The organism is Acidovorax sp. GW458-11-26-14-TSB4 (genome assembly GCF_059423865.1).
In genome coordinates this window covers 222,618-330,807 of record NZ_JBWKYR010000005.1, presented here as the reverse complement: position 1 = coordinate 330,807, position 108,190 = coordinate 222,618, and the positions used below count along the sequence as shown (strand labels likewise).

At 68.1% G+C, this 108,190-nt stretch carries 95 protein-coding genes and 1 other RNA gene (1 of these 96 running past the window's edge); 63 read left to right on the top strand and 33 right to left on the bottom strand.

Annotation, left to right across the window (positions count from 1 at the left end; genetic code table 11):
* Window positions 1–28: 28 nt before the first annotated feature.
* Complete coding sequence (gene rnr, locus AC07X5_RS14080; protein WP_494770662.1) at window positions 29–2,389, top strand: ribonuclease R; 2,361 nt, start codon at window positions 29–31, stop codon at window positions 2,387–2,389.
* Window positions 2,390–2,437: 48 nt separating this feature from the next.
* On the opposite strand, the gene AC07X5_RS14075 is transcribed toward rnr, so the two are convergent.
* Window positions 2,438–3,439 (bottom strand): alpha/beta fold hydrolase, encoded by a 1,002-nt coding sequence (locus AC07X5_RS14075; RefSeq protein WP_409955088.1) that lies wholly within the window; start codon window positions 3,437–3,439, stop codon window positions 2,438–2,440.
* 76 nt (window positions 3,440–3,515) lie between these two features.
* Between AC07X5_RS14075 and AC07X5_RS14070 the strand changes: the two genes are divergently transcribed.
* Complete coding sequence (locus tag AC07X5_RS14070; RefSeq protein WP_409955090.1) at window positions 3,516–4,253, top strand: helix-turn-helix domain-containing protein; 738 nt, start codon at window positions 3,516–3,518, stop codon at window positions 4,251–4,253.
* A gap of 6 nt (window positions 4,254–4,259) precedes the next feature.
* Here the strand turns inward: AC07X5_RS14070 and AC07X5_RS14065 are convergent, their stop codons facing one another.
* Genes AC07X5_RS14065 through AC07X5_RS14055 form a run of 3 tightly spaced genes read right to left on the bottom strand, consistent with a single transcriptional unit; the run spans window position 4,260 to window position 8,449 of the window.
* A complete protein-coding gene (locus AC07X5_RS14065; RefSeq protein WP_494770661.1) occupies window positions 4,260–5,780 on the bottom strand; it encodes an NAD(P)H-hydrate dehydratase in 1,521 nt (506 codons plus the stop codon).
* 53 nt (window positions 5,781–5,833) lie between these two features.
* The gene (locus AC07X5_RS14060; RefSeq protein ID WP_494770660.1) at window positions 5,834–7,066 is read right to left on the bottom strand and encodes an FAD-dependent oxidoreductase; all 1,233 of its coding nucleotides are present in this window, start codon (window positions 7,064–7,066) and stop codon (window positions 5,834–5,836) included.
* A 48-nt stretch (window positions 7,067–7,114) separates the two neighbouring features.
* The gene (locus tag AC07X5_RS14055) at window positions 7,115–8,449 is read right to left on the bottom strand and encodes an amidase (RefSeq protein WP_494770659.1); all 1,335 of its coding nucleotides are present in this window, start codon (window positions 8,447–8,449) and stop codon (window positions 7,115–7,117) included.
* 168 nt (window positions 8,450–8,617) lie between these two features.
* Between AC07X5_RS14055 and rpsB the strand changes: the two genes are divergently transcribed.
* The 16 genes from rpsB to AC07X5_RS13975 all read left to right on the top strand — a co-directional run bounded on the left by rpsB (window position 8,618) and on the right by AC07X5_RS13975 (window position 23,828).
* Window positions 8,618–9,370, top strand: coding sequence for a 30S ribosomal protein S2 (rpsB, locus tag AC07X5_RS14050; protein WP_494770658.1), 753 nt, complete (start codon window positions 8,618–8,620; stop codon window positions 9,368–9,370).
* Between the two features lie 104 nt (window positions 9,371–9,474).
* The gene (gene tsf, locus AC07X5_RS14045) at window positions 9,475–10,404 is read left to right on the top strand and encodes a translation elongation factor Ts (RefSeq protein WP_494770657.1); all 930 of its coding nucleotides are present in this window, start codon (window positions 9,475–9,477) and stop codon (window positions 10,402–10,404) included.
* A 56-nt stretch (window positions 10,405–10,460) separates the two neighbouring features.
* Window positions 10,461–11,183 (top strand): UMP kinase, encoded by a 723-nt coding sequence (gene pyrH, locus AC07X5_RS14040; RefSeq protein ID WP_007852283.1) that lies wholly within the window; start codon window positions 10,461–10,463, stop codon window positions 11,181–11,183.
* A 53-nt stretch (window positions 11,184–11,236) separates the two neighbouring features.
* Entirely contained in the window at window positions 11,237–11,797 is a 561-nt protein-coding gene (gene frr / locus AC07X5_RS14035; RefSeq protein ID WP_409955100.1) for a ribosome recycling factor, read from the top strand.
* A gap of 23 nt (window positions 11,798–11,820) precedes the next feature.
* Window positions 11,821–12,555, top strand: a complete 735-nt coding sequence (gene uppS, locus AC07X5_RS14030; RefSeq protein WP_409955102.1) for a polyprenyl diphosphate synthase — start codon at window positions 11,821–11,823, stop codon at window positions 12,553–12,555.
* Between the two features lie 8 nt (window positions 12,556–12,563).
* Window positions 12,564–13,421 (top strand): phosphatidate cytidylyltransferase, encoded by an 858-nt coding sequence (locus AC07X5_RS14025; protein WP_494770656.1) that lies wholly within the window; start codon window positions 12,564–12,566, stop codon window positions 13,419–13,421.
* Window positions 13,418–14,596: a 1-deoxy-D-xylulose-5-phosphate reductoisomerase gene (gene ispC, locus AC07X5_RS14020; protein ID WP_494770655.1), complete on the top strand. Its 1,179-nt coding sequence runs from the start codon at window positions 13,418–13,420 to the stop codon at window positions 14,594–14,596. The genes AC07X5_RS14025 and ispC overlap by 4 nt, the downstream gene beginning before the upstream one ends.
* 62 nt (window positions 14,597–14,658) lie before the next feature.
* The gene (gene rseP, locus AC07X5_RS14015) at window positions 14,659–16,020 is read left to right on the top strand and encodes an RIP metalloprotease RseP (protein ID WP_494770654.1); all 1,362 of its coding nucleotides are present in this window, start codon (window positions 14,659–14,661) and stop codon (window positions 16,018–16,020) included.
* Between the two features lie 45 nt (window positions 16,021–16,065).
* On the top strand, window positions 16,066–18,363 hold the full coding sequence (gene bamA / locus AC07X5_RS14010) for an outer membrane protein assembly factor BamA (RefSeq protein WP_494770653.1): 2,298 nt from the start codon (window positions 16,066–16,068) through the stop codon (window positions 18,361–18,363).
* The gene (locus AC07X5_RS14005) at window positions 18,363–18,887 is read left to right on the top strand and encodes an OmpH/Skp family outer membrane protein (protein ID WP_409955111.1); all 525 of its coding nucleotides are present in this window, start codon (window positions 18,363–18,365) and stop codon (window positions 18,885–18,887) included. The genes bamA and AC07X5_RS14005 overlap by 1 nt, the downstream gene beginning before the upstream one ends.
* Before the next feature lie 39 nt (window positions 18,888–18,926).
* Window positions 18,927–19,907: a UDP-3-O-(3-hydroxymyristoyl)glucosamine N-acyltransferase gene (gene lpxD, locus AC07X5_RS14000; RefSeq protein ID WP_494770652.1), complete on the top strand. Its 981-nt coding sequence runs from the start codon at window positions 18,927–18,929 to the stop codon at window positions 19,905–19,907.
* A gap of 16 nt (window positions 19,908–19,923) precedes the next feature.
* On the top strand, window positions 19,924–20,364 hold the full coding sequence (gene fabZ, locus AC07X5_RS13995; RefSeq protein ID WP_409954406.1) for a 3-hydroxyacyl-ACP dehydratase FabZ: 441 nt from the start codon (window positions 19,924–19,926) through the stop codon (window positions 20,362–20,364).
* An 11-nt stretch (window positions 20,365–20,375) separates the two neighbouring features.
* Window positions 20,376–21,173, top strand: a complete 798-nt coding sequence (gene lpxA / locus AC07X5_RS13990) for an acyl-ACP--UDP-N-acetylglucosamine O-acyltransferase (protein WP_494770690.1) — start codon at window positions 20,376–20,378, stop codon at window positions 21,171–21,173.
* A gap of 20 nt (window positions 21,174–21,193) precedes the next feature.
* A complete protein-coding gene (lpxB, locus tag AC07X5_RS13985; RefSeq protein ID WP_494770651.1) occupies window positions 21,194–22,366 on the top strand; it encodes a lipid-A-disaccharide synthase in 1,173 nt (390 codons plus the stop codon).
* Window positions 22,326–22,988 carry a ribonuclease HII gene (gene rnhB, locus AC07X5_RS13980; protein WP_409954409.1) on the top strand — a complete coding sequence of 221 codons (663 nt, stop codon included), beginning with the start codon at window positions 22,326–22,328 and terminating at the stop codon, window positions 22,986–22,988. Before lpxB ends, rnhB begins: the two co-directional genes overlap by 41 nt.
* A 48-nt stretch (window positions 22,989–23,036) precedes the next feature.
* Window positions 23,037–23,828: a TrmH family RNA methyltransferase gene (locus AC07X5_RS13975; protein ID WP_494770650.1), complete on the top strand. Its 792-nt coding sequence runs from the start codon at window positions 23,037–23,039 to the stop codon at window positions 23,826–23,828.
* Window positions 23,829–23,941: 113 nt separating this feature from the next.
* Here AC07X5_RS13975 and AC07X5_RS13970 read toward each other — a convergent pair whose 3' ends face one another.
* Entirely contained in the window at window positions 23,942–24,745 is an 804-nt protein-coding gene (locus tag AC07X5_RS13970) for a hypothetical protein (RefSeq protein ID WP_409954411.1), read from the bottom strand.
* 443 nt (window positions 24,746–25,188) lie between these two features.
* Here AC07X5_RS13970 and carA point away from each other — a divergent pair, with 443 nt between their 5' ends.
* From carA to AC07X5_RS13935, 7 genes are all read left to right on the top strand, one after another.
* Window positions 25,189–26,361: a glutamine-hydrolyzing carbamoyl-phosphate synthase small subunit gene (gene carA, locus AC07X5_RS13965; RefSeq protein ID WP_494770649.1), complete on the top strand. Its 1,173-nt coding sequence runs from the start codon at window positions 25,189–25,191 to the stop codon at window positions 26,359–26,361.
* Window positions 26,362–26,382: 21 nt separating this feature from the next.
* Window positions 26,383–26,799: a hypothetical protein gene (locus tag AC07X5_RS13960; RefSeq protein ID WP_409954413.1), complete on the top strand. Its 417-nt coding sequence runs from the start codon at window positions 26,383–26,385 to the stop codon at window positions 26,797–26,799.
* A 14-nt stretch (window positions 26,800–26,813) separates the two neighbouring features.
* A complete protein-coding gene (carB, locus tag AC07X5_RS13955; RefSeq protein WP_494770648.1) occupies window positions 26,814–30,062 on the top strand; it encodes a carbamoyl-phosphate synthase large subunit in 3,249 nt (1,082 codons plus the stop codon).
* Window positions 30,063–30,177: 115 nt separating this feature from the next.
* Window positions 30,178–31,137, top strand: a complete 960-nt coding sequence (locus AC07X5_RS13950) for a helix-turn-helix domain-containing protein (protein ID WP_494770647.1) — start codon at window positions 30,178–30,180, stop codon at window positions 31,135–31,137.
* A gap of 126 nt (window positions 31,138–31,263) precedes the next feature.
* Window positions 31,264–31,992 carry an alpha/beta hydrolase gene (locus AC07X5_RS13945; protein WP_494770646.1) on the top strand — a complete coding sequence of 243 codons (729 nt, stop codon included), beginning with the start codon at window positions 31,264–31,266 and terminating at the stop codon, window positions 31,990–31,992.
* Window positions 31,993–32,146: 154 nt separating this feature from the next.
* Window positions 32,147–32,623 carry a transcription elongation factor GreA gene (gene greA, locus AC07X5_RS13940; protein ID WP_494770645.1) on the top strand — a complete coding sequence of 159 codons (477 nt, stop codon included), beginning with the start codon at window positions 32,147–32,149 and terminating at the stop codon, window positions 32,621–32,623.
* Window positions 32,624–32,637: 14 nt separating this feature from the next.
* The gene (locus AC07X5_RS13935) at window positions 32,638–33,099 is read left to right on the top strand and encodes a DUF4149 domain-containing protein (RefSeq protein WP_494770644.1); all 462 of its coding nucleotides are present in this window, start codon (window positions 32,638–32,640) and stop codon (window positions 33,097–33,099) included.
* Window positions 33,100–33,109: 10 nt separating this feature from the next.
* Here AC07X5_RS13935 and AC07X5_RS13930 read toward each other — a convergent pair whose 3' ends face one another.
* The gene (locus AC07X5_RS13930) at window positions 33,110–33,883 is read right to left on the bottom strand and encodes a glycosyltransferase (protein ID WP_494770643.1); all 774 of its coding nucleotides are present in this window, start codon (window positions 33,881–33,883) and stop codon (window positions 33,110–33,112) included.
* A 5-nt stretch (window positions 33,884–33,888) separates the two neighbouring features.
* A complete protein-coding gene (locus AC07X5_RS13925; RefSeq protein ID WP_409954418.1) occupies window positions 33,889–34,365 on the bottom strand; it encodes a YhbY family RNA-binding protein in 477 nt (158 codons plus the stop codon).
* Window positions 34,366–34,398: 33 nt separating this feature from the next.
* On the opposite strand from AC07X5_RS13925, the gene AC07X5_RS13920 reads away from it, so the two are divergent.
* The 6 genes from AC07X5_RS13920 (at window position 34,399) to AC07X5_RS13895 (ending at window position 41,402) form a co-directional block, all read left to right on the top strand.
* Window positions 34,399–35,061, top strand: coding sequence for an RlmE family RNA methyltransferase (locus tag AC07X5_RS13920; RefSeq protein WP_409954419.1), 663 nt, complete (start codon window positions 34,399–34,401; stop codon window positions 35,059–35,061).
* A gap of 193 nt (window positions 35,062–35,254) precedes the next feature.
* Window positions 35,255–37,186 carry an ATP-dependent zinc metalloprotease FtsH gene (gene ftsH, locus AC07X5_RS13915; RefSeq protein WP_409954420.1) on the top strand — a complete coding sequence of 644 codons (1,932 nt, stop codon included), beginning with the start codon at window positions 35,255–35,257 and terminating at the stop codon, window positions 37,184–37,186.
* A 192-nt stretch (window positions 37,187–37,378) separates the two neighbouring features.
* Window positions 37,379–38,236 carry a dihydropteroate synthase gene (gene folP, locus AC07X5_RS13910; protein ID WP_494770642.1) on the top strand — a complete coding sequence of 286 codons (858 nt, stop codon included), beginning with the start codon at window positions 37,379–37,381 and terminating at the stop codon, window positions 38,234–38,236.
* Between the two features lie 67 nt (window positions 38,237–38,303).
* Entirely contained in the window at window positions 38,304–39,638 is a 1,335-nt protein-coding gene (gene glmM / locus AC07X5_RS13905) for a phosphoglucosamine mutase (RefSeq protein ID WP_409954422.1), read from the top strand.
* Window positions 39,639–39,642: 4 nt separating this feature from the next.
* Window positions 39,643–40,149 carry a GNAT family N-acetyltransferase gene (locus tag AC07X5_RS13900; protein ID WP_494770641.1) on the top strand — a complete coding sequence of 169 codons (507 nt, stop codon included), beginning with the start codon at window positions 39,643–39,645 and terminating at the stop codon, window positions 40,147–40,149.
* Between the two features lie 212 nt (window positions 40,150–40,361).
* Window positions 40,362–41,402 (top strand): amino acid ABC transporter substrate-binding protein, encoded by a 1,041-nt coding sequence (locus AC07X5_RS13895; RefSeq protein WP_409954424.1) that lies wholly within the window; start codon window positions 40,362–40,364, stop codon window positions 41,400–41,402.
* An 18-nt stretch (window positions 41,403–41,420) separates the two neighbouring features.
* On the opposite strand, the gene AC07X5_RS13890 is transcribed toward AC07X5_RS13895, so the two are convergent.
* The 3 genes from AC07X5_RS13890 to AC07X5_RS13880 are packed head-to-tail and all read right to left on the bottom strand — an operon-like array spanning window position 41,421 to window position 45,282.
* Entirely contained in the window at window positions 41,421–42,551 is a 1,131-nt protein-coding gene (locus tag AC07X5_RS13890; RefSeq protein WP_494770640.1) for a CaiB/BaiF CoA transferase family protein, read from the bottom strand.
* A gap of 7 nt (window positions 42,552–42,558) precedes the next feature.
* Complete coding sequence (locus AC07X5_RS13885) at window positions 42,559–43,533, bottom strand: Bug family tripartite tricarboxylate transporter substrate binding protein (RefSeq protein ID WP_494770639.1); 975 nt, start codon at window positions 43,531–43,533, stop codon at window positions 42,559–42,561.
* Window positions 43,534–43,569: 36 nt separating this feature from the next.
* The gene (locus AC07X5_RS13880; RefSeq protein ID WP_494770638.1) at window positions 43,570–45,282 is read right to left on the bottom strand and encodes an acyl-CoA dehydrogenase family protein; all 1,713 of its coding nucleotides are present in this window, start codon (window positions 45,280–45,282) and stop codon (window positions 43,570–43,572) included.
* 105 nt (window positions 45,283–45,387) lie between these two features.
* On the opposite strand from AC07X5_RS13880, the gene AC07X5_RS13875 reads away from it, so the two are divergent.
* On the top strand, window positions 45,388–46,296 hold the full coding sequence (locus AC07X5_RS13875) for a LysR family transcriptional regulator (RefSeq protein WP_494770637.1): 909 nt from the start codon (window positions 45,388–45,390) through the stop codon (window positions 46,294–46,296).
* On the opposite strand, the gene AC07X5_RS13870 is transcribed toward AC07X5_RS13875, so the two are convergent.
* The 3 genes from AC07X5_RS13870 to azu all read right to left on the bottom strand — a co-directional run bounded on the left by AC07X5_RS13870 (window position 46,297) and on the right by azu (window position 48,482).
* Entirely contained in the window at window positions 46,297–47,709 is a 1,413-nt protein-coding gene (locus AC07X5_RS13870; protein ID WP_494770636.1) for a 3-deoxy-D-arabino-heptulosonate 7-phosphate synthase, read from the bottom strand.
* The gene (locus tag AC07X5_RS13865) at window positions 47,706–47,960 is read right to left on the bottom strand and encodes a hypothetical protein (RefSeq protein WP_409955079.1); all 255 of its coding nucleotides are present in this window, start codon (window positions 47,958–47,960) and stop codon (window positions 47,706–47,708) included. Before AC07X5_RS13865 ends, AC07X5_RS13870 begins: the two co-directional genes overlap by 4 nt.
* A 69-nt stretch (window positions 47,961–48,029) precedes the next feature.
* Window positions 48,030–48,482, bottom strand: a complete 453-nt coding sequence (gene azu, locus AC07X5_RS13860; RefSeq protein WP_494770635.1) for an azurin — start codon at window positions 48,480–48,482, stop codon at window positions 48,030–48,032.
* A 196-nt stretch (window positions 48,483–48,678) separates the two neighbouring features.
* Between azu and AC07X5_RS13855 the strand changes: the two genes are divergently transcribed.
* Window positions 48,679–51,318 carry a sensor domain-containing diguanylate cyclase gene (locus AC07X5_RS13855; RefSeq protein ID WP_494770634.1) on the top strand — a complete coding sequence of 880 codons (2,640 nt, stop codon included), beginning with the start codon at window positions 48,679–48,681 and terminating at the stop codon, window positions 51,316–51,318.
* Window positions 51,319–51,331: 13 nt separating this feature from the next.
* Here AC07X5_RS13855 and AC07X5_RS13850 read toward each other — a convergent pair whose 3' ends face one another.
* Window positions 51,332–53,560, bottom strand: a complete 2,229-nt coding sequence (locus AC07X5_RS13850; protein WP_409963310.1) for an EAL domain-containing protein — start codon at window positions 53,558–53,560, stop codon at window positions 51,332–51,334.
* Between the two features lie 287 nt (window positions 53,561–53,847).
* Between AC07X5_RS13850 and AC07X5_RS13845 the strand changes: the two genes are divergently transcribed.
* From AC07X5_RS13845 to AC07X5_RS13825, 5 genes are all read left to right on the top strand, one after another.
* Window positions 53,848–54,693: a GNAT family N-acetyltransferase gene (locus tag AC07X5_RS13845; protein WP_494770633.1), complete on the top strand. Its 846-nt coding sequence runs from the start codon at window positions 53,848–53,850 to the stop codon at window positions 54,691–54,693.
* Window positions 54,693–55,571 carry a UDP-2,3-diacylglucosamine diphosphatase gene (locus AC07X5_RS13840; RefSeq protein WP_494770632.1) on the top strand — a complete coding sequence of 293 codons (879 nt, stop codon included), beginning with the start codon at window positions 54,693–54,695 and terminating at the stop codon, window positions 55,569–55,571. The genes AC07X5_RS13845 and AC07X5_RS13840 overlap by 1 nt, the downstream gene beginning before the upstream one ends.
* Window positions 55,568–56,659, top strand: a complete 1,092-nt coding sequence (locus AC07X5_RS13835) for a glycosyltransferase family 4 protein (protein WP_494770631.1) — start codon at window positions 55,568–55,570, stop codon at window positions 56,657–56,659. Before AC07X5_RS13840 ends, AC07X5_RS13835 begins: the two co-directional genes overlap by 4 nt.
* Before the next feature lie 201 nt (window positions 56,660–56,860).
* Window positions 56,861–58,924: a polyphosphate kinase 1 gene (gene ppk1, locus AC07X5_RS13830; RefSeq protein ID WP_494770689.1), complete on the top strand. Its 2,064-nt coding sequence runs from the start codon at window positions 56,861–56,863 to the stop codon at window positions 58,922–58,924.
* Complete coding sequence (locus AC07X5_RS13825) at window positions 58,924–59,388, top strand: SixA phosphatase family protein (protein ID WP_494770630.1); 465 nt, start codon at window positions 58,924–58,926, stop codon at window positions 59,386–59,388. Before ppk1 ends, AC07X5_RS13825 begins: the two co-directional genes overlap by 1 nt.
* 39 nt (window positions 59,389–59,427) lie before the next feature.
* On the opposite strand, the gene AC07X5_RS13820 is transcribed toward AC07X5_RS13825, so the two are convergent.
* The 4 genes from AC07X5_RS13820 to AC07X5_RS13805 all read right to left on the bottom strand — a co-directional run bounded on the left by AC07X5_RS13820 (window position 59,428) and on the right by AC07X5_RS13805 (window position 63,472).
* Window positions 59,428–59,967, bottom strand: a complete 540-nt coding sequence (locus AC07X5_RS13820; RefSeq protein WP_494770629.1) for a hypothetical protein — start codon at window positions 59,965–59,967, stop codon at window positions 59,428–59,430.
* Between the two features lie 53 nt (window positions 59,968–60,020).
* A complete protein-coding gene (locus AC07X5_RS13815; protein ID WP_494770628.1) occupies window positions 60,021–61,499 on the bottom strand; it encodes a Ppx/GppA phosphatase family protein in 1,479 nt (492 codons plus the stop codon).
* 266 nt (window positions 61,500–61,765) lie between these two features.
* Complete coding sequence (locus tag AC07X5_RS13810) at window positions 61,766–62,956, bottom strand: ABC transporter substrate-binding protein (protein WP_494770627.1); 1,191 nt, start codon at window positions 62,954–62,956, stop codon at window positions 61,766–61,768.
* A 24-nt stretch (window positions 62,957–62,980) separates the two neighbouring features.
* Entirely contained in the window at window positions 62,981–63,472 is a 492-nt protein-coding gene (locus tag AC07X5_RS13805; RefSeq protein ID WP_494770626.1) for a fasciclin domain-containing protein, read from the bottom strand.
* 193 nt (window positions 63,473–63,665) lie between these two features.
* Here AC07X5_RS13805 and pstS point away from each other — a divergent pair, with 193 nt between their 5' ends.
* The 7 genes from pstS (at window position 63,666) to phoR (ending at window position 70,382) form a co-directional block, all read left to right on the top strand.
* Window positions 63,666–64,706, top strand: a complete 1,041-nt coding sequence (gene pstS, locus AC07X5_RS13800; protein WP_409955344.1) for a phosphate ABC transporter substrate-binding protein PstS — start codon at window positions 63,666–63,668, stop codon at window positions 64,704–64,706.
* A gap of 130 nt (window positions 64,707–64,836) precedes the next feature.
* On the top strand, window positions 64,837–65,799 hold the full coding sequence (pstC, locus tag AC07X5_RS13795; protein WP_409955342.1) for a phosphate ABC transporter permease subunit PstC: 963 nt from the start codon (window positions 64,837–64,839) through the stop codon (window positions 65,797–65,799).
* Entirely contained in the window at window positions 65,796–66,692 is an 897-nt protein-coding gene (gene pstA / locus AC07X5_RS13790; RefSeq protein ID WP_409955340.1) for a phosphate ABC transporter permease PstA, read from the top strand. The genes pstC and pstA overlap by 4 nt, the downstream gene beginning before the upstream one ends.
* Before the next feature lie 26 nt (window positions 66,693–66,718).
* Window positions 66,719–67,504 (top strand): phosphate ABC transporter ATP-binding protein PstB, encoded by a 786-nt coding sequence (pstB, locus tag AC07X5_RS13785; RefSeq protein ID WP_409955338.1) that lies wholly within the window; start codon window positions 66,719–66,721, stop codon window positions 67,502–67,504.
* 10 nt (window positions 67,505–67,514) lie between these two features.
* Entirely contained in the window at window positions 67,515–68,216 is a 702-nt protein-coding gene (gene phoU, locus AC07X5_RS13780) for a phosphate signaling complex protein PhoU (RefSeq protein ID WP_409955336.1), read from the top strand.
* A 15-nt stretch (window positions 68,217–68,231) separates the two neighbouring features.
* Complete coding sequence (gene phoB, locus AC07X5_RS13775; RefSeq protein WP_494770625.1) at window positions 68,232–68,948, top strand: phosphate regulon transcriptional regulator PhoB; 717 nt, start codon at window positions 68,232–68,234, stop codon at window positions 68,946–68,948.
* 81 nt (window positions 68,949–69,029) lie between these two features.
* Window positions 69,030–70,382 (top strand): phosphate regulon sensor histidine kinase PhoR, encoded by a 1,353-nt coding sequence (gene phoR / locus AC07X5_RS13770; RefSeq protein ID WP_494770624.1) that lies wholly within the window; start codon window positions 69,030–69,032, stop codon window positions 70,380–70,382.
* Here the strand turns inward: phoR and AC07X5_RS13765 are convergent.
* The 3 genes from AC07X5_RS13765 to AC07X5_RS13755 form a co-directional block, all read right to left on the bottom strand.
* The gene (locus AC07X5_RS13765; protein ID WP_494770623.1) at window positions 70,339–71,703 is read right to left on the bottom strand and encodes an MATE family efflux transporter; all 1,365 of its coding nucleotides are present in this window, start codon (window positions 71,701–71,703) and stop codon (window positions 70,339–70,341) included. The genes phoR and AC07X5_RS13765 overlap by 44 nt on opposite strands.
* Window positions 71,703–73,412, bottom strand: a complete 1,710-nt coding sequence (locus AC07X5_RS13760; RefSeq protein ID WP_494770622.1) for a hypothetical protein — start codon at window positions 73,410–73,412, stop codon at window positions 71,703–71,705. The genes AC07X5_RS13765 and AC07X5_RS13760 overlap by 1 nt, the downstream gene beginning before the upstream one ends.
* A 193-nt stretch (window positions 73,413–73,605) precedes the next feature.
* Entirely contained in the window at window positions 73,606–73,872 is a 267-nt protein-coding gene (locus AC07X5_RS13755) for a type B 50S ribosomal protein L31 (protein ID WP_409955326.1), read from the bottom strand.
* Window positions 73,873–74,097: 225 nt separating this feature from the next.
* Here AC07X5_RS13755 and AC07X5_RS13750 point away from each other — a divergent pair, with 225 nt between their 5' ends.
* Entirely contained in the window at window positions 74,098–75,489 is a 1,392-nt protein-coding gene (locus tag AC07X5_RS13750; RefSeq protein WP_494770621.1) for a CoA transferase, read from the top strand.
* A 228-nt stretch (window positions 75,490–75,717) separates the two neighbouring features.
* Here AC07X5_RS13750 and rho read toward each other — a convergent pair whose 3' ends face one another.
* Together rho and trxA are read right to left on the bottom strand one after the other, a co-directional pair.
* A complete protein-coding gene (rho, locus tag AC07X5_RS13745; protein ID WP_007847642.1) occupies window positions 75,718–76,980 on the bottom strand; it encodes a transcription termination factor Rho in 1,263 nt (420 codons plus the stop codon).
* A 258-nt stretch (window positions 76,981–77,238) separates the two neighbouring features.
* On the bottom strand, window positions 77,239–77,571 hold the full coding sequence (gene trxA, locus AC07X5_RS13740) for a thioredoxin TrxA (protein WP_322595820.1): 333 nt from the start codon (window positions 77,569–77,571) through the stop codon (window positions 77,239–77,241).
* A gap of 109 nt (window positions 77,572–77,680) precedes the next feature.
* Here trxA and AC07X5_RS13735 point away from each other — a divergent pair, with 109 nt between their 5' ends.
* The 3 genes from AC07X5_RS13735 to AC07X5_RS13725 are packed head-to-tail and all read left to right on the top strand — an operon-like array spanning window position 77,681 to window position 85,100.
* The gene (locus AC07X5_RS13735; RefSeq protein WP_494770620.1) at window positions 77,681–80,227 is read left to right on the top strand and encodes a PD-(D/E)XK nuclease family protein; all 2,547 of its coding nucleotides are present in this window, start codon (window positions 77,681–77,683) and stop codon (window positions 80,225–80,227) included.
* The gene (locus AC07X5_RS13730) at window positions 80,224–83,697 is read left to right on the top strand and encodes a UvrD-helicase domain-containing protein (RefSeq protein ID WP_494770619.1); all 3,474 of its coding nucleotides are present in this window, start codon (window positions 80,224–80,226) and stop codon (window positions 83,695–83,697) included. The genes AC07X5_RS13735 and AC07X5_RS13730 overlap by 4 nt, the downstream gene beginning before the upstream one ends.
* A gap of 38 nt (window positions 83,698–83,735) precedes the next feature.
* Entirely contained in the window at window positions 83,736–85,100 is a 1,365-nt protein-coding gene (locus tag AC07X5_RS13725; RefSeq protein ID WP_494770618.1) for a TIGR03862 family flavoprotein, read from the top strand.
* A gap of 196 nt (window positions 85,101–85,296) precedes the next feature.
* Here the strand turns inward: AC07X5_RS13725 and AC07X5_RS13720 are convergent, their stop codons facing one another.
* The 3 genes from AC07X5_RS13720 to AC07X5_RS13710 form a co-directional block, all read right to left on the bottom strand.
* Complete coding sequence (locus AC07X5_RS13720) at window positions 85,297–85,965, bottom strand: hypothetical protein (RefSeq protein ID WP_494770617.1); 669 nt, start codon at window positions 85,963–85,965, stop codon at window positions 85,297–85,299.
* Between the two features lie 302 nt (window positions 85,966–86,267).
* An RNA gene (gene ffs / locus AC07X5_RS13715) (signal recognition particle sRNA small type) lies at window positions 86,268–86,364 on the bottom strand.
* Window positions 86,365–86,465: 101 nt separating this feature from the next.
* Window positions 86,466–88,004 carry a methyl-accepting chemotaxis protein gene (locus tag AC07X5_RS13710; protein WP_494770616.1) on the bottom strand — a complete coding sequence of 513 codons (1,539 nt, stop codon included), beginning with the start codon at window positions 88,002–88,004 and terminating at the stop codon, window positions 86,466–86,468.
* Between the two features lie 235 nt (window positions 88,005–88,239).
* Between AC07X5_RS13710 and dnaX the strand changes: the two genes are divergently transcribed.
* The 6 genes from dnaX (at window position 88,240) to AC07X5_RS13680 (ending at window position 93,649) form a co-directional block, all read left to right on the top strand.
* A complete protein-coding gene (gene dnaX, locus AC07X5_RS13705) occupies window positions 88,240–90,246 on the top strand; it encodes a DNA polymerase III subunit gamma/tau (RefSeq protein ID WP_494770615.1) in 2,007 nt (668 codons plus the stop codon).
* Between the two features lie 66 nt (window positions 90,247–90,312).
* Window positions 90,313–90,645 carry a YbaB/EbfC family nucleoid-associated protein gene (locus AC07X5_RS13700; protein ID WP_409963188.1) on the top strand — a complete coding sequence of 111 codons (333 nt, stop codon included), beginning with the start codon at window positions 90,313–90,315 and terminating at the stop codon, window positions 90,643–90,645.
* A 360-nt stretch (window positions 90,646–91,005) separates the two neighbouring features.
* A complete protein-coding gene (gene recR, locus AC07X5_RS13695; protein ID WP_494770614.1) occupies window positions 91,006–91,602 on the top strand; it encodes a recombination mediator RecR in 597 nt (198 codons plus the stop codon).
* 108 nt (window positions 91,603–91,710) lie between these two features.
* Entirely contained in the window at window positions 91,711–92,133 is a 423-nt protein-coding gene (locus AC07X5_RS13690) for an MAPEG family protein (protein ID WP_409963184.1), read from the top strand.
* Between the two features lie 185 nt (window positions 92,134–92,318).
* A complete protein-coding gene (locus AC07X5_RS13685; protein ID WP_409963182.1) occupies window positions 92,319–93,371 on the top strand; it encodes an ABC transporter substrate-binding protein in 1,053 nt (350 codons plus the stop codon).
* A 125-nt stretch (window positions 93,372–93,496) separates the two neighbouring features.
* On the top strand, window positions 93,497–93,649 hold the full coding sequence (locus AC07X5_RS13680; RefSeq protein ID WP_145698004.1) for a DUF3096 domain-containing protein: 153 nt from the start codon (window positions 93,497–93,499) through the stop codon (window positions 93,647–93,649).
* 150 nt (window positions 93,650–93,799) lie between these two features.
* Here the strand turns inward: AC07X5_RS13680 and AC07X5_RS13675 are convergent, their stop codons facing one another.
* Window positions 93,800–95,374, bottom strand: coding sequence for a transglycosylase SLT domain-containing protein (locus AC07X5_RS13675; protein WP_494770613.1), 1,575 nt, complete (start codon window positions 95,372–95,374; stop codon window positions 93,800–93,802).
* The gene (gloB, locus tag AC07X5_RS13670) at window positions 95,371–96,150 is read right to left on the bottom strand and encodes a hydroxyacylglutathione hydrolase (RefSeq protein WP_494770612.1); all 780 of its coding nucleotides are present in this window, start codon (window positions 96,148–96,150) and stop codon (window positions 95,371–95,373) included. Before gloB ends, AC07X5_RS13675 begins: the two co-directional genes overlap by 4 nt.
* On the opposite strand from gloB, the gene AC07X5_RS13665 reads away from it, so the two are divergent.
* Window positions 96,149–96,976: a class I SAM-dependent methyltransferase gene (locus tag AC07X5_RS13665; protein WP_494770611.1), complete on the top strand. Its 828-nt coding sequence runs from the start codon at window positions 96,149–96,151 to the stop codon at window positions 96,974–96,976. The two genes, gloB and AC07X5_RS13665, sit on opposite strands and share 2 nt — an antisense overlap.
* 42 nt (window positions 96,977–97,018) lie before the next feature.
* Window positions 97,019–97,468, top strand: coding sequence for a ribonuclease HI (gene rnhA / locus AC07X5_RS13660; RefSeq protein WP_409963176.1), 450 nt, complete (start codon window positions 97,019–97,021; stop codon window positions 97,466–97,468).
* Between the two features lie 9 nt (window positions 97,469–97,477).
* On the opposite strand, the gene AC07X5_RS13655 is transcribed toward rnhA, so the two are convergent.
* A complete protein-coding gene (locus tag AC07X5_RS13655; protein WP_494770610.1) occupies window positions 97,478–98,890 on the bottom strand; it encodes a sigma-54 interaction domain-containing protein in 1,413 nt (470 codons plus the stop codon).
* Between the two features lie 154 nt (window positions 98,891–99,044).
* Between AC07X5_RS13655 and AC07X5_RS13650 the strand changes: the two genes are divergently transcribed.
* Together AC07X5_RS13650 and AC07X5_RS13645 are read left to right on the top strand one after the other, a co-directional pair.
* Complete coding sequence (locus AC07X5_RS13650; RefSeq protein ID WP_494770609.1) at window positions 99,045–100,637, top strand: AMP-binding protein; 1,593 nt, start codon at window positions 99,045–99,047, stop codon at window positions 100,635–100,637.
* Between the two features lie 32 nt (window positions 100,638–100,669).
* Window positions 100,670–101,431, top strand: coding sequence for an enoyl-CoA hydratase/isomerase family protein (locus tag AC07X5_RS13645; protein WP_494770608.1), 762 nt, complete (start codon window positions 100,670–100,672; stop codon window positions 101,429–101,431).
* 29 nt (window positions 101,432–101,460) lie between these two features.
* Here AC07X5_RS13645 and AC07X5_RS13640 read toward each other — a convergent pair whose 3' ends face one another.
* From AC07X5_RS13640 to AC07X5_RS13630, 3 genes are read right to left on the bottom strand one after another with little or no spacing between them, the layout of a single operon-like run.
* On the bottom strand, window positions 101,461–102,102 hold the full coding sequence (locus AC07X5_RS13640; RefSeq protein ID WP_494770607.1) for a glutathione S-transferase family protein: 642 nt from the start codon (window positions 102,100–102,102) through the stop codon (window positions 101,461–101,463).
* A gap of 35 nt (window positions 102,103–102,137) precedes the next feature.
* On the bottom strand, window positions 102,138–103,034 hold the full coding sequence (locus AC07X5_RS13635; RefSeq protein WP_494770606.1) for a helix-turn-helix transcriptional regulator: 897 nt from the start codon (window positions 103,032–103,034) through the stop codon (window positions 102,138–102,140).
* Window positions 103,035–103,045: 11 nt separating this feature from the next.
* Window positions 103,046–103,645, bottom strand: a complete 600-nt coding sequence (locus AC07X5_RS13630; protein ID WP_494770605.1) for a YbhB/YbcL family Raf kinase inhibitor-like protein — start codon at window positions 103,643–103,645, stop codon at window positions 103,046–103,048.
* A gap of 172 nt (window positions 103,646–103,817) precedes the next feature.
* Here AC07X5_RS13630 and AC07X5_RS13625 point away from each other — a divergent pair, with 172 nt between their 5' ends.
* Window positions 103,818–104,300 carry a VOC family protein gene (locus AC07X5_RS13625; RefSeq protein WP_494770604.1) on the top strand — a complete coding sequence of 161 codons (483 nt, stop codon included), beginning with the start codon at window positions 103,818–103,820 and terminating at the stop codon, window positions 104,298–104,300.
* Window positions 104,301–104,495: 195 nt separating this feature from the next.
* Complete coding sequence (locus AC07X5_RS13620) at window positions 104,496–105,752, top strand: MFS transporter (protein WP_494770603.1); 1,257 nt, start codon at window positions 104,496–104,498, stop codon at window positions 105,750–105,752.
* Here AC07X5_RS13620 and AC07X5_RS13615 read toward each other — a convergent pair whose 3' ends face one another.
* Window positions 105,753–106,766 carry a LacI family DNA-binding transcriptional regulator gene (locus AC07X5_RS13615; protein ID WP_494770602.1) on the bottom strand — a complete coding sequence of 338 codons (1,014 nt, stop codon included), beginning with the start codon at window positions 106,764–106,766 and terminating at the stop codon, window positions 105,753–105,755.
* Between the two features lie 368 nt (window positions 106,767–107,134).
* Between AC07X5_RS13615 and AC07X5_RS13610 the strand changes: the two genes are divergently transcribed.
* Complete coding sequence (locus AC07X5_RS13610) at window positions 107,135–108,094, top strand: Bug family tripartite tricarboxylate transporter substrate binding protein (RefSeq protein WP_494770601.1); 960 nt, start codon at window positions 107,135–107,137, stop codon at window positions 108,092–108,094.
* A 66-nt stretch (window positions 108,095–108,160) separates the two neighbouring features.
* Window positions 108,161–108,190, top strand: partial view of an L-talarate/galactarate dehydratase gene (locus AC07X5_RS13605; protein ID WP_494770600.1) — the 5' end (the start) only. It continues 1,122 nt past the right edge of the window; 30 of the gene's 1,152 nt are visible here — the first part of the coding sequence; its start codon is at window positions 108,161–108,163; its stop codon lies off the right edge, out of view.

Sequence of the window (108,190 nt, the reverse complement as noted above, 5' to 3'; positions counted from 1 at the left end):
CACCTGGGCATTTCAGGAAAGACTCAGATTGTATATCAAAAAAAACACCCCCAGCGCTTCGGCTGCACATTTGTCGGACGAAATTGAAGGAAGCGTGCAGGGGCACCGTGATGGCCATGGTTTCGTCGTGCGTGACGACGGCGAAGGCGACATCTACATTCCCCCCAACGAAATGCGTGCCGTGCTGCACAAGGACCGTGTGCGCGTGCGCATCGTGCGCCAGGACCGCCGGGGCCGTCCCGAAGGCCGCGTGGTCGAGATCATCGAGCGCCCGCCGCAGCCCATCATCGGTCGCCTGCTGCAGGAAAGCGGTGTCTGGCTGGTCGCACCGGAGGACAAGCGCTACGGCCAGGACGTGCTGATCCCCAAGGGCGCCACCGGTGCGGCCAAGCCCGGCCAGGTGGTCGTGGTCGAGCTCACCGAACCGCCGGCCCTGTTCGGCCAGCCCGTGGGCCGCATCACCGAAGTTCTGGGCGAGGTCGACGACCCCGGCATGGAGATCGAGATCGCCGTGCGCAAGTACGGCGTGCCGCACGAGTTCTCGGCCGAGTGCCTGGCCCAGGCCAAGGAGCTGCCCGACAAGGTGCGCGCGCAGGACAAGAAGCGCCGCGTGGACCTGACCGATGTGCCCCTGGTCACCATCGACGGCGAGGACGCGCGCGACTTCGACGATGCCGTGTACTGCGAGCCCGCGCGCGTGGGCCGTGGCAAGGGTTGGCGCCTGCTGGTGGCCATCGCCGATGTGAGCCACTATGTGGAGACCGGCAGCGCCATCGACATCGATGCCTATGACCGTGCGACCAGCGTGTACTTCCCGCGCCGCGTGATCCCCATGCTGCCCGAGAAGCTGTCCAACGGCCTTTGCTCGCTCAACCCCGAGGTGGAACGCCTGTGCATGGTCTGCGACATGCTGGTCACGGCCAAGGGCGAGGTGCATGCCTACCAGTTCTACCCGGCCGTGATGTTCAGCCATGCGCGCTTCACGTACACCGAGGTCGCCGCCATCCTGGCCAACACGCGCGGCCCCGAGGCCAGCAAGCGCAAGGACCGGGTCAAGGACCTGCTCAACCTGCACGACGTGTACCGCGCGCTGCTGGTGGCACGCGGCCAGCGCGGCGCTGTGGACTTCGAGACCACCGAGACGCAGATCATCTGCGACGAGAACGGCCGCATCGAGAAGATCGTGCCGCGCACCCGCAACGACGCGCACAAGCTCATCGAGGAGGCCATGCTGGCCGCCAACGTCTGCAGCGCCGACTTCATCGCCCAGGGCGGCCAGCCCGGCCTGTTCCGCGTGCACGAAGGCCCCACGCCCGAGAAGCAGGAGATCCTGCGCAACTACCTCAAGGCCATGGCCGTGGGCATGACCATCGGCGACGACCCCAAGCCTTCGGAGTTCCAGGCCATCGCCGAAGCCACCAAGGACCGCCCCGACGCGCAGCAGATCCACACCATGCTGCTGCGCTCCATGCAGCAGGCCATCTACACGCCCATCAACAGCGGCCACTTCGGCCTGGCTTTCGAGGCGTATACCCATTTCACCAGCCCGATCCGGCGCTATCCGGACCTGCTGGTGCACCGCGTGATCAAGGCCATCCTGGGCAAGACGCAGTACAAGCTGCCCTCGCTGCCCACGCCGGGCGAAGCCCATGCCAAGCTGGCCAAGCGCCTGGCCTCGCGCGTGGCCGCGCCCGGCATGAAGCCGCGCAAGGACGTGAAGCCGCCGAGCCGCGAGGTCCAGGCCTGGGAGGCCGCGGGCCTGCACTGCAGCGCCAACGAGCGCCGGGCCGACGAGGCCAGCCGCGACGTCGAGGCCTGGCTCAAGTGCAAGTACATGCGCGAGCACCTGGGCGAGGAGTTCAGCGGCGTGGTCAGCGCGGCGACGAGCTTCGGCATCTTCGTCACGCTCGATGCCATGTACGTCGAAGGCCTGGTGCACATCACCGAACTCGGTGGCGAGTACTACAAGTTCGACGAGGCACGCCAGGAACTGCGTGGTGAGCGCACCGGCATCCGCTACGCCATCGGCGCGCGCGTGCGCGTGCAGGTCAGCCGCGTGGACCTTGATGGCCGCAAGATCGACTTCCGCCTGGTGCGCGAGGGCGAGGAACTGTTGGGGCGTGCGCTCAAGGACAAGGGCGTGTCGCAGGACGGCCATGGCGGCTCCGGCAAGGGCCCGCGCAAGGGCGGCAGCAGTGGTCGCTCCAGTAGCGGTGGCCGGCCCAAGGCGAAGGCCGCCGATCCCTCGGCCACCGAGATGGCATCGCTCACGCGCGAGCGCGCTGCGCGCTCGCCCATCCAGGAGCTCAAGGCGTCGGTGAAGAAGGCGGCCGGCAATGGCAAGCCCGGCGGCAAGACCAGCAAGGGCCGCAAGCCGCGCCGCAGCTGAGCCAGGCACCGGACCATGGCGGCCTGTGCAGGCGCGGGCCGCCATTTTTCATGGGCGGGCGGCGGCCTGGGGCTGGTCCGTGGGGCCCGGCTGTTGTGCTTGTTGCAGGAAGGTGAGATAGCGCTGCGCCGAGTCGCCGGGGGCCTCCATCATGGGCAGGTGGCCGATGCCGGCCAGGCGATCGATGTGCGCGCCCGGCAGCAGGGCGCGCAGTGTCTCGCTGCCCGAGATGTCGAACACCCGGTCCTGCTCGCCCCAGAGGGCCAGCGTGGGCTGCCGCAGGCGGGTCGCCAGCCGTTGCTCCAGCAGGTACCGGTCCTTGAGCTGGGCGTCCCACAGCCGTGTGTTGGATGCCGCGTTGCGCAGCGCGTCCTGCTCGCTGGCGTGCAGGATGGGGTAGGGCAGGAAGGGGCGCTTTTCGAACACCAGCGCCATCATGGCCTCGAACGCTGCCGCGTCGTGCGCTACCAGCGGGCGCTGGCCGGCGTCGATGAGCCGGTCCATGCGGCTCGCCTGCGGCGAACGCAGGCCGTGCGGTGCGCCGATGAAGGCCACGCTGGCCACGCGATCCGGGTGTTCCTGCGCCAGCAGTGCGGCAATGGTGCCGCCCATCGAGTTGCCCGCCAGGTGGGCCTTGGCTATGCCCCAGGCATCCATCAGCTCGCGCAGGCGCCTGGTGTGGGCTGCGTAGTCATAGGGCTGGGCCTCGTCGCGCGTGCTTTCGCCAAAGCCTGGCAGGTCGGGGGCGATCACGCGGTGCGTGGCGGTGATCGGGCGCGCAAAGTCTGCCCAGTGGTCCTTCTCTGCAAAAATACCATGCAGAAGGATGATGGGCAGGCCATCGTGGCCTTGCGCAGTGCCGGGCTGGGTGGGTCCGCTGTCCAGGTAGTGCACCTCGTGCCCCGCGATGCGGACGGTTGTGGCCGAAAGGCCCGAGAGCTGGCGATTGAGGTCCAGCAGCGGCTGCTTGAACAGGGTGGGGGTGCCGTAGTAGAGCGCGGTGGTGGCCAGTGCCAGTGCCGCGGCGGTAGAAATGAGGATGCGCTTCAAGAACAGGTCTCCGTTGTGGATGGATTGCCGTTGAAGGCTACCGGGAGTGCCGTTTGAAAACTTGCATGTTTGGGCTATGCCGACACACAGCACCCTGACCCTCGGGTCTGACCGCGCGCTCTATGTGGGGGATCTGCCCGCGACGGGCTGGCATTGCCATGCTGCTCCCGTGCTGCTTATCGGACTGTCGGGCCGATTTGCCCTGCACCTCAAGCCCGGTGAAGTCGAAACCTGCCACAGCGCGCTGGTCGATGCGGGGGTGCATCACCTGCTGGACCCCTGGGGCGAGCAGGTGGCGCTGATGTACCTGGAGCCCGACTCGCGCGAGGCGCGTGGCCTGCGCCGCCAGTTTGATCGGCGAGGGCCCGTGGTCCTGGATGTGGCCATCCCTGTGGGTGCGCGCAGCGCCATGGAGGGGTACCTGCGCCACTTCGACCTGCATGCCCTGTTGCGGCTGCAGTGGGCGCCGGCGGCACCGCTCGACGCGCGCGTGCTGCGCAGCCTGCAGGCCCTGCGTACCCCCGGGGATCAGCGACTTTTGCGCGACGGACTGGCGGCGGGCGTGCAGCTGTCGGCCTCGCGCTTCAACCACCTGTTCCGCGCCGAGATGGGTGTCAGCCTGCGCAGCTACCGGGTGTGGTCGCAGGTGCGCCTGGCGATGGCGGGGCTGGCGACCAGCCCGCGCCTGACGGATGCGGCCCTGCATGGCGCGTTTTCCGACTCGGCGCATTTCAGCCGCATGTTCCGCCAGACCTTCGGCATGACGCCTTCGAGCGTGCTCAAGCCCCTGAAGGAGGTGGTGCTGGTGCCGTAGTGGTGGTCAGCGGCCGATCCGCCGTGCCAGTGCGCTGGCCGTCAGGGCCAGGCCTTCGGGCCAGTGGTCCGCAGCCAGGCCATGGGCGTAGACGGCCTCGCTCGCGGCGCGCAGCGCGCTGGCACCCGCAGCCAGGCGTGAGCCCACCATGCCGGCCAGCACGTCGCCGGTGCCGGCGGTGGCCAGCAGGCCATTGCCCGTGGGGTTGATGGCGGGCACGCGGTCGGCCGCGCTGATCACCGTGCCCGAACCCTTGAGCACGGCCACGCAGTTGAACTGTGCGGCCAGTTGCTGGGCGGCATTCAGCCGGTCGGCCTGTACTTCGGCGGTGGTGAGGCCGAGCAGGCGCGCGGCCTCCAGGGGGTGCGGCGTGAGCACGGTGGGCTGGCCGTGCTGGCCGCGCGCCACCACCAGGGCGTGCAGTGCGGCATCGAGGGAGATGGCGTTCAGGGCGTCGGCGTCCAGCACCAGGCGTGCGGAGCGCGCGATCACCTCGCGCAGCACGCTGGCGACGGCCTCGCCGCCGCCGCAGCCGCACACCACCGTGAGCTCCGCGAGGTCCAGCGCGCCGAAGCGGCGCAGCATCAACTCCGGCTGGCCCGTGTCCACCTCCAGATGGCCGGCATCCAGCGGGGCCACCAGCACGCGGCCCGCGCCCTGGTGCAGTGCGGCCGAGGCTGCCAGCAGGGCTGCACCGGCCATGCCCATGCCGCGCTGGGCCAGGCCTTCACCACCGATCACGGCCACGTCGCCATGGCTGCCCTTGTGGCTGGCGTGCTGGCGTGGCGCGGGCAGTGGCGGGCCGCACAGCCAGGCATTGGGTGGTTCGTGTCCCGGTGCCACACCCAGGTCGTCGAGCCAGACGCTGCCGGCCGCGTCGCGCCCGGCGGCGGTGAACAGCCCAGGCTTGAGCGTGAGCAGGCTCAGCGTATGCCGTGGAGAGGCGGCATGGTGCAGGAGCGCTTCGGGTGCCAGGCCTGCGCCGAACTGGCCGGTGTCCGCATCGAGGCCCGAGGGCAAGTCCACCGACAGCACCGGGGCGGCGCTGGCCTGCAACTGCCGCAGGCAGGCCTGCAGTCGCTCGTTGGGCGGGCGTGGGGCGCTGCCGTGCGCGGGTGCGGTGATGCCGATGCCGAGCAGGGCGTCGATGCACAGGTCTGCCTCGGTCAGGGTGTCCGGGGCGGTGTCGGCCCACTCCACGCCTGCGGCCAGGGCGCGCTCCCACGATTGGCGCGCATCGGGTGGGGCGGTCTCGGGCGTGCCCAGCCAGGTCACCACCACGCGGCGGCCGCTGCGCCGCAGGTGCATGGCGGCCTCCAGTCCATCGCCGCCGTTGTTGCCCGCGCCGCAGGCAATCCACACCGTGCGCGCATGGGGCGCCAGGGCCTGCGCCAACTGCGCCACGGCCTGGCCGGCGCGCTGCATCAGCGTGTGGGCCGGCAGGCTGTCAGCGGCCGCGCGCTCGATGCGGCGCGTGGCGGCGGTGTTGTGCAGGGCATGGGGCTGGTGGGGGGTGATGCGGTGCATGGCAGGCGGGCAATGTGGCCGCTGCATTGTGCGCCGACCTGCTCCCTGCAGGCTCAAAACCGCCGCAAGCCCAGCCCGTCGAGGTTGATCTCGGGGCTGCGTTGGGCCACCAGGTCGGCAATCGCGCGTGCGCTGCCGCTGGCCAGCGCAAATCCGCTGGTGCCGTGGCCGGTGTTGAGCCACAGGCCGGGAATGCCGCTGGCGCCGATCACCGGGGCGCCATCGGGCAGCATGGTGCGCGCGCCGCGCCAGGCCTGCACGCCTGAAGAAAGCTGGGCACCGCCCGGGAACCAGTCGTTGAGCGTGCGGTACAGGCGCGCCAGCGTGGGGGCGTGGTGCTCGGCGTCGGCGCTGCCCAGTTCCGCCCCGCCGGCCACGCGCACGCGCAGGCCCAGGCGGGTGATGCTGATCTGCTGCTGTACATCGACCACGCTGGCCTGCGGCGCATGCGTGTCCTCGCGCAGCGGTGCGCTGATGGAATAGCCGTACACCGCCGTCAGGGGCAGCGGCAGGCCGATGGCGGGCAGCAATGCGGCCGAGGCCATGCCGGCGCACAGCACCACGGCATCGAAGCGGTGGGTGCTGGCATCGCCCTGCAGCACCAGGCCGGTGGGGCTGGTGGACAGGCGCTCCACGCGTGTGCCGAAGGCGAAGTGCACGCCCCCGGCCTGGGTGCCCTGGCGCAGCAACTGGGCAAACAGGCGGCAGTTGCCCGCTGCAGCGCCGGGCAGCGATATGGCGCCTGCCAGGGTGGTTTCGGGGTGCAGGCCGGGCTCGAGCTTCTGCGCAGCCGCGGCGTCGATCTCCTGCACCGCCACGCCCGCATCGCGCAGGCACTGCAGCATGGGCTGGATGCTGGCACGGTCCTGCTCGGTGCGCAGCAGTAGCAGGCGGCCGGGCGTGCCCTCGAAGTCGAGCTCGTGCTCGGTGGCGATCTGGAGCGTGCGTTCCAGGCTGTACTGGGCCAGGCGCTCCAGCGCGGTGGCGGGCCCGGGGCCTCGTTTGGCCAGGCGCTTCCAGTTCCAGAGCCAGGACACATCGGCCCGGCTGAAGCCCTGGGCCAGGCGCACGGTGGATTGGGCGCCCATGAGGCGTGCGGCCGGTGCCATGCCCGGCAGCGACCAGGGGGTGGGCAGCACGGGGGCCAGCAGGCCGGCGGTCGCAAAGCTGGCATCTTCGGCGGCGGCGTTGCGCTGCTCGAACACGGTGACCTCATGGCCGTCGCGGGCCAGCTCGTATGCGGTGGTGACGCCGATGATGCCGGCGCCCACGATGGCAATCTTCATGAATGGGAGTATGGGCTGCGTTTGCTGCTTTGCAGCAAACTGCAATTGTTATATTTCTTGCAGTGCTTCTTCGATGCGCAGGCCGGCGTTCAATACGCCATCGTCGCGCAGTGCCCCATGCCAGACCATCAGGCCGACCGGGAGTTCCCCCTGCACATGGCAGGGCAGCGACAGGGCGCAGCCGTCCAGCAGGTTCACCAGGCTGGTGTTGCGCAACAGCAGGGTGTTGACGCGGAAGAACTCTTCGTCGCGCTCGGCGCCGGGCGCCACGCTGGCAGCCGTGGGTGCCGTGATCGGCACGGTGGGCGAGAGCAGGGCGTCGTAGCGGTAGATGGCGGCATGCATGCGCGCTTGCCAGGCGCGGCGCAGGTCGAGGAGGGCGATGTACTCCCAGGCCGCCAGCGTGGCGCCCTTTTCGATGCGGGCACGCACCCGCGGGTCGTACTGGGCGCCCTTGGTGGCCAGCAGCCCACGGTGCCAGGCATAGGCTTCGGGTGGCGAGAAGCCGTAGGCGGGCTGCTCGGCCGCCTCGGGCAGGGCGATGGTGTCGATGCGCGCGCCGGCACGGCGCAGGATACCCAGGGTGCGCTCGAAGGCCTTGGCTACCGTGGCGTCCATGCCGTCCAGGAACAGCGTGGTGGGCACGGCCAGGCGGTAGCCGGCCAGCGGGGCCGGGCTGCGCGTGACGCGCGTGGCCGACAGCAGCTCGTGGACCAGGATGGCGTCGCGCACGCTGCGCGTCATGGCGCAGGCGGTGTCGAGCGTGGTGGACAGGGGCACGGCACCCGTGGTGGGCACCAGGCGCTGCGTGTTTTTGAAGCCCACGATGCCGTTCAGGGCAGCCGGGATGCGGATGGAGCCGCCCGTGTCCGAACCCAGGCCCACGAAGGCCGCGCCCGTGGCCACCGAGACGGCGGCACCGCTGGAGGATCCACCGGGCACGCGCGCCTCGCCGGGCAGGGCGCCGAAACGCCCGTCGAACGCTGCCGGCGTGCCGAAGTGGGGGTTCACCCCCACGCCGGAAAAGGCGAACTCGACCATGTTCGTGCGGCCGATGAGGCTCGCGCCCGCCGCGCGCAGGCGGGCCACGGCCGGGCTGTCCTGTGGTGCCGGGGTGCTGCCGGCCAGCGCAGTGGAGCCCGCTGCCGTGGGTTGGCCGGCGATGTCGAACAGGTCCTTGACCGAGACCGCCAGCCCGGCCAGGGGCTGGTGGCCGATGCCGGATTGCACCGCGGTGGTGCGCGCCGTGTCGAAATGGGTCTGCAGGAAGGTGTGGGCGTTGGCCGGGGCCTGGGCGGCGGCGATGCAGCGTTCGAGCTCGGCAGCCGGGGTGCTGGCGCCTGTCCGCAGGGCCGAGCGGGTTTCCAGAAGGTCGGGGAGCATGGGTGTGCTAGAATCCTTGGGTTTTGCTGGGAGCAGTAGCGTCTTTTGCGTTGCGGCTTTCGCCAAATCAATCGCAAACCAGCCCTGTCAAGGTGTTGCGGCGCTCGTGGGAAACACGGCGTTGCAAATATTGGGGCTGATTTTAGACCTAACCTTTGGAGTATTTTCATGTCCGTTACCATGCGCGAAATGCTGGAAGCCGGTGTCCACTTCGGTCACCAAACCCGCTTCTGGAACCCCAAGATGGCCCCCTACATCTTCGGCCATCGCAACAAGATCCACATCATCAACCTGGAAAAGTCGCTGCCACTGTTCCAGGAAGCACAGAAGTTCGCCAAGCAACTGGCTGCCAACCGCGGCACGATCCTGATGGTCGGCACGAAGCGCCAGGCCCGCGAAATCCTGTCCGCCGAAGCGCAGCGCGCCGGCGTTCCTTTCGTTGACCAGCGCTGGCTGGGCGGCATGCTGACGAACTTCAAGACCGTGAAGACCTCGATCAAGCGCCTGAAGGACATGAAGGCCCAGCTGGAAACCGGCCTGGACAGCCTGAGCAAGAAGGAGCAGCTCACCTTCACCCGTGAGATCGAGAAGCTCGAGAAGGACATTGGCGGCATCCAGGACATGGCTGCCCTGCCCGACGCCATCTTCATCATCGACGTGGGCTTCCACAAGATCGCCGTGGCCGAAGCCAAGAAGCTCGGCATCCCGCTGATCGGTGTGGTCGACACGAACCACTCGCCTGAAGGCATCGACTACGTGATCCCCGGCAACGACGACTCGGCCAAGGCCGTGACGCTGTACGCCCGCGGTATCGCCGACGCGATCATCGAAGGCCGTGCCAACGCAGTGAACGAAGTCGTCAAGGCCGCCTCCGCCGAGAGCAGCGACGAATTCGTGGAAGTGCAAGAAGCCGCTGCCTGATAGCCCGGCTGCGCGATCCGTCGCGAACAAAAGCGGGGCTCTGTTGGCCCCCTTTTTTTTAGCCCGAGTCTGAAATCACTGAACTGAACACCGAAGGAATAAAGATGGCTGCAATTACCGCAAGCATGGTTGCCGAACTGCGTGGCAAGACCGATGCCCCCATGATGGAATGCAAGAAGGCCCTGACGGAAGCCGATGGCGACATGGCCAAGGCCGAAGAGCTGCTGCGCGTCAAGCTGGGCACCAAGGCCGGCAAGGCCGCTTCGCGCATCACCGCCGAAGGCGTGGTCGCCAGCTTCATCAGCGGCAACACCGGCGCCCTAGTCGAAGTGAACAGCGAAACCGACTTCGTGAGCAAGAACGACAGCTTCATCGCACTGGCCAATGCCGCTGCCGAGCTGGTCGCCAAGCACAACCCCGCCGACGTGGCGGCCCTGGGCGCCCTGGCCTATGAGCAGGACAGCTTCGGCCCCACGCTGGAAGACGTGCGCAAGGGCCTGATCGGCAAGATCGGCGAGAACATGTCCTTCCGCCGCTTCAAGCAGTTCAGCGGCAGCAACAAGCTGGCCTCGTACCTGCACGGCACGCGCATCGGCGTGGTCGTCGAGTTCGAAGGCGACGAAACGGCTGCCAAGGATGTGGCCATGCACGTGGCTGCCATGAAGCCCGTGGCCCTGACCAGCGCCGACGTGCCAGCCGACCTGATCGAAAAAGAGCGCTCGGTCGCTGCTGCCAAGGCGGCTGAAGACAAGGCCAAGGCCGAAGCCGAAGGCAAGCCCGTGCAGTCCGACGAGATCGTTGCCAAGCGCATCGAAGGCGGCGTGCAGAAGTACCTCAAGGAAGTCTCGCTGTTCAACCAGGTCTTCGTGAAGGCTGCGGACGGCAAGCAGACCGTCGAGCAGATGCTCAAGGCCACCAACACCACCGTCAAGGGCTTCACCCTGTACGTGGTGGGCGAAGGCATCGAGAAGAAGGTCGACGACTTCGCCGCCGAAGTGGCCGCCCAGGTGGCAGCCGCCAAGGCCGCCGCCTGATCGTTCCCTGCAACAACCCCACCAAAGCCCAGAACCACCTACCGGAGAAATTTCCCATGTCCAACGCTGCACCAGCCCACAAGCGCATCCTGCTCAAGCTGTCTGGTGAGGCGCTGATGGGGGATGATGCCTTCGGCATCAACCGTGCCACGATCGTGCGCATGGTCGAGGAGATTGCCGAAGTCACCCGCCTGGGTGTGCAGGTGGCAGTGGTGATCGGTGGGGGCAACATCTTCCGTGGTGTCGCGGGCGGCTCGGTCGGCATGGACCGGGCCACTGCCGACTACATGGGCATGCTGGCCACCGTGATGAACGCGCTGGCCCTGGCCGATGCGATGGACAAGCAGGGCCTGATCGCCCGCGTGATGTCCGCCATCGCCATCGAGCAGGTGGTCGAGCCCTACGTGCGCCCCAAGGCGCTGCAGTACCTCGAAGAGGGCAAGGTGGTGGTCTTCGCGGCCGGCACCGGCAACCCCTTCTTCACCACCGACACGGCTGCGGCCCTGCGTGGCGCTGAAATCGGCGCCGAGCTGGTGCTCAAGGCCACCAAGGTGGACGGCGTTTATACTGCCGACCCCCAGAAGGACCCCACGGCCACGCGCTACACGAAGCTCAGCTTCGACGAGGCCATGTCCCGCAACCTGGGCATCATGGATGCGACCGCGTTTGCCCTGTGCCGTGACCAGAAGCTGCCGGTGCGGGTGTTCTCCATCATCAAGCACGGCGCGCTCAAGCGCGTGGTGATGGGTGAGGACGAGGGAACGCTGGTTTACGCCTGACGAAGAGCAGCGGGCGCCATGCTTGCTGCAGGTTCCGCCCCGAGGAGAAAAACATGACGATTGCCGACATCAAGAAGAACGCAGAGACCAAGATGGACCAGTCCATCGCGGCCTTCAAGAACAACCTGCAGAAGATCCGCACCGGCCGCGCCAACCCCGCGCTGCTCGATGCCGTGCAGGTCGAGTACTACGGCTCCTTCGTGCCCCTCTCCCAGGTGGCCAACGTGGCGCTGATCGACTCGCGCACCATCAGTGTGCAGCCCTGGGAAAAGGGCATGGGCGCCAAGATCGAAAAGGCCATCCGCGAAAGCGACCTGGGCCTGAACCCGGCCTCCATGGGCGACCTGATCCGCGTGCCCATGCCGCCCATGAGCGAGGAGCGCCGCAAGGAAATGACCAAGCTGGCCCGCTCCGAGGGCGAGAGCGCCAAGATCGCCGTGCGCAACCTGCGCCGCGACGCCAACGAATCCGTGAAGAAGCTGGTCAAGGACAAGCTGGCCTCCGAAGACGACCAGAAGCGCGCCGAAACCGACGTGCAGAAGGTCACCGACCGGCACATCGCCGAAGTCGATGCGCTGGTGGCGGCCAAGGAACAGGAAATCATGGCGGTTTGAGCCCCAGGGGCTTGATCGTTCACATGTCTGTATCTCCGGTGGTGCCGCACCACATCGCCATCGTCATGGATGGCAACGGCCGCTGGGCCACGCGCCGCTTCCTGCCGCGCCTGGCTGGTCACAAGCAAGGGGTTGATTCACTGCGCCGCTGCGCACGCGCCTGCGTGGAGCGGGGCGTGGGCGTGCTCACCGTCTTCGCCTTCTCGTCCGAGAACTGGAACCGGCCGGCCGAAGAGGTTTCGGGCCTGATGGAGCTGTTGGCCATGGCGCTGGCGCGCGAGGTGCCCCAGCTCACGAAGGACGGCGTGCGCCTGTACTTCGTGGGTGAACGCGCCGGCCTGTCGCCCAAGGTGCGTGACGGCCTGGCCCAGGCCGAAGCCGCCACGGCCCACAACACGCGTCTGGTGCTCAACGTCTGCTTCAACTACGGTGGCCGCTGGGACATTGCCCAGGCCGCGGCGGCGCTCGCCGCGAAGGGCGAGCCCATCACCGAAGCCAGCCTGAATGCGGCCATGGGCATGGCCCATGTGCCCGACCCGGACCTGGTGGTCCGCACGGGCGGCGAGATGCGCATCAGCAACTTCCTGCTCTGGCAGATTGCTTATTCGGAACTGGTCTTCAGCGACCGGTTGTGGCCGGATTTCGATGAATCCGCACTGGACGAGGCGATTGCGGCTTACAGTGCGCGGGAGCGCCGCTTCGGTAAAACCTCTGAACAGATCTCCCCGTCCGCGCATCCCGATCCGATGCCGGGCTGAAAGGCCCCATGCTCAAACAGCGCGTCATCACTGCCCTTGTCCTGCTGGCCATCCTGCTGCCAGCCCTGTTCTATGGCTCCCCGCTGCCCTTCACCGTGGTGGTGCTGGTGCTCATGGCCGGCGGCGCATGGGAGTGGGGGCGGCTGTGCGGTTTCGGCCAGGCCGGATCGCTGGCGGTAGGCGCGACCTGCGTGGCGCTGTGCCTGGGCTCATGGGCCCTGGGCTGGCTCACGCAGCCACTGACCGTGCTGTGGGTTGTGGGCGGCGCGCTGTGGGTGCTGGGCACGGCCTGGCTGCTGCGCGCCGGGGTGCCCGGCTGGCCGCGCATCCCGGCAGCCGTGCGCCTGGTGGCCGGTGTGCTGGCCCTGTGGCTGGCCTGGCTGGCCGTGGTGCAGGCGCGCCATGTGGGCATCAACTTCCTGCTGTCGGTGCTGGTCCTGGTCTGGGTCGCCGACATCTTTGCCTATTTTGCCGGCCGCGCCTTCGGCCTGCGCTTCACCAAAGGCAAGCTGGCCCCGTCCATCAGCCCCGGCAAGAGCTGGGAGGGTGTGTGGGGCGGTTTGGCCGGCGTGCTGGTGCTCTCGTTCGCCTGGGTGGCGGCCGATGCCCACTGGCAGGCCGAGGTGCTCAGCTTCTATAGCCGCATGGCCCGCCAGGGCTGGTGGCTGCTGGTGGTGGCGGCGCTGTTCATGACGGCGATGAGTGTTTCCGGTGACCTGGTGGAGTCGCTCATCAAGCGCAGCGCCGGCGTCAAGGACAGCAGCAACCTGCTGCCAGGCCATGGCGGTGTGCTCGACCGCGTGGATGCCCTGCTGCCCACCCTTCCCCTGGCGATGATGCTCACGAGCCTGACGACCCCTCTATGAAACAACGGCTTACCGTTCTCGGATCGACCGGTTCCATCGGGACCAGCACCCTGGATGTGGTGGCGCGCCACCCTGAACGCTTCGAGATCTTTGCGCTGAGTGCGGCCACGCAGGTGGACCTGATGCTGGCACAGTGCGCGCAGTTCACCCCCCGCTTTGCGGTGATGGCCAGTGCGCCCCACGCGCGCCAGCTTGAGGAAAAACTGCGCCAGAACGGCCTGGCCACGCGCGTTCTGTACGAGGCCGACGCGCTGGAAACCATCGCTTCCCACCCCGATGTGGATGCCGTGATGGCGGCCATCGTCGGTGCCGCGGGCCTGGCGCCCTGCCTGGCGGCCGCGCGCACGGGCAAGCGCCTGCTGCTGGCCAACAAGGAAGCCCTGGTGGTCGGCGGCGGCCTGTTCATGCACACGGTGCGCGAAGGCGGTGCCACGCTGTTGCCCATCGACAGCGAGCACTCGGCCATCTTCCAGTGCCTGCCCGAGGATCCCGCCACCTGGCCGGACCGGGTGGACAGCATTCTGCTCACGGCATCGGGCGGGCCGTTCCGCCAGCGCGATCCGGCCACGCTGTCGCAGATCACGCCCGAGCAGGCCTGTGCGCACCCCAATTTCTCGATGGGGCGCAAGATCTCGGTCGACTCGGCCACCATGATGAACAAGGCGCTCGAGGTGATCGAGGCGCGCTGGCTGTTCGACCTGGCGCCCGAGCAGATCAAGGTGGTGATCCACCCGCAGCAGATCATTCACTCGATGGTGCAGTTCAAGGATGCCTCCATCCTCGCGCAGCTGGGCACGCCCGACATGCGCGTGCCGATTGCCGTGGGCCTGGCCTGGCCCGAGCGCATCGCCAGCGGCGCCAGCCGGCTCGATTTCTCGGCGCTGAGCGCGCTGGCCTTCGAGGATGCCGATGCCATCCGCTTCCCCGGCCTGCACCTGTCCTGGCAGGCGCTCAAGGCCGCCGAAGGCACGACGGCGGTGCTCAATGCCGCCAACGAGGTGGCGGTGGGGCAGTTTCTGTCGGGCCGGCTGCGGTTTGACCAGATTCATGCCGTCAACCTTGCAACTTTGGATGCGGTTTCGCCCTCCAAGCCGGATTCCCTGGCAGCGCTGCTCGATCTGGACGCCCAGTCGCGCAGGGCGGCAGAGCAGGCCGCCGGCCTGCTGGCCGCCTGAGGCGTGCAGCTTCGTTCCCTGACGACTGCCGCCGCTGCCACTGCCAACCCACGGAGTTTTCCATGCTGCTGACCGTTGTCGCGTTCATTGTCGCCCTGGGCCTATTGATCGCCGTGCATGAATACGGGCACTACCGCGTGGCCGTGGCCTGCGGCGTCAAGGTGCTGCGCTTTTCGGTGGGTTTCGGCAAGCCGCTGTTCACCTGGCGGCCCAAGGGCTCGCCGACCGAGTTCGTGCTGGGTGCCTTTCCGCTGGGCGGCTACGTGCGCATGCTCGACGAGCGCGAGGCGCCCGTGGCGCCCGAGGAGCGCCACCTGGCCTTCAACACCCAGCCGCTGCGTTCGCGCGCGGCCATCGTGGTTGCCGGTCCGCTGGCCAACCTGCTGCTGGCGGTGCTGCTGTACTCCATCGTCAACTGGAACGGTGTGGAGGAGCCCAAGGCCGTGCTGGCCAGCCCGGTGGCTGGGTCGGTGGCCCACAGTGCCGGCCTGCGCGGGGGCGAACTGGTGCAGCGCGCGGCCCTGGGTTCGGACGAGCTTGAGCCCGTGCGCTCGTTCGAAGACCTGCGCTGGCTGCTGACCCGGGGTGCGCTGGAGGGTGAGTCCGTGCGCCTGGACGTGCAGCCGCAGACCGGCGCACACCGCGAGATGGTGCTGGACATGTCCAAGATCGACGCGCGCGAGGCCGATGCCCAGCTGTTCCGCAAGATCGGCATCCTGGGCCCCTGGACGCGCCCTGTGCTGGGCGAGGTGATGGCCAAGGGCGCGGCGGAGCGCGCGGGCCTGCGGCAGGGCGACGTGGTGCTCAAGATCGGCAACACCGAGGTGGTCGATGGTCAGCAACTGCGCGAGCTGATCCGCCAGTCCATGCGGGGCACAGAGCCGCTGTCGCAGCCCTGGCTGATCGACCGCGCGGGGCACTCGCTCACGCTGGAGGTGCTGCCCGACGCCCATCCCGAACTCGGTGCCACGGTGGGCCGCATCGGCGCCTACGTGGGCGCGCCGCCCGAATTTGTAACCGTTGAATACGGCGTGATTGAAGGTTTCTGGACCGGTGTGGTCAAGACCTGGGATGTCTCGCTGCTCACCCTCAAGATGATGGGGCGCATGGTGATCGGCGAGGCGTCCCTCAAGAACCTCAGCGGGCCCTTGACGATTGCCGACTATGCCGGCCGCTCTGCCAGCATGGGCCTCACCCAGTACCTGGTGTTCCTGGCGCTGATCAGCGTGAGCCTGGGGGTGCTGAACCTGCTGCCGCTGCCTGTTTTGGACGGTGGGCACCTGATGTATTATCTTTGGGAGGGCGTGACGGGCAAGCAAGTCTCGGATGCATGGCTGGAGCGGCTGCAGCGCGGCGGTGTCGCGGTGCTGCTCCTCATGATGTCCATTGCCCTGTTCAACGATATCACCCGGCTTTTTGGCTAACCATTTTGCCGCGCCTGCCCTGCAGGAGCGGCTCCAGTTCCATTCATGAAAAATCCAATCAATCGCCTGGGCGTGCGTACCGCATCGGCCATTGCAGCCATGGTCTTTGTCGCCAACGCGGCGTGGGCGCTGGAGCCCTTCAAGGTGCAGGACATCCGTGTCGAGGGCCTGCAGCGCGTGGAGCCCGGCACCATCTTTGCATCCATGCCTCTGCGCGTGGGCGATGACTACAACGACGAAAAGGGTGCCGCAGCCATCCGTGCGCTGTTCGGGCTGGGCCTGTTCAAGGACGTGCGCCTGGAAGCGTCCGGCAATGTGCTGGTGGTGGTGGTCGAGGAGCGCCCCACGATTGCCGACGTGGACTTCGTGGGCACGCGCGAATTCGACAAGGACGCCCTCAAGAAGAGCATGCGCGAAGTCGGCCTGACCGAAGGCCGCCCCTACGACAAGGCCCTGACCGACCGCGCCGAGCAGGAGCTCAAGCGCCAGTACATCAACAAGAGCCTGTACGGCGCCGAGGTGGTGACCACGGTGACCCCCATCGAGCGCAACCGCGTGAACCTCACCTTCTCGGTGGTCGAAGGCGAGCCCGCGCGCATCAACGAGGTGCGCATCGTCGGCAACAAGGCCTTCAGCGAATCCACGCTCACGGGCCTGTTCGACCAGGACACGGGCGGCTGGCTCAGCTGGTACACCAAGTCCGACCGCTACTCGCGTGCCAAGCTCAATGCCGACCTGGAAACCCTGCGCACCTATTACCTGCAGCGTGGCTACCTGGAGTTCCGCGTGGAGTCGACCCAGGTCGCGATCTCTCCGGACAAGCAGGGCATCTCGATCACCGTGAACGTGTTCGAGGGCGAGCGCTTCGTGGTCTCGGGCGTCAAGCTCGAAGGCAACTACCTGGAGCGCGAGGACGAATTCAAGTCGCTGATCACCATCCGCCCCGGCGAGCCCTACAACGCCGACCAGGTGACCGAGACCACCAAGGGTTTCTCCGAGTATTTCGGCCGCTTCGGCTTTGCCTTCGCGCGCGTGGAGGCCGTGCCCGAGATCGACCGCGAGAACAACCGCGTGGCCCTGGTGCTGCAGGCCGAGCCCTCGCGCCGTGCCTACGTGCGCCGCATCAACGTGAGCGGCAACAACCGCACGCGCGATGAAGTGATCCGCCGCGAATTCCGCCAGTACGAGGCCTCCTGGTACGACGGCGAGCGCATCCGCCTGTCGCGCGACCGCGTGGACCGCCTGGGCTTCTTCACCGAAGTCAACGTCGAGACGCAGGAAGTGCCGGGCTCGCCCGACCAGGTGGACCTGGTGATCAACGTGGCCGAAAAGCCCACGGGCTCGCTGCAAATGGGCGTGGGCTTCTCCAGCGCCGAGAAGGTGTCGCTGTCCTTCGGCATCAAGCAGGAGAACTTCTTCGGCTCCGGCAACTACCTCGGGGTGGACGTCAACACCAGCAAGTACCGCCGTACGCTGGTGTTCAGCACCACCAACCCGTACTTCACCGACGAAGGCATCTCGCGCACGGTGGACCTGTACTACCGCACCGACAAGCCTTACGAAGACCAGGGCGGCAACTACGAGCTGGTGACCACCGGGGGCTCGATGCGCTTCGGTGTGCCGTTCAGCGAGACCGACACGGTGTTCTTTGGCGGCGGCCTGGAGCAGACCACCATCAAGGCCGGCACCAACATCCCGGCCACCTACCTGGCCTATGCCGACAACTTCGGCTACAAGAGCACCTCGATCCCGCTGACCGTCGGCTGGTCGCGCGACGACCGCGACAGCGCGCTGGCACCCAATTCGGGCCGCTTCCAGCGCCTGAACTCCGAGTGGTCGGTGGCGGGGGATGCGCGCTATGTGCGCGCCAACTACCAGTACCAGCAGTATGTACCGCTGAACAAGCGCTTCACGCTGGCCTTCAACGGTGAACTGGGCATTGGCAAGGGCCTCAACGGCCGCCCCTTCCCGGTCTTCAAGAACTTCTACTCGGGCGGCCTGGGCTCGGTGCGCGGCTTCGACCAGGGCACCCTGGGCCCGCGCGACGTGACGGGTTCCTCCCTGGGCGGCCCGAAGAAGGTCACCCTCAATGCCGAGCTGATCGCCCCGTTCCCGGGTGCGGGCAACGACCGTACGCTGCGCGTCTTCACCTTCCTTGATGTAGGCAATGTGTATGGAGAGCATGAAAAAGTAACCGCCAGCGACATGCGAGCCTCCGTGGGGCTGGGCCTGAGCTGGATTTCCCCGCTGGGCCCCCTGCGCCTGGCCTTTGCACAACCGGTACGCAAGTTTGCTGGCGATAGAATCCAGAAACTGCAATTCCAGATTGGAACGTCTTTCTAATGAACTCCCTTTCCCGCCATTTCGCCCTGGTCATGTTGCTTGGCAGCTTTGCCATGGCGGTTCCCGCGCAAGCGCAAGAATCCTTCAAGGCCGGTTTCATCAACACCGACCGCATCTTGCGCGAGGCCAATTCGGCCAAGGCGGCGTCGGCCAAGCTCGAGCAGGAATTCACGCGCCGCGAGAAGGATCTCGTGGAAATGGGCAATGCCCTGAAGGCCGCCTCCGAGAAGTTCGAGCGTGAAGCCCCCACGCTGGCCGAGAGCCAGCGCGCGATCCGCCAGCGCCAGCTGGTGGACCAGGACCGTGATTTCCAACGCAAGCGCCGCGAGATCCAGGAAGACCTGAACGCCCGCCGCAATGAAGAGTACGCGGCCTTGCAAGAGCGCGCCAACCGCGTCGTCAAGCAGGTGGCCGAGACCGAAAAGTACGACGTGATCCTGCAGGAAGTGGCGTACATCAACCCCAAGCACGACATCACCGACAAGGTGATCAAGGCGCTCAATGCCACTCCTGCCGCCAAGTAAGCAGAAGGCGCCAGCGCAGCGCAGCCTGGCAGGTGGCGCGTGAGCTTGCTCCTGGGGCACATCGTCGATGCGCTCGGTGGCACGCTGGAAGGGGGGTCGGCCGAAACGGCCATCTCCCGCATCGCGCCGCTGGAGGTGGCAGGCCCGGGTGACCTCAGCTTCCTGAGCAACCCCCGCTACCAGCAGCAACTGGCCGCCTCCCGGGCGGCCTGTGTCATTGTGGCCCCGGCGATGCGCGAGGCCGCCCTGGCACGGGGCGCCTGCATCGTGGCCGATAACCCCTACGTCTATTTCGCCCGTGCCACGCAGCTGTGGCGCCAGCACGCCGCGCCCGCAGGGCAGGGCGGGGTGCATGCCAGCGCCGTGGTCGATCCATCGGCGCAGGTGCATCCCAGCGCCACCATCGGCCCGCTGTGCGTGGTCGAACGGGGTGCGCGCATCGGCGCGGGCACGGTGCTCAAGTCGCGCGTCACGGTGGGCGAGGACTGCTCCATCGGCGAGCGCTGCATCGTCCACGCCGGCGTGGTGATCGGCGCCGATGGCTTCGGCTTCGCGCCCGAGAAGGGCCAGTGGGTCAAGATCGAGCAGTTGGGTGCGGTACGCATCGGCAACGACGTGGAGATCGGGGCCAACACCTGCATCGACCGTGGTGCCCTGGACGACACCGTCATCGAAGACGGCGTGAAGCTCGACAACCTGATCCAGATCGGGCACAACGTGCGCATCGGCAAGCATGCGGCCATGGCCGGCTGCGTCGGCGTGGCCGGCAGCGCGACCATCGGCGCGCACTGCACGGTGGGGGGCGGTGCCATCGTGCTGGGCCACCTCACGCTGGCGGACAACGTGCATATCTCGGCGGCCACGGTCGTTACCCGCTCGCTGACCCAGCCCGGCCAGTACACCGGCATGTTCCCCATCGACGACAATGCGCGCTGGGAAAAAAACGCTGCAACACTCAAACAACTGCACAGCTTGCGCGAGCGCATCAAGGCGCTGGAGCAGGCTCTCAAGGCAGCATGAACGGAAGAACAACTCGATGATGGATATTCACGCGATTCTCAAGCAACTGCCGCACCGCTACCCGTTCCTGCTGGTGGACAAGGTGCTGGAGCTGGAGAGCAACAAGCACATCAAGGCGATCAAGAACGTCACCTTCAACGAGCCGTACTTCATGGGGCACTTTCCGGGTCGCCCGGTGATGCCTGGCGTGCTGATCCTCGAAGCCCTTGCGCAGGCCGCCGGGCTGCTGGCCTTCGATGCCATGGGCAAGGTGCCCGACGAGAACAACATCTACTACTTCGTCGGCATCGACGGCGCGCGCTTCAAGCGCCCCGTGGAGCCGGGCGACCAGCTGGTGATGACCATCACCATCGACCGCGTGCGCGGTGGCATCTGGAAGTTCAAGGGCGTGGCCAGCGTCGGCGAGGAAGTGGCTTGCGAAGCCGAACTCATGTGCACCATGCGCCAGGTGGGTTGAGCCTTTTCGGCCTGTCGAACGTGAGCAACATCCATCCCACGGCGGTCATTGCCGAAGGCGCTCGCCTGGACCCTACGGTCCAGGTCGGGCCCTATGCCGTGATCGGCCCGGACGTGGTGATCGGCGCCGGCACCACGGTGGGGGCGCACTGCGTCATCGAGGGGCACACCACCATCGGCCAGGACAACCGCATCTTCCAGTTTTCGTCGCTGGGCGCCGCCCCGCAGGACAAGAAGTACGCGGGTGAGCCCACGCGCCTGGTGATCGGCGACCGCAACACCATCCGAGAGTTCTGCACGCTGAACACCGGCACGGTACAGGACCGCGGCCAGACCACGGTGGGCGACGACAACTGGATCATGGCCTACGTGCACATCGCGCACGACTGCGTGATCGGCCACCAGACCACCATGGCCAACAACACCACGCTGGCCGGGCATGTGGAGGTGGGCGACTGGGCCACCGTGGGCGGCCTCACCGGCGTGCTGCAGCGCATGCGCGTCGGCGCGCACACCATGGTCGGGTTCTCCAGCCACGTCAACAAGGACGTGCCGCCCTACATGGTGGTGGACGGCAGCCCGCTGGCCGTGCGCGGCGTGAACCTGGTGGGCCTGCGCCGGCGCGACTTCTCGGCCGAACGCATCGCCGCCATCCGCGAGATGCACAAGCTGCTGTACCGCCAGGGCCTGACCCTGGACGAGGCGCGCAAGCTGATCCTGGCGCTGCCGGCCGACATGCCTGAGGCGGCGGGCGATGTGGCCTTGATGGACGCCTTCCTGGCAAGCTCTGCCGCCGGCATTGCCCGCTGATTTCCTTTGAGGGATTGCGAATGACGGACAAGGCGCCCCGCGTGGCGATGGTCGCTGGCGAAGCCTCGGGCGACCTGCTGGCCGGCCTGCTGCTCGACGGCGTGCAGGCGCGCTGGCCGGCGGCGACCGCCCATGGCATCGGCGGGCCGCAGATGGCCCGGCGCGGTTTTGCCGCCTGGTGGCCCAGTGAGAGGCTGGCCGTGCACGGCTACAGCATCGAGGTGTTCCGCCGCTTGCGTGAGCTGCTCGCCATCCGCAAGCAACTGCGCACGCGCCTGCTGGCCGAGCGTCCCGACGTCTTCATCGGCGTGGATGCGCCCGATTTCAACCTGGGGCTGGAGGCCGACCTGCGTGCCGCCGGCATTCCCACGGTGCATTTCGTCTGCCCCTCGATCTGGGCCTGGCGGGCCGACCGTGTCGAGAAGATCCGCAAGAGCGCGGACCACGTGCTGTGCATCTTCCCGTTCGAGCCCGAGCTGCTGGCGCGCCATGGCATCGCCGCCACCTACGTCGGCCACCCGCTGGCCAGCGTGATCCCCGAGGTGCCGGACCGCGCCGGCGCGCGTGCCCATCTGGGGCTGTCGGATGCCGACGATGTGCTGGCCATCCTGCCGGGCAGCCGCTCTTCCGAGGTGCAGTACATCGCGCCCGCCTTCTTTCAGGCCGCGGCGCTGCTGCGCCAGACGCGCCCGAAGCTGCGCATGGTCGTGCCCGCCGTACCCGCGCTGCAGGCGAGCATCGAGCAGGTCGCGCGTGAGCAGGGCGTGGCCGATCTGCTGCAGATCGTCACCGGCCAGTCGCACACCGTGCTGGCCGCCTGCGACGCGACGCTGATCGCCAGCGGCACCGCCACGCTGGAGGCCGCCCTGTTCAAGCGCCCCATGGTGATCGGCTACCACATGCACCCCTTGAGCTGGTGGCTCATGAAGCGCAAGCAGCTGCAGCCCTGGGTCGGGCTGCCCAACATCCTGTGCGGCGAATTCGTGGTGCCCGAGCTGATCCAGGACGCCGCCACGCCGCAGGCGCTGTGCGACGCCACACTGCAATGGTTTGACGCAAAAGCGCAGCATCCCGCTACCATTGCGGCTTTGGAACAGCGTTTTTCCGCGCTGCACGCGAGCCTGCGGCGCGACACTTCCCAACTGGCTGCCGATGCGATCGAGAAAATCCTTGCCACCGCCCCTGCTGTCTGAGCAGGTAAGCCTGGACTGGCATCCACCCGGCCTGGTGGCCGGCGTGGACGAGGCCGGCCGCGGCCCGCTGGCCGGGCCTGTGGTGGCTGCTGCCGTCATCCTCGATGACCTGCGCCCCATTGCCGGGCTGGACGATTCCAAGAAGCTCACCGCGCTGCGCCGCGAAGCCCTGTTCGACGAAATCCGCGCCAAGGCGCTGTGCTTTGCCATCGCCGAGGCCAGCGTGGAGGAGATCGACCAGCTGAACATCCTGCAGGCCACGCTGCTGGCCATGCGCCGTGCCGTGATGGGCCTGCGCTTGAAGCCCGTGCGCGTGCTGGTGGACGGCAACCAGTTGCCCCGGCTGGATGTGCCCTCCGAGGCCATCGTCAAGGGCGATGCGCTCGTCAAATCCATCTCCGCCGCCTCCATCCTGGCCAAGGTGCACCGCGACCGCTGGTGCGAGGAGGTGCACACGCATTTCCCGCACTACGGCTTTTCGGCCCACAAGGGCTATGGCACCGTGGTGCACATGGAGGCCTTGCGTGCCCATGGCGCCTGCATCCACCACCGCCGCTCGTTCGCCCCGGTGCAGGCCCTGGTGGTGCAGCAACCGTCAGCCTCCCCAAGCATCGGCGCCTAGGGCGCTGCGGCCTCCGGCCGCTCCTTTCCTCTTGCGGCCCTGTATTCCATGACTTCTTCTTCCGTCACCGCCATCCATTCGCGCGACAACGCCTGGGTCAAGGATCTGCGCCGCCTGGCGCAGGACAACGGCGCCTACCGCAAGCAGGGCCGCGTCTGGCTTGAGGGGGACCACCTGTGCCGCGCGGCGCTGGAGCGTGGCGTGGCGCCTGCGGTGGCGGTGTTCGCCGAGTCGCTGTGGCCCTCTGCCCAGGTGGAGTGGAGCAAGGCCGCGCCCAAGGTGGTCGTGCTGGCCGATGCCCTGTTTGCCGACATCAGCGGCCTGGAGTCGCCTGCGAAGATGGGGTTCGTGCTCGACCTGCCCGAGGCCCGGATGCCCCAGGCCGGAGTGGCCGCCGTGGTGCTCGACCGGGTGCAGGATGCGGGCAATGTGGGCTCCATCCTGCGCAGCGCCTCGGCCTTCGGGTTCCGGCAGGTGCTGGCGCTCAAGGGCAGCGCCGCCCTGTGGTCGCCCAAGGTGCTGCGTGCGGGCATGGGCGCGCACTTCGCGCTCGATCTGGTCGAGGGTCTGGCGCCAGAAGACCTGGCCGGCCTCGATCTGCCCACGCTGGTGACCAGCTCGCACCAGGGTGACTACCTGCACCGCGCCGAGCTGCCCTGGCCCTGCGCCTGGGTCATGGGGCACGAAGGGCAGGGTGTCAGCGCCGTGCTGCAGGAGCGCGCCACGCAGCACATCCGCATCGCCCAGCCGGGCGGCGAAGAGTCACTCAACGTGGGCGCGGCGGCCGCCATCTGCCTGCACGCCAGCGCAGCGCAGCGCGCGCTGGCGGCGGGGCGCTGAACACCCTCTGTACGGATTTGCATTCAGCCGAATAGCTGGGCGGTAAGCCGCAGACAGTGCTGCAGCACGGCGAGGCGAACCAACGACGCCAGGCGGTTGAAGGCAAAGCCGTGCTACTGATTGCGCAGGAACTGCTGTACGAAGTCGCCCTGGTTGGGCGCATCCTGGTGGGTGGTGAACACCAGTTTCTGGCCGTCCACGCGCAGCTTGAGCTCGGGACCGAACTGGCACTGGATCTGGCCCAGCGACGCCGCCTTGGCCTTGAAGCCGGCATTGCTCCCGCACATGCTGCCCATCTGCGAGGCAACCTCGCCGCAGAAGCTGGCGATGCTGAGCTTCTTGAGCTTGTCGTCGTCGATGGACTTCCAGTCCACCGCCGTCTTCACCGGGCTGCCGCAAGCGTTGCTGGCCGAGGTGTCGGTGCTGGAGAGGTCGGCCTGCGCCGAGGCCAGGTGCTTGTCGCGGTCGAAGCGGGCCAGCTTTTCCTGCACGCCGTCCTTCTGCTGGCGCGCGTAGGCCGTCTTGATCTCGGCCGTGTTCAGGGCCTTGCTCTTCTTCTCGTCGAAGGCCAGGTCCACCGCGCCCTGGCGGCCCGGCAGGTAGGTCACGTAGCGCTCGCCGCCGCCGTAGCGGTTGGCCTGCTTCTGCACCAGGCCCCAGTCGCGGCCGTCCAGCGTGGTCACATAGGCTTCGGTACCGCTGCCGCGCTGTTCCTGCCTGCCCAGGAAGACCACCTTGTCGATGGGGCCGTTGACGCCGCTCACGCGCATCAGCGCGGCCTTGCCATCGGTGGTCGGTGCCAGCACCACCTCCAGGCCCTGCGGGCCGGTGAACACCTGGGGGTAGGCTGCAAGGTCCTGCGCCGCGGCCAGGGTGGAGAACAGTGCGCACGCCAGCGCGATCGAAGTCTTGGTCATCCCGTCTCTCTTGGTAGTTGCAAACAATGCGGGAAAGTCTAGCGACACGCTGCGCAAGTCACCTGGTGGGGCAGGGTGAAGTTGTGTCGGTTCGTGAAATGCTTCTCACAGCTGCTGCCGCGGCGAGGGGGTGTGCAGGGAGCAGTTCGTGCGAAGGTTGTCGCTCACGGGGATGCCAAATCTGTCTCTGCTTGTTACAATAAAGAGTCTGCTATTAAAAACGTAGCAATTGTGGCTGATTTCCATTGGCGGTTGTGCAAATGGTGCATGCGGGTGCCAGGGAATGTTGCGCTTGTGTGTCGGGGATGGGCGGGCTCAGGCTACAATTGGAGGCTTTCCCGCAAACACGTCGCCCGGCCGCACCCAAAGCAAACTTCCCACAAACAGCAGTCCCAGGATCTCTTCCTGCGACTCCGGGCGACCGTAACCATTCGGAGAACCCAGTGCTTTTGTCTCTCAAGGGATCCTTCCCGCCCGCCATCCTGGCGCTCGCAGACGGCACGGTCTTTATCGGCAATTCGATCGGTGCCACCGGCACCACCGTCGGCGAGGTGGTGTTCAACACTTCCATCGTCGGCTACCAGGAAATCCTGACCGACCCGAGCTACTGCCAGCAGATCGTCACCCTGACGTATCCGCACATCGGCAACTACGGCGTCAATTCCGAGGATATCGAAGCCGACAAGGTCCATGCCGCAGGCCTGATCATCAAGGATCTGCCGCTTCTGGCCAGCAACTTCCGCTCCACCGAGACCCTGTCGCAGTACCTGGTGCGCGAGCGCACCGTGGCCATCGCCAACATCGATACCCGCAAGCTCACCCGCCTGCTGCGCGAAAAGGGTGCCCAGAACGGCGCCATCATCGGCTTGGCGCAAGGCCAGAGCGTGACGCAGACGCTGATCGACGAGGCCCTGGCCGCTGCCAAGGCCGCGCCCAGCATGGCCGGGCTGGACCTGGCCAAGGTGGTCTCCACCAAGGCCACCTATGAGTGGACCGAGACCGAGTGGGCCCTGGGCCAAGGCTACGGCAAGCTCGATGCACCGCAGTTCCACGTGGTGGCCTACGACTACGGCGTCAAGAAGAACATCCTGCGCATGCTCGCGCAGCGCGGCTGCAAGGTCACCGTGGTGCCCGCGCAGACGCCTGCGGCCGACGTGCTGGCCATGAAGCCCGATGGCGTGTTCCTCTCCAACGGCCCTGGCGATCCAGAGCCCTGCGACTACGCGATCGCTGCCACGCGCACCATCGTCGAGACCGGTATTCCCACCTTCGGCATCTGTCTGGGCCACCAGATCATGGCCCTGGCCGCCGGCGCCAAGACCTTCAAGATGGCCAACAGCCACCACGGTGCCAACCACCCGGTGAAGGACCTGGACACCGGCCGCGTGAGCATCACCAGCCAGAACCACGGTTTCGCGGTGGAGATGGATTCGCTGCCTGCCAACCTGCGCGCCACGCACGTGAGCCTGTTCGATGGCACGCTGCAAGGCCTGGTGCACAAGGACAAGCCGGCGTTCTGCTTCCAGGGCCACCCCGAGGCATCGCCCGGCCCGCACGACATTGCCTACCTGTTCGACCGCTTCACCGACGCGATGCGGACTGCGCGCACCCAATAAGCCCACCTTAGGAACTGCGCCATGAAACTCTTCAGCTTCCCCCAGGCTTCGCTCGAGAAAGCCATCCACAAGCGTGTGCTGACCCTGCCGTCGCCGCACCGTGAGTGGTTCACCGAGCGCTGGGCGCAAAAGCCCTACAAGAAGTCCTTCATCGAGAACAAGGCCATGCCTTTGGTCACCCTGGTGGCCAAGGGCAAGACCTGGGACGACGAGACCTTTGCCGAAGCCATGGCCGAGTGGGACGTGACGTTTTATGACGCGGAAACCGAAGTGCTGCTGCCCCTGGTGCAGGGCGATGGCCTGCTGCAGTTGATGCAGAAGAACCTGCCGCCCGAGCGCACGCAGGCGCTGATCGCCAAGATCAACACGCGCCGAGACGCTGCAGCAGCCGTCGCCACGCCCGCCAGCCCCCAGGCCGCCGAACCCACGATCGACTGATTGATCGACGCAACATGCCAAAACGTACAGACATCAAAAGCATCCTCATCATCGGTGCTGGCCCGATCATCATCGGCCAGGCCTGCGAGTTCGACTACTCCGGCGTGCAGGCCTGCAAGGCCCTGCGCGAAGAGGGCTACAAGGTCATCCTGATCAACAGCAACCCCGCGACGATCATGACCGATCCGGCCACGGCCGACGTGACCTACATCGAGCCCATCACCTGGCAGACGGTCGAGAAGATCATCGCCAAGGAGCGCCCCGACGCCATCCTGCCCACCATGGGCGGCCAGACCGCGCTGAACTGCGCGCTCGACCTGTGGCACCACGGCGTGCTCGACAAGTACAAGGTCGAGCTGATCGGCGCCACGCCCGAGGCCATCGACAAGGCCGAAGACCGCCTGAAGTTCAAGGACGCGATGACCAAGATCGGCCTGGGCTCGGCGCGCTCGGGCATCGCCCACAGCATGGAAGAGGCCTGGGGCGTGCAAAAGCAGGTGGGCTTCCCCACCGTGATCCGCCCCAGCTTCACGCTGGGCGGCACGGGTGGCGGCATTGCCTACAACCCCGAAGAATTCGAGACCATCTGCAAGCGCGGCCTGGAAGCCTCGCCCACCAACGAGCTCTTGATCGAAGAGTCGCTGCTCGGCTGGAAGGAGTACGAGATGGAAGTGGTCCGCGACAAGGCGGACAACTGCATCATCATCTGCTCCATCGAGAACCTGGACCCGATGGGCGTGCACACCGGCGACTCGATCACCGTGGCCCCGGCGCAGACCCTGACCGACAAGGAATACCAGATCATGCGCAACGCCTCGCTGGCGGTGCTGCGCGAGATCGGCGTGGACACGGGTGGCTCCAACGTGCAGTTCTCGATCAACCCCAAGGACGGCCGCATGGTCGTGATCGAGATGAACCCGCGCGTCTCGCGCTCCTCGGCGCTGGCCTCCAAGGCCACGGGCTTCCCCATCGCCAAGGTCGCGGCCAAGCTGGCCGTGGGCTACACGCTCGACGAGCTGCGCAACGAGATCACGGGCGGCATCACGCCCGCTTCGTTCGAGCCCTCTATCGACTACGTGGTCACCAAGATCCCGCGCTTCGCGTTCGAGAAGTTCCCCACGGCCGACAGCCGCCTGACCACGCAGATGAAGTCCGTGGGCGAGGTCATGGCCATGGGCCGCACCTTCCAGGAATCCTTCCAGAAGGCCCTGCGCGGCCTGGAAGTGGGCGTGGACGGCATGAACGAAAAGACCCAGGACCGCGAAGTGCTCGAAAAGGAACTGGGCGAGCCCGGCCCCGAGCGCATCTGGTACGTGGGCGATGCCTTCGCCATGGGCCTGTCGGTCGACGAGGTGTTCGAGCTGACCAAGATCGACAAATGGTTCCTGGTGCAGATCGAGCAGATCGTGAAGATCGAGCTCGACATCGACCAGCTCACCGCCGAGAAGGGCGAGGGTGCGCTGGCCGCACTGGACGCACCCACGCTGCGCACGCTCAAGCAAAAGGGCTTCTCCGACCGCCGCCTGGCCAAGCTGCTCAAGACCACCGAGAAGGCCGTGCGCGAGGCGCGCCGCGCGCTCAACGTGCGCCCCGTCTACAAGCGTGTGGACACTTGCGCCGCGGAGTTCGCCACCAACACCGCCTACCTGTACTCCACCTACGACGAGGAGTGCGAGGCCGAGCCGACGAACAACAAAAAGATCATGGTGCTGGGCGGTGGGCCCAACCGCATCGGCCAGGGCATCGAGTTCGACTACTGCTGCGTGCACGCGGCGCTGGCGATGCGCGAGGACGGCTACGAGACCATCATGGTCAACTGCAACCCCGAGACCGTGTCCACCGACTACGACACCTCCGACCGCCTGTACTTCGAGCCCGTGACGCTCGAAGACGTGCTGGAGATCGTGGACAAGGAAAAGCCGGTCGGCGTGATCGTGCAGTACGGCGGCCAGACGCCTCTGAAGCTCGCGCTGGGCCTGGAAGCCGAAGGCGTGCCGATCATCGGCACCACGCCCGACATGATCGATGCGGCCGAAGACCGCGAGCGCTTCCAGAAGCTGCTGGGTGACCTCGGCCTGCGCCAGCCGCCCAACGCCACGGCCCGCACTGAAGCCGAGGCCCTGGAGAAGGCCGCCGCCCTGGGCTACCCCCTGGTGGTGCGCCCCAGCTACGTGCTGGGTGGCCGTGCGATGGAAATCGTGCACGAGCAACGCGACCTGGAGCGCTACATGCGCGAAGCCGTCAAGGTGAGCAACGACTCGCCCGTGCTGCTGGACCGCTTCCTGAGCAACGCCATCGAGTGCGACGTGGACTGCGTGCGTGATTCTTCCGGCGTGACCTTCATCGGCGGCGTGATGGAACACATCGAGCAGGCCGGCGTGCACAGCGGCGACTCCGCCTGCTCGCTGCCCCCGTACTACCTGTCGCAGCCCACCATCGACGAGATCAAGCGCCAGACCGCCGCCATGGCCCAGGGCCTGAACGTGGTGGGCCTGATGAACGTGCAGTTCGCCATCCAGGAAATGGACGGCAAGGACGTGATCTACGTGCTCGAAGTGAACCCGCGCGCCTCGCGCACGGTGCCCTTCGTGAGCAAGGCCACGGGCATCCAGCTGGCCAAGGTGGCGGCACGCTGCATGGCCGGCCAGACCCTGGCCTCGCAGGGCATCACCAAGGAAGTGACGCCGCCGTACTTCAGCGTGAAGGAGGCCGTGTTCCCCTTCGTGAAGTTCCCCGGCGTGGACACCATCCTCGGCCCCGAGATGAAGTCCACCGGCGAAGTCATGGGCGTGGGCAAGACCTTCGGCGAAGCCTTCGTGAAGAGCCAGATGGGCGCCGGCACCAAGCTGCCCACGGCCGGCAAGGTCTTCCTCACGGTGAAGAACGCCGACAAGCCGCGCGCCGTGGACATCGCGCGCCAGCTCGTGGCCATGGGCTTCGAGCTCGTGGCCACCAAGGGCACGGCCGCCGCCATCGATGCGGCCGGCGTGCCGGTGCAAGTGGTCAACAAGGTGACTGAAGGCCGCCCGCACATCGTGGACATGATCAAGAACAACGAGATCGTGATGGTCATCAACACCGTGGAAGAGCGCCGCAACGCGATCGCCGATTCGCGCGCCATCCGCACCTCGTCGCTGCTGGCCCGCGTGACCACCTTCACCACCATCTTCGGCGCCGAGGCGGCCGTGGAAGGCATGAAGTACATGGACAAGCTGGACGTGTACTCGGTGCAGGAGCTGCACGCGCAACTCGCTGCAGCCTGATCCGTTTGGCCAGCAATGGCTACAAGGCCCCGTGGAGTCGCCTTCACGGGGCTTTTTCTTTGTCTGCGGGCTTGCCCTGTTGCCTGCCGCCGGGGCTTGCGGCTAGATTGCTGGCATGGCCGCCGCCCCTGCACCCGCCTCCCCGGCATTGCGCCGCTGGACGACCGATGCGGTCGCGCCCGCGGCGCGGCTGGACTACTGGGTCGGCGCCATCTGCGAGGCCTTCCTGGAGATGGACTGCAGCTCGCGCGCGGCGGCCACCTTCGACGGGGTGCTGCAGAGCCTGCCGGTGGCTGGCCTGTCGGTCAATCAGGTGCGGGCCTCCACCCAGGACGTCTACCGCACGCCGGCCGGCATTGCCTGCAGCCGGCAACTGCCGTTCTACCTGATCGCGCAGGCCGAAGCCTCCTGGCATGTGCGCCAGGACGGGCAGGTGGCCCACCTGCGGCCGGGCGATGTGGTGCTGGTGGATTCGGCACGGCCCTACGAACTGCATTTCCCCGAGGGGGTGGGCTGCGTTTCGCTGCAGTTGCCGCGCGCCTGGGTGGGGCAGTGGCTGGCCCAGGCCGAGGCCCATGGCCCTCGCGTGGCCTGGCGCGACCAGGGCTGGGGCCAGAGCCTGGGGGCCCTGGCGGTGCAACTGGCGCGTGATCCGGCCTCTGCCCAGGCCTTGCCGCCAGCGCTGCTGTCGGACCATCTGGGGGCCTTGCTTTCGGCCTCTCTGGAGTCGCCCTTGGGGCTGGCCAGCGCCACCCAGGGCCTGCATGCCCACCTGTCTGCGCTGATGGCGGCCCGCATCGACCAGCGCAGCCTGTCGGCCCAGGCCCTGGCCGATGAAGCCGGCGTGTCGCTGCGCACCCTGCACCGTGCGTTTGCGGCGCAGGGCAGTACTTTTGCGGGCACGTTGCGCCAGATGCGCCTTGCGCGGGCGCGCGAACTGCTGCGTCGGCCCCAGCTGGCGCATGTCTCCGTGGCCGAGATCGGCCGGCGCTGCGGCTTTGCCGATGCGTCGCACTTTGCGCGCGCCTTCCAGCGTGCCATGGGGCTGTGTCCGGCACAGTGGCGGCGCGGCTGACGCTGGTGGCACACCGGGCCCACATGGCTGGCACGTGCAGGCCATCCTGTCCGCCACCTTCTCTTTAACGTAGCGCCAGGGCGGGGCATTCGGCACTGCCTGGCAACACTACCGAAGGAGACAACGATGGCGGATACCTATGTCCTGGTCCATGGCGCATGGCACACCGGCGCCGAGATGGAGGCCACGGCCGGCCACCTGCGCGCACGCGGCCACACCGTGCACTGCCCCACACTGGCCGGCAACCGGCCGGGCGACGACCGCGCGGCCACGGGCCTGGCCGACGCGGTCGACTCGCTCGCCGCCTTCATCGAGGGCCAGGACCTGAGCGAGGTGCGCCTGGTGGGCCACAGCTATGGCGGCATGGTCATCAGCCACATGCCTGCACGGCTTGCGGGGCGCATCCGCCGGCTGGTGTACTGGAACGCCTTCGTGCCGCAGGATGGGGAATGCCTCAACGACCTGGTGCCACCGCACTACCGCGCGCTGTTCGACCAGGTCGCGGCGGCCAACGGCAATGCGGTGATGCTGCCTTACCCGATCTGGCGCGAGGCCTTCATCAACGATGCCGACGAAGCCCTGGCGAAAAGCAGCCATGCGCTGCTCAACCCGCACCCCTACCGCACCTTCACCGAGCCCGCCCGCCTGCCCGTGCCGCTGGCGGCGCTGGACATTGGCAAGAGTTACCTGAATGCGCAGCAGGACGTGGCCTTGCCCCACAGCCTGCCCTGGCACCCGCGCCTGTCGGAGCGCCTGGGCCTGTTCCGCCTGGTGGAGTGCCAGGGCAGCCACGAGATCTGCTTTACCGACCCGGCGCTGGCCGCGGCCAGCATCGAAAAGGCGGGCCGGGACTGATTCCATGCGCCTGCGCCTGCCTGAAAAATCCGAGGGGCGAACGGGTATTGCCACGCATTGACCCCTGCCCAACACACGGCATAATCATGCCCATGACACCGCCCGGCCAACGCCCGGCGGTGTCGTTTTTTTACAAACCCGAACGACGACGGACATGACCACCATTCCCATCACCAAGCGCGGCGCGGAGAAGCTGCGCGAAGAGCTGCACCGCCTGAAGACCGTGGACCGCCCCTGGGTGATCACGGCCATTTCCGACGCCCGCGCCCAGGGTGACCTGAGCGAAAACGCCGAGTACGAGGCCGCCAAGGACCGCCAGGGCTTCATCGAAGGCCGCATCCAGGAAGTGGAAGGCAAGCTGTCCGCCGCGCAGATCATCGACCCGACCGAGCTGGACGCCGGTGGCCGCGTGGTGTTCGGTGCGACGGTGAAGCTCGAAGACGAGGACACGGGCGATACCGTGACCTACCAGATCGTGGGCGAAGACGAGGCCGACCTCAAGCAGGGCCTGATCAATATCTCCAGCCCCATCGCGCGCGCGCTGATCGGCAAGGAAGAGGGCGATACCGCCGAAGTGCAGGCACCCGGCGGCATCCGCCGCTACGAGGTGGTGGCCGTCAGTTACGTCTGAGGCCTGGCTCTTCGATGTTTGCACGCCTGCCGGCCCTGGCTGCCGCCCTGTGGTGGGGCAGCCTCACCACCGTGGGTTTCCTGGTGGTGCCCATGCTGTTCGCCCACCTGCCATCGCCCGCGCTGGCCGGGCAGATGGCAGCGAAGCTGTTTGCTGCTCAGACCTGGGTCACCGTGGTCTGCTGCGTGCTGCTGCTGCTCATTTCCCGGCGCCGGCACGAAGAATTCCAGGAGCCCTGGGCCAAGGCGGCCTTGGGTTTCGTGCTCGGCGGCCTGCTGCTCGCCCTGCTGGTGCAGTTCGGCGTGTCGCCACGCATCGTGGCGCGGCAGGACCTGCGCCTGTGGCATTCCGTGGGCACGGGCATGTATGTGCTGCAGTGGGTATGCGCGCTGGTGGTGCTGTGGCGCACCGTGGCCCTTCGGGCCGAGCTCGCCGAGGACCTGGCCGGGCCGGCGCCCGCGCAGCCCGGTCCCTGAGCCAGCCTGCTCACTCGTGCCAGTGCTCCGCCACCCAGGTGGCGGGCCGGATGTAGCGGAAACGCCGGTTGCGCCGGCCCGCCAGCGCATCGGGCGGGTTGCACTCGCCGTGGAAGATCACGATGCGTGCATCCGGTGGCACGAAGGGCGCCTTCCAGTAGTTGCTGGGCCAGGCGGGAATGCCGTGGTACTTGAAGCTCGGGCACCAGGCGGCTGGCCAGTAGGCCAGCTTGCCCTGGCGGTGCAGGAAGTCCGACAGGTAGGCCTGCTCGTTGCGGAACTGCTCGCGGATTTCGGCGAAATGGCCGCGGAAATAGTCCAGCACGTCCGGGTGGGCGCCCAGCTCGAAGCGGTACACCGATGAATTGCCGGTGATGCGCCAGGGACGCTTGTAGTCGTGGATGATGAGGAATTCACCCGGCCGGGTGAAGAAATCATCGAGCGAACCCGTGACGACCACGTCCACATCCAGGAACAGGGCCGTGCCCTTGAGGCCGTGCAGATCGGCGCTGAAGGTGACGAGCTTGGTCCAGCCGCGCTCGGGGATGCCGGCAGGCAGGTCGAGTGGCGGAATGGGCAGGCACTGCACCTCGCTGCGAATGCCGGCGCTGTCGTCGGTGAGGCAGACGAAGTTGAAGTCGCCCGACAGGTGCCGGCGCACCATCGCATACAGGCGGTTGACGTATTCGGGGCCGTATTTCGTGCCCCATTTCATGCAGATGACGTGGCGCTGGCCCACCGAGGGCGCGGCGCTGCCCGCGGGCGTGGCGGCGACGACGACCATGCGGATCAGTCGGCCTGGCGCTTCTTGACGGACTTCTGCTTGGGCTTCTTGGCCCGCTTGATCTGGCCGCCAGGCGTCAGGCGCTGGTTGCCCAGCACGCGCAGCTGCTTGACCTCGGGGCGCTGGCCGGCGCGGCTGCTGAACTTGAGCACCTTCACGTCGCGCGGGCCGGGCATGCGGTCTTCGTCGATCACACGTTCCTTGGCGGGCTTGGGGCGCCACAGCACCAGTAGCTTGCCGATGTGCTGGATGGGCGCGGCGTTCAGGTCGGCGGAAAGCTGCTGGTACATCAGTTCGCGCGCGGCACGGTCGTCACCGAAGACACGCACCTTGATCAGCCCGTGGGCGTTCAGGGCCGCGTCGATTTCCTTTTGCACGGCAGGCGTGAGACCATCGCCGCCCACGAGGACCACGGGGTCAAGGTGGTGGGCTTCGGCGCGGTATTCCCGGCGCTCGGCGGGAGTCAGTTGAATTTGGGGCATGGGCCGTATTATCGAGGCTGAAAGAAAAATGCAATGAAAGTTAAAACCCAAAGCAAGAAGGTCAACAAGGCGTGGCTCAACGACCACGTCAATGACACCTACGTCAAGTTGGCCCAGAAAGAGGGTTTCCGGGCCCGCGCGGCCTACAAGCTCAAGGAAATCGACGAGCAGCTGCACCTCATCAAACCCGGCAACACCGTGGTGGACCTGGGCTCCACCCCCGGCGCCTGGAGCCAGTATGTGCGCCGGCGCCTGTCTCCGAGCGGCGCCGCCACCGGCCAGCTCAACGGCAGCATCATCGCCCTGGACATCCTGCCCATGGAGCCCATCGAGGGGGTGACCTTCCTGAACGGCGATTTCCGCGAGGAATCGGTGCTTGCGCAGCTGGAGGCGGCACTGGAAGGGCGGGTGGTCGATGTGGTGGTGTCGGACATGGCGCCGAATCTCTCGGGCATTGAATCGGCCGACGCGGCCCGCATTTCCCATCTGGTGGAGCTGGCGGTGGATTTTGCGACCGCCCACCTCAAGCCCGATGGGGCGCTGGTGGTCAAGCTGTTCCATGGCAGCGGCTACAGCGACCTGGTGACCTTGTTCAAGCAGACCTTCAAGGTGGTCAAGCCGCTCAAGCCCAAGGCCTCTCGCGACAAGTCGTCGGAAACCTTCCTCGTGGGCATGGGGCTCAAGAAGCCGGCCTGATCGGCCGAAATGGCAAAAAGACGGGGAAAACGAGCACCAATGTGTGAAAAACCCCCGCAAATCCCGAGCGGTGCCCATGGCCGCTAGGGGGAATAGCCATGGCGCCTCGGCTTGAAAGACCTAAAATGGGCCACATATAGGCCGTGACGGCTTTGTGACCGTCGCCCTTTCTCCCTTGCAACTGGAGCCCCGCTTGAACAATCAGTGGTTTTCAAAAATTGCCGTATGGCTGGTCATTGCCATGGTGCTGTTCACGGTATTCAAGCAGTTTGACACCCGTGGCGGCGCCAGCGCAGGACATATCGGGTACTCCGAATTCCTCGAGGAAGTTCGTAACAACCGTATCAAGAGCGCCACCATCCCCGAAGGCCTCTCCGGCGGCGAGATCGTGGCCGTCACCAACGACGACCGCAAGATCCGCACGAATGCCTCCGTGCTCGACCGCGGCCTCGTGGGCGACCTGATCAGCCACAACGTCAAGTTCGACGTGAAGCCCCGCGAGGAAGGCTCCCTGCTCATGACCCTGCTGGTCAGTTGGGGCCCCATGCTGCTGCTGATCGGCGTGTGGGTGTACTTCATGCGCCAGATGCAGGGCGGCGGCAAGGGCGGCGCCTTCAGCTTCGGCAAGAGCAAGGCGCGCATGCTCGACGAGAACAACAACCAGGTCACGTTCGCGGACGTGGCCGGCTGCGACGAGGCCAAGGAAGAAGTCAAGGAAGTCGTGGACTTCCTCAAGGACCCGCAGAAGTTCCAGAAGCTCGGCGGCCGCATTCCGCGCGGCCTGCTGCTGGTCGGCCCTCCCGGCACTGGCAAGACCTTGCTGGCCAAGTCCATCGCGGGCGAAGCCAAGGTGCCGTTCTTCAGCATCTCGGGCTCCGATTTCGTGGAAATGTTCGTCGGCGTGGGCGCGGCCCGCGTGCGCGACATGTTCGACAACGCCAAGAAGAACGCCCCCTGCATCATCTTCATCGATGAAATCGACGCCGTGGGCCGCCAGCGCGGTGCCGGCCTGGGCGGTGGCAACGACGAGCGCGAGCAGACCCTGAACCAGATGCTGGTCGAGATGGACGGCTTCGAGACCAACCTGGGCGTGATCGTGGTGGCTGCCACCAACCGCCCCGACATCCTGGACGCGGCCCTGCTGCGCCCCGGCCGCTTCGACCGCCAGGTGTATGTGACGCTGCCCGACATCCGTGGCCGCGAGCAGATCCTGAACGTGCACATGCGCAAGATCCCGATCGGCCAGGACGTGGCCCCGAGCATCATCGCCCGCGGCACGCCCGGCATGAGCGGCGCCGACCTGGCCAACCTGTGCAATGAGGCTGCGCTGATGGCTGCGCGCCGCAACGCCCGCACCGTGGAGATGCAGGACTTCGAGAAGGCCAAGGACAAGATCCTCATGGGCCCCGAGCGCAAGAGCATGGTCATGCCCGAGGAAGAGCGCCGCAACACGGCCTACCACGAGTCCGGCCACGCCCTGATCGGCAAGCTGCTGCCCAAGTGCGATCCGGTACACAAGGTCACCATCATCCCCCGTGGCCGGGCCCTGGGCGTGACCATGAGCCTGCCCGCACAGGACCGCTACAGCTACGACCGCGAGTACATGCTCAACCAGATCAGCATGCTGTTCGGTGGCCGCATCGCCGAAGAAGTGTTCATGAACCAGATGACCACCGGTGCCAGCAATGACTTCGAGCGTGCCACGCACATTGCGCGCGACATGGTCACCCGCTACGGCATGACCACGGCCCTGGGCCCCATGGTCTACGCCGAGAACGAGGGCGAAGTGTTCCTGGGCCGCTCGGTCACCAAGACCACCAACATGAGCGAGCAGACCATGGAAAAGGTCGACAGCGAAGTGCGCCGCATCATCGACGAGCAGTACGACCTGGCGCGCCGCCTGATCGAAGAGAACAGCGACAAGATGCACGCCATGGCCAAGGCCCTGCTCGAATGGGAAACCATCGATACCGAGCAGCTCGACGACATCATGGCCGGCAAGCCGCCCCGTCCTCCCAAGGACTGGACGCCGCGCACGCCTTCGTCGGGTGGTGACACCCCTGGCGGCGGCACACCGGCCGTGGCCACCGAGGCTGCTGCGCCGGCCGCTCCATCGGCCGCCTGACGGACACCGACAGGCGGGAAGGACGAGCCAGCGCGGTTGAATCGCACCAACGGGGCCCAGTGCCCCGTTTTTCGTGGCCGGGCCGGCGGCGGCACCTTCCCCCGTATTGCGCATCCCCCTTTTTTGCTTCCTCCATCTGCCTGCGTGCCCCCAGCGGCCGTCTCTCAGTCCCCGGTGGACCTCTCCCTTTCCATGCTCTGGCAGACCTCCCGCTTCGCCATCGACCTTGCCCGGCCGCAGGTCATGGGCATCGTCAACGTCACTCCCGACTCCTTCTCGGACGGCGGGCAGCATGCCGGCACGGCATCGGCACTGCGCCATTGCGAACAGTTGGTGAAGGACGGCGCCCACATCCTGGACATCGGCGGTGAGTCCACCCGTCCCGGCAGCCCGGCGGTGCCATTGGCCGAGGAACTGGCCCGCGTGCTGCCCGTGGTGCAGGGGGCCGTCACGCTGGGCGTACCGGTCTCGGTGGACACCTACAAGCCGGAAGTCATGCAGGCCGTGCTGGACCTTGGGACCGACATCGTCAACGACGTGTGGGCGCTGCGCCAGCCCGGCGCGGCGGCCGTGGTGGCAGGCCACCCCCTGTGCGGGGTTTGCCTGATGCACATGCACCGCGACCCGCAGACCATGCAGGTGGCGCCCATGGCGGGCGACGTGGTGAGCGAGGTGCTTTCGTTCCTCGCCCAAGCGGCAGAGAACCTGCGGGGGCTGGGCGTGGCCCGTGGGCGCATTGCGCTGGACCCCGGCATCGGCTTCGGCAAGACGGTGGAGCAGAACTTTGCGCTGCTGGCGCGCCAGCAGGAGTTGGTGGCCACAGGCTACGCCGTGCTGGCCGGCTGGTCGCGCAAGTCGTCCCTGGGGGCCGTGACGGGGCTGGCCGTGGCCGGCGAACGCATGCTGCCCAGCGTGGCGGCCGCGTTGCTGGCGGTGGTGAACGGCGCGCGCATCGTGCGCGTGCACGACGTCGCCGAGACGGTGACTGCCCTGGCCGTCTGGCAGGCGATGGATCAGCAGCAACAGGAACAGCGACCGGCACAGCCGTGAAGGCCGCGCGCCGATGGCAGGCGCACGGCAGAACCAATAAGCGATAGAACCCGAGGAGATTTCCCCCATGACACGCCAGTATTTCGGCACCGACGGCATCCGCGGTACCGTGGGCCAGGCCCCCATCACCCCCGACTTCGTGCTGCGCCTGGCCCATGCCGTGGGGCGCGTGCTGCGCCGCACCGAAGAACGCCCCACGGTCCTGATCGGCAAGGACACGCGCATCTCGGGCTACATGCTCGAAAGCGCGCTGGAATCGGGCTTCAATTCCGCCGGGGTCGACGTGGTGCTGCTCGGCCCGCTGCCCACGCCGGGCGTGGCCTACCTCACGCGGGCCCAGCGCGCCAGCCTGGGCGTGGTGATCAGCGCCAGCCACAATGCCTTTCCCGACAATGGCATCAAGTTCTTCAGCGCCCAGGGCACCAAGCTGCCCGACGCCTGGGAGCTGGCGGTGGAAACGGCGCTGGCCGAGGCCCCCGTGTGGGCCGACTCGGCCAGCCTGGGCAAGGCGCGCCGCCTCGACGACGCGGCGGGCCGCTACATCGAGTTCTGCAAGAGCACCTTCCCGCAGGACCTCACGCTCAAGGGCCTGAAGATCGTGGTCGATGGTGCCCATGGCGCGGCCTACCAGGTGGCGCCCAAGGTGTTCCATGAGCTGGGCGCCGAAGTGATCTCCATCGGCTGCGCGCCCGATGGCCTGAACATCAACCATGAAGTGGGCGCCACGCACCCCGAGGCGCTGGTGCGCTCGGTGCGCGCCAACCGCGCCGACTACGGCATTGCCCTCGACGGTGACGCCGACCGCCTGCAGATGGTGGACGCGGCGGGCCGCCTGTACAACGGCGACGAGCTGCTGTACCTCATGGCGGCCGACCGCCTGGGCCGCGGCGAAGAGGTGCCCGGCGTGGTCGGCACGCTCATGACCAACATGGCCGTGGAAGTGGCGCTGCAGCAGCGCGGCGTGCAGTTCGTGCGCGCCAAGGTGGGCGACCGCTACGTGCTCGAAGAGCTGGCCCGCCACGGCTGGACGCTGGGCGGCGAAGGCTCGGGCCACCTGCTGGCGCTGGACCGCCACACCACCGGCGATGGCCTGGTCAGCGCCCTGCAGGTGCTGCAGGCCTGCGTGCGCAGCGGCAGGAAGCTGCCCGAGCTGCTCAGCGACGTCACCCTGTACCCCCAGGTGCTGCTCAACGTGCGCCTGGCGCCCGGGCAGGACTGGAAGTCCAACGCCTTGCTGGCGCGCGAGACCGAGGCCGTGAAGCAGGAACTGGGCAGCACCGGCCGCGTGCTGATCCGTGCCAGCGGTACCGAACCCCTGCTGCGCGTGATGGTCGAGGCGCGCGCAGCCGAACTGGCCAGCCGCAGCGCACAGCGCCTGGCCGATGCCGCGCGTGCCGGTTGATTCCATGGCCCCCGTACCGATTGAAGTACGCCGCGTGGACTATGCCCACCCCGGCGATGCCCAGGCATTGGTGCAATTGCTCGACGGCTATGCCCGCGACGCCGCCGGTGGTGGCCAGCCGCTGGCCGAGCAGGTGCTGCAGGGTCTGCCCGCCGCGTTGCAGCAGCGCCCCCAGGCCTTCAGTGTGATCGCCTGGGCACAGCAGGACGGCGGCGCCGTGCCCGTGGGCCTGGTCAATTGCTTCGAGGGCTTTTCCACCTTTGCCTGCCAGCCCCTGGTGAATGTGCACGACGTGGTGGTGGCCCCGGGCTGGCGTGGCCAGCGCATCGCGCAGCGCATGTTCGCGCTGGTGGAGTCCATCGCGCGTGAGCGTGGCGCGTGCAAGCTCACGCTCGAGGTCCTGGCGGGCAACACCAGCGCCATGGCGCTGTACCTGCGCGAGGGCTTTGCGCCCTACGCACTGGACCCGGCGATGGGGCAGGCGCAGTTCCTGCAGAAGAAGCTGGCCTGACCGCCAGGCTGGCCGCTACCACGCCGGCCTTTGTAAGCAGCTGTTTGCTTTCGCCTGCGGCGGCCCAATGCGTGTAGCCTGTCGGAGCCATCCTCGTAAACCCCGATGCAGGTGCACGGCGCGCATCGTCCAGAATCTCGCACCCACAAGGTGGCGGCCGGTGGTGCGCAGGGTGCGCCGCGGCCGCCCATTCAAGAAGGAGCACGCCTTTCATGACCCACTTCCCCCTGCGCGCCGCAGCCAGCAGCCTGCTCCTCGCCGCCACCTGGGCAGTAGTGCCCTTGTCCGCGCACGCGGGCAAGACGCTGGATGGCATCAAGGCCCGGGGCCAGGTCGTCTGCGGCGTCAACACGGCGCTGGCCGGCTTCTCCGTGGCCGATGCCGGGGGCCGCTGGTCGGGTCTGGACGTGGACATCTGCCGTGCGGTGGCCGCCGCCGTGCTGGGCGATGGGGAGAAGGTCAAGTTCGTGCCGCTGAGCACCGTGCAGCGCTTCACGGCCCTGCAGTCGGGCGAGATCGACGTGCTGTCGCGCAACACCACCTTTTCGCTCACGCGCGATGCGTCGATGGGCCTGCACCAGACCGCCGTCACCTACTACGATGGCCAGGGTGTGATGGTGCTCAAGAAGAGCAACATCAAGAGCATGAAGCAGCTCAAGGGCCAGACCGTGTGCGTGCAGTCGGGCACCACGACCGAAAAGAACCTCGTCGACTATTCCAGGACGCACGACCTGGGCATCAAGCCTGCCGTGTTCGAGAAGGTCGAGGCCGCCACGGCCGCCTATTTCTCGGGCCGCTGCGTGGGCTACACCACGGACGCCTCGGGCCTGGCCTCGGTACGCAACAAGGAGGCCAAGAACCCTGCCGAGCACGTGGTGCTGCCCGAGCTGATCTCCAAGGAGCCGCTCGGTCCCATGGTGCGCCGCGGCGACGACGAATGGTTCGCCATCGTCAAATGGGTGGTCTACGGCCTCATCGAGGCCGAGGAGTACGGCGTGACCCAGGCCTCGGTGGAGCGCCAGAAGAGCGGCAGCACCGACCCCGTGGTGCAGCGCCTGCTGGGCACCACCGAAGACACGGGCAAGCTGCTGGGCCTGGACCGCGACTGGCTGGCCCGCGCGGTCAAGACCACGGGCAACTACGGCGAGATCTTCGAGCGCAACGTGGGTCCCAAGTCGGCCCTGGGCCTGCAGCGCGGCCTGAACAACCTGTGGAACAAGAACGGCTTGATGTACGCCTTCCCCATCCGCTGAGGCCTGCCGTGGGCGCGCTCAGCCCTCGAAGCCCGTCCCTGGCGTCAGGGGCGCATGGCGGTAGGTGGCCGGCGTGCGGCTGAGCTTGACCGGCGCGCCGATGCCGCGGTAGCCGCCCGGCAGGTCCACCACCATCTGCCGGTGCGCGGTGTGCGGATGCGCCAGCGCCGCATCGACCGACAGCACCGGCGCGGCGGGCACGCCGGCGGCCATCAGCGTGTCCACCAGCGTGCTGCCGTCGAAGTGCTGCATCGCGTCTTCCAGTGCGGCCTTCAGCGCCACGCGGTTCACCGAGCGGTCGCCGGCCCGGGCATAGCGGGGGTCGTCCGCCAGCGTCGGCACGCCGATGCAGCGGCACAGGCTGGCGAACTGCCGGTCATTGCCCACGGCGACGAACAGCGGCTGCGTGCGCGTGGCCAGGGTGTCGTAGGGGTAGATGTTGGGGTGCGCGTTGCCCGTGCGCCGGGGCGTGTTGCCGTCCAGGAACCAGTTGGCCGCATGCGGGTGCAGCAGCGACAGGCCGCTGTCGTACAGCGCGGCTTCGACGAACTGCCCGCAGCCGCTGCGCTGCCGCTCGTGCAGCGCCAGCAGCACGCCGATGACGGCGTTCAGGCCGGTCACCATGTCCACCACGGGCAGGCCCACGCGCAGCGGGCCGCCTTCGGCCTCGCCGTTGATGCTCATGATGCCCGCCATGGCCTGCACCGCAGCGTCGTAGCCGGGCAGGGCGCCCAGCGGGCCATCGGACCCGAAGCCCGTAACGCGGCACCACACCAGGCGCGGAAAGCGCCGTGACAATTCCTCGTAGCCGATGCCCCAGCGTTCCATCGTGCCGGATTTGAAGTTCTCGACCAGCACATCCGCCTCGGCCAGGAGCGCCAGCAGCGCCTCGCGGCCCTCGGGGCTGCCCAGGTCCAGGTGCATGCAGCGCTTGTTGCGGTTGAGCCCCTGGTAGTACGAGGCGACACCGTCCTTGAAGGGCGGGCCCCAGGTCCGCGTATCGTCGCCCTGCGGCGGCTCCACCTTGAGCACGTCGGCGCCATGGTCGCCCAGGATCTGGCCGCAGTAGGGCCCGCCCAGGATGCGCGAGATGTCCAGCACGCGGATGCCGGCCAGCGCTCCGTGGGCGCGGTTGTCGGGTGTGTGCATGCTGGCCTCAGTCGAGTTGGGCGCCGGACTGCCGCACCACGCCGGCCCACGAGGTCTTCTGCGCCTCGATGAACCGGCCCAGTTGCTCGGGCTTGCTCGACGGGGCGGGCTCCAGGCCCTGGGAGGCGAACAGCTCCTTCACCTTGGCCGTGCCCAGCACCTCGGTGAAGGCCTTGTTGAGCCTGGCGATGCGCTCGGGCGGCGTGCCCGCGGGCGCAACGATGCCGAAGAACACGCTCACGTCGTAGCCTGCCACGCCCTGCTCGGCCACCGTCGGCACGTCGGGCAGCGCCTGGGAACGCGCGGCCGTGGTGATGCCCAGCGCGCGCAGCTTGCCGCTCTTGACGTAGGGCAGGGCGGTGAGCACGTCGGTGAAGCTCATGGTCACCTGCCCGCCAAGCAGGTCGGTGAGCGCAGGCCCGGTGCCCTTGTAGGGGATGTGCTGCAGGTCCACCCCGGCCGAGGCGTTGAACAGCACGCCCGCCAGGTGCGACGAGGCGCCGTTGCCCGATGAGGCATAGCTCAGCTTGCCGGGCGAAGCCTTGGCATGGGCGATCAGCTCCTTCACGTTCCTTGCCGGTACTGCGGGGTTCACCACCAGGATGTTGGGCAGGTGGCCGACCTGGATCACGGGCGCAAAGCTCTTCACCGGGTCGTAGCCGATCTTGCGGTAGAGGCTGGCGTTGATGGCCAGCGGGCCCGAGGTGCCGAACAGCAGGGTCTGGCCATCGGCGGCGGAACGCGCCACGTACTCCGCGCCGATGTTGCCGCCGGCTCCGGCGCGGTTTTCCACCACCATCGGCTGGCCCAGCCGGTCCTTCATCTCGGCCGCGAGCGTGCGCGCCATGGCATCGGTGGGGCCGCCGGGCGGGAAGGGGATCACCAGCGTGATGGGGCGGTCCGGAAAGGTGTCGGCATGGGCCGGCGGCATCAACGGCAGGGCGGCGGCCGCGGCGAGCACGAGGGTGGTGAAAAATCGCATGGCTTGTCTCCGTGTGGTTGTGTGCAGGAAAGCGATTCAGGCCGGGACGGTGTGCGTGGCGCCGCCGGTCCATTCCTGCGGCAAGCGCGCCGGGGCCAGCGGGTCGCGCGGCAGCACGCGGTGCAGCAGGACCAGTTGTGCCCATTCGATGCGCTGCGTGGAGCCGCCGCGCGCGCCCTCCCAGGCCATGGCGATGGCGCTGGTGACGTGGTAGAGCGCCGAGGCGGCCTGGCGTGCGAGCACATCGCCGCCTTCCTCGGCCGCGAGCAGGGCCAGCGCTGCGGCGCGTGCCAGCGCGCCGCGCAGCGCGGCCGCAAAGCCTGCAGCGATGGCGGCATCGTCCAGCAGTGCCTCGCAATGGGCCTGCAGCGCAGGCAGCGAGCCCTCGCGCTGCACTGCGCGCACCACGTCCAGCGCCACGATGTTGCTGGTGCCCTCCCATATCGAGCCCAGGTGCGCGTCGCGCACCAGTCGCGGGTCGCTCCATTCCTCGATGTAGCCGCAGCCGCCACGCACCTCCATGGCATCGCCGGTCACCTTGCGCGCATCGCGGCAGGCGCGGAACTTGATGAGCGGCGTGAGGATGCGCAGCAGCGGGTAGGCGCCCGCCTCGCCCGCGTCGGAGCGCGCCAGCGCCTGGGCGGTCTGGAACACCATGCTGCGGGCCTGCTCGGCCGGCAGCAGCAGCTTGTGCAGCTGGCGCTGCATCAGCGGCATGTCCTGCAGGCGCTTGCCGAAGGCCTGGCGCTCACGGGCGATGTGCCCGGCCTCGGCCACGGCGCGGCGCATCAGGCCGGCGGCGCGCACACCGTTGGACAGGCGCGAGTTGTTCACCATGTCGGCCATCTGCACGAAACCCCGGCCCTGCTCTCCGACCAGGTAGGCCACAGCCCCTTCGAGCCGGATCTCGCCGCTGGCCATGGAGCGTGTGCCCAGCTTGTCCTTGAGCCGCAGGATGCGGTAGCGGTTGGGTGTGCCGTCGTCCAGCAGCCGCGGCAGCAGGAACAGCGAGACGCCCTTCAGCCCCGGCGCGCCGCCATCGCAGCGCGCCAGCATCATCGCGAGATCGGCATCGGGGTTGGAGCAGAACCACTTGTCGCCGGTCAGGCGCCACTGCCCCTGTTCATCCAGGTGGGCGCGCGTGCCGGTGGCTGCGATGTCCGAGCCGGCGGCCTGCTCGGTCATGAACATGGCGCCCTGGGCCACGCGGTCGAAGTCCAGGTGCTGCAGGCGCGGCAGGAAGCGCGCGACCAGTTCGGGGCTGCCGAACTTCTTCAGGGTGCGCGCCAGCGAATCGGTCATGGACACCGGGCAGCACAGGCCGAACTCGGCCTGCACGAAAAGGTAGGTCAGCACGTACTTGACCAGCGGCGGCATGCGGCCCTTCCAGCCCAGTGTCTCCTCGCGGTGCGACATCGCGGCCAGGCCGAACTCGCTGAAGGCCAGCCGCTCCATCTCCACGTAGGCCGGGTGCTTGTGCACCGTTTGCCGGTCGATGCCGGTGCGCGTGCGCAGCGACAGGGTGGGCGGGTTGCGGTCGGCGGTGCCGGCCAACTCGTCGAGCACGCCGCCCGCCAGTGCGCCCAGCCGCTCGAAGTGCGGGCGCATGTGCGCCAGCAGGTCGGCCGGCAGGTACAGGGCCAGCAGCCGGTGCAGCTCGGTATCGCTGGCGTAGAGGCTGGCGCCATGGCGGTCGGGCACGGGGTGGCTGGGGGCTGCCGCATCGGGTGGCGAAGAGCGGGTGGGCATGGCGTGTCTGTCTCCTTTGCCGCGATTCTTGGCTGGTGATCAATTTCTGTCTAATATTGATTAGGTCTTGTTCATTCCGATTTGAATATCATTGAAGGGTTTGCGATGGAACTGCGCCACCTGCGGTATTTCGTCGTCCTGGCCGAGGAACTGCACTTCGGCCGCGCCTCCCGGCGCCTGGCCATCTCGCAGCCGCCGCTGAGCGTGGCCATCCGCCAGCTGGAGGATTCGGTGGGCGCGCAGCTGTTCGAGCGCAGCAGCAAGGCGGTGCGCCTCACGCCCGCGGGGCAGGCGCTGCAGGCCTCGGCGCACAGCCTTCTGCAGGCAGCGCAGGAGGCCGCCACCGAGGCGCGCCAGGTGGCCCAGGGGGCTGCCGGCCGCCTGCGCATCGGCTTTGTCGGTTCCATGCTGTACCGCGGCCTGCCGCAGGCGCTGGGGCGCTTCCAGGCCGCCCACCCGGCCGTGCGGGTCACGCTGACCGAGCTCAACTCCGCCGAGCAGATGACCGAGCTGCTGCACGACCGGCTGGACCTGGGCTTCGCGCACACGCACCGGGTGCCGGCCGAGCTCGACTGCCGCCTGCTGGTGTCGGAGCCCTTCGTCGCCTGCCTGCCCGCAGGCCATGCGCTGGCCAGGAAGCGCGCGGTGGCGGTGGGCCAGCTCAAGGACGAGCCCTTCGTGCTGTTCTCGCGCAGTGCCTCGCCCGACTACCACGCGCGCATCCTCTCGGTCTGTGCCGACGCCGGCTTCTACCCCGAGGTGCGCATGCAGGTGCGGCACTGGCTGGCCGTGGTGTCCCTGGTGTCCCAGGGCATGGGCGTGGCCCTGGTGCCCGATGCCATGCGGCACTGCGCCCTGCCGGGCGCGGTGTTCCGGCCGCTGGCCGGCTCGGGGTGGCAGTCCGAGGCCTACGGGGTATGGCCCGCGGCCTCGCGCAATGTGCTGGTGCCGCGCCTGCTCGAGGAGCTGGGCCGCCCGCCGCCGCCCCTGCCGTCACCACCCCGGTCCGGGTGATCAGGCGCCCACGGCCAGCGCCAGGTCGTCCACGTGCACCATCAGCTCGCGCACGCCGCGCAGCGCGGGGTATTGCTCGCGCACGGGTTCCCACTGCGGTGATTCCAGCAGGGCCTGCCAGACAGGCTCCAGGTCCCCCACGTCGGCCTGCCGGCCCTCGGCCAGCGCGCTGGCGAACGCCAGGCTCTGCGGGGCGCCGAGCAGCTGCATGCGGCTGGCGGCGGCCAGCAGGTGGGGCGTCTGCGGGGCGGGGGCGTCGGTGCAGTAGAGCACCGTGGCCGGCAGATCGGTCTCCGGCCCGTCCAGTGCGCTCAGGGAGGCGCCGCGCAGCAGCACTTCGCCCTCCCGGCAGAGGAAGGTGTACACCGTGCCCGCGTCGGCATGGCCGAGCAGGCGCAGGCCGCGCCGCAGGCGCGAAAAATCACTGGCCACCGCATCCACCGAGGCCTTGGCCTCCAGCAGCAGGCAGACGTCCCAGGCCGGCGGCTGGCCTGCGGTGCCCGGTGCCTGGCGCAGCAGCACGGCATCCCACTCGCTCTTGGCGCGCTCGGCGCTGGCGGGAATGGAGGGCGGCACCCGCAGCGAGGTCACCACGCGCCAGGCACCGCCGGTGCCGTCTGCCCTGTCCAGCCGATGCGCCAGGGCCTGCAGGGCCCGGGTGGCCAGTGCCTCCATGGCCGCACCGCGCTGTTGCGCCGTGTCGCCATAGGCGGCGGCCTCGGCCGTGCCCGGGCGGGGGCCCTGCCGGTCGCGCAGGCGCTGGTAGGCCTGCACCTGCGGGTCTTCTTCCAGCGCCGTGGAGCGCTGCAGACGGGCCAGTGCAGGCCCGTCCAGCAGCCGGGACAGGCCGCGCTGCAGTGCCGCATCTCCGGCAGACGGTGCCATGGCCTGCACGGCCTGCGCCGTATCGCCGAGCGCAGCCCACTGCGCCGAATCCGCCTGGGCGTGCAGGCGCTCCAGGGCCTCGCGCAGCGCGCCGGGGCCCAGGTGCTGGCGCCTGGCCGGGTGTGCCACGGCATTGGCGCCCGCGCGCAGTTGCCGGCGGTCCTGCTCGGCATGGTTCTGTAGGTCGATGTACTCCTGCACCTGCGGCACCCGGCCTGCGAGCAGCAGGGCCTGGTAGGCTGCGTCCCCCTCGTCCGTGCGCATCGCCTCCCGGATCAGGCGGGCCAGGGCATCGAGGAACGACTGCAGCGTGGCGGCATCGGGCTGCCGTGCCTCTGCCAGGGCCTGGCGCGCGCGTTCGATGGCCAGGGCCATGGCGGCCGCGGGGCCGGCCTGCGTCCCTGCATCCGGCTGGCCGGGCAGGCGATAGCGGCGGGGCGCCGTGCGCAGCACCTGCGCAAGCAGGGCGGGGCGGGGCACCGCAGGCATACCCTCCCCCGGGTGGGCCGGGTGCTGCGGCAGCGTCATTTCTGGGGCCCTGCGCCCCGGTGGGATTTGCTCCAGTCGTACGGCGTGCCGTCCGGCAGCAGCCTGGCGTCGACGGTGCTCACACCGGCGCGCCCCACGCTGTCCGCGAGTTCGGTGGACAGGCTCACGTGGCGCTTTCCGGCCTTGCGCTTTTCCTCGCACAACTGCAGTGCGGGGACCAGCTGGCCACCCTCAAAGGCCTGCATGGCAGGCATGCCGGGCGCTTCCAGCCAGTAGACAACGATGCTCATGGGTCGGGGGCCTTCCTTCGTGTTCCCAACCCGCGATTCTGACGTGTCGCCCAGCCGCCGGGCGTCCTTTTACTTGGTGAGGGTCAACGTGCCCTTCATCAGGCTGGAATGCCCGGGGAAGGAGCAGAACCAGGCATAGGCCTCGCCCGCCTTGAGCTTGGCCACGTCGAAGGCCACGGCATCGCTTTCGCCGCCGCCGATGAGCTTGGTGTGCGCGATCACACGGGTGTCGCCGGCCTTGACATAGGCCTTGTCCGCGCCTGCGCCAATCCCGTCCGTGGCCGTGGCCTGGGCGTCGGCCGCCTTGGCCAGCACCCAGTTGTGGCCCATGGCCGTCTTGGGCAGCTTGCCCACATGCTTGAGCTTCACCGTGAACTGCTTGCAGCTGGCGGGCACGGCGATGCTCTGCTTGTTGAACTGCATGGCGTCGTTGCCCTCGATCTCCACGTCGCAGGTGGCGGCGGATGCCGGGCCGGCGAGCACGGCGGTGAGCAGCACGGCGGCGGTGTTCCTGGTCATCATCTTTGATTTCTCCATCGGTAAAAAAAAGCGTTTCCGCGCCCGGTGCAGAGGCCGGGCATGGAGGTGAGTGGACCACCGGCGGCCGCCGGGCCCCTTGATGTGCATCAAAGGCGCTTGCGCCCTCGTGCAGCAGCAAGCCGGTGAGGGCAGGGGAAGGCCCGGTATTTCGGGGCCCTGGCTTGCGCTAGCATGGGCCATGGCCGAGATTTCCCCACCCGCATCCGTGAGCGCCGAGCCTCCCGGCCGCAGGCTGCGCGCGCTGCTGATCGTGGCCAACATGCTGCTGGCCTTGCTGCTCGGGGCCCTGGTGCTGTGGGTGCTGTCTTCTTCGCGGCAGAACCACGAGGAGCGCGCCCGCACCACGGCGGAAAGCCTGGTGGCGATCACCGGTGCCAATGTGGGCTCTGAACTGGGCCTGATCGATGCGGTGCTCAGGATGACGCTGGACGACCTCCTGCGCAGTGGGTATGGCTCGCGGATGGCAGACGACGACATCCAGCGCCTGCTCGATGACCGGCGCATCCTGCTCGTGGGCGCCGAGGGCTTTCGCCTGGCGGACGAGAAGGGGGCGGTGCGGTGGGGCAACCTGGAGGCCGGGGCGCCGGCGGCCGACATCTCGCACCGAGCCTTCTTCCAGCAAGCCCGGCAGGCCACTTCGGGCGATCCCATCGTCTCCCGGCCCGTGGTGTCGCAGATCTCGGGCAACTGGGTGATCGTCATCGCGCGCCCCTTGCGCGTGAATGGTCAGTTCGCAGGGGTCCTGTACGCGACCATCCGGGTGGACCACTTTGCACAGATGTTCCACGGCTACGAGCTGGGTGAGCGCGACGCCATCACGCTCAGGACGCGGGATCTGCGTTTCGTGGCATGGATGTCGCCCGGGAACGAGGTCCACGTCGAGATCGGATCGACCCAGGTCTCCGACGAGCTGCGGGCTGCCCTGGCGAACAAGCCTTCATCCGGGGTCTACACGGCCGCTTCCGCGACCGATGGAGTGGAGCGGACCGTCGCCTACCGTGAAGTGCAGGGCTGGCCGTTCATCGTCTTTGCAGGGCTCAACAACCAGCATTTCTTCCAGCCCCTGGCGCAGGAGGCTCGCACCCTGTCGCTGATGGCGGGGCTCATGTGGCTGCTCAGCTGCGCTGCCGCCATCGTGGTCTACCGGCTGGGGCAGCGCGAACTGGGCACCCTGCGCGCCCTGGAGGCGCAGAGCCGGCGCACGCAGATCCTGCTGCGCGTGGCCGGCGATGGCATCCACATCATCGACCAGCAGGGCCACCTGGTCGAGATGAGTGAATCTTTCGCGCAGATGCACCGATCCTCCCGGGAGGTGCTGCAGGGCCGGCATGTGTCCAGCTGGGATGCCAACCAGAACGAAACAGCCATCCGCGGCTGGCTGGCCAAAGTGCGTGATGGTGACCGGCAGCGTGTCGAGGTTCAGCACCGGCGGGCGGACGGCGAGGTCATCGACGTCGATCTGCACTGGCATGCGGTGGACATCGACGGGCGGTTGCTGATCTTCGGCTCCGCCCGGGACATTACCGACAGGAAGCGCCTCTTGCAGCGTGTCGAAGAGTCCGCCGCGCGCATGCGCGACCTCTACGACCATGCACCCTGCGGGTATTTCTCGCTCGATGCCGATGGCTGTGTCGTTCACATCAATGCCACCCTGCAGCAATGGCTGGGCAGCACGCCCCTGGATTCCCATACCCGCTTTGGCGAGCTGCTGCACGGAGAGCACCGCCAGCGCTTCCATGACCACTTTCTCATGCTCACCCTGCAGGAGCGGGCGCCCGAGATCGAGGTCGAGCTGGCGCCGCCGGGCGCCGCGCGCCGCTTCGTGCGCATCAACTCCACGGCCGTGCGCGATGGACAGGACGGGCAGGGCGACTTCCTGATGAGCCGCACCGTGGCGGTCGATGTGACGGCGCAGCACGAGGCGCTGCGCCAGGTGCAGGCCCTGCTGCACGAACAGTCGGCCATGCTCAACAGCGACCTGGTGGGCATGGTCAAGCTCAGCGGCCGCACCATCACCTGGAAGAACGCCGCCATGGAGCGCATGCTGGGCCGAGGGCCCGACGAGCTCGAGGGCGCCGAGGTGCAGACCCTGTATGCCCGTGGCGAAGACTACCGCCACGTGGAGGAGGCCGCCGCGCTGCGTCTGCGCCAGGGGCAGAACTACCGCACCGACGTTCGCCTGCAGCACAGCAGCGGAGAAGCCATCTGGGTGGACCTGAGCGGCGTGCGCCTGTCGGACAGCGAGACCTTCTGGATGGCGGTGGACATCTCCGCGGCCAAGCGCGCGCATGCGCAGATCACCCATGTGGCCTTCCACGATGCGCTCACGCAGCTGCCCAACCGCCTGCTGCTGGTGGACCGCCTGCACCAGGCCCTGGCGGCGGCGCAGCGCGCCGGCCACGAGGTCGCAGTGTGCTTTGCCGACCTGGATGGGTTCAAGGCCGTGAACGACCGGTTCGGGCACGATGCGGGCGACCAGCTCCTGGTCGAGCTGGCCCGGCGCATTTCCGGCAGCATCCGCGCATCGGACACGGCGGCGCGCATCGGGGGCGACGAGTTCGTGCTGGTGCTCAGCCCGGTGGCGGGCGACGAATGGCGGGCCGTGCTCGATCGCTTGATGCAGGCCGCCTGCCAGCCCGTGCACCTGCCGGCCGGCGGCGCGCCCGTGCAGGTGGGCATGAGCATCGGGGTGGCGCTGTCGCAGGGCCGGCTCGATGCGCAGGAGCTGCTGGCCGAGGCGGACGAGGCCATGCTGCAGGCCAAGCGCTCCGGCAAACACCGCGTGCAGTTGGCGCAGGCGGTGCAGCCGCTGTCTTGACGCCGCGGGAGGGCTACGCTGGCAGGTACTGGCGCAAGAAGAGTTCGAGCTCGTCGGCCGGCAACGGCCGGCTGAACAGGTAGCCCTGGGCCTCGTCGCAGCCCTGCTCGCGCAGGAAGGCCAGTTGCTCCGGCGTTTCCACGCCCTCGGCCGTGGTGCGCATGCCCAGGGCCTGGGCCATGCGGATGATGGCGCTCACGATGGCGCGGTCGTTGCCGTCATCGCCCAGGTCGCGCACGAAGGACTGGTCGATCTTGAGCTTGAAGATCTGAAAGCGCTTGAGCTGGCTCAGCGATGAGTAGCCGGTGCCGAAGTCGTCCATGGACATGCGCACGCCGCGCGCGTGCAGGCTGTCCATGGTCTCCACGGCCGAGTGCGGGTCGTCGACCGCAACGCCCTCGGTCAGCTCCAGCTCCAGGCAATCAGGCGGCAGCTCGAAGATGGTCAGGATGCGGCTCACCAGCTCGGGCAACTGCGGCTGGCGGAACTGGATCGCCGACAGGTTGACCGCCATGGTCAGCCCCGGAAAGCCGTTGGCGTGCCAGTCCTTGAGCTGGGTCAGGGCGGTGCGCAGCACCCATTCGCCGATCTGCAGGATCTGGCCGCTGTCCTCGGCGATGGGGATGAACTCGGTCGGCGAGATGCTGCCCATCTGCGGATGCTCCCAGCGCAGCAGGGCCTCCACGCTGTGCACCTGGCCGGTGGCCAGGTGGATCTGGGGCTGGTAGTGCAGGTGCAGCTGGCCGCGCTCCAGCGCCCGGCGCAGCGCGTTCTCCACCTGCAGCGCACGCACCGACTGGGCCTGCATCTCGGGCGTGAAGAAACGGAAGGTATTGCGCCCGTCGAGCTTGGCGCGGTACATGGCCACGTCGGCCGACTGGGTCAGCGTGTCGAAGTCGCTGCCATCCTGCGGGAACAGCGCGATGCCCATGGAGGGCGCCATGGTCAGCTCATGGTGGTCGATCTGGTAGGGCTGGCGCGAGGCCTCCTGCAGCTTGCCGGCCACGCGCGCGGCGCCGTGGGCGTTGGCGCCCGGCAGCAGCAGGATGAACTCGTCGCCGCCCAGGCGCGAGACGGTGTCCTTGTCGCGCACCACGGCGCGCAGGCGCTTGGCGATCTCGACCAGAAGGGCGTCGCCCACGCGGTGGCCCAGCGAGTCGTTGACGTGCTTGAAGTGGTCCAGGTCCAGGAAGATCAGCGCCAGCGGCGTGTTGCCTTCCTGTGCCACGCGGATGGCCTCCTGCGCGCGCTCGGACAGCAGGGCACGGTTGGGCAGGCCGGTGAGCGGGTCGTAGTGGGCCAGCCAGTAGATGCGGTCCTGGTCGGCCTTGCGGTCGCTGATCTCGCGGTGCAGGTCGTCCACCGTGTCGCTCAGTTGGCGCGTGCGCTCCTGCACCTGGAATTCCAGTTCCTCGTGCACGCGCGCCAGTGCTGCCTGGGCCTCCTTGCGCTCGGAGATGTCCATGGTGATCCAGATCGATCCCTGGGCCGGGTCGTCGGGATCGATGAGCTTGGCGCGCACCTCGCACGCCAGCGGCGTGCCATCCTTGCGGCACAGCGTCACCTCGCCCGCGTAGGACTGGCCGGCCGAAATCACGGGGTAGCAGCGCTGGCCCACCTCGGCCCAGTCCTGGTCGCTGGCATACCAGCGCCGTGACGGGCTGCCTGCCAGCTCGCCCTGGCCATAGCCCAGCATGTGTTCGAAATGGCGGTTGCAACGCGTCATGTGCCGGTCGCGCAGGAAGACGATGCCCACCATGGCCTGGTCGAACAGCACCTGCTTTTCGCGCACGGCGGCGCTCAGGAGGGCCTGGGCCTGCTTTTGCTCGTCGATGTCGTCGAGGATCCAGATGGAACCCTCGCTCGTGTCGGCCGGGTTGATCAGCCGGCCCGTGAGGCTGCCCCAGAACAGCCGCCCGTTGCGCCGGCGCATCTGGCGCTCCACCCGGAAGGCCTGGCCCTGGGCCAGCACGGGATAGGCTTCACGCCCCAGGGCACGGAAGGCCTCGCGGTCAGGGTAGAAGGCCTCGCTGCTCAGGCCCGCCAGGCGCTGCGCCGACTCATAGCCGAAGATCTCCGCATAGCGCTGGTTGCAGCGCACCACCACGCGCTGGCGGATGAACACGATGCCCACGCCCGCGCTCTCCAGCAGCGTCTGCTGCTCGCGCAGCGTGCGCTCCAAAGACGCGTCGGAAGATTCCCCAGACGGCAGGCGTTCTGGGGCAATGGACAGCAAGGACATGGCGGCCGGACCCGGAGGGAGAGGCGCGATGCCCCACAAATATGTACCAAAGTGTAGCAGCCCAGGCTTACAGCGGTAACCGCTTGGTAACCAGGGCCCTGCCTGAGTCCGGGGAAGGGCCTGCAGGCCCGGTGGGGAGCGTCTCCTGCACCTTTGTCACGGTGTTGACACCGCATGGACATGCAGGCGTCACCTGGGGCTTCCAAACTCCCCCGTATTGAAGCACACCACCCGGTGATCCGGGGCACCAGCGGCCATGGGGCCGCCCAGTACGAAGGAGTTGATCCATGAGCGATTTGCCCAACACCACCCTGCCGCTGGCCCCTGCCGCCTCGTCCAGGGGCGCGATCCAGCGCCCTGAATCCGTGGTCGGCGCAGTCGCCGCGGTGGCTGGCATCGCGGTGCGTGGCGGTGTGGAGGTGGAGTGGGCACGGCACCTCGACGAGGTCCGCCAGGCGCAGAAGCTGCGCTTTGACGTGTTTGCCGGGGAAATGGGCGCTCGATTGACGACCCCCGTTCCCGGCCACGACGTGGATCTGTTCGACGACTACTGCGAGCACCTCCTGGTGCGCGATGCGGCCAGCCGGCAGGTGATTGGCACCTACCGGGTGCTGACCCCCGCCCAGGCCAGGCGCGTGGGCAGCACCTACAGCGACACCGAGTTCGACCTGACGCGCCTGCGCACGCTGCGCCCGCGCATGGTGGAACTGGGCCGCAGCTGTGTGCATCCTGAGCACCGCCATGGCGGCGTGATCATGGCCCTGTGGAGCGCCCTGGCCGACTTCATGGTGCGCAACCAGCTCGACACCATGATCGGCTGCGCCAGCATCCCCATGCTGCACAACGGCGTGATCAGCGGCGATGCGGCCGCGAGCATCTGGAACCAGGTGCGCCAGACGCACCTGGCACCCATCGAATACCACGTGCTGCCCCGCCTGCCGCTGCCCGTCGAGCGGCTCGATGGCTCGGTCTTCGTGGAGCCGCCGGCCCTGATCAAGGGCTACCTGCGCCTGGGTGCGCGGGTGCTGGGTGCCCCGGCCTGGGACCCGGACTTCAACACGGCAGACCTGCCCATGCTGATGCGCCTGGCAGACCTGCACCCCCGTTACCGCAAGCACTTCCTGGGGGCCTGATGCGCGCCGCGTTCGACGCGCTCGGCGACTGGACTGCACACGTGGGTGGTGGGCAGGACACTGCCGCCGACGCCGACGACGCGCATCCACCGGGCCACCGCCACCTGCGCGCGGTGTTCATCTCCGACCTGCACCTGGGCACACCCGGCTGCCAGGCCGAGGGCCTGCTCGACTTCCTCAAGCACCATCCGAGCGACCACCTCTACCTGGTGGGCGACATCGTGGACGGCTGGCAGCTGCGCCGCCGCTGGTTCTGGCCCCAGGCCCACAACGACGTGGTGCAGAAGCTGCTGCGCCGTGCGCGCAAGGGCTGCCGCGTGGTGTTCGTGCCCGGTAACCATGACGAGTTCGCCCGGGCCTTCGTCGGCCATTCGTTCGGCGGCATCGAGGTGGCCGAAGACACGGTGCACACCACGGCCGACGGCCGCACCCTGTGGGTGACGCACGGCGACTACTTCGACGGCGTGATCCAGTGCGCCAAGTGGCTGGCCTACGTGGGCGACAACCTCTACGAATTCACGCTCAAGCTCAACCGCCACCTGAACACCCTGCGTGCGCGCATGGGGTTGCCGTACTGGTCGCTCTCGGCCTATCTCAAGGGCAAGGTGAAGACGGCGCTCAACTATGTGACGGACTTCGAGGTCGCCGTGGCCGCCGAGGCCCGCCGCCGCGGCCACGATGGCGTGGTGTGCGGACACATCCACCGCGCCGAGATGCGCGAAATCGACGGCATCCTGTACTGCAACGATGGCGACTGGGTGGAAAGCCACACGGCGCTGGTCGAGCACATGGATGGCCGCCTGGAACTGGTGCAGTGGCACAGCCTGCCAGGGCACCAGGCGAAAATGCAAACCCGCAGCAGCGAGATGGCCGTATGAAAATCGCCTTGTTGTCCGACGCCTGGGCCCCGCAGATCAACGGCGTGGTCACCACCCTGGTGGAGCTGGTGCGCTACATGGAGAGCGCCGGGCACCAGGTACACGTGATCGAGCCGGGCATGTTCAAGACGCGCCCCTGCCCGGGGTACCCGGGCATCGACCTGGCTGTGCGCCCCGGGCGCGAAATCCAGCGCATCCTGGACGAGCTGCAGCCCGACGCCATCCACCTGGCGACCGAAGGCCCCATCGGCTGGGCCGGGCGCAGCTATTGCCTGCGCCGCAAGCTGGCCTTCACCACGGCCTTCCACACCCGTTTCCCCGAGATCCTCAATGCGGCGGCGCACATTCCGCTGGGCATGGGTTACGCGCTGTTCCGGCATTTCCACCGCCCCTCCTCGGGCGTGATGGTGCCCACGGTCGGTGTGCTCAAGATGCTCGAGCGCCGGGGCTTTCGCAACCTGCGACAGTGGACGCACGGCGTGGACACCGTCGCCTTCAGCTACCAGGGCGAGGCCACGCCCCATCCCCTGGTGGGCGCGCTGGCCCACCCGGTCGCCCTGTACGTGGGGCGCGTCTCGTACGAGAAGAACATCGAGGCCTTCCTGCAGCTGGACATGCCGGGCAGCAAGGTGATCTGCGGCGTGGGGCCGCTGGAGGAGCGCCTGAAGGCCCGCTATCCCCAGGCACGCTGGCTGGGCATCCTGGACCGCGACACCCTGGCGGGCGTGTACGCGGCGGCCGATGTGTTCGTCTTCCCCAGCCGGTCCGAAACCTTCGGCCTGGTGATGCTGGAGGCCATGGCCTGCGGGACACCCGTGGCGGCCTACTTTGAGGACGGCCCGATGGAGGTACTGGGCGCCCATGCCGGCGGCCAGGCGCGCGGCGGCGTGCTGGACAACGACCTGATGACCGCGGCCCAGAACGCGCTGGCCGTGCCACGGCACGAAGCGCGCAACCGGGCGCTGGAGTTCACCTGGGCCCACGCGGCCCGCCTGTTCCAGCAATTTCTCGTTCCTGCACGCAAGCGCGGTGATGACGAGGCGCTGTCTGTCACGGGTTCTGTCACACGACTGTCATCAAATCGTTAAGCACCCGCAATACACTGCGTTTGTCTGTACCAGCGGTGCCGGTTCCGTGCCCCCATGCATCCTCTTCTTTCGAAAAACAACGTGACCCAGCCGATTGACCGCCCTGACGACCGACCCGCAGACCGGCAGGGCACCGACCCCGAAGTTCCGCACCAGGCCGCAGTGGTGCCTGCCCTTGCGCAGGAAGGGGCGGTGGCAACGATGTTTCTGGACCGGGACCACAGCATCCTGGACTTCAATGAGCGGGTGTTCGACTGGGCTGTGCGCACCGATGTGCCCCTGCTGGAGCGCCTGCGCTACCTGTGTATCGTTTCCTCTAACCTGGATGAATTCTTCGAGGTGCGCGCTGCCGCGCACCTGACGGCCGCCAAGAGCGGGGATGACAAGGGTGTGTACACGGCGGCGTCCTTCGTGGCGCTGTCATCCAAGGCCCATGACCTGGTGGCGCGCCAGTACTCGCTGTACAACGATTCCCTGGTGCCCGAATTCGCCCGGCACGGCATCCGCATCGTCTCGCACGGCGAGCGCTCGGCCACCCAGCGCCGCTGGGTGCACGAGTACTTCATGCGCGAGGTGCGCCCGCTGCTGATCCCGGTGGGGCTCGACCCGGCCCACCCGTTTCCCCAGGTGGCCAACAAGTCGCTCAACTTCATCGTGCGGCTGCAGGGGCAGGATGCCTTCGGCCGCAAGAACGAAGTGGCCATCGTCAAGGTGCCGCGCGCCCTGCCGCGCCTGGTGCGCATGCCGCAGCGCCTGGCCGGCAAGGGCGAGTCGCTGTTCGTCAGCCTCTCCAGCATCATCCGCGCGCACCTCGATGACCTGTTCCCCGGGCGCGAAGTCACCGAGTTCTCGCAGTTCCGCGTCACGCGCCACTCCGATCTGGCGCTCGACGAGGAAGACGTGCGCAACCTGCGCACGGCCCTGCGCCAGGGCCTGCAGCACCGCCACTACGGCCAGGCCGTGCGGCTGGAGGTGTCGGCCGGGTGCTCGCAGTTCCTGTCGCAGTTCCTGCTGGAACAGTTCGACCTGCCCGAGCCGGCGCTGTACCGCGTGCACGGCCCCGTGAACCTGGTGCGCCTGACGCAGCTGGTGGACCTGGTGAACGACCCCGCGCTGCTGTTCCCCCCGTGGCGCTCGGCCTGGCCGCGCCAACTGGTGCGCGGCGTCTCCATCCTGGAGCAGCTGCAGGAGCGCGATGTGCTCATGCACCAGCCCTTCGAAAGCTTCGATGGCGTGCTGGCCTTCCTGCGCGAGGCGGTGAACGACCCGCAGGTGCTGGTCATCAAACAGACCATCTACCGCACGGGCGCCGACTCCGCGCTCATGGACCTGCTGACCGAGGCCGTGCGCCGCGGCAAGGAGGTCATGGCCGTGGTGGAGCTCAAGGCACGCTTCGACGAAGAGGCCAACATCAACTGGGCCGAGGCCCTGGAATCCATCGGCGCGCAGGTGGTGTACGGTGTGGTGGGGCTCAAGACCCATGCCAAGATGCTGCTGGTGACCCGGCGCGAGGGGCGCCAGCTGCGCCGCTACGGCCACTTGTCCACCGGCAACTACAACCCGCGTACCGCGCGCCTGTACACCGACCTCAGTTACCTCACGGCCGACGAGGACACCACCGCCGACATGGATGGCGTGTTCAACCACCTGGCCAGCCAGAACCGGCCGCCCAAGCTGCGCAAGCTGCTGCTCGCGCCCTTCCACCTGCAGCGCCGCATGATCGAGAAGATCGAGCAGGTGGGCCTGGCCGCCAGCCGCGGGGAGGATGCGCGCATCGTCGCCAAGATGAATGCGCTGACCGACGAGGCGCTGATGCGCGCGCTGATCGTGGCCGGCCAGCGCGGCGCGCGCATCGACCTGATCGTGCGCGGGGCCTGCATGCTGGCGGCCCAGGTGCCCGGCGTGACCGACAACATCCGTGTGCGCTCGGTGATCGGGCGCTTCCTGGAGCACACGCGGGTCTTCTACTTCCGCGCCGGCAGCGAGGAAGACCTGTACCTGTCCAGCGCCGACTGGATGAACCGCAACATGATGCGCCGCGTGGAACTGGCCTGGCCCGTGACCGAGCCGGGCCTGCGCCGCCAGATCGTGGACGAATGCCTGGTGGCCTACCTGCACGACGACCGCGACGCCTGGACCCTCACCCCGGACGGTACCTATGCCCGGGCGCCCCGGCCCGAGGACGGGCAGGGCGCGCAGGAGGCGCTCATGGTGCGCTATGGGCCGTCTGCGCCGGTGGCGCGGGTGGCGCAGCAAGGAACGTGATGATGGACCTGATCCTGTGGCGCCATGCCGAGGCCGAGGAAGCGGAGGACGGCACGGACGACCTCACGCGGGCATTGACGCCGCGTGGAGAAAAGCAGGCCGCCCGCATGGCCGCCTGGCTGGACCGGCAACTGCCCGAAGGGCTGCGCGTGCTGGCCAGCCCGGCCCGGCGCACCGAGCAGACGGCCGATGCGCTGGGACGCAAGTTCAAGATGCGCGCCGAGCTGCTGCCCGGCGGCACCCCGGAGGACCTGCTGGAGCTGGCCCAGTGGCCGCGCGCGCGCGGCGCCGTGCTGATCGTCGGCCACCAGCCCGTACTGGGGCAGACGATTGCCCAGTTGCTGGGCTTTCAGGCGCAGGAGTGCGCGGTGCGCAAGGGCGCCGTCTGGTGGCTGCGCCAGCGCCAGCGGCTCGACGAGAGCCAGACCGTTCTGATGGCGGTGCAGTCCCCTGAATTCATCTGAACCAGCCACCGGACAAAAAACGGCCCAAGGGCCGTTTTTTTACTTGCGGCCGTTCTTGGCCGCAGGTGCGTCGGCCTTCGGGCGGCCGGTCTTGATCGAGGGCACGGCCTGCAGGGCGCTGCGCAGGGCGGTGTCGGACAGGCCGGCCAGGAGCTTGAGGCCGGCGCGCAGCAGCTCGCTCTTCTTGGCGGGCTGGGCCAGGGTGGCGGCACGCTGCTTGAGCGTTTCGACCACGGCGTACTCGTCCTTGGGGATGGTGAAGCTGTCGCGCACGAGCTTGGGCTTCTTGGCCTTGGCTTCCTTGGCGGGTGCGGGGGCCGCGCTCTTGGCGGCAGGCTTGCTGGCGACGGGCGCAGCCGCCTTGGCCTTGGCGGCGGGCTTGGCAGGGGCGGCAGGCTTTGCGGCGGCCTTCGGTGCGGCTGCAGGCTTGGCAGCGGCGGACTTCCTGGGGGTCTTGGCGACCTTCGCTGCGGTGGCTGCCTTGGTGGCGGCCGTGCTCTTTGCGGCTGCGGGGGCGGCGGCGGGAGCCGCTGCCGGGGTGGGGGTGACGGCAGGGGTGGTGGATGCAGTGCTGGTCATGGCATGGAAAGAGTAAAACGGTATAAACAGTTTATACCGTTTTTCTTTTCAGGTCACGGCAGCTCTGCCACCAGTTCCCATGGGGTCTTTTGCCAGGCTACCATTTCCTCGCGCAGCAGGTGGGCCGACTGCGGGTAGCCCACCGCCCAGCCGCGGCGTGCCGCCAGCAGGAAGCGGTTGCCCCTGAGCTGCAGCTGCAGGCCTTCGGTGTCCGGGTCGCGGCGCGCATGGCACAGGGCCACGGCCAGCCGCAGGCACAGCAGCTGCAGCGCGAACCCGGAGTCTTCGAGGTCCACATCGAGCTTGCGCACCTTGCCGCGCTGGCCCAGCACCAGCTGGCCCAGGCGGTGCAGCTCGGGCATGGCAAAGCCGGCGGCGTCGGTGTTGTCCAGAATGTAGGCGCCGTGGCGGTGGTAGTCGCTGTGCGAGATGCGGCAGCCGATTTCGTGCAGGCGCGCGGCCCATTCGAGCTTGCGCGAGGCGCGCTCGCTGCCGGCGGGTGCCGCCTGGTCGAACAGCTGGCAGGCGATGCGGGCCACGCGCTCGGCATGCTCCACGTCCACGCCAAAGCGCTGCATGAGCCCGTGGACCGTGGTGCTGCGCAGGTCGGTACCGGGCTGCTCGCGGTCGAGCAGGTCGTACAGGGCGCCCTGGCGCAGCGCGCCCTGGGCCACCTGCATCTGCTCGATCGCAAGCAGGTCGAACACGGCGCGCAGCACGCTGATGCCGCCGCCGATCACGGCACGGCGTTCGTCCTTGAGGCCATCGAGGCGGATGCGGTCGGCGCTTTGCGCGCGCAGCAGGCGCTCCTGCAGCCAGTCCAGGCCCTCGCGCGTGATCAGGTCCTCAGGCCCGCCCGCGGCGGCGAGGATGTCGCCGACCGCCCCTGCGGTGCCGGAGGACCCGTAAGCCACATCCCAGCCATCGGGTCGGAAGGTGGCCAGGGCCTCGTCGAGCACGGCCTTGGCCGCGATCTCGGCGGCCATGAAGGCCTGGGGCGTGAACGCGCCGTTGGCGAAATAGCGCGAGGACCAGGCCACGCTGCCCACGCGGAACGAGGCCACGGCGTGCGGGGTGAACTGCTGGCCCAGAATGAGTTCGGTGGAGCGCCCGCCGATGTCCACCACCAGGCGCCGCTCGTCGGACTGGGGCAGCAGGCGCGCCACGCCCTGGTAGATCAGCCGGGCCTCTTCGGGGCCCGAGACCACGTCGATGGGGTAGCCCAGCACCTGGCTGCCGCGCGCGATGAACTCCTCGCGGTTGCGCGCCTCGCGCAGGGTCTGGGTGGCCACGGCGCGCACCTGGGTGCGCGAAAAACCGGCCAGGCGCTCGCCGAAGCGCGCCAGGCAGTCCCAGCCGCGCTGCATGGCGTCCGGGGTCAGGTTGCGGTCCTCGTCCAGGCCATTGCCCTGGCGCACGGTTTCCTTGAGGTATTCGACGCGCTGGATATGGCCGTGCTCGTAGCGGCCGATTTCAAGGCGAAAGCTGTTGGATCCCAGATCCACGGCAGCGAGCAGTGTTCCGTTGTGCATGGTGGTGCGCGGCGTGCGCTGTTTTCCTTTCGGCCCAGCATAGCATCTGGGCCGCAGTGAGACAGTCATTTGGTCACCCGCTGGAGCATTTCTGACCGCAGCAAGCATTGAAATAGGCGCTGCCCAAGCCAGCGCTCCCGCGCAAGGGCCGCCCCGCCGCGAAGGCGGCGTATCCAGCGCTTGCGCTGGGAGCGTCCCCCTCCTGCATTGCGTGGCAATGCGGGAGAGAGGGGGAAGGCGCGAAGCGACTCAGGGGGTGCGTCGAATCATCCAATGATGCGTCCTGCAGTGGTGAGCATGCTCTGCGTGACGTAGGCGTTGGCGCGCTGGCGTCCCTGGTAGTTGACGGCATAGCCGCCAACGTTCACTGCAGCGCGCTTCTGCAGCGCGGCCAGCATGCTGGCGCGGGTGACGGGGCCGCTGATGCCGGCCATCACCTCGGCGGTGTAGCGCGCGGCAATGTAGCCTGCCAGGCCCAGGGGGGAGGGGGGTTCGTCGTAGAAGCGGGCCAGCGCATCGCGGTAGCTGCGCACCACGGGCAGGCTGGCATTCACCATGGGCACGGCCTGGGTGACGATGACCGAGGCCTTGGCTGCGGTGGGGCCCATCTGCGCCAGCACCTGCAGGTTCACATCGGCCAGGGCGACCACGTAGCACTGGCGGCCCTGCGGCAGGGCGAGCTGGTCGAGAAAGGAGAACAGCTCCGGCGTGCCGCCGATGAACAGGATGATGCTCTGCTCCACGCGCGTGCCGGCGCCCGGCCGGGTGCCTGCGGCGGGCAGGGGCAGGGTTTGCACCTTGAGCGACATGGACTTGGCGGCATGGGCCACCATGGCCTGCGACTGGCGCTGCACGGCCGGGCTGGCATAGGTGACGCCCACCGTCTGCACACCCATGGTGGCCAGGTTCTTGATGGCGTGGGCAATCTGCGCTTCCTGTCCGGCAAAGATGTCGAACACGGTGTCGCTGGTGGCCGTGGTGCCGGCCACGGCTGCCGTATCGTGCAGCCAGGGGGCGACGATGGGCAGCGGCGCGTCCGAGGGCGCCTTGGCCTGCAGGGCAATCAGGCCGCTGGCGGCCGCGTTGCCGACACAGCCCGACAGGGCGATGCAGCTGGACTGCTTCTGTGCGGTCTGCCAGACGGATTGCAGGCCTGCGGGCGTGCCATCGGTCTCCAGTGTCAGGTGCTGCACGGGGCGGCCGTGGATACCACCCTTGGCATTGGTCTCCTGCCAGGCCGTGCGCGAACCGACAATGAAATCGCGGCTCACGTCCTGCTGGTCGGGGGACAGATCGGCCACCTGGGCCACCACATGGGGGCGCTCGCCATCCGATTTCTTGGCGGATGGCTCCGTCCCCTGGGCCCAGGCATTGCCGGCCAGGCCCAGGGCCGCCACCCCCTGCAGCCACTGGCGGCGCTGGACGCCGGGTTGGCTGGGGCGAGGGGTGCGGTCCATGTCGGTGGGGCGGGCCGGACGTGCTTACTTCTTGGGAGGCATCAGCACGCGGTCAACCACGTGCACCACGCCGTTGGTGGCCACGATGTCGGCCTTTTCCACCATGGCTTCTTCCACTGTGACGAAGCTGCCGGCACGCGACAGGGCGACATTGGCGCCGTTGAGCGTCTTGGCATTGCCGTTCTTGACCTGCTCGGCCTTCATGCTGCCGGCCACGATGTGGTAGGTCAGCACTTCCTTGAGCTGGGCGGGGTTGGCCTGCAGGTCGGCCAGGGTCTTGGCGGGAACTGCCTTGAATGCGTCGTCCGAGGGGGCGAACACAGTGTGGGGGGCTGCCGCCTTGAGGGTGTCGGCCAGGCCGGCCTGGACTGCCAGCTTGTTGAAGGTGCTCAGCGAAGGCGTCTTTGCAATGGTGCTGTCGAGGGTGGCGGGCGCAGAACCGGTGCTGGCGCAGCCGGCCAGGGCGGCGGCCGCAGCCAGGGCGAGAGCGGATTGCAGTGCGTAACGGCGGAACATGTGATTCTCCAGGTAGATAGCCGATTCATCTCGGTGGCGGGAGACTAAGCAGCTCCCGTGACAGCGGGATGACAAACGTAAACGCCTGTACAGAGGAAAAGGTTGTGTGACAACCGACCTGGGTGTCACGACAATGTCACATACGGATCCTAGAGTCGCCTCATCCCAACTCACTCTCCCAAGAGGTATCTCCATGAAAATGTCCGCGATTCGGGTCCTTGTAGCTGGTGTCGTTGCTGCTGGTGCGTTCTCCCAAGCCATGGCGCAGCAGGAAGCCACCGGCGCAGGCGCCAGTTTTCCGGCGCCTCTGTATTCCAAGTGGGCTGCTGACTACAACAAGGCCACGGGCATCAAGATCAACTACCAATCGGTGGGTTCGGGTGCCGGCATGCGCCAGATCGAAGCCAAGACGGTGGACTTCGGTGCTTCGGACGCTCCCCTGAAGGACGACGAACTGGCCAAGAAGGGCCTGGTGCAGTTCCCTACCGTGATCGGCGGCATCGTGCCCGTGGTCAACATCAAGGGCATCGCTCCCGGCCAGATGAAGCTGAGCGGCCAGGTTCTGGGTGACATCTACCTGGGCAAGATCACCAAGTGGAACGACGACGCCATCAAGGCCCTGAACCCCGGCTTGAACCTGCCTGACGCTGCCATCGCCCCCGTGCGCCGCGCCGACGGTTCGGGCACGACCTTCGGTTTCACCAACTACCTGAGCAAGGTCAACGCCGAGTGGAAGTCCAAGGTCGGTGAAGGCACGGCCGTGAACTGGCCCACCGGCGCCGGCGGCAAGGGCAACGAGGGCGTCGCCGCCTTCGTGGGCCGTCTGCCCAACTCCATCGGCTACGTGGAATACGCCTACGTCAAGCAGAACAAGCTGACCTACGTGCAACTGCAGAACGCCGCCGGCAACTATGTCTCTCCTGACGATGCCACCTTCAAGGCCGCTGCCGCAGGCGCCGACTGGGCCAAGAGCTTCTACCAGATCCTGACGAACCAGCCTGGCAAGGATTCGTGGCCCATCACCTCGGCCACCTTCATCATGATGCAGAAGACGCAGGACAAGCCCGTGCAGGCCACCACGGCCCTGAAGTTCTTCGACTGGGTCTATGCCCAGGGCGACAAGACCGCTGCGGACCTGGACTATGTGCCCATGCCCGACAGCGTGAAGGCCATCATCCAGAAGTCCTGGGGCGACATCAAGGACACTTCCGGCAAGGCCGTAGCGTTCAAGTAATTTGACAGGGCCGGCGATAAGCCGGCCCTTCAACTTCAAATCCATTGAATTCAAGGCAAACAACGTGTCCACAACGATGCCGGTCCGCGACAATCCGTCCATGACGACGGCCCCTTCGCGCACTGAGAAAATGCCCCCTTCCCCCCACCGCCCCCTGATCTCCGGCGTGCTGGCCGACAAGCTCTTCGGCTTCCTGGCCCGCGGCGCGGCCGTGCTCACGCTGCTGTTGCTGCTGGGCATCCTGGCCTCGCTGGTGGTTGGCGCGTGGCCCTCCATCGCCAAATACGGCCTGGGCTTTCTCACCAGCACCACGTGGGACCCCGTGCAGAACGAGTACGGCGGTCTGGTGATGATCTACGGCACGCTGGCCACCTCTGCCATCGCGCTCCTGATTGCCGTGCCTGTGAGCTTCGGCATCGCCCTGTTCCTGACCGAGCTGTCGCCCTCCTGGCTCAAGCGCCCCCTGGGCACCGCCATCGAGCTGCTGGCCGCCGTGCCCTCCATCGTCTACGGCATGTGGGGCCTGATGGTGTTCGGTCCCATCCTGTCGACCTTTGTCCAGCAGCCGCTGCAGTCCCTGTTCCAGGGCGTTCCCTACCTGGGAGCGCTGGTCTCCGGCCCTCCAGTGGGCATCGGTATCCTGTCGGCCGGCATCATCCTGGCCATCATGATCATCCCGTTCATCGCCTCGGTGATGCGCGACGTGTTCGAAGTCACGCCCGCCCTGCTCAAGGAATCGGCTTACGGCCTGGGCTCCACCACCTGGGAAGTGGTGTGGAAGGTCGTCCTGCCGTACACCAAGACCGGTGTGCTGGGCGGCATCATGCTGGGACTGGGCCGTGCACTGGGCGAGACCATGGCCGTGACCTTCGTGATCGGCAACATGAACCAGCTGCAATCGCTGTCGATGTTCGAGGCCGCCAACAGCATCACCTCGGCCCTGGCCAACGAATTCGCCGAAGCCGGTGAAGGCCTGCACCAGGCCTCGCTGATCTACCTGGGCCTGGTCCTGTTCTTCATCACCTTCGTGGTGCTGTCGCTGTCCAAGCTGCTGCTGTCCCGCCTGCAAAAGAACGAAGGAGCCCGTTCGTGAGTACCGCACCGACCACTTCGCAGCGCCTGCTGTCCGCCGCAGACCTCGACGCGCAGCGCCAGGCACGCTACAACAAGCGCAAGCGCCTCAACCAGGTCGCCCTGGTGCTGTCCCTCGCCGCCATGGCCTTCGGCGTGTTCTGGCTGATCTGGATCCTCTGGGAGACCGTCCGCCTGGGCGTGGGCGGCCTGAGCGTGGCCCTTTTCACGCAGATGACGCCGCCGCCCAACGATGTGGGTGGCGGTATCTCCAACGCCATTTTCGGCTCGCTCGTGATGGTGCTGCTGGCGACGTTCGTGGGCACGCCCATCGGCATCCTGGCCGGCATCTACCTGGCCGAATACGAAACCAAGAGCCTGCTGGCCTCGGTGACGCGCTTCGTCAACGACATCCTGCTGTCGGCGCCTTCCATCGTGATCGGCCTGTTCGTGTATGCCGTGGTGGTGGCGCGCTTCAAGAGCTTTTCGGCCTACGCCGGCATCCTGGCGCTGGCACTGATCGTGATCCCGGTGGTCATCCGCACCACCGAGAACATGCTGGTGCTGGTGCCCTCCAGCCTGCGCGAAGCCGCCTACGCCCTGGGCACGCCCAAGTGGAAGGTCATCACCATGGTGACGCTGCGTGCAGCGCGTGCCGGCGTGATCACCGGTGTGCTGCTGGCCGTGGCCCGCATCGCCGGCGAAACCGCTCCGCTGCTGTTCACCGCACTGAACAACCAGTTCTGGAACGCCGACCTGAGCAAGCCCATGGCCAGCCTGCCGGTGACCATCTTCAAGTTCGCCATGAGCCCGTATGAGAACTGGCAACAGCTGGCCTGGGCCGGTGTGTTCCTCATCACCGTCGCCGTTCTCGGCCTGAACATCCTGGCGCGGGTTCTGACCCGCCAAAAGTAAGCCCCAGCAGCAAGAAAGACACCCTCATGTCCGCTATCCTCAACAACGAAGTGTCCTCCAAGTCCAAGATCACGGTGCGTGACCTGAACTTCTACTACGGCAAGTTCCACGCGCTCAAGGGCATCAACCTCGACATCCCGGAAAACAAGGTCACGGCCTTCATCGGCCCCTCGGGCTGTGGCAAGTCCACGCTGCTGCGCACCTTCAACCGCATGTTCGAGCTCTATCCCGAGCAGCGCGCCGAAGGCCAGATCGTGCTGGACGGCGAGAACCTGCTGACCAGCAAGAAGGACGTGGCCCTGGTGCGCGCCAAGGTCGGCATGGTGTTCCAGAAGCCCACGCCGTTCCCGATGTCGATCTATGACAACATCGCCTTCGGCGTGAAGCTGTTCGAGAGCCTGAGCGCCACCGACATGGACGACCGCGTCGAATGGGCCCTGCGCAAGGCGGCGCTGTGGAACGAAGTCAAGGACAAGCTCAACCAGACCGGCTCCGGCCTGTCGGGCGGCCAGCAGCAGCGCCTGTGCATTGCCCGCGGCATTGCCATCAAGCCTGAAGTACTGCTGCTCGACGAACCCTGCTCGGCGCTGGATCCGATCTCGACCGCCAAGGTCGAAGAGCTGATCGCAGAACTGAAGAACGAGTACACCGTGGTCATCGTGACCCACAACATGCAGCAGGCCGCGCGCTGCAGCGACTACACCGCCTACATGTACCTGGGCGACCTGGTCGAGTTCGGCGAGACGGAACAGATGTTCTTCAAGCCGCAGCGCAAGGAAACCGAAGACTACATCACCGGCCGTTTCGGCTAAGGAGACAGCAATGCCCGACAAGCACCTTTCGTCGCAGTTCGACTCCGAACTCAACAGCGTCTCGGCCCGCGTCATGGAAATGGGCGGCCTCGTGGAGTCGCAGATCCGCCAGGCCGTGTACGCCCTGTCCCAGTTCAACATCGAAGCCGTGGAGCAGGTGGCCGCCATCGAAGTGCGCGTGAATGCCATGGAAGTGGAGATCGACCACGAGCTGTCTTCCATCATCGCGCGCCGCCAGCCCACCGCCCGCGACCTGCGCCTCTTGATGGCCTTCTCCAAGGCCACGGCCAACCTCGAGCGCATGGGCGACGAGGCCAACAAAATGGCACGCATGGTGCGCTCCATCATCGAGAGCGGCGCCGCGCGCTCGCTGCCGTCGAGCGACCTGCGCGTGGCGGCGGAGCTGGCCTCCGGCCTGTTGCGCAAGACGCTGGACGCCTTCGCCCGCCTCGATACCACCATGGCGGTGGCCATCCTCAAGGAAGACGACCTGATCGACAAGGAATTCGATGGGTTCGTGCGCAAGCTGGTCACCTACATGATGGAAGACCCCCGCACCATCTCGCCCAGCCTGGACCTCTTGTTCCTGGCCAAGGCCATCGAGCGCATCGGCGACCATTCGAAGAACGTGGCCGAACTCATCATTTACCTGGTCAAAGGCAAGGACGTGCGCCACACGGCCCTCGATGAGATCGAATCGGCCGTGCTGTAGGCCCGTGAACGCTGTATGAGAAAGTTACCCCGAGTTCTGATTGTCGAAGACGAACCTGCGATCGCCGAGCTGATCGCGGTGAACCTGCGGCACAACGGATTCCAGCCGTTCTGGGCCGAAGATGGCGATTCGGCCCAGCGCGAGCTCGATGCCGTGCTGCCCGACGTCATCTTGCTGGACTGGATGCTGCCCGGCCAGAGCGGCCTGTCGCTGGCCCGCAAGTGGCGTGCCGATGCCCGCACCAAGCCCATCCCCATCCTCATGCTCACGGCCCGTGGCGACGAGCCGGACAAGGTGGCGGGCCTGGATGCCGGGGCGGACGATTACATCACCAAGCCGTTCTCCACCCAGGAGCTGCTGGCGCGCATCCGCGCCGTGCTGCGCCGCCGCGCGCCCGAGCAGGTCAGCGACAGCGTGACCATCGGCGACCTGGTGCTCGACGCCGGCACCTACCGTGTGGCCTTCCAGGGCCAGCAGCTCAAGGTGGGGCCCACCGAGTTCAAGCTGCTGCACTACCTGATGAAGCATGCCGAGCGCGTACACAGCCGTTCGCAGCTGCTGGACAAGGTCTGGGGCGACCATGTCTTCATCGAGGAGCGTACCGTGGATGTGCACGTCAAGCGCCTGCGCGAAGCCCTCGGCTCCGCCTCCGTGATGGTGGAAACGGTGCGCGGCGCGGGTTATCGGCTGACGGCACAATCGCAGCCGCAGGCCCAGAAGCTGCAGGCTTGATTGAAGGCTGGGCGGCAATACGTTGGCGAAAGGGCGCAGCGATTGCGCCCTTGTGTTTTTTGAGAAGGCTTTGCGATCCGCATGCTTTGGCGATTCACGTATTTTGTGCTCCTGCAACTGCTTGGCGCGGGGCTCGGCTGGTGGGAAGGTGGGCCCTGGGGGGCTGGGCTCGGGGCGGCGATAGCGGGTTGGGCCTGGTTCGTGTGGGACATGCTGCGGGGGGCCCGCGTGCTGCGCTGGCTGCGCACGGGCGAGTTGTCGCGCGCGCCGGTCATGCGCGGCATGTGGGGCGAGGCGGCTGATCGCACGCGGCGTCTGTTGCGCCTGCAGGCCCAGGAAGTGCAGGGCAGCCAGAACCGGCTGCAGGAGATCCTGGCGGCGCTGCAGGCCACGCCCAATGGCGTGGTGCTGCTCGATGCCCAGGGACATATCGAGTGGTGCAACCAGATGGCCGCCGCCCATTTCGGATTCGACGCGCAGCGCGACGTCATGCAGTCCATCGGCAACCTGGTGCGGGATCCGGAATTCACCGCCTACTACACGGCCCAGGACTTCACGCACGATGTGGTGCTGGAGGGGCGCTACAGCACCTCTTCACGCCCGGTGCGCATCTCCGTGCACCTGCATCCCTACGGTGACGGGCGCACGCTGCTGCTGTCGCGCGACGTGACGGCGCTGGAGCAGGCCGAGGCCATGCGCCGCGACTTCGTGGCCAATGTTTCGCACGAGATCCGCACCCCGCTCACGGTGCTCATCGGCTTCGTCGAGACGCTGCAGACCCTGCCGCTGGCGCAGGACGAGCGGGCCCGCTACCTGGGCATGATGTCCCAGCAGGCAGCGCGCATGCAGAGCGTGGTGCAGGATCTGCTCACGCTGTCGCGCCTGGAGGGCAGCCCGCCGCCCGGCATGGCCGAGTGGACGCCGGTGCAGGGCCTGTTGCAGCGCTGCGAGGAAGAGGGCCGGGCCCTGTCGGCCTTGCTCACGCAGAACCAGCAGCGCCCGCATACGCTGCTGTTCCCGTCCAAGGCGGATCTGCTGGCCCAGGGCGACGTGGCCGGCGCGCAGGCCGAGCTGCAAAGCGCACTGTCCAACATCATCAACAACGCCGTGCGCTATACACCCGCGGGCGGAACGATCACGGTGGACTGGGTGCGCAAGGAAGACGGTTCGGCCACGTTCTCGGTCAAGGACACGGGCCCGGGCATCGCGTCCGAGCACATCCCGCGGCTGACCGAGCGCTTTTACCGCGTGGACCGCAGCCGCTCGCGCGAAACCGGGGGCACGGGCCTGGGCCTGGCCATCGTCAAGCACGTGCTGCAGCGCCATGGCGCCACGCTCAGCATCCAGAGCACCCTGGGCAAGGGCTCGACCTTCTGCGTGACCTTTCCGGTCAACCGGTTGCGCGCGCCAGCGCCGCAGGCGCTGGCAGCCTGAGCGCACGCCAGAGCATGGCGGCAAACAGCGCAGCCGTCACGGCCAGGGCGGCCGCGCTGGCGGCCCAGAAGGTGGCCGGTGTGGCCACCGGGCCCCAGGGGCCCAGGCCCTGGTAGGCCAGCAGATAGCCGCCGCCCAGGCCTGCGCCCCAGAGCAGCGTGCAGTACACCACCAGCGGTGCCACCGTGATGCGGTAGCAGCGCAGCACGAACACGCACAGGGTCTGCAGCGCATCGGCCACGTGGTAGGCCGCCACCCAGGCCAGCAGCCCGCCCGTCACCGCCACCACCTGCGCATTCGATGAATACAGGGCGCCCAGGTGGTTGCGCCCGAGGAGCATCAGCACTGCCAGGATAAGGCCCATGGCGCAGGCCAGGCGCATGCCCAGCAAGGCCACGCTGCGCGCGCGCAGCGGCTCCCCCGCCCCCAGCCACCAGCTCACGCGCGCACTGGCGGCAATCGACAGCGACAGCGGCACCATGTACAGCACGGCCGCCAGGTTGGAGGCGATCTGGTGCGCTGCCGAGGCCACCGTGCCCTGGCGCGCGATGAACAAGGCCATGAGGGTGAAGGAGGTGACCTCCACCATCACTGCCAGGCCCGCCGGCACCCCCAGGCGCGCAAAGCCTGCGATGGTGGGCCAGTGCGGGCGCTCCAGCGGCTTCCACAGGGCCAGCGGCTGGTACAGCGGCTGGGTGCGCAGCAGCCAGAGCGCCAGGGCCAGCATGCTGCAGTTGACCACCAGCGTGGCCCAGGCGCAGCCCATGGCGCCCTGCGCCGGCAGGCCCACGCCGCCAAAGGTGAACCAGATGGACAGCGGCACCTTGATGAACAGCGAGCCCACCTGCAGCCAGGTGACCAGCTGCGGGCGCCCGAGCGCCTGGTTGAGTGTGCTGTAGATGCGGAACAGCAGGGCCGGCGGCAACGCGAGTGCCAGCACGGCCAGGTAATTTTCGACCTCGCTGCGCAGTGCATCGGGCACCTCGGTCCAGCGCAGCACGGCACCGGGCGAGAGCAGCACGGCCATGCCCAGGGCGCTGGCCACCGCACACAGGTACAGCGACTGGCGCAGCGAGGCGCCCAGCTGCTGCTGTTGCCCCGCACCGCGCTGCTCGGCCCACACCGGCAGCAGGGCGCTGAGCACGCCTATGAGTGCCACGTAGACGCTGATGAAGATGGCCGAACCCACCGACAGCGCCGCCAGCGAAGCCTCGCTGTAGCGGCCCGCCACGATGGTGTCGGCCACGCCGAAGGCCATCACGGCCAGTTGCCCGGCCAGCACCGTCACGGCGTGGCGGGAAATGGTCGACAGCTCGCTCATCAGGGTTTGGTTTCGGTTTCGATGCGGCGGAACACCAGCAGGAAGTCGGTCTTGTCGGTGGGGCGCGCCACGGTGGCCACACGCTCCCATTGCAGGCCGTCCACCGCGGAGGCGGGAGCGGGCCAGGAGGCGATGTCCGAGACCAGCCACTCGCAGCCGGCCACCGACAGGCTGGCCGGGTGCAGCGTGAGGCCGGCGTGGTACTGCAGGGCTGCCACTTGGGCGCGGCTCAGCCCCACGGTCTGCACGCAGCCAGGGCCCTCCCCGACGACGGCGGTGATGGCGCGCATCTGCGGTACGTAGCTGCGCGCGAAGTCCAGCAGCGGCAGCCAGATGCTCATGAGCAGCAGCCAGCTCAGGGCCGCGCCGCTGGCCGGCAGCACCAGGCTCTTCCAGATCGGCGCGCGGTTGCGCGAGGCGCGCCACCACACCAGCGCGCACCAGCCCACCGAGGCCGCCAGCGCCACCACCAGGGCCAGCAGAGAGAACTGCGGCACGAAGCCGGGCGCCAGCTTGGCCACGTTGGCCGCCGGCTTGGCCGGCACGCCGGTCTGCATGGCGATCCAGATCACCCAGATGGCCAGCGCCGAGACGCTGAAGAAGATCAGCGTGAACCAGTCGATCAGCGCCCCCATGCTGCGGCTGAGCGTGGGCAGCGCAAAGGCCGCCAGCGCGGCCAGCGCCGGCAGGCCCAGCAGCAGCGCGCGGTCGGCCGGCTGGGTGGTGATGGTGGCCGCGACCGAGACCGCCGTGAACCACAGCGGCAGCAGCAGGTGGCGGTGCCATTGGCGGCTGGCGATCTGCTTGCGCCAACGCCACAGCGTCCACAGCGCCAGCGGCCAGGCCGGCCAGCCGAACCAGACCAGCAGGCGCGCCAAGCTCGCCCACTCCTTGCCGCCGCCCTCGGTGCTGACAATGCGCCAGCGCCACAGGTCGAGCTGCCAGGCCAGCGCCGCGGCGGCCACGATGACCAGGACGGTGGCCACCGCCCAGGCCTTGCACTGGCGCTCGTCCTTGCCAGGCAGGTGCAGGGCCAGCAGCACGCCGCTGGCACCCAGCAGCGCCGTAAGGGCCGGTGCCCCGGCGAGCGTGAGGCCGAACGCCCCCACGAGCATGGCCGCCCACGCTTTGCCGGAGTGGTAGGGGAGGGCTGCGAAGGCAAAGAACAGGAAGGAGGTGCAGCTCAACTGCACCAGGTAGCTCGTCACTTCGTGCGAGAGCTGGGCCAGGCCCAGGCAGGCGATCAGGGCGAGCAGGGCGCCGTCGGCAATCGCGCGTGCGTAGTCGAGCGGGGTTGCCTCGCCGCCGAAGGCGAAGGCCACGGGCTGCGCGCCCGGGCTGCGCGCCAGGTAGTACACGCCGTACCAGGTGGCCATGAGCGTGAGCGCCAGCAGCGCGGCAAACGGGATGCGCACGGCCATTTCGGGCGACAGCCAGGAGGGCGCCCACTGGATCGCCAGGGCCCCGATCCAGTAGGGCAGCAGGCCTTCGGTCTCGGGCGCCATGCCGCCCAGCAGCGGATTGAGCCAGGGGGTGCGGCCATGCGCCAGCTCCAGCATGTAGCCGTAGGCGGTGATGTCGGCGCTCTTCCACGGAGCGCGGCCCACGAAGCCGGGGATCACGTAGGCAATGCACAGCAGCATCAGGGCCCAGCGTGGCAACGGCCGCACGGCATTCTGGGTGACGATGGCTGGGGTGGGTGGATTCACGCGTTGGTCAGGGGCTTTGGGAGGGAGCCGCCAAGAATAAGGGATAAGCGCACGGGTTCCGTCAGCAGGCTCTGGCGGTCAGGGTAAATCTGGTAACCCCGATCGCAAGCGGGTGGAGTGGCGCGCCCGGGAGGCAATAAAAAAGGCAGCTCGGTTGCCCGGGCTGCCTTCTTGGCGTACAGCGTGCGAAGGATTACTTGGCAGCGGTAGCGGTGGTCTTGCCGAAACGGTTGCGGAACTTCTCCACGCGGCCGCCCATGTTGTCCACGGACTTCTGCGTGCCCGTGTAGAAAGGGTGCGATTCGCTGGAGGTATCGAGCTTGAACAGGGGCAGCTCACGGCCGTCGTCGGTCGTGCCCATTTCCTTGGTGTTCACGCACGAACGGGTCACGAACTTGAAACCGTTGGACAGGTCCACGAACAGCACTTCGCGGTAGTTGGGGTGAATGCCTTCTTTCATGATCAATCCTTGTCAAGTGCGGGAGCCGTGCGGGACCCGGAGCAACCTTTGCGCCGTGGAGCATCCAGCGTACTTTCCGCAATAAAAGCCCTCCATTATAGCCTGCGCAGAAAATTGTTCAAGGTGGGCGCGGGAGTATCAATGCCCGCCGCTGCGCTGACAAGCCCATATTTGACAATGAAAGGGGTGTACCTATTCTGGGAAGCCTCTTTCAAGGAGGTTTTCATGGCGGTCTCCACACACCCTGCGCCTTCAGGCGCCCTGGCGCTGGTCGATGGGGCATGGGCCGCGCTGGAAGGCCCGGCGTCGGCGCGGCAGTGCCTGTCCGTTGCCGGCCAGGGTGATCTGCCTTCGGTGTTTCCGGTGACCGATCTGGCCGTGGCTTCGGTCGGGGTGGCGGGGCTGGCGCTGGCCGAACTGCTGGCAATGGAAGGTGGCTCCTGGCCCGCCGTGCAGGTGGACCGGCGGCTGGCCTCGTTCTGGTTCGGCATGTCGCTGCGCCCTGAGGGCTGGTCCTTGCCGCCCGTGTGGGACGCCGTGGCGGGCGACTACCGCGCGGCCGATGGCTGGGTGCGCCTGCACACGAACGCACCGCAGCACCGCGAGGCGGCCCTGGCCGTGCTCGGCGTGGCGGCCGACCGGGAGGCCGTTGCGCGCGCCGTGGCCCGCTGGGATGCCGATGCGCTGGAGGCGGCCGTGGTGGAGCGGGGTGGCTGCGCCGCTGCGATGCGCAGCACCGACGGCTGGGCACGCCATGCACAAGGCCTGGCGGTGCGGGCCGAGCCCCTGGTGCATTGGGAGGCTTTTGCGCCAACGCTGCCGCTGCCCGCCTGGCGCATCGACCCTGCCCGGCCGCTGCGCGGTGTGCGCGTGCTGGACCTCACACGCATCCTTGCCGGCCCCGCTGCGACCCGTTTCCTTGCCGGCTTTGGCGCCGAGGTGCTGCGCATCGACCCGCCCGGCTGGGACGAGCCCGTCACCGTGCCCGAGGTGGTGCTGGGCAAGCGCTGCGCGCGGCTCGACCTGCGCTTGCGCGAAGGGCGTCTGGTGTTCGAGGAACTGCTGGGCCGGGCCGATGTGCTGGTGCACGGCCTGCGGCCCGGCGCTCTGGAGGGTCTGGGGCTGGGGGCCGAGCGGCGCCGCGCCCTGAACCCGGGCCTGGTGGACGTATCGCTCAATGCCTACGGCTGGGGCGGACCCTGGCAGCACCGGCGCGGTTTCGACAGCCTGGTGCAGATGAGCACAGGCATCGCCGAGGCCGGCATGCGCGAAGGCGGCCACGACCGGCCCACCCCCTTGCCGGTGCAGGCCATCGACCATGCCACGGGCTACCTGATGGCAGCCGCCGCGGTCCGGGGCCTGGCGCAACGCAGGGCCACGGGCGCAGGCTGCACGGCGCGGCTGTCGCTGGCGCGCACGGCGCATTGGCTGGTGTCCGCCCAGCGCCATCCGTTGGAGCCATTGGCGCCCGAGCGGGCGGGTGATGTGGGTGAAGCGCTGGAGTCCACCTCGTGGGGCCCGGCCCGGCGGGTGCGCGCTCCGCTGGAGGTACAAGGGGCCGCCATGTGCTGGGACCGGCCGGCGCTGGCGCTGGGTTCCGCGCAGGCGTGCTGGTAGGTGGCGCAGATGGCACAACGCCCCGCAGGCCGTGAAGCCTGCGGGGCGTTCAGAGAGATTGGAGCCGCCTTTGACGGCGTCGTGTTCCACATGCCGGTGGAACGCGCATGGCCCAGGACAGAACCGCCGTGCAAGGGCCGCCCCGCCGCGCTGGAGGTGTCCCCCTTCCCGAAGGGCGCAGCCATTCGAGAGTAGGGAGAAGGCGCGCCAGCGCCTCAGGGGGGGGTGTTACCCTCCCCGGCGCATCATGTCGAAGAAGTCGACGTTGGTTTTGGTCGCCTTCATGTTCTTGATCATGAGCTCCATGGACTCGATCTCGTCCATGTTGTACATGAACTGGCGCAGGATGCGCGTCTTCTGCAGGATCTCGGGCACCAGCAGCAGCTCTTCGCGGCGCGTGCCGCTCTTGTTGAGCTCGATGGCGGGGAACACGCGCTTTTCGTACAGGCGGCGGTTCAGGTGGATTTCGCAGTTGCCCGTGCCCTTGAATTCTTCAAAGATCACTTCGTCCATGCGGCTGCCGGTGTCGACCAGGGCCGTGGCGATGATGGTCAGCGAGCCGCCTTCCTCGACCTTGCGCGCGGCGCCGAAGAAGCGCTTGGGGCGCTGCAGCGCAGCGGCGTCCACACCGCCGGACAGCACCTTGCCGCTGGAGGGCACGACGTTGTTGTAGGCGCGGGCCAGGCGGGTGATGGAGTCCAGCAGGATCACCACGTCCTTCTTGAGTTCGACCAGGCGCTTGGCGCGCTCGATCACCATCTCGGCCACGTGCACGTGGCGGGCGGCGGGCTCGTCGAAGGTGGAGGCGATGATCTCGCCCTTCACCGTGCGCTGCATTTCGGTCACTTCTTCAGGGCGCTCGTCCACCAGCAGCACCATCAGGTGCACGTCGGGGTTGTTGGCCGTGATGGCGTGGGCGATGTGCTGCATCATCACCGTCTTGCCGCTCTTGGGCGGGGCCACGATCAGCGCGCGCTGGCCGCGGCCGATGGGCGCGATGATGTCGATGATGCGGCCAGTGATGTTCTCTTCGCTCTTGACGTCGCGTTCCAGGCGCATCTGCTCCTTGGGGAACAGGGGTGTCAGGTTTTCGAACATCACCTTGTGCTTGTTCTGCTCCGGCGGGCCGTCGTTGACCTTGTCGAGCTTGGTCAGGGCAAAGTAGCGCTCGCCGTCCTTGGGCGTGCGCACTTCGCCTTCGATCATGTCGCCGGTGTGCAGGTTGAAGCGGCGCACCTGGCTGGGCGAGATGTAGATGTCGTCCGTGCTGGCGGTGAAGCTCGTGTCCGGGCTGCGCAGAAAGCCGAAGCCGTCCGGCAGGATTTCCAGCACCCCGTCCGCAAACACCTGCTCGCCGGCCTTGGCGCGCTTCTTGATGATGGCAAACATCAACTCCTGCTTGCGCATCCGGCCCGTGTTTTCGATTTCGAGTTCTTCGGCCTGCTTCAGGACTTCAGACACGTGCAGTGCCTTGAGTTCGTTTAAGTGCATGGAATGACTCCTTGGCGGAGTAGGTAGGTGTCTCGGGGGAGGTGGGCTGTTCGCCGGTGGTCTGCTGATGGCAGTCACGGCGTGCCTGAGGATCTCTCGAACCGGCTGCCAATGCGTGCAAGCCGGTGATCTGCTGGAATTATGACAGGAAAAAATCCGGGAGGGCCGGGCCGCTGCGCTCTGGCATGTGAAGAGATGCAAGCGGCGCTGAAAAAACGGCTGGCGGTACCCCGGCCCGGGGTGCCGCCAGCGTGGGCGTCATGCCAGTTGCTGGTCGACGAAGGCCGTCAACTGCTCCTTGCGCATGGAGCCGATCTTGGTGGCGGACAGCTGGCCGTCCTTGAAGAACATCAGTGTGGGAATGCCGCGGATGCCGAACTTGGCGGGCGTTTCGCGGTTCTCGTCGATGTTCAGCTTGGCGACCTGCAGCTTGCCTTCGTAGGCCTTGGCCAGGTCGTCCAGGTGGGGGGCGATGTCCTTGCAGGGGCCGCACCATTCGGCCCAATAATCCACCAGCACGGGGGTGGTGGACTGCAGTACGTCGGCTTCGAAGCTGGCGTCGGTGAGGTGCTTGATGAGTTCGCTGGCCATGGCGTAATCCTTGTATCTGGGTGGCTTTGGACCGGGGTACGTATAAAGTTGGGTCATTGTGACAGAAACCAATCCCACGTTCACCGGTGTGGCCAAGCCATCCGATGCTATGACTGTCATAGCTAAAACCGATCAGGCGGCCCCATGCTGGGCCCGGGTGCTGGGCGCAGTGGCGCAGCATCTGGCCACCTGCGGCGCCCACCCGGCCCGCGCCGTGGTGCTGGTGCCCTATGCGCAGCTCATGCCCTGGGGCCAGCGCCTGTGGGCGCGCCAGCAGCCCGACAGCTTTGTTCCGCGCTTCGAGACCACGCGCAACTGGGCGCACCAGCTGGCCGTCTTCGTGCCCGAGGGCCGGGACCTGGCGGGCGATGTGGCACGCGACACCCTCACCGCGCGCACCCTGCTTGACCAGGCGGGCCTGTCGGCGCAGCGCGACGTGCTGGCCACGCCACTGCAGGAGGCCGCTGCCCAACTGGCGCTGGCCGTGGCTGCGGTGCCGCCGGCCGAGCGCGATGCCTGGGGCGCGCAGGCGCGCAGCCTGCTGCCCGCGGCGGAGGAGGGCAGCACGCTGCGCTTCGAGGCTGCGGTGGCACGCATTGCGCTCGAATGGGCGCTGGCCTCGCGCTACGCCACCGACGTGCTGTTCGAGCCGGGCGTGCGCGCTGCCACGGACGCGCTGGTGGTGCTCGAAGGTTTCCAGGCCGAGCCGCTGGCCGCCGCGTTGCTTGCGCACTGGGGCGAGCGGGGCCTGGTGCTGCCGCTGTATGCCCCCGGGGAGGATGCCGGAGTGCAGGGGCAGATCGCCCTGCATGCCGCCAGCGATGCCGAAGACGAGGCGCAGCGCGCCGCCGCCTGCGTGCTCGCGCACCTGGCCGCGGGCCGTGCCCCCGTGGTGCTGGCCGCCACCGACCGGGCGCTGACCCGCCGCGTGCGCGCCCACCTGGGCAGCAGTGGCGTGGACGTGCGCGACGAAAGCGGCTGGACCCTGTCGACCACGCGCGCGGCCGCGCAGGTCATGGCGGGATTGAAGGCCTGCGCCTGGGATGCCGATGCCGACGCGGTGCTCGCCTGGCTCAAGCAGGTGCCCGCATGGCGGGCCGCCACTCTAAACCCGCTGGAAAAGGCGCTGCGCCGGGCATCTCTGGCGCGCTGGGATGCCGTGGCTGCGCGCGACTGGAGTGCGCACCCGGCGCTGGCCGCCGCCGTGGCCGAGGCCGAAGCCTGGCGTGCCGGCCTGCGCGCGGCGCGCCCGCTGGTGCAGTGGCTCGCGGCCCTGCGCGGGCTGCTCGAGGCCACGGGCCAGTGGGCCGTGCTGGAGGCCGACGACGCGGGCGAACGCGTGCTGGCCCTGTTGCGCCTGCCCGAGGGTTTGCAGGCCGAGCTCGACGCCTGGGAGGGTGTGGGCCGGCGCATGGCATTGGCCGAATTCACGCGCTGGGCCGACGAGGTGCTGGAGGCCGCGCGCTTCGTGCCCCCGCCGCCTCCCGGTGCGCCGGTCGTGATCTTGCCGCTGCCGCAGTTGCTGGCGCGCACCTTTGCCGCGCTGGTGCTGCCGGGCTGCGACGAAAAGCGCCTGCAGCCCGCGCCCGAGCCGCCCGGCGATTGGACGCAGGCCCAGCGCGAGGCCTGGGGCCTGCCCACGCGCGAATCGCTGGAGGCCGCGCAGCGCCTGGCCTGGCGCAGCGCGCTGCAGACCCCGGTGGTCGATGTGCTGTGGCGCACCGGCGACGAGGGCGGCGAGCCGCTGCTGGCCAGCGCCCTGGTGCTGGCCCTGCAGCTCGATGGGGCTGCGCATGCGGGCGAGGACATGCGCCTTGCGCGCAGCGTGCCCAGCGCACCCACCGCCCGTCCGCTGCCCAGCGGCCAGGCCTTGCCGGTGCACAGGCTTTCGTCCACCGCGTACTCGGACCTGCGCCATTGCCCCTATCGCTTTTTTGCGCTGCGCCAACTGGGCCTGCAGGAGGCGGAGGAGCTGGGCGGCGAGGTGGACAAGCGCGACTTCGGCAACTGGCTGCACGAGGTGCTGCAGCATTTCCACGAGGGCCTGCTGCAGGCACCGCTCGATGCCGGTCCTGCGCGCGTGCGCCGGCTCGACGCATCGGCCCAGGCCGTCACCGCCCGCCAGGGATTGCAGGGCGGCGACTTCCTGCCCTTCGCCGCGGGCTGGCCGCAGGTGCGCGATGGCTATCTGCGCTGGCTGGCGCAGCACGAACAGGCAGGGGCGGCCTTCCGGCAGGCCGAACTCCGAACCACCCAGCCGCTGGGCACGCTGGAACTGGTGGGCACCATCGACCGCATCGACGGAGTGTCGGGTACGGGCGAGGTGACGCCCCTGGTGATCGACTACAAGACCGAGAGCGATGCGGTTACGCGCCAGCGCATAGGCGCTGGCTCCGAAGACACGCAGCTGGCCTTCTACGCCGCCCTGCTGAGCCATGACACGCTGCGCGCCGCCTACGTCAACGTGGGCGAGCGCGGCGAGACGCAGATGCACGAGCAGGAAGACGTGGTGCACCTGCGCGATCTGCTCGTGGAGGGCATCCAGCACGACTTCGAGCGCATTGCCGCGGGCGATCCCATGCCCGCGCTGGGCGAGGGCATGGTCTGCGAGTACTGTGCAGCGCGCGGCCTGTGCCGCAAGGACTTCTGGGCATGACGAAGGCTGCATACGAACACAACGGCCAGGCCGTCTCGCGCGAGGCTTTCTATGCCATCGCCTGCGACCCGCAGCGCAGCGTGGCGGTCGAGGCCTGCGCGGGCGCGGGCAAGACCTGGATGCTGGTCTCGCGCATGCTGCGCGCCCTGCTCGACGGGGCCGCGCCGCACGAGATCCTGGCCATCACCTTCACCAAGAAGGCCGCGGGCGAAATGCGCCAGCGCCTGCAGGAATGGCTGGAGCAATTTGCCCAGGCGCCGCTGGACCAGCTTGCTGGCGAGCTGGTGGCGCGTGGCATCCACCCCGAGCGGGCTCTGGAGCAGCGCGAGGCCCTGCGCGGCCTGTACCGCCAGATGCTGGAGAGCGGCCGGCCGGTGCAGATCCGCACCTTCCACAGCTGGTTTGCCGCCTTGCTGGGAACGGCGCCGCTGGCACTGCTGCAGGCCCAGGGGCTGCCGGCCAACTTCGATCTGCTCGAAGACGATGCCGAGGCCGTGCGCGAGGTCTGGCAGCCCTTTCTGCAAGCGGTGGACAGCAACGCCGGCCTGCGCGCCGACTACGAAGCCGCCGTGTTCCGCCATGGCCGTTCGCAGACGCACAAGGCGCTCGCGGCGGCCCTGTCCAAGCGCGTGGAGTTCGACCTGGCCGACGAGGCCGGGGTGGTCGATGCCTCGGTGCCGCCGTTTTCCGAGCACTGCCCGGAGCTGGCGGGCCTTGCCAGCCCTGCCGATGAATTGCGGGGCGACCTGGTGCGCCGCCGCTGGCTCGACCGCGCCCAGGCCCTGGGCGCCGAGTCCGCCAAGACGCCGCAGAAGGCGGCCGATGCCATCGTCGATGCCTTTGCCTGCGACGACCTGGACCTGCGCCTGGACCTGCTGCGCAAGGCGATGTTCGTCGCCAAGGAAGACCGGCTGTCGAAGAACCTCGAAAAGTTCGCCGCCGCGCAGGAGGCCGAGCCCGAGCTGCAGCGCCTGCTGCTGGCGCGCCGCCAGCACGATGCCTGGCAGCACCAGCAGCGCATGGCGCGGCTGGCACGCTGCCTGATCGCGGAGTTCGCCGCCGTCAAGAACCGGCACGGCTGGGTGGACATGAACGACGTGGAGCGCACGGCCTTGGTGATGCTGGCCGACCCGGTGCTCAGCGGCTGGGTGCAGGAGCGGCTCGACGCGCGCGTGCGCCACCTGCTGGTCGACGAGTTCCAGGACACCAACCCGCTGCAGTGGCAGGCCCTGCACGCCTGGCTGTCGGGCTACGCAGGCTCGGGCGGTGGGGCCGCGGCGCCCAGCGTGTTCATCGTGGGCGACCCCAAGCAGAGCATCTACCGCTTTCGCCGGGCCGAGCCGCAGGTCTTCATTGCGGCGCAGGCTTTCGTGCGCAATGGCCTGGGCGGTGACCTGCTCAGCTGCGACCACACGCGCCGCAACGCCCGGGGCGTGATCGCCGCGGTGAACGATGCCCTGGGCACGGCGCAGGCGCAGGGCGAGACCAGCGGCTTTCGCGACCACACGACCGAATCCACCGACCCGGGTGAGTTGCTGCGCCTGCCCGCCATCGGCCCCCTGGACGAAGATGGATCTTCAGGCCGCAGCGGCCTGCTGGCCTGGCGCGACAGCCTGACCGAACCGCGCCACGAGGCCGAGGAAACCCAGCGCATGCGCGAATGCGAGCAGGCCGCGCGCTGGGTGGCCGCGCAGATCGCCGGTGGCGTGGCGCCCAAGGAGGTGCTGGTGCTGGCGCGCAAGCGCGACCGCCTGGCCTCCATGCAGGACGCGCTGCGCGCCCTGCACCTGCCCTGTGTGCAGCCCGAGAAGGCCGAGCTGTTCGATGCGCCCGAGGTGCAGGACATGGTGGCCCTGCTCGACGCCCTGGTCTCCACCGGGCATGACCTGTCGCTGGCGCGTGCACTCAAGTCGCCGCTCTTCGGCCTGGGGGACGATGCGCTCGTGGCCCTGGCCCTGCTGCGCCGCCAGCCCGAACATGCGGGATGCAGCTGGTACGAGCTGCTGCAGCGCCAGGAACTGGTGCACGCCACGCCAGCGGGCCCTGCCGGCCCGGTGCTCGCGCAGTACAAGGATTGGGTGGACACGCTGCCCCCGCACGATGCGCTGCATGCCATCTATGCCCACGGCGATGTGCTGGCCCGCTTTGCGGCGGCGGCACCAGCCACCCAGCGCGCAGTGGTGCAGGCCAACCTGCGCGCCCTGCTGGCGGCCGCGCTGCAGCACGATGGCGGGCGCTACCTCACGCCCTATGCCTTTGTGCGCGCCATGAAGAAGGGCGGGGTGCGTGCGCCCGGCCGCGTGGATGCGCAGGCCATCCGCCTGCTCACGGTGCATGGTGCCAAGGGGCTGGAGGCCGAGTGCGTGCTGCTGCTCGACACGGACACCCGGCCGCAGAAGGCCGAGACCATGGGCGTCCTGGTGGACTGGCCGGGCGAGCAGGCCGTGCCCACGGGTTTCGTGTTCCTGGCCAGCGAATCGAGCCCGCCGCCCAGCGCGGTCGATGCCCTGGCCTTGGAGCAGCAGGCACGCCAGCGCGAGGAACTCAACATGCTCTATGTGGCCATGACACGGGCCAAGCACTGCCTGGCTCTGTCGTCGGTGCAGCCCGCAAGCTCTTCCCCAGGCAGCTGGTGGAACCGGCTGGCCATGCTGGTCGAGGAGGTGGATGTGTCCCGGGAGGCGGGGGCTGGGGCCGAAGCGGCCGTGGCCGGGGAGGTGCAGGACGTCTTCGCTGTGGCCGGCTTGCCCGTGCTGCCCCCCGAGCTGGGCCAGGGCCGCAAAGGCGAATCGGGCGCGGGCCTGGTCGAAGGGTTCGGGGGCCTGGGCGAGGGCGGCCGGACCGGACCGCAGGAATCGACCCCCGAATCCCGCCTGGGCGAGGCCATGCACCAGTTGCTGGAGCAGGCCGGGGTGGCCGGCATGGCGCTGGCCCAACTGCGCCACCAGGGCTGGCAGCCCGCGCGCCTGGCGCGCCTGGCGCAGGACCACGAGATCACTCCCGCCGCGGCCGCACGCGCGGCGCAGCTGGCGCAGCGCATCCTGGCGGGCGAGGGCGCCTGGGCCTGGGATCCGGCCGAGGTGGACAGCGCCATGAACGAGGCGCCGCTCAACCACCAGGGCCAGAGCCTGCGCCTGGACCGGCTGGTGCACCGCCGAGGCCCCGCGGGCGGCTGGTGGGTGCTCGACTACAAGAGCGCCGCCCAGCCCGAGCGCCAGCCCGGCCTGGTGGCGCAGTTGCAGCGCTACCGCGAGGCGGTGCGTGCGCTGATGCCCGGCGAGCCGGTGCACGCGGCCTTCCTGACCGGGGATGGGCGCATGGTCGTGGTGCCTGCGGATTCCGGTGTGGCGGGTGGGGCGGCTGGCGTGGGGCATACTCTCGCCCCCGCCGCACCTCCGCCGCCCGTGCCCGCCAGGCCGCGCCGGGCGCCGCCTGCGGTGGATGATTCGCCCCAGGGTTCGCTGTTCTGACCCCCTGCCGTTGTTCCGATTTCCGAAAGCCCACCACCATGAATCCAAGCACCTCCACAGCCCAGGACGCGGCCGCCCCGGGCCTGGCCTGCGACGTCGCCATCGTGGGCGGCGGCCCGGCCGGCCTGATGGCGGCCGAGGCGCTCGCGCAGGCCGGTGTGGCCGTGCACCTGTTCGACGCCATGCCCTCGGTGGGGCGCAAGTTCCTCCTGGCCGGCAAGGGTGGGCTCAACCTCACCCATTCCGAGCCGCACGAGGTCTTTGCCACCCGCTTTGCCGGCCGCGAGCAGCAGGTGGAGCCGTTGATCACCGCTTTTGGTGGGCCTGCCATCCGCGAATGGGCCAAGAGCCTGGGTGTGGAGACCTTCGTGGGCACCTCCGGCCGCGTGTTCCCGGCCGACATGAAGGCCGCGCCGCTGCTGCGCGCCTGGCTGCAGCGCCTGCGCAGCCAGGGCGTTCAGTTCCACATGCGGCATCGCTGGCTGGGCTGGGCCGATGCCGGGCAGGGCGGTGCGCTGCGTTTCGCCACACCCGCTGGCGAAGTCGCCGTGAGCGCGCGCGCCACCGTGCTGGCGCTGGGCGGCGGCAGCTGGGCGCGCCTGGGTTCCGATGGTGCCTGGGTGCCGCTGCTGGAGGCGCGCGGCGTGGCCGTGGCGCCGCTGCGCCCGGCCAACAGCGGCTTCGACGTGGTGCGCACCGATGCGCCTGCCGGCGAGACGCGGCGCGACTTCCTGCGCGAACTGATAGGCCGCACGCCGGCGCCCACCGTGGGCTGGACGCCGCATTTCACCGAGCGCTTTGGCGGCCAGCCGTTCAAGACGGTGGCCATCGCTTTCACCGACAGCGAAGGGCGCAGCTTTCATCGCCGGGGCGAGTTCGTGGCCACGGCCACGGGCGTGGAAGGCAGCCTGGTCTATGCGGTCTCGCAGCTGCTGCGCGACGAGATCGAGGCCCATGGCCACGCCACCTTCCACCTCGACCTGCTGCCCGACCACACGCCCGAACGCGTGCTGGTGGAAGTGCGCCACCCGCGCGGCTCGCGCTCGCTGTCCAGCCACCTCAAAAGCCGCCTGGGGCTCGATGGCATCAAGGCCGGCATCCTTTACGAGCACCTGGGCAAGGACGGCATGGCCGACCCGGTGGCCCTGGCCCACGCCATCAAGGCCCTGCCCGTGACGGTGGTGGCCGCGCGGCCGCTGGACGAAGCCATCAGCACGGCCGGCGGCGTCAGCTTCGAGGCGCTGGACGCGCACCTCATGGCCACGGTCGCGCCAGGCGTGTTCTGCGCTGGCGAGATGCTGGACTGGGAAGCGCCGACCGGCGGCTACCTGCTCACCGCCAGCATGGCCAGCGGCAAGGTGGCGGGCGAGGGCGCACTGCGCTGGCTGGCCCAGGCCCACTAGGGCCTTCGCGACCCCGAAATCAGTGTTGACAGGCCTAGTGTCCCGAGTTCGGAATTCGTTGAATCAATCTCCCGACAATCGCCGCCATGCGTTGTTACAAATGCGCGCCATGCCACCCGGCATGGCTGTGCTTTGCGCGTAGCCTGGCAGCGATTTCGGCAGATTTCTTTCTTCAACGGACTTCCAACTCAGGACACTAGAACTTGGCCCGGTAGTACAGCATGGGGCCGCCCTTGCGGGCGCGCAGCACCAGGCGCGAGCCGCTTTGCAACTGCACGCCGACGGCACCGAACTCAGGTGTCAGCCCGCCGGTTTTCGAGCTTGCCCATTGCATTTCCAGGCGCGTGCCGTACAAGGGTTGCTGCGACTGCCGGATCAGGCCCAGAGCGTCAGGGGGCGTCTGCGTGCCCTGCGGCGTGCGGGCCCAGGCCGAGATGTCGAACTGGCGCCCGCTTTCCAGCCGGGACCTCCAGCGCACACCCATGTCCAGGCTGGCGGGTGCGCCGGCTTCCGCGGCCAGCGGCGCTGCGCCTGGCGCAGGTGCGCTCAGGCCCAGGGACAGGCCGAAGCCGGCGCGCGCCTGTGGCGAGAGCCAGCGCGTGATGTCCAGGTGCTGGGTGTTGGGGGCGCTGCCGCCCAAGCCGCCCGACAGGGAAGGGTTGTTGCGCGCAGGGTAGTCGCCGAAGTCTGGCAGCACCGCGCTGTTGACCTCATAGGCCGCGGGCAGCCTGGTGGCGGTCTCTTCCTGCAGGCTGGACATCGCTGCGTCCCCGAAATTTTGCGCATCGGCTGCGGCCGCCAGCCCGGTGCCGAACAGGAGCATGCCCGCGGCGCACACGGGCCGGAACCAGGGGCGGGCAGGCATGCCTGCTGCTGCGGCAGGGCCATGGAAATGCACCGTTGTGCTGCGGCGGGCATGGGACACTTGCGCGGTCGTGGCGGTGGACATGGCAGCACCCGAAAGGAGGGATAAGCGATGTCACAAAGTGTGCACCTGTCGCACGCTGGCGGAAAGGGTCGAGCGACGCAAAACTGTGTCGGACAGCACCGACACGGTTGAAAAGCTCGTTTTATGGAAGGGGCCGTTGCCAGCGGTTGGGTCGCGCAGTGCGCGCACGTGGCGCCTCGCGCCCGTAAGCTGCGCGCACGCGCGGCAGCAAAGAAGAAGTTGACGAGCCTTACCCCCGGCACTGACTCCACAGTTAGGGCTGCTTGGTTCCCCACCTGACCCGGTTGGCCGCTTTGCCATGCGGGGAGGCCCGTCATAGGCTATTGTAGCGGGTGCGAAGCCGCGGGCCGGCTTCGATGGCCTGTTTGTCCTTGCGGCCATGGGTTTTTTCCATGGATCCGCTCTGGCGGCAGGGCTCACCCCAGCCTGAACACGCTGACCAGTTGCTCCAGCTTGGCCGCCTGCAGGTTGAGCGATTCGGCGGCCGAGGCCGCTTCTTCGACCAGGGCGGCGTTCTGCTGGGTGACCTGGTCCATGTTGGAGATGGCCACATTCACCTGGTCGATGCCCGAGGACTGCTCCTGGCTGGCGGCGGCGATCTCGCTGATGATCTGCGTGACCTGCTGCACGCTCTTTACCACCTCGGTCATGGTGCTGCCCGCTTCGTCCACCAGGCGCGTGCTTTCGCCCACCTTGTTGACCGAGGCATCGATCAGCACCTTGATCTCCTTGGCGGCTGCGGCGCTGCGCTGGGCCAGGGCGCGCACTTCGCTGGCCACCACCGCAAAGCCGCGGCCCTGCTCCCCGGCGCGGGCTGCCTCCACCGCGGCATTGAGCGCCAGGATGTTGGTCTGGAAGGCAATGCCATCGATCACGCCGATGATGTCCACGATGCGCTTGGAAGAGTTGTTGACCTCGCCCATGGTGCTCACCACCTGGTCGACCACGCTGCCGCCGCGCACCGCCACCTGGGACGCGGTGTTGGCCAACTGGCTGGCATGGCGCGCGTTGTCGGCATTCTGGCGCACGGTGCTGGTGAGCTCTTCCATCGAGGCGGCGGTCTGCTGCAAGGCGCTGGCCTGCTGCTCGGTGCGCGCCGACAGGTCGTTGTTGCCCGCTGCGATCTCGGTCGAGGCGGTGGCGATGGACTGTGTGCCCGAGCGCACCTCGCTCACGATGTTGGCGATGCTGGTGCGCATGCCCTGCATGCCGTGCAGCAGGCTGGACTGGTCGCCGGGCTGCAGCGCAATGTCCATGGACAGATCGCCCTGCGCCATCTGCCCGGTGATGCGGGCGGCGTACTCGGGCTCTCCCCCCAGCTGGCGCAGGATGCCGCGCGATATCAGCATGCCCACGCCCAGGAGCAGCGCGGCCAGTACCACCGCGCACATTCCGAACTTGATGATGCGCTCGTTGACGGCCGAGTTCACCGTGTCCACATACACGCCCGAGCCCACCACCCAGCCCCAGGGCGCAAAGCCCTTGACGTAGGATGCCTTGAGCACCGGATCGGTGCTGCCCGGCTTGGGCCACAGGTAGAGCACGAAGCCCGCCTCGCGGGCCTTGACCACGTTGACGAATTCCACGAACAGGCGCATGCCCGTCGGGTCCTTGTTGTCCGAAAGGTCCTTGCCATCGAGCTCGGGGCGGATCGGGTGCATCACCATCACCGGCTGCATGTCGTTGATCCAGAAATACTCGTTGCCGCTGTAGCGCATGGCGCGCAGGCTGTCCTTGGCCATCTGCTGGGCCTGGGCCTCGGGCATCTTGCCGGCCTTGGCCTGCGCGTGGTAGTGGACGATGAGGCTGTGTGCCGACTCGACGTTCTGGCGCACGCTGCTCTTGCGCTCCTCCATGATGAGGCTGCGCTCAGAGCCGAGCACGATGGCGGTGATGACCGCGATTCCGGCGAGTGCGCAGGCAATCAGAAGGCCCATGCGCCTGGCGACGCCCATGGGCCGCCTCTGGGAGATATCCACCATATACAGCCACCTTCCGTTGTGCATCGGCCACCGCCACACCCAGGCAGCAAGCCTTGGCCCATGCTAGGCAGTGTGTTGCAGGATGTACATAGGATCGGCCCGCAGTGTTTTCCCGGTTGCCAGCAGCGGGTTTTGGGCGGTGGGAGCAGGTTCCGATGGCGGGCCAGGGTTGTGCAGGGGCATCCGCGGACCCCCTTAGAATCAAGCCATGTCCTATCTCGTGCTCGCCCGCAAGTACCGCCCCCGCAATTTCACGGAAATGGTGGGGCAAGAGCACGTGGTGCAGGCGCTCACCAACGCGCTCACCCAGCAGCGGCTGCACCATGCCTACCTGTTCACGGGTACGCGGGGGGTGGGCAAGACGACTGTCTCGCGCATCCTGGCCAAGTCGCTCAACTGCCAGGGGCCGGACGGCACGGGCGGCATCACCGCCACGCCCTGCGGCGTGTGCCAGGCCTGCACCGACATCGACAGCGGCCGTTTCGTCGACTACACCGAACTCGACGCCGCCTCCAACCGCGGCGTGGACGAGGTACAGAGCCTGCTCGAGCAGGCCGTGTACAAGCCGGTGCAGGGGCGCTTCAAGGTCTTCATGATCGACGAAGTGCACATGCTCACGAACACGGCCTTCAACGCCATGCTCAAGACGCTCGAAGAGCCGCCCGAGTACCTGAAGTTCGTGCTCGCCACGACCGACCCGCAGAAGGTGCCGGTCACGGTGCTGAGCCGCTGCCTGCAGTTCAACCTGCGCCCCATGGCGCCCGAGACGGTGCTCGGCCACCTGACCCAGGTGCTCGCGGCCGAGAACGTGCCCGCAGAACCCCAGGCGCTGCGCCTGCTGTCGCGCGCCGCGCGCGGTTCCATGCGCGACGCGCTGTCGCTCACCGACCAGGCGATTGCCTTCGGCAGCGGCCAGCTGCAGGAGGCCGGCGTGCGCCAGATGCTGGGCGCGGTGGACCGCTCCTACGTGTTCCGCCTCATCGAGGCCCTGGCCCTGGGCGATGGCAAAACCGTGGTGGAAACCGCCGATGCGCTGCGCATGAACGGCCTGTCTGCCGCCTCCACCCTGGAGGAAATGAGCGCCGTGCTGCAGCGCATGGCCGTGTTCCAGGCCGTGCCACAGATGGTGGGCGCCATCGATGCTGACGACCCCGAGGCCGCCGAAACCGCGCGCCTGTCGGCCGCGATGCCGGCCGACGAGACACAACTGCTGTACAGCCTGTGCCTGCATGGCCGCGGTGAGCTGGGCCTGGCACCCGACGAGTATGCGGCCCTGACCATGGTGCTGCTGCGCCTGCTGGCCTTCAAACCCCCGGCCGGCGACGGCCCGGCGGAAAAAAAAACTCTGACGCGGCCTGAACCCGCGGCTTCGACCCCTGCCGCAGCTCCGGTTGCTGCTGCTGCGCCGTTGCCGGCGGCGCCGGCGCCAGCAGTTGCAGTGGTGCAGGCGCCAGCGTCCCCTGTGGCCGCACCGCCGGTTGCGGTGCCGCCAGCCGCAGCCGTTCCGGCGCCTGCTGCACCTGCGCCCACCCCTCCTCCTGCGGTGGCCGCCGCGGCTCCGCAGGCCACGGCGCTGCCGGTGCGTACGCTCGACGATTTCGACCGGCAGCACGGCGGGCCTGGTGACGAGGGCGCTGGGCGCGAGTCCGCCCGGCCATCGCCATCGCCATCCTCATCCGGTGCGTCCGCCACGGCAGTGGTCGAGCGCCCGGCGGCGGCCGATGTGGTGTCCATCCCTGTGCGCAGCATGTCCGCCGAGCCCGGTGCGCGCCTGCAGCCCACGGCAGCATCGCCTTCTTCGACCACGCCGGCCTCGGCCCGCTACACACCGACCGAAGAGGGCGAGGTCTGGTACACCACCGTGCAGTCCCTGGTGGCCGCCGAGGCCATCACCGCGCTGGTGCGCGAACTGGCGCTGCAGTCGCAGCTGGTGGCGCGCGATGGCGCCCACTGGCTGCTGCGCGTGGAACGCGAGTCGCTCAATCAGCCCACGGCGCGCGAGCGGCTGCGCAGCGCGCTGGAGGCAGCGGGCCACGCCGCGCAGATCACCGTGGAAGTGGGCGTGGTGATAGACAGCCCTGCCCGCCGCAATGCCGCTGCCGCTGCCGAGCGCCAGCGCGTGGCCGAAGAGATCGTCATGAACGACCCCTACGTACAGACCCTGCTGCGCGACCATGGCGCGAAAATCGTGCCCGGCAGCATCAAGCCTGCGTGAGGCGTTTTCAGCGATACCGATACCGATAGATAGACAGTAACAACCTCCAACCCAAGGACCACCACCATGTTCAACAAAGGACAACTCGCCGGCCTGATGAAGCAGGCCCAGGCCATGCAGGACAACCTGAAGAAGGCCCAGGACGAACTGGCCTTCATCGAGGTGGAGGGCGAATCCGGCGCCGGCCTCGTGAAGGTGCTCATGACCTGCAAGCACGACGTCAAGCGCATCACCATCGACCCCAGCCTGCTGGCCGAGGACAAGGACATGCTCGAAGACCTGGTGGCGGCGGCGTTCAATGCGGCCGTGCGCAAGGCGGAAGAGACTTCGGCGGAGAAGATGGGCAAGCTCACGGCAGGAATGCCAGGCCTCCCCCCCGGCATGAAACTGCCTTTTTGAGGGCTGGCTACCGAGCGGCCTTCATGCGTCGTTGGGCGGTGCTCGCAATCCTCACGTACAGGAAGTACGTTCCGGTTGCTGTGCTCCGTCCGCCTAGCCTGAAGACCGCTCGCCACGCCCTTGAGGGCTGTGGTGGGCTGGCTACCGAGCGGGCAATCTGCGTCGTTGGGCGGTGCTCGGAATCCTCACGTACTTCAAGTACGTTCCGGTTCCTGCGCTCCGTCCGCCTAGCAGCTTATCCCGCTCGCTACGCCCTTGAGGGCGGGGTGTGAGGGCAGGGGCGGCGCATCGTTCGCTTTGCTCACTGGCGCCTGGCAGACTTCGGTTTTTTTACGGGCACTTGCTGCTTACACTGGGCCTATGGCTTCTTCTTCTACCAACTCCCTTGATGTTTTGATCCAGGCGCTCAAGCGGCTGCCGGGGGTGGGGGTGAAGTCGGCTTCGCGCATGGCCTTCCATCTGCTGCAGCATGACCGGGAGGGCGCCGAGACCTTGTCGCGGGCGCTGCATGAGGCGGTGGCGTCGGTGCACCATTGCAGCCGCTGCCATACCTTCACCGAGGCGGAGGTGTGCAGCACCTGCCTGGACCCGGAGCGCGATGCCACGCGGCTGTGCGTGGTGGAGACGCCGGCCGACCAGTCGGCGCTGGAGCGCACCGGGGCCTTCAAGGGGCTGTACTTCGTGCTCATGGGGCGGCTCAGTCCGCTCGATGGCATCGGCCCCAAGGAGATCGGGCTGCACAAGCTCATGGACCGGGCCAGCGATGGCACGGTGCAGGAGGTGATCCTGGCGACCAACTTCAACGCCGAGGGCGAGGCGACGGCGCATGTGATCAGCGAGGCGCTCAAGGCCCGGGGCCTGCATGTCACGCGGCTGGCGCGCGGCGTGCCGGTGGGCAGCGAGCTCGAGTATGTGGACCTGGGCACCATCGCGCACGCACTGGTGGACCGGCGGTGACAGCGGCTATTGTCTTTTGCGCCGCTTAGAATCCCGCCCCATTACTATCAATTCAATAGCTTGCCGGCAAAGAGCGGCAAGCCATCCCAAGAAGAAAGTGCAATCCCAATGAATTCCATGCACGTGGCGCGTTTCACGGCGGCCTACTGGTGTGTGCTCGTGGCTGCGCTGCTGCCCATGGTGTGCTCCTACCTGGCCAAGAGTGCCGGCAAGGGCAAGTCGCGCGGCAACGGCGGCTTTGACAACCATGATCCGCGCGGCTGGATGGCCCAGCAGACCGGCTGGCATGCGCGTGCCAATGCGGCGCAGACCAACAGCTTCGAAGCGCTGCCGTTCTTCATCGGCGCCGTCATCATCGCGCACCAGCTCGGCGCCGGCCAGACGCTGCTCGACCTGGCGGCCTTGCTGTGGGTGTTTTTGCGCATTTTCTACATCATGATGTATGTCGCGGACATGCCCACCGTGCGCAGCGCGCTGTGGACGGGTGCCTTCCTCGTCAACATCGGTATCCTGTTCCTGGGATACCGCTGATAGCAAGCTCTGCGTTTTTTGCGGCCATGGCCGGGGCTCTGCCGGCTGGCATTGGGGCCCTTTGCGGGCCTTGATTCACTGTCACCTACGTAGTAGTCCCCAGGGGTAGTCCCTGATGCCTGCGAGGCCATGCTGAGGCACGATTGTTGCGGTGCAACAATGGGCCTTTCCGCCTTTCTTTTCCCATGTCCAGTCCCATGCTCAGCCGACGCGCATTTGGCGCCGTATCCGCCTTCTCGGCGGCTGCGGTGTTTGCGCCTGCCGTGCTGTCGCAGCAGGCGGCTGCTCCAGGCCTGGGGCGCGTCACCGTGGCCGTGGGCGGGCAGAGCGTGCTCTACCACCTGCCGCTGGCGCTGGCCGACCTGCTGGGGTATTTCGAAAGCGAAGGGCTGCAGGTCGTGGTGTCCGACTTTGCCGGCGGCGCCATGGCGCTGCAGGCGGTACTCAACGGCACCGCCGATGTGGGCTCTGGAGCCTATGAATACACCATCCGCCAGCAGGTGCGTGGCACCCATCTGCGCGCGATGGCGCTGCATGGCCGTGCACCGCAGATCGCCATGGGGGTGTCGCGCAAGGCGCTGCCGCGCTATGACGACATAGGCGACCTGGCGGGCCGGCGCATCGGCGTCTCGGCCCTGGGCTCGTCCACGCACCTCATGGCCATCCACCTGCTGGCGCGTGCCGGTGTGCGTGAGCGCGACGTGAACTTCATCGGCGTGGGCTCGGGCGCGCCCGCCGTGGCGGCGTTGCGCACAGGCCAGGTGCATGCCCTGTGCCATGCCGATCCCATCATGACGCTGCTGGAGCAGAAGATGGACGTGCACATCGTCGGCGACATGCGCACCCTGAAGGGCGCGCACGAGCTGTTCGGCGGCAACATGCCGGCCGGCTGCCTGTATGCCCCCCAGGCATTCATCCAGAAGCAGGCCGCCCAGGTGCAGGCACTGACCAACGGCATCGTGCATGCGCTCAAATGGCTGCAGACGGCAGCGCCGGCCGACCTGATCAAGGTGGTTCCCCCCGGCTACCTGCTGGGCGACCGGGGCCTGTACCTGGCCGCGTTCAGCCGCGTGCGCGAGACCTTCTCGCCCAACGGGCTGATGCCGGACGACGGCCCCGCGACCGCGCTGCGCGTGCTGGGCCGCACCGGAGCCGAGGTGGCCGACGCCAAGGTGGACCTGGCGCGCACCTTCAGCAACGAGTGGGTGCGCAAGGCGCGGCAGAAGTACAACGTCTGAGACTGCCTGTTCACCACGCGCCGATTGCGCTTTCGGGACGGGAAGATGGCTTACATTGGCGGGCGCTCCGGATGCGTAACCTCCGGATACCAACCACCCAGCCTACCTGCAAGGACTGCCTCATCATGTCGTTCACCCTCAGCATCGGCCCGCTCGTCTCCCTGATCGCGGGCATCCTCATCCTCGTCATGCCGCGCCTGCTCAGCACCATCGTGGCGATCTACCTCATCGTCATGGGCGTGCTGGGACTAATGGGCATGCACTCCCTCAAGTTGTAAGGGCGGAGCGGCTTAAAACCTCTCCTGGCGTCGTTGCCCCGTCTTGCCGTACCGCTGGTACTGTCCGCGACGAAGCGCCTAGCCAGGACCGCTTCGCTGAGCTTTTAAGCCACTCGTGAGGGCGGGGTCGGACCCTCAAGATGTGAATGCTCAGCGCTTTTTGACTTTGGACGGCGTGCCGCCGCGCTTGGCGGGGGCCGATGGCGGTGCCTTGGCGGCGCTTTGCTTGCCACGGGCCTGCACCACGTTGCGCACGCTCGATGAGCGCACCTGGGTGGCAGCCGCAGTGGCGGCGCGCACGGGCAGGTAGACCACGATCTGCTGGCCCAGCTTGAAGGCGGCGCTGGACTTCACGTCGTTCCAGTCGGCCACGCTGCTGGCGCTCAGGTTGTAGCGCCTGGCCACGCTGGCCACGGTTTCGCCCTTGCGGGCGCGCACCGTGGTGCGGCGGGTGACGATCTCGGGTGCGAAGGCCAACTGGCCGTTGTCGGCCAGGTGCGACGACACATCCTCGCGCGTGGTCACCGAGCGCGGCACCATCAGCGCCGAGCCGGCCTTGATCAGCATGCGCGGCGGAATGTTGTTCATCGCGCGCAGATCGCTTTCGCTCATGCCCGTGCGCTGGGCCGCGTCGGCCACGGTCATGGTGGTGGGCACGGACCACACAGTCCAGCTCGCGTACTGGCCCTCGCGGCGCGCTTCCATGTTGCGCTGGAAGACCTTGGCGTTGTCCCAGGGCAGCAGAATCTGCGGCGTGCCGGCCGCCAGGATCACCGGGCGCTTGTACGAGGGGTTCAGTGCGCGGAAATCCTCTTCGCGGATGCCCGAGAGGCTGGCCACCAGCGCCACGTCGATGTCGTGGGTGATGTCCACCGTCTGGAAGTAGGGGTGGTTCTCGATCAGCGGCAGCTCGGTCTTGAAGGCATCGGGGTTGGCCACGATGTTCTTCACCGCCTGCAGCTTGGGCACGTACAGCCGGGTTTCGGCCGGCATGTTCAGGTCGGTGTAGCTGGTGCCCAGGCCGGCCTTCTGGTTCTTTGCGATGGCGCGGCCCACGCTGCCTTCGCCCCAGTTGTAGGCGGCCAGGGCCAGGTGCCAGTCGCCGAACATGCCGTAGAGCTTTTGCAGGTAGTCGAGCGCCGCGCGGGTCGATGCCAGCACGTCGCGCCGGTCATCGCGGAAGGCGTTCTGCTTGAGGTCGAAGTAACTGCCGGTGGCTGGCATGAACTGCCACATGCCCGCCGCCTTGGCGCTCGACACCGCCTGCGGGTTGAACGCGCTCTCGATGTAGGGCAGCAGCGCCAGCTCGGTCGGCATGCCGCGGCGCTCGAGTTCCTCGACGATGTGGAACAGGTACTTGCTCGAGCGCTCCGTCATGCGCTGGATGTAGTCAGGCCGCGTGGCATACCACTGCTCGCGGTCCTGCACCAGCTCGTGCTGCAGGTCGGGCATGGCAAAGCCGCGGCGGATGCGGTCCCACAGGTCGGCCGGTGCCGACAGCGAGGCCACCCCGCCGTTGTTGAAGGCGTTCACCGCCATGATGGGCTGCAGCGGCCCATTGGGGATGAGCGGCGTGTGCGCGGGGCGTGCCGGGGACTTGTTGTTGTTGGTAGGGGTCGCGGGGCCGTCGGACGCGCTGCCCGCCACGGTGGTGTCGGTTCCGGTGGTGGCGCAGCCAGTCAGCCAGAGCATGCCGGCCAGGCACGCGATGTGCACAATTTTCATCGAAACTCGTTCTTCCATTGGCGCAGGGCCGCCAGTACGGCCACTGCGTCGTGTTGATCTGCCTGCTGGTCGAACCGCTGTGCCGCTGCGCGCACCTCGGACTCGCGCACGCGCAGGAAGGGGTTCACCGCGCGCTCCTGCGCAACGGTCGATGGCAGCGTGGGTACGTTGCGTGCCCGCTGTTCCTCACACCAGCCGAGGTAGTGGACCAGATCCTGGTTGCCAGGTTCCACGGCGCGCGCGAATTTCAGGTTCGAGAGTGTGTATTCGTGCGCACAACACACCCGCGTGTTGCCGGGCAGGGCAGCCAGTTGGTCCAGCGAGTCGAGCATCTGCGCGGGCGTACCCTCGAACAGCCGCCCGCAGCCGCCCGAGAACAGCGTATCGCCGCAGAACAGCACCGGCGTGCCGTCCCCCAGGTCGGCGCAGTAAAAGGCGATGTGCCCCGCCGTGTGGCCGGGCACGTCCAGCACCGTGAAGTGCAGGCCGGCCACGTCCACGCCATCGCCTGCCGACAGGCGCACCAGGGGCTCGGGGATCTTTTCGCGCGCAGGGCCGTACACCGTGGCACCCGTGGCCTCGCGCAGCACGTCCACCCCGCCCACATGGTCGTTGTGGTGGTGCGTGACTAGAATGGCCTGCAATCGCAGTCCCAGGTCGTTCAATGCCTTCTGAACCGGTGCGGGATCTCCCGGGTCGACCACAATGGCCTGGCGTGCGTCGTGCAGCATCCAGATGTAGTTGTCGGCAAAGGCGGGCAGCGGTAGCAGGTTCATGAGCGATCAAATTATAGGTTTGCACCATTGGTTCCATTCCCCGCCCGGCCGTTACCTGCTGGCCTGGGAGCAGGCGCGGCTCGACGAGGCCGTGGCTGACATGTTCGGCTACCACGCCGTGCAGCTGGGCATGCCCCTGCTGGACGGCCTGCGCACCAACCGCATGCCCAACCAGTGGCTGGTGCTGGGGCAGGAGGCCGCGAGCGGCGACGCCATGCCACCGGATGTCGGCCTGCGCGAGGACGGAACGCCGCGCCAGGCCATCGCCCTGCTGGCCGAACCCGTGGCCCTGCCGTTCGCCGAAGCCAGCCTGGACCTGGTGGTGCTGCCCCATACGCTGGAGCTAAGCATAGACCCCCACACCGCGCTGCGCGAGGTGGAACGTGTGCTGGTGCCCGAGGGGCGCGTGGTCATCAGCGGCCTCAATCCCCTGAGCCTGTGGGGCCTGCGCCAGCGCCGGGCAAGGCTGTACCAGCGTTTTGGCCGCGGCACCCTCTACCTGCCCGACGTGGGCGAATTCATCGGCTACCGCCGCCTGCGCGACTGGCTGCGGCTGCTCAGCTTCGAGGTCGAATCGGCCCGGTTCGGCTGCTACTGCCCCGCCGTGCGCAGCAGCCAGTGGATCGAGCGCCTGGGCTGGATCGACCCGCTGGGCGAGCGCTGGTGGCCCATTTTCGGCGCGAGCTATTTCGTCGTGGCCGTCAAGCGCGTGCACGGCATGCGCCTGCTGGGCCCGGCATGGCGCACCGCCAAGCAGCGCACTGCGGCTACCGTGCCCGTTGCCCACCGTACGCCGTCCCCGCCAGGCACGGCCCATCGCCGGTGAACAGGCCCTAGACTCCCGGGTAGCGAAAAACAGGAAGCGATCTTGAACGAAGTAGTGATTTACACCGACGGTGCCTGCAAGGGCAACCCCGGCCCTGGCGGCTGGGGCGTGCTGCTGCGCGCCGGCACGGCCGAAAAGGAAATGTTCGGCGGCGAGCTGGGCACCACCAACAACCGCATGGAGCTGCTGGCCGTGATCGAGGCACTGGCGGCCCTGAAGCGCCCCTGCGCCGTCACCCTGTACCTGGACAGCGAGTACGTGCGCAAGGGCATCACCGAATGGATCCACGGCTGGAAGGCGCGCGGCTGGCGCACCGCCACCAAGGCCCCGGTGAAGAACGTGGAGCTGTGGCAGCGCCTGGACGCCCTGGTGGCCAACGGCGGCCACCGCATCGACTGGCGCTGGGTCAAGGGCCACTCGGGCGACCCGGGCAACGAGAAGGCCGATCAGTTGGCCAACAAGGGTGTGGACAAGGCACTCGGCCGGATCTGAGTTCGAGCTTCAGGCCAGCGGCCTTTCCAGCCCAATCCCGTGCAGCCTGAGCTTGGCATACAGCGTGGGCTTGGCAATGCCCAGGGCCTGCGCCGCACGCGTCACGTTGAAGCGGTGCGACTTGAGGGCCTGCACGATGGCTTCGCGCTCTGCCTCGCGCAGGCTGCGCACCCCGGCAGGGGCTGACTCCATGGCGGCCGGCACGCCAGACACCGCAGGCACCAGGCCCAGCATGCTCGCATCCAGCGTGCCCCCTTCGCTCAGGTTCACCAGCCGCTCCATCGCATTCTCCAGCTCGCGCACATTGCCGGGCCAGGGGTGCTGCAGCAGCGCGGCCAGCACGGCGGCAGGCAGTTCGTGCACGGGCTTGCCCAGCGCCGCCGCATAGCGGGCAAGGAAATGCGTGGCCAGCAGGGCCACGTCGGCCGGGCGCTCGCGCAGCGGCGGCAGGGTCAGCGCGATCACGTGGCAGCGGTAGTACAGGTCTTCGCGGAACTCCTTGCGCGCCACCATGGCATGCAGGTCGCGGTTGCTGGCGGTGATGACCCGCGCATCCACGCGCACGGCGCGCGTGCTGCCCAGGCGCACCACCTCGCGCTCCTGCAGTACGCGCAGGAGCTTGGCCTGCACATCCAGCGGCAGCTCCGACACCTCGTCCAGAAAGATCGTGCCGCCACTGGCCGCCTCGAACTTGCCCGGCCGTCCTTCGCGGTGCGCGCCGGTGAAGGCGCCCGGCGCATGGCCGAACAGCTCGCTCTCGATCAAATCGCGCGGCAGCGCCGCGCAGTTCACCGCGATGAAAGGGCCGTCGCGCCGCGCGCTCGCGTTGTGGATGGCCTGGGCCAGCACCTCCTTGCCCGTGCCGCTCTCGCCGCACAGCAGCACATTGGCCTGGCCCGCCGCCGCCTTGCGTGCCGCGGCAATGGTGGCCCGCAGCGCGGGGCTCTGGCCGATCATGGTGTCGAAGGTGTGCCGCGCCTGGCTGCCCGCCAGCCGGCCGGCCAGCCGGTGCACCCCGCTGATCTCGCGGAAGGTGTTCACCACCGACAGCACGCGCCCGTCCGCCGCCTTCACGGGCACTGCCGTGTCCAGCACATGCAGCTGAAAGCGCGGGGTGGAAATCACGCGCTCGCGATCGGTATAGCCCTCGCCCGTCAGGAACACCTGCTCCACCATGGTGTCGAAGTCCAGCAGCGAACCCAGCGTGCGCCCCTGCGCCAGGTGGCGCGGCAGCCGCAGCTGGCGCGCCGCCTCGGCATTGAGGTGGCGCACCACGCCGCCGGGCTCCAGCACCATCAGCCCATAGGGCACATGGTTCACCAGGGTCTGCAACTCCTCGATGAGCTGGCCCTGGCGCTCCAGCAAGTCGCCTGGGCTGCCGACGGGGGCGGGTAAAGCGGTGGGAGGCTTCCTGGTAGGCATGTGTTGCAATATACAACGTTCAATTATTGAACGTTTGTAGCAAATCAATTCGCTGTATGGCGCGGTGTTGGCGTGTCCGCATGGGAGAGGGGCGCACAGCGCCGATGGCATGGTCCTTGCCCTTTGGCATGGCAATTCCTATCCTGCATCCGTCATGGCCCACGCCCCTTCTTTTGCCCCTTCCCTTGGCGCCGAACTGCGCCGTGCCGCCGCCGAGGTGCCGCACCAGCCCTTCATCCGCATGGCTGCGGGCGAGTGGTCCTACCGCCAGCTCGACGAGGCCAGCGACCGCCTGGCCGCCGGCCTGCACGCCCAGGGCGTGCGCGCGGGCCACCATGTCAGCCTGCTGCTGCCCAACTGCATCGAGATGGCCGTGCTGTGGTTTGCCCTGGCCAAGCTGGGCGCGGTGGCTGCTCCCGTCAACACCTCGTTCCGCGGCGCGGCGCTGGCTGCCGCCGTCAACCTGGTGGAAAGCCGGCTGGCCGTGGTGCATGCCACCCTGCATGCGCAGTGGGCCGAGGTGCAGCCCGAGTTGGCCACGGCCACCCAGGTCTTTGTGGTGGGCGAGGGCTCCGCACTGCCCGACGGTTGCCAGCCCTATAGCGTGCTGTGCAGCATGGAGCCCACCGCGCAGGCCCTGCCGCGCCCCGAGGTCGCGCCCGATGCCCTGTGCCTGCTGCTCTACACCTCGGGCACCACCGGCCGCTCCAAGGCGGCCATGATCGCGCACCGCTTCGTGCTGGCCCAGGCGCGGCTTTTCATCGCGGGGCTGGAACTGCGGCCCGACGACGTGCTGTACTGCCCCTACCCGATGTTCCACCTGGACGCCACCGTCATGACCATCGTGCCCGCGCTGCTGCTGCGCGGCTTGGCCGCCATCGGCGAGCGCTTCAGCGTCTCGCGCTACTGGGACGAGGTGCGCGCCTTGCAGGCCACCGTGTTCGACTTCATGGGCGCTACGGTCACCATGCTGTGGAAGCAAGCGCCATCACCCCGCGACCGCGACCACCGCGCCCGCCTGGGCTGGGGCGTGCCCCTGCCGGCGTTTGCGCCAGAGTTCGAGGAGCGCTTCGGCTGCCGCCTGGTGGAACTCTACGGCTCCACCGAGGCCGGCGGCGTGATGTACACGCCGCTGCACGAGCTGCGCCGCAGGGGCTCGTGCGGCAAGGTGGACCCTGCTTTCAGCGCACGCCTGGCAGACCCGCAGGGCGTCGCAGTGCCCGTGGGCCAGCCCGGCGAGCTGCTCATCCGCCCCGAGCAGCCCGGCCTGCTCATGCAGGGCTACTACGGCATGCCCGAAGCCACGCTCGCCGCCTTCAAGGATCTGTGGTTCCACACCGGCGACCTGCTGCGCCAGGACGAGGACGGCTACATGTACTTCGTCGGCCGCACCAAGGACATCGTGCGCCGCCGCGGCGAGAACATCTCGGCCGCCGAGGTCGAGATGGGCATCGAGACCCACCCCGATGTGCTCGAATGCGCGGTGTTCGGCGTGCCCAGCGACATGACCGAGGAAGAGGTCATGGCCTGTGTGGTGCTGCGCCCTGGCTGCCGCCTCACGCCTGCCGACCTTGCCCGGCACTGCAGCGAACGCATGGCCCGCTTCATGGTGCCGCGCTACCTGCGCCTGCTGCCCATCTTGCCCAAGACCCCCACCGACAAGGTCGAGAAATTCCGCCTGCAGGCCGAAGGCATTGCACCGGGCACCTGGGACCGCGAGGCCGAGACGCTGCACACCACCAACTGACCATCCAACGAACGAAGAAAGCGAGACCAACCATGGGCTTTGCCACCCATACGATCGAGGGCGCCGTCAGCATCGTCACCCTGCAGCGCCCCGAGCGCCTCAATGCCATCAGCGGTACGCTGCTGGTGGACCTGCACGCCGCCCTGCAGGCCGCGCAGAACGAGCCTGCCACGCGGGCCATCGTCTTCACCGGAGCGGGCCGTGCCTTCTGCGCGGGCGACGATCTCAAGGAGTTCGGCGAACAGTCCGAAAGCCCCGCCGCCATCGCCGAGCACTGCGAGCGCATCCAGCAGATCACGCGCGACATCATGTTCGGCCCCAAGCTCGTCATCGGCGCCGTGCACGGCTATGCCGTGGGCGGCGGCTTCGAATGGGTGCTCAACTGCGACATGGTGGTGGCTGCAGACACCCTGGTCTGCTTTTTCCCCGAAATGGCGCTGGGCCACTTCGTCACCGGCGGCGTCACCCACCTGCTGCCCCAGATCCTGGGCCACCAGCGCACCATGGAACTCATCGTGCTGGGCGAACGCCAGAGCGCCGCCGACCTCAAGGCCCTGGGCCTGGTCAACCGCGTGGTGCCCGCCGACCAGATGCTGCCCACCGCCCTGGCCCTGGCCGCCGAGGTGGCCACCCGCTCGGCCAGTGCCACCGCACGTCTCAAGCGCGTGCTCACGTCGGGCCTGGGGCCGCGCATTGAAGAGGCGCTGGTGGCGGAGGGCAAAGCGGCGAATGCGTGCTTTGCGGACCCGGATACGGCGCAGCGGATCGGGGTGTTTGCGAAGGGGCGGCTGTGATGCTGCGCAAGCCCCACTGAACCACACTGTCAGTTCAGCAACGGCACCAGATCCGGATCCCCCTTAGCCATCGCACGCCGGTACGCCGGCCGCGCGCCGATGCGCTGCAGGTAGGCGCGGATGTTCGGGTAGGGCGCGAGGTCCAGCGGCTGGAACAGCCGCATGGTGGTGAGCGAGAACACGCTCATCACATCGGCGGCCGTGAACTCCTGGCCTGCCAGGTAGGGCGCCTCGCCCAGGCGCGCCTCGACCAGCGCCATCACCCGGTCGAGCCGCACCTGCGCGTTCTGCTGCACCGGGTGGTCCGCCGGCAACTGGGCGCGGTTCACCGCCATCATGCGGCCCATCACGGGCATGAGGTTGCCGTTGGAGAAATGGAACCAGTACAGGTACTGCGCATAGTCGGCATGCTCCGGCCCCAGCTTGAGGCGGCCACCGCCGTGCTTGACGATGATGTATTCAACGATGGCGGCCGATTCGGCCAGCAACAGGTCGCCGTCTTCGATGAGCGGCGCGGCACCCAGCGGGTGCAGGGCTTTGAGTTCGGGCGGCGAGAGGCGCGTGACGGCATCGCGCGTGTAGTGCACGAGGTCGTAGGGCAGGCCCAGCTCTTCGCAGAGCCAGACGATGCGTTCGGATTGGGAGTGGCCGAGGTGGTGGATTTTGAGCATGGATATTGGATGTTGTGGGGGAGGGGAGGAAAGGATCAGTTGGCGCCGCGCTCGTGCCCGCGCACGGCCGTGGGGGCAAAGCCGAAGCGCTGGCGAAAGCGCACCGCAAAGCGCGAGGGCGATTCATAGCCTACCGACAGCGCGATGGACGACACCGGCTGCGCGGTGGCCTGCAGCAGCGTGAGCGCGGTGGCCATGCGTGCGTCCACCAGCAGCTGGGTGAGCGATGCGCCTTCGGCCACCAGGCGGCGGCGCAAGGTGGCTTCGGACACGGCCAGTTCGCTGGCGATGCGGCCGGCGGTCCATTCGGTGTCGAGCCGGCCCGTGATGAGGGCGCGCACTTTGGCGGACACATCGGCATGCGCTTGCGGCGCGCGCAGAGCCACGCCGTGCTGCTCCAGAAGCCAGTGCAATACCTCCAGCACGCGCAGGCGCGAGATGGGTGCGGGCAGGGCTTCATCCGGTGCCAGCGATTGCGCGGCGCGCCCGAACGCGCTCGCCAGTTCCGGTGCCACCTGGGGAACCAGGCGCACCGATGCGCCCGTGGTGCCTGAGCGTTCGGCCTGCGCGGCGCGGGCCCGGTAGTAGGGGTCTTCGAGCAGCGCGGTGTCGAACACCAGCCAGCGGGCTTCGTAATGGTCCACGCCGCTGGGCACGGCGTTGGTGAAGTCCACCGTCTGCTGGCCGTCGATCACGATGGCCTGCCCGGGCTCGGCGCGGGCTGATGAGCCGCGCTCGGCGTGCACGGTCTTGGTGCCCTGGTCGACCAGGATCAGCGCGGGCTGGTCCATGCGCATGCGCAGGATTTCCAGCCCGCGCCCCTGCAGCACATGGGCCGCCATGCCCACGCCGGGCAGGGCGTGGATGCTGCGGGCCAGGGTTGCGCTGTCGGTTGGGGCGTGGCGTGTGCTGCGCATGGGGTTGTGGTTCATGCCGTGCGTGCTCAGCGTGCGCCCATGGCGGTGAAGCTGGCCGTGCCTACCGTGTGGGCGCCGGCCATGAAGGCCAGCAGGGCGGGCGTGGCCGTGGGCGGCAGGTCCAGCCGCGGCACGTCGAGCGCGGTCACGGTGACCACGTAGCGGTGCGTCTCGCCGGGCGGGGGCAGCGGGCCCACATAGCCGGGCACGCCCATGTCGGTGTTGATCTCCACCGCTCCCGATGGCAGAGCGCTTGTGCCCGCCACGCCCGCGCCACGCGGCAGCGCGCGGGCACTGCCGGGGATGTTGGCCACGGCCCAGTGCCACCAGCCCGAGCCGGTGGGTGCATCGGGGTCGTACATGGTAACGATGAAGCTCTGCGCACTGGCCGGCGCACCCTGCCATTCAATCTGCGGCGACAGGTTGTCGCCAGGGCCGCCCATGGCGCTGGCGAACTGCGCGCGCGCCACGCGGCCATCGGCCATGTCGGGACTGTGCACGGTGAATGGCGGCGTGGGCGATGCACCGCCAGGGCCTGGTGCGACGACGGTGCAGGCCGCCAGAGGTGCGAGCAGCGGCAGTGCGAGCAGAGTGCGCAAGGTGGAAAAAGAGGGGGTGAAAGGCATGTCTGTTCCCGGTGGTTGGTGTGAGGAAAGTCTAGGTTCCGGGGTGCTTTCGAAGGGTGCTGCGCCAATCGCATTCTGTGCCAATCCGATCAAGCCGGTGTCCTACAGACCGTGGGTTGCAGGCGCGCCCTGGGCGCGACACACTGGGCGCTTTTCCACACTGGAGACCCGCATGCCCGCCGCCAAGAACACCGTCTGCATCTGGTACGACAGCGAGGCCGAGGCCGCTGCCAACTTCTACGCCCAGACCTTTCCGGACAGCAAGGTCACTGCCGTGCACCTGGCACCCTCGGACTACCCCGGCGGGGGCCAGAAGGGCAAGGTGCTCACCGTCGAATTCACTGTCGCGGGCATTCCCTGCATCGGCCTGAACGGCGGCCCGCAGTTCAAGCACAGCGAGGCCTTTTCGTTCCAGATCGCCACCGACGACCAGGCCGAAACCGACCGCCTGTGGAATGCCATCGTCGGCAACGGCGGGCAGGAAAGCCATTGCGGCTGGTGCAAGGACCGCTGGGGCATCAACTGGCAGATCACACCGCGCGTGCTGACCGATGCGATGGCCCAGGGCGGGGAAGTGGCCGCGCGGGCATTCCAGGCCATGATGCCGATGAAGAAGATCGATGTGGCGGCGATCGAGAAGGCGGTTCGCGGCTGATTCTGCGTGCACGGCCTGCCCGTCGTCGCACCGGAAATTTTTTTATCTGGTGCGGTTGACGGGCAGCAAAACCGCACGCCATAATCCGCCCCGCAGCCGCTCGCCGGCCTGTCGTAAGCGTTACCGTCATCCAACGCGTCCTTTGTCGAGAGGAGCCCAGTAAGGGCGTGTCTCGGCGTTAAAGAGGCGCGCTTTATGACGTCACGCATTCCCATTTCTTCTTCTTCCTCTCCCTCCGAGTCTTCTTCTTCCGATGCACCCGTGCGCCTGCTCGGGGCGGTACCCGTGTCTTCGTCCGTGTTCGCAGGGCTTGCGCCAGTGGTGCTGGCGGTGTTCCTGGGCTTTCTGTCCATCAGCATTCCACTCGGTGCCCTGGCGCTGGAGGTGGGCCACCATCTGGGCTTTGGCGCGGCCACGGTGGGCTGGGCCATCGGCCTGCAGTCGCTGGCCACCCTGCTCACGCGCCACCAGGCCGGCACCTTGTGCGACCAGCGCGGGCCGCGCTTTGCCGTGCTGCTGGGCCTGCCGCTCACGGCCTGTGCAGGCCTGGCCTATGTGCTGGCCAGCGTGCTGCCCATGGCCCCTGCAGCCAGCCTGGCCGTGCTGATCCTGGGCCGTATGGTTGCAGGCCTGGGTGAAAGCCTGTTCCTCACCGGCCTCATGAGCTGGGGCATCGCCCGCGTGGGGCCGGCGCGCACGGGTGCCGTCATGTCCTGGGTGGGCATTGCCATCTATGCCGCACTGGGCCTGGGCGCGCCGCTGGGGCTGGCGGTGCAGCCGGCCTTTGGCTTTGCCGGTGTTGGCGTGCTGGTGCTGCTCACGCCGATGGCGGCCTGGGCCATCGCACTGCGGTTGCCGGCGGTGCCGGCCTCGGGCGGGCAGCAGCGCGTGCCGTTCCACCGCGTGCTGGGCCTCATCTGGCGGCCGGGCCTTGTGCTGGCGCTGGCCACCGTGCCCTATGCGGCCATGGCGGCTTTCCTCACGCTGGACTATGCGATCCATGGCTGGCCGCATGCAGGCACGGCGCTGCTGGGCTTCAGCGCGGCCTATATCCTGGTGCGCCTGGTGGGCTCGGGCCTGCCGGACCGCTTTGGCGCCACCGCTGTCGCCATGGGCTCGCTGGCCTTCGAAGCCGTGGGCCAGTTGCTGATCTGGCAGGCCGGCAGCCCCGCCATGGCTGTGCTCGGCGCCACCCTCACCGGGCTGGGCTTCTCGCTCGTGTTCCCGGCCACGGGCGTGCTCGCCACCCGCTCGGTGCCACCCGATCAGCGCGGCCGCGCCGTGGGCAATTTCATTGCGTTTGCCGACATTGCGCTGGGTGTGACCGGGCCGGTGGTGGGTGTGGCCACGCAGTGGTTCGGCATCACCACGGCATTCCTGGTGGGGGCAGCGGCTACCTGCGTGGCGCTGGCCTTGCTTGCTACCGTGCGGCTGGGGCGCAGCGCGCCGTGACTATGCCGCATCCACCGAGGTGGACCGCCGCTCGATCATGCGGAACCCCAGGTCCACGATGGGCTGCTCCACCGTTTCGCCATTGCAGCGCGCCAGGATGAGCTGGGCCGCCAGGCGGCCGATCTCGGGCCCGTCCACATGCACCGTGGTGATCGACGGCACCATGTGCGCGCCGAACTCGGCATTGCCGAAGCCCACCACGGCCAGGTCCTCGGGCACGCGCAGGCCGCGCGCCTGGGCTTCCACCAGCACGCCATGGGCCAGGGTGTCGGAGCTGCAGCACACGGCCTCCAGGCCCGGCTCCTTGTCCAGCAGTTCGGCCAGGGCGCGCCGGCCCAGGGCCAGGCTGCTGGGTGCGGGCACCACGGCGGTGGGCACGTCGTTGCGGCCCAGCGTGGCCAGAAAGCCTTCGCGGCGCAGCATGGCGCGGTGGTCGCTGCCGGTGGCAACGCCCACCTTCTTCCAGCCACGCGAGAGAAAATAGCCGCCCACCGCACCACCCACCTTGAGGTGCGAAAAGCCGATCACCATGTCCACGGGCCGGTCGCTCAGGTCCCAGGTCTCCACCACGGGGATGCCCGAGCGCACGAGCCGCTCGCGCGCCTTTTGTGACTGCACCAGGCCGGTCATCACGATGCCGTCGGGCTGGCGGCTGATCATGGTGTTGAGCACGGCCTCCTCGCGCTCGGCGTCGTAGTTGGTCTGCCCCACGATCACCTGGTAGCCGCCCGCGGCCAGCGCCGAGGTGAGGGTCTGCACGGTGGGCAAAAACTGCGACACCGACAGCGCCGGCACGATGGCCGCCACCATGCGGCTGCGCTTGGATTTCAGGCCCCCGGCCAGCAGGTTGGGAATGTAGCCCGTGGCGTCCACGGCCTCGCGCACCTTGGCAATCGTCTTGTCCGACACCACGCCCGGGTTGCTCAGCGCGCGCGACGCGGTGATGAGCGACACACCCGCGACCTTGGCCACATCGTGCAGGGTGACGGGCTTGAAAGGGGAGGGGGTGTTCATGGGCAGGTACGGCGACGCAAGGGCAGGGCGGGGCGCAATCGGAAGAGAAGCCCGTACCCTACCAAAAATCCAGGCCGGGTCAGGCCTGGCGCGCCTGCGCGTGGCCTGCGCTACGGCGGCCCCCCAAACCCTCTGCATGCCGGCTTGACTGGCAAAAATGACAACGATATCATTTGGCCCAGAACGGTAGCAAAGGTTTTTCGGAAAGGTTTCGCCTTCTGAAGGATGAGCGGGTCGATAGACCTGGATCATTTGCCAAAAATGACAACGTTACCATTTTGAGGCGGGAAGCTGCCTCATCCTCCAGGCATGGCGCCGGATAGGCGGGCCAGTACCGGGGGCTGTTTTTACCAACAAGGAGACAACGCATGAAAAAGACACTCACCGCCCTGTGCCTCGGCCTGGCCGCACTGGCATCGCAGGCCCAGGCCTGGCCCGACAAGGCCGTCACCCTGGTCGTGCCGTTCCCGCCCGGCGGCTCCACCGACCAGGTGGCCCGCGCCGTGGCACCGCTGCTCACCAACAAGCTCAAGCAGTCCTTCCTGGTGGAGAACAAGGCGGGGGCCACGGGCACCATCGGCGCCACCTTCGTCAAGCGTGCGCCGGCCGATGGCGCCACCTTCCTGGTCACCTCGCTGGGCCCGCTGGTCATTACGCCGCACCTGCTCAAGGGAATGCAGTACGACGCGCTCAAGGACTTCGACCTGATCACCGTGGCCGTGCAGTCGCCCAATGTGCTCGTCGTGCCCACCAACTCGCCGCTCAAGTCGGTGGCCGATGTGGTCGCCCACCTCAAGGCCAATCCCGGCAAGATGACCTTCGCCTCGGCCGGCAACGGCTCCAGCGACCACCTGACGGCCGAGCTGTTCTGGCAGCAGACCGGCACCACCGCCATCCACGTGCCCTACAAGGGCGGCGCGCCCGCGCACACCGACATCATGGGCGGGCAGGTGGATGCCTCGTTCCAGAACGTCAACTCGGTGGTGCAGTACATCAAGGGCGGCAAGATGCGCGCCCTGGCCGTCACCAGCGCCGCACGCTCGCCCGTGCTGCCCGATGTGCCCACCCTGACCGAGGCCGGCGTGAGGAACGTGGAGGTCACCTCCTGGCAGGCCATCGTCGCGCCCAAGGGCCTGCCGCCCGCCGTGCGCGAGAAGGCCCATGCCGCCTTTGCCGAAGCGCTCAACGACCCCAAGGTCAAGGACCAGTTCGTCGGCATCGGCTTCGAGATGGTGGTCAACACGCCAGCCCAGTTCGCTGATTTCCAGAAGAAGGAATACGCGCGCTGGAAGACGGTGATCGAGACCGGCAAGATTTCTATTGATTGATGTCACCGGCCCCGAGGCGCAGCCTTGGGGCTTTTTGTTTTCCCTGATCTTCCCCAGCCCCTGCCCATGACAGCCTCCACCCTCTCCGCCGCTGGC

What these genes read in the sequence shown, in the direction of transcription:
- AC07X5_RS14070 (WP_409955090.1), top strand. Translation starts at nt 3,516, where the DNA reads ATGCCGACACACAGCACCCTGACCCTCGGGTCTGACCGCGCGCTCTAT.
- AC07X5_RS14065 (WP_494770661.1), bottom strand. Translation starts at nt 5,780, where the DNA reads ATGCACCGCATCACCCCCCACCAGCCCCATGCCCTGCACAACACCGCC.
- AC07X5_RS14060 (WP_494770660.1), bottom strand. Translation starts at nt 7,066, where the DNA reads ATGAAGATTGCCATCGTGGGCGCCGGCATCATCGGCGTCACCACCGCA.
- AC07X5_RS14055 (WP_494770659.1), bottom strand. Translation starts at nt 8,449, where the DNA reads ATGCTCCCCGACCTTCTGGAAACCCGCTCGGCCCTGCGGACAGGCGCC.
- rpsB (WP_494770658.1), top strand. Translation starts at nt 8,618, where the DNA reads ATGTCCGTTACCATGCGCGAAATGCTGGAAGCCGGTGTCCACTTCGGT.
- tsf (WP_494770657.1), top strand. Translation starts at nt 9,475, where the DNA reads ATGGCTGCAATTACCGCAAGCATGGTTGCCGAACTGCGTGGCAAGACC.
- pyrH (WP_007852283.1), top strand. Translation starts at nt 10,461, where the DNA reads ATGTCCAACGCTGCACCAGCCCACAAGCGCATCCTGCTCAAGCTGTCT.
- frr (WP_409955100.1), top strand. Translation starts at nt 11,237, where the DNA reads ATGACGATTGCCGACATCAAGAAGAACGCAGAGACCAAGATGGACCAG.
- uppS (WP_409955102.1), top strand. Translation starts at nt 11,821, where the DNA reads ATGTCTGTATCTCCGGTGGTGCCGCACCACATCGCCATCGTCATGGAT.
- AC07X5_RS14025 (WP_494770656.1), top strand. Translation starts at nt 12,564, where the DNA reads ATGCTCAAACAGCGCGTCATCACTGCCCTTGTCCTGCTGGCCATCCTG.
- ispC (WP_494770655.1), top strand. Translation starts at nt 13,418, where the DNA reads ATGAAACAACGGCTTACCGTTCTCGGATCGACCGGTTCCATCGGGACC.
- rseP (WP_494770654.1), top strand. Translation starts at nt 14,659, where the DNA reads ATGCTGCTGACCGTTGTCGCGTTCATTGTCGCCCTGGGCCTATTGATC.
- bamA (WP_494770653.1), top strand. Translation starts at nt 16,066, where the DNA reads ATGAAAAATCCAATCAATCGCCTGGGCGTGCGTACCGCATCGGCCATT.
- AC07X5_RS14005 (WP_409955111.1), top strand. Translation starts at nt 18,363, where the DNA reads ATGAACTCCCTTTCCCGCCATTTCGCCCTGGTCATGTTGCTTGGCAGC.
- fabZ (WP_409954406.1), top strand. Translation starts at nt 19,924, where the DNA reads ATGATGGATATTCACGCGATTCTCAAGCAACTGCCGCACCGCTACCCG.
- lpxB (WP_494770651.1), top strand. Translation starts at nt 21,194, where the DNA reads ATGACGGACAAGGCGCCCCGCGTGGCGATGGTCGCTGGCGAAGCCTCG.
- rnhB (WP_409954409.1), top strand. Translation starts at nt 22,326, where the DNA reads ATGCGATCGAGAAAATCCTTGCCACCGCCCCTGCTGTCTGAGCAGGTA.
- AC07X5_RS13975 (WP_494770650.1), top strand. Translation starts at nt 23,037, where the DNA reads ATGACTTCTTCTTCCGTCACCGCCATCCATTCGCGCGACAACGCCTGG.
- AC07X5_RS13970 (WP_409954411.1), bottom strand. Translation starts at nt 24,745, where the DNA reads ATGACCAAGACTTCGATCGCGCTGGCGTGCGCACTGTTCTCCACCCTG.
- AC07X5_RS13960 (WP_409954413.1), top strand. Translation starts at nt 26,383, where the DNA reads ATGAAACTCTTCAGCTTCCCCCAGGCTTCGCTCGAGAAAGCCATCCAC.
- carB (WP_494770648.1), top strand. Translation starts at nt 26,814, where the DNA reads ATGCCAAAACGTACAGACATCAAAAGCATCCTCATCATCGGTGCTGGC.
- AC07X5_RS13950 (WP_494770647.1), top strand. Translation starts at nt 30,178, where the DNA reads ATGGCCGCCGCCCCTGCACCCGCCTCCCCGGCATTGCGCCGCTGGACG.
- AC07X5_RS13945 (WP_494770646.1), top strand. Translation starts at nt 31,264, where the DNA reads ATGGCGGATACCTATGTCCTGGTCCATGGCGCATGGCACACCGGCGCC.
- greA (WP_494770645.1), top strand. Translation starts at nt 32,147, where the DNA reads ATGACCACCATTCCCATCACCAAGCGCGGCGCGGAGAAGCTGCGCGAA.
- AC07X5_RS13935 (WP_494770644.1), top strand. Translation starts at nt 32,638, where the DNA reads ATGTTTGCACGCCTGCCGGCCCTGGCTGCCGCCCTGTGGTGGGGCAGC.
- AC07X5_RS13930 (WP_494770643.1), bottom strand. Translation starts at nt 33,883, where the DNA reads ATGGTCGTCGTCGCCGCCACGCCCGCGGGCAGCGCCGCGCCCTCGGTG.
- AC07X5_RS13925 (WP_409954418.1), bottom strand. Translation starts at nt 34,365, where the DNA reads ATGCCCCAAATTCAACTGACTCCCGCCGAGCGCCGGGAATACCGCGCC.
- AC07X5_RS13920 (WP_409954419.1), top strand. Translation starts at nt 34,399, where the DNA reads ATGAAAGTTAAAACCCAAAGCAAGAAGGTCAACAAGGCGTGGCTCAAC.
- folP (WP_494770642.1), top strand. Translation starts at nt 37,379, where the DNA reads ATGCTCTGGCAGACCTCCCGCTTCGCCATCGACCTTGCCCGGCCGCAG.
- glmM (WP_409954422.1), top strand. Translation starts at nt 38,304, where the DNA reads ATGACACGCCAGTATTTCGGCACCGACGGCATCCGCGGTACCGTGGGC.
- AC07X5_RS13900 (WP_494770641.1), top strand. Translation starts at nt 39,643, where the DNA reads ATGGCCCCCGTACCGATTGAAGTACGCCGCGTGGACTATGCCCACCCC.
- AC07X5_RS13895 (WP_409954424.1), top strand. Translation starts at nt 40,362, where the DNA reads ATGACCCACTTCCCCCTGCGCGCCGCAGCCAGCAGCCTGCTCCTCGCC.
- AC07X5_RS13890 (WP_494770640.1), bottom strand. Translation starts at nt 42,551, where the DNA reads ATGCACACACCCGACAACCGCGCCCACGGAGCGCTGGCCGGCATCCGC.
- AC07X5_RS13885 (WP_494770639.1), bottom strand. Translation starts at nt 43,533, where the DNA reads ATGCGATTTTTCACCACCCTCGTGCTCGCCGCGGCCGCCGCCCTGCCG.
- AC07X5_RS13880 (WP_494770638.1), bottom strand. Translation starts at nt 45,282, where the DNA reads ATGCCCACCCGCTCTTCGCCACCCGATGCGGCAGCCCCCAGCCACCCC.
- AC07X5_RS13875 (WP_494770637.1), top strand. Translation starts at nt 45,388, where the DNA reads ATGGAACTGCGCCACCTGCGGTATTTCGTCGTCCTGGCCGAGGAACTG.
- AC07X5_RS13870 (WP_494770636.1), bottom strand. Translation starts at nt 47,709, where the DNA reads ATGACGCTGCCGCAGCACCCGGCCCACCCGGGGGAGGGTATGCCTGCG.
- AC07X5_RS13865 (WP_409955079.1), bottom strand. Translation starts at nt 47,960, where the DNA reads ATGAGCATCGTTGTCTACTGGCTGGAAGCGCCCGGCATGCCTGCCATG.
- azu (WP_494770635.1), bottom strand. Translation starts at nt 48,482, where the DNA reads ATGATGACCAGGAACACCGCCGCCGTGCTGCTCACCGCCGTGCTCGCC.
- AC07X5_RS13855 (WP_494770634.1), top strand. Translation starts at nt 48,679, where the DNA reads ATGGCCGAGATTTCCCCACCCGCATCCGTGAGCGCCGAGCCTCCCGGC.
- AC07X5_RS13850 (WP_409963310.1), bottom strand. Translation starts at nt 53,560, where the DNA reads ATGTCCTTGCTGTCCATTGCCCCAGAACGCCTGCCGTCTGGGGAATCT.
- AC07X5_RS13845 (WP_494770633.1), top strand. Translation starts at nt 53,848, where the DNA reads ATGAGCGATTTGCCCAACACCACCCTGCCGCTGGCCCCTGCCGCCTCG.
- AC07X5_RS13840 (WP_494770632.1), top strand. Translation starts at nt 54,693, where the DNA reads ATGCGCGCCGCGTTCGACGCGCTCGGCGACTGGACTGCACACGTGGGT.
- AC07X5_RS13835 (WP_494770631.1), top strand. Translation starts at nt 55,568, where the DNA reads ATGAAAATCGCCTTGTTGTCCGACGCCTGGGCCCCGCAGATCAACGGC.
- ppk1 (WP_494770689.1), top strand. Translation starts at nt 56,861, where the DNA reads ATGTTTCTGGACCGGGACCACAGCATCCTGGACTTCAATGAGCGGGTG.
- AC07X5_RS13825 (WP_494770630.1), top strand. Translation starts at nt 58,924, where the DNA reads ATGATGGACCTGATCCTGTGGCGCCATGCCGAGGCCGAGGAAGCGGAG.
- AC07X5_RS13820 (WP_494770629.1), bottom strand. Translation starts at nt 59,967, where the DNA reads ATGACCAGCACTGCATCCACCACCCCTGCCGTCACCCCCACCCCGGCA.
- AC07X5_RS13815 (WP_494770628.1), bottom strand. Translation starts at nt 61,499, where the DNA reads ATGCACAACGGAACACTGCTCGCTGCCGTGGATCTGGGATCCAACAGC.
- AC07X5_RS13810 (WP_494770627.1), bottom strand. Translation starts at nt 62,956, where the DNA reads ATGGACCGCACCCCTCGCCCCAGCCAACCCGGCGTCCAGCGCCGCCAG.
- AC07X5_RS13805 (WP_494770626.1), bottom strand. Translation starts at nt 63,472, where the DNA reads ATGTTCCGCCGTTACGCACTGCAATCCGCTCTCGCCCTGGCTGCGGCC.
- pstS (WP_409955344.1), top strand. Translation starts at nt 63,666, where the DNA reads ATGAAAATGTCCGCGATTCGGGTCCTTGTAGCTGGTGTCGTTGCTGCT.
- pstC (WP_409955342.1), top strand. Translation starts at nt 64,837, where the DNA reads ATGCCCCCTTCCCCCCACCGCCCCCTGATCTCCGGCGTGCTGGCCGAC.
- pstB (WP_409955338.1), top strand. Translation starts at nt 66,719, where the DNA reads ATGTCCGCTATCCTCAACAACGAAGTGTCCTCCAAGTCCAAGATCACG.
- phoU (WP_409955336.1), top strand. Translation starts at nt 67,515, where the DNA reads ATGCCCGACAAGCACCTTTCGTCGCAGTTCGACTCCGAACTCAACAGC.
- phoB (WP_494770625.1), top strand. Translation starts at nt 68,232, where the DNA reads ATGAGAAAGTTACCCCGAGTTCTGATTGTCGAAGACGAACCTGCGATC.
- phoR (WP_494770624.1), top strand. Translation starts at nt 69,030, where the DNA reads ATGCTTTGGCGATTCACGTATTTTGTGCTCCTGCAACTGCTTGGCGCG.
- AC07X5_RS13765 (WP_494770623.1), bottom strand. Translation starts at nt 71,703, where the DNA reads ATGAGCGAGCTGTCGACCATTTCCCGCCACGCCGTGACGGTGCTGGCC.
- AC07X5_RS13755 (WP_409955326.1), bottom strand. Translation starts at nt 73,872, where the DNA reads ATGAAAGAAGGCATTCACCCCAACTACCGCGAAGTGCTGTTCGTGGAC.
- AC07X5_RS13750 (WP_494770621.1), top strand. Translation starts at nt 74,098, where the DNA reads ATGGCGGTCTCCACACACCCTGCGCCTTCAGGCGCCCTGGCGCTGGTC.
- rho (WP_007847642.1), bottom strand. Translation starts at nt 76,980, where the DNA reads ATGCACTTAAACGAACTCAAGGCACTGCACGTGTCTGAAGTCCTGAAG.
- trxA (WP_322595820.1), bottom strand. Translation starts at nt 77,571, where the DNA reads ATGGCCAGCGAACTCATCAAGCACCTCACCGACGCCAGCTTCGAAGCC.
- AC07X5_RS13735 (WP_494770620.1), top strand. Translation starts at nt 77,681, where the DNA reads ATGACTGTCATAGCTAAAACCGATCAGGCGGCCCCATGCTGGGCCCGG.
- AC07X5_RS13730 (WP_494770619.1), top strand. Translation starts at nt 80,224, where the DNA reads ATGACGAAGGCTGCATACGAACACAACGGCCAGGCCGTCTCGCGCGAG.
- AC07X5_RS13725 (WP_494770618.1), top strand. Translation starts at nt 83,736, where the DNA reads ATGAATCCAAGCACCTCCACAGCCCAGGACGCGGCCGCCCCGGGCCTG.
- AC07X5_RS13720 (WP_494770617.1), bottom strand. Translation starts at nt 85,965, where the DNA reads ATGCCTGCCCGCCCCTGGTTCCGGCCCGTGTGCGCCGCGGGCATGCTC.
- AC07X5_RS13710 (WP_494770616.1), bottom strand. Translation starts at nt 88,004, where the DNA reads ATGGGCGTCGCCAGGCGCATGGGCCTTCTGATTGCCTGCGCACTCGCC.
- dnaX (WP_494770615.1), top strand. Translation starts at nt 88,240, where the DNA reads ATGTCCTATCTCGTGCTCGCCCGCAAGTACCGCCCCCGCAATTTCACG.
- AC07X5_RS13700 (WP_409963188.1), top strand. Translation starts at nt 90,313, where the DNA reads ATGTTCAACAAAGGACAACTCGCCGGCCTGATGAAGCAGGCCCAGGCC.
- recR (WP_494770614.1), top strand. Translation starts at nt 91,006, where the DNA reads ATGGCTTCTTCTTCTACCAACTCCCTTGATGTTTTGATCCAGGCGCTC.
- AC07X5_RS13690 (WP_409963184.1), top strand. Translation starts at nt 91,711, where the DNA reads ATGAATTCCATGCACGTGGCGCGTTTCACGGCGGCCTACTGGTGTGTG.
- AC07X5_RS13685 (WP_409963182.1), top strand. Translation starts at nt 92,319, where the DNA reads ATGTCCAGTCCCATGCTCAGCCGACGCGCATTTGGCGCCGTATCCGCC.
- AC07X5_RS13680 (WP_145698004.1), top strand. Translation starts at nt 93,497, where the DNA reads ATGTCGTTCACCCTCAGCATCGGCCCGCTCGTCTCCCTGATCGCGGGC.
- AC07X5_RS13675 (WP_494770613.1), bottom strand. Translation starts at nt 95,374, where the DNA reads ATGAAAATTGTGCACATCGCGTGCCTGGCCGGCATGCTCTGGCTGACT.
- AC07X5_RS13665 (WP_494770611.1), top strand. Translation starts at nt 96,149, where the DNA reads ATGAGCGATCAAATTATAGGTTTGCACCATTGGTTCCATTCCCCGCCC.
- gloB (WP_494770612.1), bottom strand. Translation starts at nt 96,150, where the DNA reads ATGAACCTGCTACCGCTGCCCGCCTTTGCCGACAACTACATCTGGATG.
- AC07X5_RS13655 (WP_494770610.1), bottom strand. Translation starts at nt 98,890, where the DNA reads ATGCCTACCAGGAAGCCTCCCACCGCTTTACCCGCCCCCGTCGGCAGC.
- AC07X5_RS13650 (WP_494770609.1), top strand. Translation starts at nt 99,045, where the DNA reads ATGGCCCACGCCCCTTCTTTTGCCCCTTCCCTTGGCGCCGAACTGCGC.
- AC07X5_RS13645 (WP_494770608.1), top strand. Translation starts at nt 100,670, where the DNA reads ATGGGCTTTGCCACCCATACGATCGAGGGCGCCGTCAGCATCGTCACC.
- AC07X5_RS13640 (WP_494770607.1), bottom strand. Translation starts at nt 102,102, where the DNA reads ATGCTCAAAATCCACCACCTCGGCCACTCCCAATCCGAACGCATCGTC.
- AC07X5_RS13635 (WP_494770606.1), bottom strand. Translation starts at nt 103,034, where the DNA reads ATGAACCACAACCCCATGCGCAGCACACGCCACGCCCCAACCGACAGC.
- AC07X5_RS13630 (WP_494770605.1), bottom strand. Translation starts at nt 103,645, where the DNA reads ATGCCTTTCACCCCCTCTTTTTCCACCTTGCGCACTCTGCTCGCACTG.
- AC07X5_RS13625 (WP_494770604.1), top strand. Translation starts at nt 103,818, where the DNA reads ATGCCCGCCGCCAAGAACACCGTCTGCATCTGGTACGACAGCGAGGCC.
- AC07X5_RS13620 (WP_494770603.1), top strand. Translation starts at nt 104,496, where the DNA reads ATGACGTCACGCATTCCCATTTCTTCTTCTTCCTCTCCCTCCGAGTCT.
- AC07X5_RS13615 (WP_494770602.1), bottom strand. Translation starts at nt 106,766, where the DNA reads ATGAACACCCCCTCCCCTTTCAAGCCCGTCACCCTGCACGATGTGGCC.
- AC07X5_RS13610 (WP_494770601.1), top strand. Translation starts at nt 107,135, where the DNA reads ATGAAAAAGACACTCACCGCCCTGTGCCTCGGCCTGGCCGCACTGGCA.